Source organism: Nocardioides thalensis (genome assembly GCF_013410655.1).
GTDB classification, from domain to species: domain Bacteria; phylum Actinomycetota; class Actinomycetes; order Propionibacteriales; family Nocardioidaceae; genus Nocardioides; species Nocardioides thalensis.
This window is the reverse complement of record NZ_JACCFP010000001.1, coordinates 3,162,829-3,277,407: the sequence shown is the minus strand read 5'-3', so window position 1 is coordinate 3,277,407 and position 114,579 is coordinate 3,162,829. Positions and strand designations below refer to the sequence as shown.

101 protein-coding genes (2 of these 101 cut by a window edge) are annotated in these 114,579 nt (G+C 70.4%); 55 read left to right on the top strand and 46 right to left on the bottom strand.

What is annotated here, in order from left to right; genetic code table 11:
* Nucleotides 1–650, bottom strand: partial view of a DinB family protein gene (locus HNR19_RS15950; RefSeq protein WP_179668833.1) — the 5' portion only. It extends 37 nt beyond the left edge of the window; the window shows 650 of its 687 coding nt (coding positions 1–650); its start codon is at nucleotides 648–650; its stop codon lies beyond the left edge, outside the window.
* A gap of 40 nt (nucleotides 651–690) precedes the next feature.
* The gene (locus HNR19_RS15945) at nucleotides 691–936 is read right to left on the bottom strand and encodes a DUF378 domain-containing protein (protein ID WP_179668832.1); all 246 of its coding nucleotides are present in this window, start codon (nucleotides 934–936) and stop codon (nucleotides 691–693) included.
* Between the two features lie 115 nt (nucleotides 937–1,051).
* Between HNR19_RS15945 and HNR19_RS15940 the strand changes: the two genes are divergently transcribed.
* The 3 genes from HNR19_RS15940 to HNR19_RS15930 all read left to right on the top strand — a co-directional run bounded on the left by HNR19_RS15940 (nucleotide 1,052) and on the right by HNR19_RS15930 (nucleotide 3,733).
* On the top strand, nucleotides 1,052–1,921 hold the full coding sequence (locus HNR19_RS15940) for a MerR family transcriptional regulator (RefSeq protein ID WP_179668831.1): 870 nt from the start codon (nucleotides 1,052–1,054) through the stop codon (nucleotides 1,919–1,921).
* Nucleotides 1,922–1,986: 65 nt separating this feature from the next.
* Nucleotides 1,987–2,556, top strand: a complete 570-nt coding sequence (locus HNR19_RS15935) for a nitroreductase family protein (RefSeq protein ID WP_179668830.1) — start codon at nucleotides 1,987–1,989, stop codon at nucleotides 2,554–2,556.
* A 106-nt stretch (nucleotides 2,557–2,662) separates the two neighbouring features.
* Complete coding sequence (locus HNR19_RS15930) at nucleotides 2,663–3,733, top strand: PQQ-dependent sugar dehydrogenase (RefSeq protein ID WP_179668829.1); 1,071 nt, start codon at nucleotides 2,663–2,665, stop codon at nucleotides 3,731–3,733.
* Between the two features lie 69 nt (nucleotides 3,734–3,802).
* On the opposite strand, the gene HNR19_RS15925 is transcribed toward HNR19_RS15930, so the two are convergent.
* The gene (locus HNR19_RS15925) at nucleotides 3,803–4,795 is read right to left on the bottom strand and encodes an AraC family transcriptional regulator (protein WP_179668828.1); all 993 of its coding nucleotides are present in this window, start codon (nucleotides 4,793–4,795) and stop codon (nucleotides 3,803–3,805) included.
* A gap of 93 nt (nucleotides 4,796–4,888) precedes the next feature.
* On the opposite strand from HNR19_RS15925, the gene HNR19_RS15920 reads away from it, so the two are divergent.
* From HNR19_RS15920 to HNR19_RS15890, 7 genes are read left to right on the top strand one after another with little or no spacing between them, the layout of a single operon-like run.
* Complete coding sequence (locus HNR19_RS15920) at nucleotides 4,889–6,367, top strand: DUF1254 domain-containing protein (RefSeq protein WP_179668827.1); 1,479 nt, start codon at nucleotides 4,889–4,891, stop codon at nucleotides 6,365–6,367.
* Between the two features lie 18 nt (nucleotides 6,368–6,385).
* The gene (locus tag HNR19_RS15915) at nucleotides 6,386–7,879 is read left to right on the top strand and encodes a long-chain-fatty-acid--CoA ligase (RefSeq protein ID WP_179668826.1); all 1,494 of its coding nucleotides are present in this window, start codon (nucleotides 6,386–6,388) and stop codon (nucleotides 7,877–7,879) included.
* 24 nt (nucleotides 7,880–7,903) lie between these two features.
* Nucleotides 7,904–8,494, top strand: a complete 591-nt coding sequence (locus HNR19_RS15910) for a hypothetical protein (RefSeq protein ID WP_179668825.1) — start codon at nucleotides 7,904–7,906, stop codon at nucleotides 8,492–8,494.
* 39 nt (nucleotides 8,495–8,533) lie between these two features.
* A complete protein-coding gene (locus tag HNR19_RS15905) occupies nucleotides 8,534–9,058 on the top strand; it encodes a hypothetical protein (RefSeq protein ID WP_179668824.1) in 525 nt (174 codons plus the stop codon).
* Nucleotides 9,055–9,516, top strand: a complete 462-nt coding sequence (locus HNR19_RS15900) for a globin domain-containing protein (RefSeq protein WP_179668823.1) — start codon at nucleotides 9,055–9,057, stop codon at nucleotides 9,514–9,516. Before HNR19_RS15905 ends, HNR19_RS15900 begins: the two co-directional genes overlap by 4 nt.
* Before the next feature lie 23 nt (nucleotides 9,517–9,539).
* Complete coding sequence (locus HNR19_RS22900; RefSeq protein WP_179668822.1) at nucleotides 9,540–11,324, top strand: leukotriene A4 hydrolase C-terminal domain-containing protein; 1,785 nt, start codon at nucleotides 9,540–9,542, stop codon at nucleotides 11,322–11,324.
* Nucleotides 11,325–11,362: 38 nt separating this feature from the next.
* A complete protein-coding gene (locus HNR19_RS15890) occupies nucleotides 11,363–11,665 on the top strand; it encodes a putative quinol monooxygenase (protein ID WP_179668821.1) in 303 nt (100 codons plus the stop codon).
* Here the strand turns inward: HNR19_RS15890 and HNR19_RS15885 are convergent.
* Nucleotides 11,662–12,321, bottom strand: coding sequence for a helix-turn-helix domain-containing protein (locus HNR19_RS15885; protein WP_218910283.1), 660 nt, complete (start codon nucleotides 12,319–12,321; stop codon nucleotides 11,662–11,664). The two genes, HNR19_RS15890 and HNR19_RS15885, sit on opposite strands and share 4 nt — an antisense overlap.
* 95 nt (nucleotides 12,322–12,416) lie before the next feature.
* On the opposite strand from HNR19_RS15885, the gene HNR19_RS15880 reads away from it, so the two are divergent.
* Nucleotides 12,417–13,346, top strand: coding sequence for an oxidoreductase (locus tag HNR19_RS15880; protein WP_179668820.1), 930 nt, complete (start codon nucleotides 12,417–12,419; stop codon nucleotides 13,344–13,346).
* 5 nt (nucleotides 13,347–13,351) lie between these two features.
* Here HNR19_RS15880 and HNR19_RS15875 read toward each other — a convergent pair whose 3' ends face one another.
* Nucleotides 13,352–14,878, bottom strand: a complete 1,527-nt coding sequence (locus HNR19_RS15875) for an MFS transporter (protein WP_343047228.1) — start codon at nucleotides 14,876–14,878, stop codon at nucleotides 13,352–13,354.
* Nucleotides 14,879–14,981: 103 nt separating this feature from the next.
* Here HNR19_RS15875 and HNR19_RS15870 point away from each other — a divergent pair, with 103 nt between their 5' ends.
* The 4 genes from HNR19_RS15870 (at nucleotide 14,982) to HNR19_RS15855 (ending at nucleotide 18,316) form a co-directional block, all read left to right on the top strand.
* Nucleotides 14,982–15,869, top strand: a complete 888-nt coding sequence (locus HNR19_RS15870) for an MmyB family transcriptional regulator (protein ID WP_179668819.1) — start codon at nucleotides 14,982–14,984, stop codon at nucleotides 15,867–15,869.
* A 154-nt stretch (nucleotides 15,870–16,023) separates the two neighbouring features.
* On the top strand, nucleotides 16,024–16,467 hold the full coding sequence (locus tag HNR19_RS15865) for an SRPBCC family protein (RefSeq protein ID WP_179668818.1): 444 nt from the start codon (nucleotides 16,024–16,026) through the stop codon (nucleotides 16,465–16,467).
* 243 nt (nucleotides 16,468–16,710) lie between these two features.
* Nucleotides 16,711–18,075 carry a dicarboxylate/amino acid:cation symporter gene (locus HNR19_RS15860; protein ID WP_179668817.1) on the top strand — a complete coding sequence of 455 codons (1,365 nt, stop codon included), beginning with the start codon at nucleotides 16,711–16,713 and terminating at the stop codon, nucleotides 18,073–18,075.
* Nucleotides 18,076–18,151: 76 nt separating this feature from the next.
* Complete coding sequence (locus HNR19_RS15855) at nucleotides 18,152–18,316, top strand: hypothetical protein (RefSeq protein ID WP_179668816.1); 165 nt, start codon at nucleotides 18,152–18,154, stop codon at nucleotides 18,314–18,316.
* Nucleotides 18,317–18,320: 4 nt separating this feature from the next.
* On the opposite strand, the gene HNR19_RS15850 is transcribed toward HNR19_RS15855, so the two are convergent.
* Nucleotides 18,321–19,355 (bottom strand): RNA polymerase subunit sigma-70, encoded by a 1,035-nt coding sequence (locus HNR19_RS15850; protein WP_343047227.1) that lies wholly within the window; start codon nucleotides 19,353–19,355, stop codon nucleotides 18,321–18,323.
* Between the two features lie 148 nt (nucleotides 19,356–19,503).
* On the opposite strand from HNR19_RS15850, the gene HNR19_RS15845 reads away from it, so the two are divergent.
* Nucleotides 19,504–21,075: an MFS transporter gene (locus HNR19_RS15845; protein WP_179668815.1), complete on the top strand. Its 1,572-nt coding sequence runs from the start codon at nucleotides 19,504–19,506 to the stop codon at nucleotides 21,073–21,075.
* A gap of 22 nt (nucleotides 21,076–21,097) precedes the next feature.
* Here the strand turns inward: HNR19_RS15845 and HNR19_RS23605 are convergent, their stop codons facing one another.
* Entirely contained in the window at nucleotides 21,098–21,778 is a 681-nt protein-coding gene (locus HNR19_RS23605; protein ID WP_218910282.1) for an EthD domain-containing protein, read from the bottom strand.
* Between the two features lie 50 nt (nucleotides 21,779–21,828).
* On the opposite strand from HNR19_RS23605, the gene HNR19_RS15835 reads away from it, so the two are divergent.
* Together HNR19_RS15835 and HNR19_RS15830 are read left to right on the top strand one after the other, a co-directional pair.
* On the top strand, nucleotides 21,829–22,233 hold the full coding sequence (locus tag HNR19_RS15835; RefSeq protein ID WP_179668814.1) for a homing endonuclease associated repeat-containing protein: 405 nt from the start codon (nucleotides 21,829–21,831) through the stop codon (nucleotides 22,231–22,233).
* Between the two features lie 101 nt (nucleotides 22,234–22,334).
* On the top strand, nucleotides 22,335–23,270 hold the full coding sequence (locus HNR19_RS15830; RefSeq protein WP_179668813.1) for a hypothetical protein: 936 nt from the start codon (nucleotides 22,335–22,337) through the stop codon (nucleotides 23,268–23,270).
* A gap of 150 nt (nucleotides 23,271–23,420) precedes the next feature.
* Here HNR19_RS15830 and HNR19_RS15825 read toward each other — a convergent pair whose 3' ends face one another.
* Both HNR19_RS15825 and HNR19_RS15820 read right to left on the bottom strand, forming a co-directional pair.
* A complete protein-coding gene (locus tag HNR19_RS15825) occupies nucleotides 23,421–23,714 on the bottom strand; it encodes a hypothetical protein (RefSeq protein ID WP_179668812.1) in 294 nt (97 codons plus the stop codon).
* Between the two features lie 20 nt (nucleotides 23,715–23,734).
* Complete coding sequence (locus HNR19_RS15820; protein WP_179668811.1) at nucleotides 23,735–24,481, bottom strand: NUDIX hydrolase; 747 nt, start codon at nucleotides 24,479–24,481, stop codon at nucleotides 23,735–23,737.
* A gap of 77 nt (nucleotides 24,482–24,558) precedes the next feature.
* Between HNR19_RS15820 and HNR19_RS15815 the strand changes: the two genes are divergently transcribed.
* The 15 genes from HNR19_RS15815 (at nucleotide 24,559) to HNR19_RS15745 (ending at nucleotide 49,725) form a co-directional block, all read left to right on the top strand.
* Nucleotides 24,559–25,422 carry an ARPP-1 family domain-containing protein gene (locus HNR19_RS15815; protein WP_179668810.1) on the top strand — a complete coding sequence of 288 codons (864 nt, stop codon included), beginning with the start codon at nucleotides 24,559–24,561 and terminating at the stop codon, nucleotides 25,420–25,422.
* A 74-nt stretch (nucleotides 25,423–25,496) separates the two neighbouring features.
* Nucleotides 25,497–26,405 carry a TY-Chap domain-containing protein gene (locus HNR19_RS15810; RefSeq protein ID WP_179668809.1) on the top strand — a complete coding sequence of 303 codons (909 nt, stop codon included), beginning with the start codon at nucleotides 25,497–25,499 and terminating at the stop codon, nucleotides 26,403–26,405.
* Nucleotides 26,402–26,731, top strand: coding sequence for a hypothetical protein (locus tag HNR19_RS15805; RefSeq protein ID WP_179668808.1), 330 nt, complete (start codon nucleotides 26,402–26,404; stop codon nucleotides 26,729–26,731). Before HNR19_RS15810 ends, HNR19_RS15805 begins: the two co-directional genes overlap by 4 nt.
* Before the next feature lie 15 nt (nucleotides 26,732–26,746).
* Nucleotides 26,747–27,880 (top strand): ADP-ribosylglycohydrolase family protein, encoded by a 1,134-nt coding sequence (locus tag HNR19_RS15800; RefSeq protein ID WP_343047226.1) that lies wholly within the window; start codon nucleotides 26,747–26,749, stop codon nucleotides 27,878–27,880.
* Complete coding sequence (locus HNR19_RS15795) at nucleotides 27,790–28,251, top strand: protein-tyrosine phosphatase family protein (protein WP_179668807.1); 462 nt, start codon at nucleotides 27,790–27,792, stop codon at nucleotides 28,249–28,251. Before HNR19_RS15800 ends, HNR19_RS15795 begins: the two co-directional genes overlap by 91 nt.
* A gap of 18 nt (nucleotides 28,252–28,269) precedes the next feature.
* The gene (locus HNR19_RS15790; RefSeq protein WP_179668806.1) at nucleotides 28,270–30,651 is read left to right on the top strand and encodes an SIR2 family protein; all 2,382 of its coding nucleotides are present in this window, start codon (nucleotides 28,270–28,272) and stop codon (nucleotides 30,649–30,651) included.
* A gap of 58 nt (nucleotides 30,652–30,709) precedes the next feature.
* A complete protein-coding gene (locus HNR19_RS15785) occupies nucleotides 30,710–31,807 on the top strand; it encodes a PDDEXK family nuclease (protein WP_179668805.1) in 1,098 nt (365 codons plus the stop codon).
* Between the two features lie 253 nt (nucleotides 31,808–32,060).
* Entirely contained in the window at nucleotides 32,061–37,199 is a 5,139-nt protein-coding gene (locus HNR19_RS15780; RefSeq protein ID WP_179668804.1) for a DEAD/DEAH box helicase, read from the top strand.
* Between the two features lies 1 nt (nucleotide 37,200).
* Nucleotides 37,201–40,005, top strand: coding sequence for a helicase-related protein (locus tag HNR19_RS15775; RefSeq protein ID WP_179668803.1), 2,805 nt, complete (start codon nucleotides 37,201–37,203; stop codon nucleotides 40,003–40,005).
* Nucleotides 40,005–43,859, top strand: coding sequence for an Eco57I restriction-modification methylase domain-containing protein (locus HNR19_RS15770; protein WP_179668802.1), 3,855 nt, complete (start codon nucleotides 40,005–40,007; stop codon nucleotides 43,857–43,859). The genes HNR19_RS15775 and HNR19_RS15770 overlap by 1 nt, the downstream gene beginning before the upstream one ends.
* Nucleotides 43,859–44,590, top strand: a complete 732-nt coding sequence (locus HNR19_RS15765; protein WP_179668801.1) for a hypothetical protein — start codon at nucleotides 43,859–43,861, stop codon at nucleotides 44,588–44,590. The genes HNR19_RS15770 and HNR19_RS15765 overlap by 1 nt, the downstream gene beginning before the upstream one ends.
* The gene (locus HNR19_RS15760) at nucleotides 44,587–45,414 is read left to right on the top strand and encodes a hypothetical protein (protein ID WP_179668800.1); all 828 of its coding nucleotides are present in this window, start codon (nucleotides 44,587–44,589) and stop codon (nucleotides 45,412–45,414) included. Before HNR19_RS15765 ends, HNR19_RS15760 begins: the two co-directional genes overlap by 4 nt.
* A 4-nt stretch (nucleotides 45,415–45,418) precedes the next feature.
* Nucleotides 45,419–45,976 (top strand): hypothetical protein, encoded by a 558-nt coding sequence (locus HNR19_RS15755; protein ID WP_179668799.1) that lies wholly within the window; start codon nucleotides 45,419–45,421, stop codon nucleotides 45,974–45,976.
* Nucleotides 45,977–46,025: 49 nt separating this feature from the next.
* Nucleotides 46,026–48,578, top strand: coding sequence for an AAA family ATPase (locus HNR19_RS15750; RefSeq protein ID WP_218910281.1), 2,553 nt, complete (start codon nucleotides 46,026–46,028; stop codon nucleotides 48,576–48,578).
* Nucleotides 48,556–49,725: an McrC family protein gene (locus HNR19_RS15745; RefSeq protein WP_179668798.1), complete on the top strand. Its 1,170-nt coding sequence runs from the start codon at nucleotides 48,556–48,558 to the stop codon at nucleotides 49,723–49,725. Before HNR19_RS15750 ends, HNR19_RS15745 begins: the two co-directional genes overlap by 23 nt.
* A gap of 4 nt (nucleotides 49,726–49,729) precedes the next feature.
* Here the strand turns inward: HNR19_RS15745 and HNR19_RS15740 are convergent, their stop codons facing one another.
* The 5 genes from HNR19_RS15740 to valS form a co-directional block, all read right to left on the bottom strand.
* Nucleotides 49,730–51,550, bottom strand: coding sequence for a nuclease-related domain-containing DEAD/DEAH box helicase (locus HNR19_RS15740; protein WP_179668797.1), 1,821 nt, complete (start codon nucleotides 51,548–51,550; stop codon nucleotides 49,730–49,732).
* 91 nt (nucleotides 51,551–51,641) lie between these two features.
* Nucleotides 51,642–53,651, bottom strand: coding sequence for an AAA family ATPase (locus tag HNR19_RS15735; RefSeq protein WP_179668796.1), 2,010 nt, complete (start codon nucleotides 53,649–53,651; stop codon nucleotides 51,642–51,644).
* Nucleotides 53,648–56,995, bottom strand: a complete 3,348-nt coding sequence (locus HNR19_RS15730) for a DEAD/DEAH box helicase (RefSeq protein ID WP_179668795.1) — start codon at nucleotides 56,993–56,995, stop codon at nucleotides 53,648–53,650. The genes HNR19_RS15735 and HNR19_RS15730 overlap by 4 nt, the downstream gene beginning before the upstream one ends.
* 221 nt (nucleotides 56,996–57,216) lie before the next feature.
* Nucleotides 57,217–58,026 (bottom strand): hypothetical protein, encoded by an 810-nt coding sequence (locus HNR19_RS15725; RefSeq protein ID WP_179668794.1) that lies wholly within the window; start codon nucleotides 58,024–58,026, stop codon nucleotides 57,217–57,219.
* A 179-nt stretch (nucleotides 58,027–58,205) separates the two neighbouring features.
* A complete protein-coding gene (gene valS / locus HNR19_RS15720; RefSeq protein ID WP_179668793.1) occupies nucleotides 58,206–60,842 on the bottom strand; it encodes a valine--tRNA ligase in 2,637 nt (878 codons plus the stop codon).
* Nucleotides 60,843–60,902: 60 nt separating this feature from the next.
* Between valS and HNR19_RS15715 the strand changes: the two genes are divergently transcribed.
* The gene (locus HNR19_RS15715) at nucleotides 60,903–62,048 is read left to right on the top strand and encodes a SpoIID/LytB domain-containing protein (RefSeq protein ID WP_246303524.1); all 1,146 of its coding nucleotides are present in this window, start codon (nucleotides 60,903–60,905) and stop codon (nucleotides 62,046–62,048) included.
* Between the two features lie 68 nt (nucleotides 62,049–62,116).
* Nucleotides 62,117–63,298: a calcium-binding protein gene (locus tag HNR19_RS15710; protein ID WP_179668792.1), complete on the top strand. Its 1,182-nt coding sequence runs from the start codon at nucleotides 62,117–62,119 to the stop codon at nucleotides 63,296–63,298.
* Nucleotides 63,299–63,570: 272 nt separating this feature from the next.
* On the opposite strand, the gene HNR19_RS15705 is transcribed toward HNR19_RS15710, so the two are convergent.
* The 3 genes from HNR19_RS15705 to HNR19_RS15695 all read right to left on the bottom strand — a co-directional run bounded on the left by HNR19_RS15705 (nucleotide 63,571) and on the right by HNR19_RS15695 (nucleotide 68,832).
* Nucleotides 63,571–64,113: a hypothetical protein gene (locus HNR19_RS15705; protein WP_179668791.1), complete on the bottom strand. Its 543-nt coding sequence runs from the start codon at nucleotides 64,111–64,113 to the stop codon at nucleotides 63,571–63,573.
* Nucleotides 64,114–64,194: 81 nt separating this feature from the next.
* Entirely contained in the window at nucleotides 64,195–65,388 is a 1,194-nt protein-coding gene (locus HNR19_RS15700) for a benzoate/H(+) symporter BenE family transporter (RefSeq protein WP_343047225.1), read from the bottom strand.
* Between the two features lie 60 nt (nucleotides 65,389–65,448).
* A complete protein-coding gene (locus HNR19_RS15695) occupies nucleotides 65,449–68,832 on the bottom strand; it encodes a pyruvate carboxylase (RefSeq protein WP_179668790.1) in 3,384 nt (1,127 codons plus the stop codon).
* A 175-nt stretch (nucleotides 68,833–69,007) separates the two neighbouring features.
* Here HNR19_RS15695 and HNR19_RS15690 point away from each other — a divergent pair, with 175 nt between their 5' ends.
* Nucleotides 69,008–69,535, top strand: a complete 528-nt coding sequence (locus tag HNR19_RS15690) for a hypothetical protein (RefSeq protein WP_179668789.1) — start codon at nucleotides 69,008–69,010, stop codon at nucleotides 69,533–69,535.
* Here the strand turns inward: HNR19_RS15690 and HNR19_RS15685 are convergent.
* Genes HNR19_RS15685 through HNR19_RS15670 form a run of 4 tightly spaced genes read right to left on the bottom strand, consistent with a single transcriptional unit; the run spans nucleotide 69,522 to nucleotide 72,324 of the window.
* Entirely contained in the window at nucleotides 69,522–70,187 is a 666-nt protein-coding gene (locus HNR19_RS15685; RefSeq protein WP_179668788.1) for a response regulator transcription factor, read from the bottom strand. The two genes, HNR19_RS15690 and HNR19_RS15685, sit on opposite strands and share 14 nt — an antisense overlap.
* Nucleotide 70,188: 1 nt before the next feature.
* Complete coding sequence (locus HNR19_RS15680) at nucleotides 70,189–71,337, bottom strand: sensor histidine kinase (protein WP_179668787.1); 1,149 nt, start codon at nucleotides 71,335–71,337, stop codon at nucleotides 70,189–70,191.
* A gap of 25 nt (nucleotides 71,338–71,362) precedes the next feature.
* Complete coding sequence (locus HNR19_RS15675; RefSeq protein WP_179668786.1) at nucleotides 71,363–71,644, bottom strand: DUF4873 domain-containing protein; 282 nt, start codon at nucleotides 71,642–71,644, stop codon at nucleotides 71,363–71,365.
* Complete coding sequence (locus tag HNR19_RS15670) at nucleotides 71,641–72,324, bottom strand: TetR/AcrR family transcriptional regulator (protein WP_179668785.1); 684 nt, start codon at nucleotides 72,322–72,324, stop codon at nucleotides 71,641–71,643. The genes HNR19_RS15675 and HNR19_RS15670 overlap by 4 nt, the downstream gene beginning before the upstream one ends.
* Before the next feature lie 58 nt (nucleotides 72,325–72,382).
* Between HNR19_RS15670 and HNR19_RS15665 the strand changes: the two genes are divergently transcribed.
* Nucleotides 72,383–73,264 (top strand): diiron oxygenase, encoded by an 882-nt coding sequence (locus tag HNR19_RS15665; RefSeq protein WP_179668784.1) that lies wholly within the window; start codon nucleotides 72,383–72,385, stop codon nucleotides 73,262–73,264.
* 46 nt (nucleotides 73,265–73,310) lie between these two features.
* Here the strand turns inward: HNR19_RS15665 and HNR19_RS15660 are convergent, their stop codons facing one another.
* Nucleotides 73,311–73,805, bottom strand: a complete 495-nt coding sequence (locus tag HNR19_RS15660) for a hypothetical protein (RefSeq protein WP_179668783.1) — start codon at nucleotides 73,803–73,805, stop codon at nucleotides 73,311–73,313.
* A gap of 278 nt (nucleotides 73,806–74,083) precedes the next feature.
* Here HNR19_RS15660 and HNR19_RS15655 point away from each other — a divergent pair, with 278 nt between their 5' ends.
* On the top strand, nucleotides 74,084–75,367 hold the full coding sequence (locus tag HNR19_RS15655) for an HNH endonuclease signature motif containing protein (protein ID WP_179668782.1): 1,284 nt from the start codon (nucleotides 74,084–74,086) through the stop codon (nucleotides 75,365–75,367).
* Here the strand turns inward: HNR19_RS15655 and HNR19_RS22390 are convergent.
* Nucleotides 75,362–75,811, bottom strand: coding sequence for a GDSL-type esterase/lipase family protein (locus HNR19_RS22390; RefSeq protein WP_218910280.1), 450 nt, complete (start codon nucleotides 75,809–75,811; stop codon nucleotides 75,362–75,364). The genes HNR19_RS15655 and HNR19_RS22390 overlap by 6 nt on opposite strands.
* 4 nt (nucleotides 75,812–75,815) lie before the next feature.
* Between HNR19_RS22390 and HNR19_RS22385 the strand changes: the two genes are divergently transcribed.
* A complete protein-coding gene (locus tag HNR19_RS22385) occupies nucleotides 75,816–75,968 on the top strand; it encodes a TetR/AcrR family transcriptional regulator C-terminal ligand-binding domain-containing protein (RefSeq protein WP_218910279.1) in 153 nt (50 codons plus the stop codon).
* 31 nt (nucleotides 75,969–75,999) lie between these two features.
* On the opposite strand, the gene HNR19_RS15640 is transcribed toward HNR19_RS22385, so the two are convergent.
* The gene (locus tag HNR19_RS15640) at nucleotides 76,000–76,656 is read right to left on the bottom strand and encodes a LysE family translocator (RefSeq protein ID WP_179668779.1); all 657 of its coding nucleotides are present in this window, start codon (nucleotides 76,654–76,656) and stop codon (nucleotides 76,000–76,002) included.
* 79 nt (nucleotides 76,657–76,735) lie between these two features.
* Between HNR19_RS15640 and HNR19_RS15635 the strand changes: the two genes are divergently transcribed.
* On the top strand, nucleotides 76,736–78,190 hold the full coding sequence (locus tag HNR19_RS15635; RefSeq protein ID WP_343047224.1) for an aminotransferase-like domain-containing protein: 1,455 nt from the start codon (nucleotides 76,736–76,738) through the stop codon (nucleotides 78,188–78,190).
* Between the two features lie 3 nt (nucleotides 78,191–78,193).
* Here HNR19_RS15635 and HNR19_RS15630 read toward each other — a convergent pair whose 3' ends face one another.
* Both HNR19_RS15630 and HNR19_RS15625 read right to left on the bottom strand, forming a co-directional pair.
* On the bottom strand, nucleotides 78,194–78,580 hold the full coding sequence (locus HNR19_RS15630; RefSeq protein WP_179668777.1) for a type II toxin-antitoxin system PemK/MazF family toxin: 387 nt from the start codon (nucleotides 78,578–78,580) through the stop codon (nucleotides 78,194–78,196).
* A gap of 94 nt (nucleotides 78,581–78,674) precedes the next feature.
* Nucleotides 78,675–80,078 carry an MFS transporter gene (locus HNR19_RS15625; protein ID WP_179668776.1) on the bottom strand — a complete coding sequence of 468 codons (1,404 nt, stop codon included), beginning with the start codon at nucleotides 80,076–80,078 and terminating at the stop codon, nucleotides 78,675–78,677.
* Between the two features lie 72 nt (nucleotides 80,079–80,150).
* On the opposite strand from HNR19_RS15625, the gene HNR19_RS15620 reads away from it, so the two are divergent.
* A complete protein-coding gene (locus HNR19_RS15620; protein ID WP_179668775.1) occupies nucleotides 80,151–80,777 on the top strand; it encodes a TetR/AcrR family transcriptional regulator in 627 nt (208 codons plus the stop codon).
* Between the two features lie 14 nt (nucleotides 80,778–80,791).
* Here the strand turns inward: HNR19_RS15620 and HNR19_RS15615 are convergent, their stop codons facing one another.
* Nucleotides 80,792–81,718, bottom strand: a complete 927-nt coding sequence (locus HNR19_RS15615; RefSeq protein WP_179668774.1) for an NAD-dependent epimerase/dehydratase family protein — start codon at nucleotides 81,716–81,718, stop codon at nucleotides 80,792–80,794.
* A 123-nt stretch (nucleotides 81,719–81,841) separates the two neighbouring features.
* On the opposite strand from HNR19_RS15615, the gene HNR19_RS15610 reads away from it, so the two are divergent.
* Nucleotides 81,842–82,540 (top strand): TetR/AcrR family transcriptional regulator, encoded by a 699-nt coding sequence (locus HNR19_RS15610; RefSeq protein ID WP_179668773.1) that lies wholly within the window; start codon nucleotides 81,842–81,844, stop codon nucleotides 82,538–82,540.
* On the opposite strand, the gene HNR19_RS15605 is transcribed toward HNR19_RS15610, so the two are convergent.
* The 4 genes from HNR19_RS15605 to HNR19_RS15590 form a co-directional block, all read right to left on the bottom strand.
* Complete coding sequence (locus HNR19_RS15605; RefSeq protein ID WP_179668772.1) at nucleotides 82,530–83,981, bottom strand: PH domain-containing protein; 1,452 nt, start codon at nucleotides 83,979–83,981, stop codon at nucleotides 82,530–82,532. The two genes, HNR19_RS15610 and HNR19_RS15605, sit on opposite strands and share 11 nt — an antisense overlap.
* The gene (locus tag HNR19_RS15600) at nucleotides 83,978–84,460 is read right to left on the bottom strand and encodes a PH domain-containing protein (RefSeq protein WP_343047223.1); all 483 of its coding nucleotides are present in this window, start codon (nucleotides 84,458–84,460) and stop codon (nucleotides 83,978–83,980) included. The genes HNR19_RS15605 and HNR19_RS15600 overlap by 4 nt, the downstream gene beginning before the upstream one ends.
* 15 nt (nucleotides 84,461–84,475) lie before the next feature.
* Nucleotides 84,476–86,593 (bottom strand): EAL domain-containing protein, encoded by a 2,118-nt coding sequence (locus tag HNR19_RS15595; protein WP_179668771.1) that lies wholly within the window; start codon nucleotides 86,591–86,593, stop codon nucleotides 84,476–84,478.
* Between the two features lie 159 nt (nucleotides 86,594–86,752).
* Nucleotides 86,753–88,543: an ATP-binding protein gene (locus HNR19_RS15590; protein ID WP_179668770.1), complete on the bottom strand. Its 1,791-nt coding sequence runs from the start codon at nucleotides 88,541–88,543 to the stop codon at nucleotides 86,753–86,755.
* 93 nt (nucleotides 88,544–88,636) lie between these two features.
* Between HNR19_RS15590 and HNR19_RS15585 the strand changes: the two genes are divergently transcribed.
* On the top strand, nucleotides 88,637–89,830 hold the full coding sequence (locus tag HNR19_RS15585) for an acyl-CoA dehydrogenase family protein (protein ID WP_179668769.1): 1,194 nt from the start codon (nucleotides 88,637–88,639) through the stop codon (nucleotides 89,828–89,830).
* 19 nt (nucleotides 89,831–89,849) lie between these two features.
* The gene (locus HNR19_RS15580; RefSeq protein WP_179668768.1) at nucleotides 89,850–90,578 is read left to right on the top strand and encodes a glutamine amidotransferase; all 729 of its coding nucleotides are present in this window, start codon (nucleotides 89,850–89,852) and stop codon (nucleotides 90,576–90,578) included.
* Here the strand turns inward: HNR19_RS15580 and HNR19_RS15575 are convergent.
* A complete protein-coding gene (locus HNR19_RS15575; RefSeq protein WP_343047221.1) occupies nucleotides 90,569–91,186 on the bottom strand; it encodes a Maf family protein in 618 nt (205 codons plus the stop codon). The genes HNR19_RS15580 and HNR19_RS15575 overlap by 10 nt on opposite strands.
* Before the next feature lie 77 nt (nucleotides 91,187–91,263).
* The gene (locus tag HNR19_RS15570) at nucleotides 91,264–91,608 is read right to left on the bottom strand and encodes a hypothetical protein (protein ID WP_179668766.1); all 345 of its coding nucleotides are present in this window, start codon (nucleotides 91,606–91,608) and stop codon (nucleotides 91,264–91,266) included.
* Nucleotides 91,609–91,640: 32 nt separating this feature from the next.
* Here HNR19_RS15570 and HNR19_RS15565 point away from each other — a divergent pair, with 32 nt between their 5' ends.
* Nucleotides 91,641–92,480, top strand: a complete 840-nt coding sequence (locus HNR19_RS15565) for an MOSC domain-containing protein (protein ID WP_343047220.1) — start codon at nucleotides 91,641–91,643, stop codon at nucleotides 92,478–92,480.
* Between the two features lie 113 nt (nucleotides 92,481–92,593).
* Here HNR19_RS15565 and HNR19_RS15560 read toward each other — a convergent pair whose 3' ends face one another.
* Genes HNR19_RS15560 through HNR19_RS15545 form a run of 4 tightly spaced genes read right to left on the bottom strand, consistent with a single transcriptional unit; the run spans nucleotide 92,594 to nucleotide 97,983 of the window.
* Entirely contained in the window at nucleotides 92,594–93,682 is a 1,089-nt protein-coding gene (locus tag HNR19_RS15560; protein WP_343047218.1) for a DNA glycosylase AlkZ-like family protein, read from the bottom strand.
* Nucleotides 93,683–93,725: 43 nt separating this feature from the next.
* Nucleotides 93,726–95,390: a DUF885 domain-containing protein gene (locus tag HNR19_RS15555; RefSeq protein WP_179668764.1), complete on the bottom strand. Its 1,665-nt coding sequence runs from the start codon at nucleotides 95,388–95,390 to the stop codon at nucleotides 93,726–93,728.
* 52 nt (nucleotides 95,391–95,442) lie between these two features.
* Complete coding sequence (locus HNR19_RS23600; protein WP_179668763.1) at nucleotides 95,443–96,984, bottom strand: Ig-like domain repeat protein; 1,542 nt, start codon at nucleotides 96,982–96,984, stop codon at nucleotides 95,443–95,445.
* A 30-nt stretch (nucleotides 96,985–97,014) separates the two neighbouring features.
* On the bottom strand, nucleotides 97,015–97,983 hold the full coding sequence (locus HNR19_RS15545; RefSeq protein WP_179668762.1) for a helix-turn-helix transcriptional regulator: 969 nt from the start codon (nucleotides 97,981–97,983) through the stop codon (nucleotides 97,015–97,017).
* 111 nt (nucleotides 97,984–98,094) lie between these two features.
* Between HNR19_RS15545 and HNR19_RS15540 the strand changes: the two genes are divergently transcribed.
* Entirely contained in the window at nucleotides 98,095–99,234 is a 1,140-nt protein-coding gene (locus tag HNR19_RS15540) for an epoxide hydrolase family protein (protein ID WP_179668761.1), read from the top strand.
* A 1-nt stretch (nucleotide 99,235) separates the two neighbouring features.
* On the opposite strand, the gene HNR19_RS15535 is transcribed toward HNR19_RS15540, so the two are convergent.
* The gene (locus HNR19_RS15535) at nucleotides 99,236–99,448 is read right to left on the bottom strand and encodes an acyl-CoA carboxylase epsilon subunit (RefSeq protein ID WP_179668760.1); all 213 of its coding nucleotides are present in this window, start codon (nucleotides 99,446–99,448) and stop codon (nucleotides 99,236–99,238) included.
* Entirely contained in the window at nucleotides 99,445–101,064 is a 1,620-nt protein-coding gene (locus HNR19_RS15530; protein ID WP_179668759.1) for a carboxyl transferase domain-containing protein, read from the bottom strand. The genes HNR19_RS15535 and HNR19_RS15530 overlap by 4 nt, the downstream gene beginning before the upstream one ends.
* A 41-nt stretch (nucleotides 101,065–101,105) precedes the next feature.
* Between HNR19_RS15530 and HNR19_RS15525 the strand changes: the two genes are divergently transcribed.
* From HNR19_RS15525 to HNR19_RS15495, 7 genes are all read left to right on the top strand, one after another.
* Nucleotides 101,106–101,930 (top strand): biotin--[acetyl-CoA-carboxylase] ligase, encoded by an 825-nt coding sequence (locus tag HNR19_RS15525; RefSeq protein WP_343047217.1) that lies wholly within the window; start codon nucleotides 101,106–101,108, stop codon nucleotides 101,928–101,930.
* A 19-nt stretch (nucleotides 101,931–101,949) separates the two neighbouring features.
* Complete coding sequence (locus HNR19_RS15520) at nucleotides 101,950–102,477, top strand: PH domain-containing protein (protein WP_179668757.1); 528 nt, start codon at nucleotides 101,950–101,952, stop codon at nucleotides 102,475–102,477.
* The gene (locus tag HNR19_RS15515) at nucleotides 102,470–103,405 is read left to right on the top strand and encodes an adenylate/guanylate cyclase domain-containing protein (protein WP_343047216.1); all 936 of its coding nucleotides are present in this window, start codon (nucleotides 102,470–102,472) and stop codon (nucleotides 103,403–103,405) included. Before HNR19_RS15520 ends, HNR19_RS15515 begins: the two co-directional genes overlap by 8 nt.
* 83 nt (nucleotides 103,406–103,488) lie before the next feature.
* Nucleotides 103,489–103,812, top strand: coding sequence for a winged helix-turn-helix domain-containing protein (locus HNR19_RS22880; protein WP_179668756.1), 324 nt, complete (start codon nucleotides 103,489–103,491; stop codon nucleotides 103,810–103,812).
* A gap of 16 nt (nucleotides 103,813–103,828) precedes the next feature.
* Nucleotides 103,829–104,989, top strand: coding sequence for a 5-(carboxyamino)imidazole ribonucleotide synthase (locus HNR19_RS15505; protein WP_179668755.1), 1,161 nt, complete (start codon nucleotides 103,829–103,831; stop codon nucleotides 104,987–104,989).
* Nucleotides 104,990–105,011: 22 nt separating this feature from the next.
* Nucleotides 105,012–105,506 (top strand): 5-(carboxyamino)imidazole ribonucleotide mutase, encoded by a 495-nt coding sequence (gene purE / locus HNR19_RS15500; RefSeq protein WP_179668754.1) that lies wholly within the window; start codon nucleotides 105,012–105,014, stop codon nucleotides 105,504–105,506.
* Between the two features lie 3 nt (nucleotides 105,507–105,509).
* Nucleotides 105,510–106,694, top strand: coding sequence for a heparan-alpha-glucosaminide N-acetyltransferase domain-containing protein (locus HNR19_RS15495; protein WP_179668753.1), 1,185 nt, complete (start codon nucleotides 105,510–105,512; stop codon nucleotides 106,692–106,694).
* Nucleotides 106,695–106,704: 10 nt separating this feature from the next.
* Here the strand turns inward: HNR19_RS15495 and HNR19_RS15490 are convergent, their stop codons facing one another.
* The 6 genes from HNR19_RS15490 to HNR19_RS15465 form a co-directional block, all read right to left on the bottom strand.
* Nucleotides 106,705–107,142 (bottom strand): CoA-binding protein, encoded by a 438-nt coding sequence (locus HNR19_RS15490; protein ID WP_179668752.1) that lies wholly within the window; start codon nucleotides 107,140–107,142, stop codon nucleotides 106,705–106,707.
* Nucleotides 107,143–107,192: 50 nt separating this feature from the next.
* Nucleotides 107,193–107,897 (bottom strand): response regulator, encoded by a 705-nt coding sequence (locus HNR19_RS15485; protein WP_343047215.1) that lies wholly within the window; start codon nucleotides 107,895–107,897, stop codon nucleotides 107,193–107,195.
* Complete coding sequence (locus tag HNR19_RS22875; protein ID WP_179668751.1) at nucleotides 107,873–109,093, bottom strand: histidine kinase; 1,221 nt, start codon at nucleotides 109,091–109,093, stop codon at nucleotides 107,873–107,875. The genes HNR19_RS15485 and HNR19_RS22875 overlap by 25 nt, the downstream gene beginning before the upstream one ends.
* 41 nt (nucleotides 109,094–109,134) lie before the next feature.
* A complete protein-coding gene (locus HNR19_RS15475; RefSeq protein ID WP_179668750.1) occupies nucleotides 109,135–110,085 on the bottom strand; it encodes a D-alanine--D-alanine ligase family protein in 951 nt (316 codons plus the stop codon).
* Complete coding sequence (gene alr / locus HNR19_RS15470) at nucleotides 110,082–111,212, bottom strand: alanine racemase (protein WP_179668749.1); 1,131 nt, start codon at nucleotides 111,210–111,212, stop codon at nucleotides 110,082–110,084. The genes HNR19_RS15475 and alr overlap by 4 nt, the downstream gene beginning before the upstream one ends.
* A gap of 88 nt (nucleotides 111,213–111,300) precedes the next feature.
* Complete coding sequence (locus HNR19_RS15465; RefSeq protein ID WP_179668748.1) at nucleotides 111,301–111,951, bottom strand: TetR/AcrR family transcriptional regulator; 651 nt, start codon at nucleotides 111,949–111,951, stop codon at nucleotides 111,301–111,303.
* Nucleotides 111,952–112,040: 89 nt separating this feature from the next.
* Between HNR19_RS15465 and HNR19_RS15460 the strand changes: the two genes are divergently transcribed.
* Together HNR19_RS15460 and HNR19_RS15455 are read left to right on the top strand one after the other, a co-directional pair.
* Nucleotides 112,041–112,889 (top strand): 3-hydroxybutyryl-CoA dehydrogenase, encoded by an 849-nt coding sequence (locus tag HNR19_RS15460; RefSeq protein WP_179668747.1) that lies wholly within the window; start codon nucleotides 112,041–112,043, stop codon nucleotides 112,887–112,889.
* Between the two features lie 23 nt (nucleotides 112,890–112,912).
* The gene (locus HNR19_RS15455) at nucleotides 112,913–114,094 is read left to right on the top strand and encodes an acyl-CoA dehydrogenase family protein (RefSeq protein WP_179668746.1); all 1,182 of its coding nucleotides are present in this window, start codon (nucleotides 112,913–112,915) and stop codon (nucleotides 114,092–114,094) included.
* 58 nt (nucleotides 114,095–114,152) lie between these two features.
* Here HNR19_RS15455 and HNR19_RS15450 read toward each other — a convergent pair whose 3' ends face one another.
* A protein-coding gene (locus tag HNR19_RS15450; protein WP_179668745.1) for an organic hydroperoxide resistance protein crosses the window boundary here: on the bottom strand, nucleotides 114,153–114,579 show its 3' portion. It continues 2 nt past the right edge of the window; 427 of the gene's 429 nt are visible here — the last part of the coding sequence; the start codon is cut by the window's right edge — 1 of its three bases falls inside, at nucleotide 114,579; its stop codon occupies nucleotides 114,153–114,155.

Genomic DNA, 114,579 nt, shown 5'->3' with positions numbered 1-114,579 from the left:
AGGTGCTCCCACTCCTCGTTGAGGATGACGTGGAGGCAGGCGAGCACCGGCTCCTGGTGCTCCGACGCCCACGGGTTGGGCCGGGTCTCGGCGAGGGTGTCGGCGTCGACGGTCGCGAGGTAGTCGCGCACGATCGCTTGGTGCTCGGCGCGCACCTGGAGCACCTGCTCGTAGGAGTCGGGCTCGCGGAAGATCGTCATGTCGCCGCCCTCGGTGGCGTACTCGGCGAACGGGATGCCGATCCAGTGGAACGGCTGCTCCTGCTGGAGGATCGCGCCGTGCAGCCAGGCGTTGGTGGCCAGCACCAGGTGGCGCAGCGTCTGCTCGAAGGTCCATTCGCCCTCGACCGAGATCTGCTCCTTGCCGACCGCGGTCGGCACCACGTCGGCCCAGGCCTCCTCGACCGCGGCCCAGGCCTCGCGCAGGCCCTCAGGGGTCTGCGCGTGCTTGAGCTCGCGGCCGGGGAGCTGGGCGTTGAGCTGCTGCTCGACGTACGGCGTGACGTCGACGCCGTTGACCCAGATCGGGCCGTCGGTCAGGTCGTGGGTGTCGACCTGGAGGCCGACCACCCAGGAGCCGCGCACGACGGCGTCGCTGAGGTCGCAGCGCACGAAGCGGGCACCCGAGAGGTCCTGGTCGGTGAAGTCCATGCGGCGATGGTGGCACCGACCGGGGACACCCTCTCGCCGGTCACGCGTGGGCGTGGGTGGGGGACGACGTGCTGCTGCTCGAGAGGAGGGAGGCCGACCGGGCCGCGAGCCACAGCGCGGAGAGCCCGACCAGCCCGTAGACCACACGGGAGGCGGCGTTGGTCTCGCCGAACTCCATGCCGCCGAAGATGGTGGCGACCAGGTCGAACTCGGCGACCGCGACCAGGCCCCAGTTCAGTGCGCCCACGACCGCGAGGGTGCCGGCGAGGATGTCGATCTTCTTCATGGGAGTGCTCCTTGTGTCGAGGTTTTGTCGAGGTTCTGGCCCTGAGTCAACGCGAGGGGATGCGCGTTGTCAAGTGTTTGTACAAAGAACGTCCAAGGTATGTAGAGTGCGGCTCGTGGACGGGCTGATGCGGATCGGGGAGCTGTCGCGCCGGACGGGCGTGTCCCCGGAGCTGCTGCGCGCCTGGGAGCAGCGCTACGGGCTGCTCCAGCCGACGCGCTCGCCCGGCGGCTTCCGGCTCTACTCGGCCGACGACGAGGCGCGGGTACGGCGTACCAACGCCCACCTCGAGGACGGCCTCTCGGCCGCCGAGGCCGCGCGGCTGGCGATGGCCGAGGCGTCGGAGGAGCCCGTCGTCCCCGCCGGCGACGGGCAGCAGTCCGTCGTCGCCTACCTCGCGGTCCAGCTCCGCGACGCGCTCGACAGGTACGACGCCGCCGGCGGCCATGCGGCGCTCGACCGGCTCTTCGGCACCGTGTCCGTGGAGTTCGCGCTCACCGAGGTGCTGATCCCCTACCTGCACGAGCTGGGGGAGAGGTGGGCGTCCGGCGAGATCACCGTGGCGCAGGAGCACTTCGCCGCGAACCTGGTCCGCGGCCGGCTGCTGGGGCTGACCCGCGACTGGGGCTCCGGCGGCTCGTCGTCGGCGCTGCTCGCGTGCCTGCCCGGCGAGAACCACGACCTCGGCCTGATCCTGCTGGGCGTGCTGATCGCGCGGCGGGGCTGGCGGGTGACGTTCCTCGGCGCGAACACGCCGTTCGACGGTCTCGAGGCGAGCATCCTCGACCTGCGACCCTCGCTCGTCGTGCTCGCGACCATCGACGCCGGGCTGTTCCACGAGCACGCAGCTTCGGTGTCGTCGCTGGCTGCGATGAGCCCGCTGGCGGTCACCGCGCCCGTCGACGACGGCGTCATCAGCGCCACCGGGGCGCGGCCGCTGGTCCACGACATCGCCGCCGCGGCGAGCTCGCTGAGCAGTCGCTGACCGGACGGCGACGCTCGCGCGCTGCGTGCGGGAATCCGAGAGGCTCCCGCCGCGCTGTGCCTGCCATGACCGACGACCGGAGCGCTCTCGACGGGCTGCACCCGCTGCTCCGGGCGCGCTACAGCCCGGTCGCTTTCGATCCGGCCCACCGGCTCGCCGAGGCGGACGTCGCCCTGCTGCTGGAGGCCGCCCGGTGGGCGCCGTCGGCCGGCAACTCCCAGCCCTGGGCGTTCGTCGCGGCGCGGCGCGAGGACCCGACCCACGCCCGGTTGTCGGAGCACCTGGCACCCAGCTCGCGCGGCTGGGCGACGTCCGCGTCGGCCCTGGTCGTCAACATCGTCCACCGGCACGTCGACGACTCCGACCTGCTCTACTCGGCGTTCGCCGACTACGACCTCGGCCAGGCGGTCGCCCACATGACGCTCCAGGCGCAGGCGATGGGCCTGGCGTGCCGGCAGTTCCGTGCGTTCGACCTGGGCTCCCTGAGCGACGAGTTGTGCCTCGCGCCCGGGTGGGAGGTCATGTCGATGACGGCGATCGGGCGGTCGACGGCCTCCGAGCCGCCGGGGCGGGTACGGCGTGACCCCGCGGACCTGCGGACCCGAGCGCTGAGGGGTTCGGCGCAGCCGAGGTGACCCGCGACCGACGCGGGTCGTACGCCGCGGCGACGCCCGGCCGAACAGTCGGCGATCCCGTCGTGATGCGGCATCGGCGGCGCGCCGGCGCTCCTACGATCCGGGCGTGCGTTGGCGCTGGATCGCTGCAGGTGTCGTCGGGGTGCTGCTGGTCGGAGCCGGCATCGGCACCTACCTGTACGGCGACGAGTACGGCTGGTGGGCGGACCCCAGCGTCAGTGACGCCCCCGAGGCCGAGCCGGCGTCGGTGGAGACCGTCGTCAGCGGGCTGCACGTGCCGTTCGACCTGGCGTTCCTGCCCGACGGGTCGGCGCTGGTGACCGAGCGGGTGACCGGCGAGCTGCGGCGGGCGCATCCCGACGGCACGCTGACCGACGTGCGCACGATCGACGAGATCGCCGTACAGGGTGCGGAGCAGGCGGGGCTCCAGGGCATCGCGGTGTCGCCGTCGTACGAGAGGGACGGCTGGATCTACCTCTACTTCACGACCGAGGACGACAGCCGGGTCGTGCGGACCAGGCTCGCGGACGACGCGCCGCTCGAGCCGATCGTCACCGGCATCCCGCGCGGCGACATCCACAACGGCGGGCGGATCAGGTTCGGGCCGGACGGGATGCTCTACATCACCACCGGCGAGGCCGGCTTCGTGCCGGAGCGGGCGCAGGACCCCGACGACCTCGGCGGCAAGATCCTGCGCGTCACGCCCGACGGCGACGCGGCGCCGGGCAACCCGGTCGAGGGGTCGCCGGTCTACGCGTCCGGCTGGCGCGACCCGCAGGGCCTCGCGTGGGACGACGAGGGCCGGCTCTACGCCTCGGAGTTCGGCCACAACAGCCTCGACGAGCTCAACCTGGTGATGCCGGGCGGCAACTACGGCTGGCCCGAGACCGAGGGCCCGTCCGACGACCTCGGCATGGTCAACCCGCTCGCGACCTGGAAGCCCGCCGACGCCTCGCCGAGCGGGATGACGTTCCACGACGGCCAGCTGTGGATCGCGTGCCTGCGCGGCGAGCGGCTCTACCGCATCAACACCGACGGCACCGGCGCCGAGCAGCTGCTGGCCGGGGAGTACGGGCGGCTCCGGCTGGTCACCGAGGCGCCGGACGGATCGCTGTGGGTGCTGACCAACAACCGCGAGGGGCCCGAGCACGACCTGATCCTGCGGGTGACGCCGTAGCGCCGGTGGTCGAGGAGGCCGGCGGCTCCCGGTGGTCGAGGAGGCCGTTTACGGCCGTCACGAGACCCCTCAGCCGCGGCGCCGCACCTCGCTCGGGGAGGCGCCGAACCACCGTCGGCACGCGCGCGAGAGCGCGCTCTGCTCGCTGAACCCGAGCACGCCGGACAGCTGGGCGAGCGGCATCGTGGTCTCCCGGAGGTAGCGCTCGGCCTCCTCGCGGCGGACGTCGTCGACGAGCGTGGCGAACGTGGTGCCCTGGGCGGCGAGCTGGCGCTGGAGGGTCCGCGGGTGCAGCGCGAGCTGCTCGGCGACGAGGCCGAGGTCCGGCCCGCCGGCGGGCAGCATCCGCCGTATCAGCCGGACCACCGGATCGATGGTGACCGCAGGCGTCGGCAGCGCGATCGACGCGAGGTAGTCGCGCACCACCGCGTGCACCGCGTGGTCGGCGGACAGCGGCCGCGCGAGCACCGAGCGCCGGAAGCGGAAGCCGTACGACGCCGCGCCGAACCGCACCGGGCAGCCGAAGTAGTCGGCGTGGCCGGCGTCGCGCGCGGGCGCGCCGTGGCGCAGCTCGACCGAGAGCGGGCGGAAGTCGTCGCCCGCGAGCAGCTGGAAGACCCGCACCGAGACGCCGAGCCCGAGCTCGGCGGCCTGGCGGTGGGGCGGCGGTCGCGGGTCGACGAGCCGCCACTCGAATCCGGCAGTGCGGCCGGCGGACACGGTGACCGACACCGCGATGGCGGGGCCGTAGACGTTGAGGTACTGCTCGATCGCCGCGAGCGCGTCGCCCACGGTCGCCGCCGTGCGGGCCGCGACGCCCAGCGGCCCCAGGATGTCGAGGCCCTGGCGCTGCGCGAGCCGGCGCCCGAAGTCGTCGGCGCCGGTGGCCCGCGCGGCGGACTCGAGCACGGCGACGACGCCGCGGTAGCCGATGAAGCTGTCGTGGTCGCCGATCGCCGCGCGGGGGAGGTGCGCCGCGCGGAGCAGCGGGTCGGGATCGACGCCGAGCTCCTCGGTGAGCTCGACGAAGCCCTGGAGCGACGTGCCCCGGATCAGCGACATGTCGTCCAGGGTCAAGAAGTTGTCGCCTGAGGTCAAGACCGCGCGGGCCGCGATTGGCGACCGTTGCGGGACAGCCCGACGAAAGGATCCCCGATGCGCCGCACCACCCCGCGCCGACGCTGGCTCGCGGCAGCGCTGCTCGCCCTGCTGGCCGGCCTGCCTGCCGCGGCCGCCGGCACCGCGACCGCTGCCGACACCGACGCCGCCACCGACCAGCGCGACACCGCGGCGTACGACCGCGGCTACGAGCTCGGGCTGGAGGCCTACCGCTACGGGCTCCCGCTCATCACCACGCAGAAGACGTTCCGCCACCAGACGAGCATCGACGTCTCCAACGACCGCGGCTTCGGGCCGGTCAACCGCTTCAACCCGATCCGACGGTTCGTCACCCCCGAGGATCGCTCGGTCGTCGCGCCGAACCTCGACACGCTCTACTCGATCGCGTGGCTCGACCTGAGCCGCCAGCCGCAGGTGGTCCACGTGCCGCGGGTCGAGGACCGCTACTTCGTGATCCCGCTGATGAGCCCCTACACCGAGAACTTCGCCAACCTCGGATCCGTCCGGCGCACGGCGCCCGGGGACTACGCGATCGTCGGACCCGACGACCACGACGTCCGGCTGCCCGCCGGTGTGCGCAAGGTGCGGTCGCCGTACGACCGGGTCTGGATCATCGAGCGGATCTACGCCGACAACGACAGCCTCGCCGACCAGCGGCGCGTGAACCGGATCCAGGACCGCACCACCGTCACCCCGCTCAAGAGGTACGGCGACCGCGACTGGACGCCGCCGGTGCCGCAGGACCCGGACACCACGATCCACGAGGCGCCGCTGCCGACCGGCATGACGTTCTACGACCGGCTGGGCAGGCTGCTCGAGCAGTTCCCCGCGCCGGTCGCCGACCGGCCGCTGCTGCGCCAGCTCGCCGAGATCGGCGTCGGCCCCGGCAAGCGCCCGTCCGCCGACGACTCCCTCGACCCGGACCTGGTTGCGGGCATGAAGGACGCGGCCGCGGCAGGCGCGGCGACGGTGCTCGGCGACGCGCAGGCGATCTACGGCCAGGTGTTCAACCAGTTCAACGGCTACCTGGTGACGCCGACGGGGACCTACGGCACCGACTACCGCCTGCGCGCCGTCGTCACCCAGGTCGGCCTCGGCGCGCTGCGCTCGAACGAGTCGATCTACCCGCTCGCGCTGCTCGACCGGACCGGCGCGCCGCTGACCGGCGCCAAGAGGTACGTCGTGCACGTCCCCGCCGGCGGGCTGCCGCCGGTCACCGACGACGGGTTCTGGTCGCTGACGCTCTACGACAACGCGGGCTTCATCGTGCCCAACGCCATCGACCGGTTCGCGATCAACGACCGCACCGACCTGCACTACAACGAGGACGGGTCGCTCGACCTCTACCTCCAGGCGACCCGGCCCACCGACCCGCAGCAGGCGCAGAACTGGCTGCCGACGCCCGAGGGCGGGTTCCGGCTCCTGTGGCGCCTCTACGCCACCCGTACCAGTGCCATCCCCGGCGTCCTCGACGGCACCGGCTGGCGCGCCCCGGCCATCGTGCCGGCGAGCTGACCGCGCGAGGAGACAGCGATGACCAACCTCGCGAACAACCTGGTCCGGAGCGCCCTCCGCGCACCGGAGGCGCCCGCGATCCGGCTCGGCGACGTGACGCTGACGTACGGCGACCTGCTGCGCCGCGCCGCGGGCGTCGCCGGGTGGCTGCGTGCCAACGACGTCCGACCCGGCGAGCGGGTGGCGGTGATGATGCCGAACCTGCCCGCGTTCCCGGTCCACTTCTACGGCGCGCTGCTGGCGGGCGCGGTCGTCGTACCGATGAACCCGCTGCTCAAGGAGCGGGAGGTCGAGTACTACCTGCGCGACTCCGGCGCGCGGGTGCTCTTCGCGGCGGAAGGGAGCGGGCCCGACGCCCTGGCCGCGTGCGCCGCGGCCGGGGTGCGGCTCGTCGAGGTCGGGCCGCTCGGGCTCGAGACAGCGCCAGTCGCGGACGCCGCGATGGAGCCGCGCGCGGCCGACGACACCGCGGTGATCCTCTACACGAGCGGCACCACGGGCCAGCCCAAGGGCGCCGAGCTCACCCACGCCAACCTGGCGAGCAACGCGGCGACCACCGCGACCACCCTGACCCAGGTCGGCCCGGACGACGTGGCGATGGGGTGCCTGCCCCTGTTCCACGTGTTCGGGCTGACCTGCGGGCTCAACGCCGGCATCGCGGCCGGGGCCTGCCTGACCCTGCTCCCGCGGTTCGACCCCGCCGCCGCGCTGCGGACGATCGAGGAGCACGGCGTCACCGTGTTCCTCGGCGTGCCGACGATGTACGCCGCGCTGTTGGAAGCGCCGGGCGCGGCCGACGCCGACGTCTCCAGCCTGCGCACCTGCGTGTCCGGCGGAGCGGCGCTCCCGGTGGAGGTGCTGAGGTCGTTCGAGGCGGCGTTCGGCTGCGTGATCCTCGAGGGCTACGGGCTCTCGGAGACCTCGCCGGTCGCGAGCTTCAACCACCCGGACAAGGTGCGGAAGCCCGGCTCGATCGGCACCCCTGTCGCCGGCGTCGAGATGTGCCTGGTCGGCGTCGAGGACGGCGCCGTGCCGGTCGGCGAGGTCGGCGAGATCGCGATCCGCGGCGAGGGCCTGATGAAGGGCTACTGGGGCCGGCCCGACGCCACCCGGGAGGCGGTGCCCGACGGCTGGTTGCGCACCGGCGACCTCGCCCGCCTGGACGAGGACGGCTACTTCTACATCCTCGACCGCAAGAAGGACCTGATCATCCGCGGCGGCTACAACGTCTACCCGCGGGAGGTCGAGGAGGTGCTCTACGAGCACCCCGACGTCACGGAGGCTGCCGTCGTCGGCGTACCTCACCCGGAGCTGGGCGAGGACGTCGCCGCCGCGGTCGCGCTCCGCGCCGGAGCCGAGGCGACGCCTGACGACCTGATCGCCTTCGTCAAGGCGCGGATCGCGCCGTACAAGTACCCGCGCCACGTCTGGGTCGTCGACGCCCTGCCCAAGGGCGCCACCGGGAAGATCCTGCGCCGCGAGGTCGCCGTGCCGACCGGCCTCTTGTCCTGACCCACCCACCGAAGGAGCACACCGATGAGCCGATTCGACATCACCCAGACCAACGTCGCCGTCCGCCGCCTGATCGAGACGACCGACAACCCCCGCCACAAGTGGATGCTGCAGGCCTACGACCGGCACCGGAGCCTCGAGATGGCCGGCCGCTGGAAGGAGATCTTCGCCCCGGAGATGACCGTCGAGCACCCGGTCTACAACTTCAACGTCTTCGGCATCAACACGGTGCTCGCCGGCGCCGAGGCGGTGCAGGCGGTCTACGAGGAGTGGTCGCGCACGGCGCAGTGCGTCTTCTACACCGACGACGAGAAGCTCGCCGTCGGCGACAACATGATCGTCTCGACCGCCACCATCTACCAGCAGACGCCCGGCGCCGTGCTCGCCGAGGCAGGCGCGCCGGTCGACCCCGCCGCGCACTACCTGGTCGCGAACGTCGAGCACATGATCTGGCCGTACGACGACGAGGGCCGCCTGGTCGGCGAGGACGTGTGGGAGATCGACGAGAGCAAGCGCCAGGTCATCCCGCTCGAGCCGCACGAGGTGCTCACCGTCGAGCAGACCAGCAGGCTGCTCGACCCCTACATCGTGCCGCTGCCCACGCGACCGTTCTGACGCCTTGTGTGATCGGCTCGCGCGAGCGATGCTGATTACATGATTACACAGCAAGAGCGTGAGCAGCTGCGCGGCTGGTTCGCCGGCCGGCTGCCCGACGGCGTCTACGACGAGCTCGTCGACGTCGTCGTCGACCGTGACGAGATCACCGTCGTCGGGCGGATCCCCGAGCCCAAGCTGGCGAAGGACGCGGCCGACGCCGAGCGCGATGCCGCGCTCCGCGGTCGGATCCAGGAGTTCCGCGAGCGCACCCGCAAGGACCGGATGGCGGTCGCACGGGAGGCCGAGCACCGCTTCGACCGGAAGGTCGCGTGGGGCGTCGAGTGCGGCGCCGTACGCGAGGTCTTCACCAACCTCGCGGCGCCGGTGATGACCCGGCTGCGGCAGCCCGAGCGCGAGGTGCTCGACACCCTGGTCGCCGGGGGCGTCGCGCGCAGCCGCAGCGACGCGCTGGCCTGGTGCGTGCGGCTCGTCGGCAGCAACACCGACGAGTGGCTCGGCAAGCTGCGCGAGTCTCTGCAGCAGGTGCACGAGGTGCGCGCCGAGGGCCCGCAGGCGTCGTGACCACACCGAGCATCCACGAGTGGCTCGGAGGCACCGACGCCCTCCTGCGCCTGACCGAGGTCTTCTACGCCAAGGTGCGGCAGGACCCGGTGCTCGCGCCGGTCTTCGCCGACATGGGCGACGACCACCCCGCGCACGTCGCGACGTGGCTCGCCGAGGTGTTCGGCGGCCCGGCCGAGTACACCGCGCACCACGGCGGCCACGCCGGCATGGCCCGCCACCACCTCGGCCGCGGGATCACCGAGGAGCAGCGCCGCCGCTGGGTCGGGCTGCTCCAGGACGCCGCCGACGAGGCCGGCCTGCCCACGGATCCCGAGTCGCGCGCAGTCTTCGCCTACTACGTCGAGTGGGGCAGCCGGATGGCGATCATCTACTCGGGCGCCGCCCCGCCGCCGATCGACGAGTCCGTCGAGGTGCCGCGCTGGGGCTGGGGCCAGACGCCGCCCTGGGAGGGGTAGCCGCGGCCCGTTAAGTTGATCCGGTGACCCGCGCCTACCCCGCCGACCCGCACTCCTTCGCCCGCCCCAACGAGGTCGTCGTCCGGCATGTCGGGCTCGACCTCGACGTGGACTTCGATGCCTTCCGCATCAGCGGTACGGCGACGTTCGACCTGGAGCGCCGTACGCCGGACGCGACCCAGCTGGTGCTCGACACCTGGCAGCTCGACGTGCGGGCGGTGACCACCGCCGAGGGCGAGGCGCTGGACTTCGAGGTGGGGGAGGAGGACCCCGTCCTCGGCCGCCCGCTGACGATCACGCTCGGTGCCGGCGACCGGGTGGTCGTCACCTACGCCACCAGCCCGGAGGCGAAGGCCCTCCAGTGGCTGGAGCCGGAGCAGACCGCGTCGGGCAAGCCGTTCCTGTTCACCCAGGGCCAGCCGATCCTCACCCGCACCTGGATGCCGTGCCAGGACAGCCCGGCGGTGCGGGCGACGTACGACGCGACCATCCGGGTGCCCGCCGACCTGATGGCCGTGATGAGCGCGGAGAACCCGACCGAGCGCTCGGTCGACGGCGAGTACCGCTTCACGATGCCGCAGCCGGTGCCGGCGTACCTCATCGCCCTGGCCGTCGGCGACCTCGAGTTCCGCGAGGTCGGCGCGCGCAGCGGCGTCTACGCCGAGCCATCGGTCGTCGAGGGCGCGGCGTGGGAGTTCGCCGACACGGAGAAGATGATCGAGGCGGCCGAACGGCTCTACGGGCCCTACCGGTGGGGCCGCTACGACATGCTCGTGCTCCCGCCGAGCTTCCCCTACGGCGGCATGGAGAACCCGCGGCTGACGTTCGTGACGCCGACCATCCTCGCCGGAGACCGCTCGCTAGTGACGCTGATCGCGCACGAGCTCGCGCACTCGTGGTCGGGCAACCTGGTCACCAACGCGACCTGGAACGACATCTGGCTCAACGAGGGCTTCACGACCTACTTCGAGGTCCGCATCGACGAGGAGCTGTACGGCGCCGCGTACGCCGCGATGCTGCTGCGCCTCGGGCGGCAGGAGCTGGCGCGCGGGGTCGAGCAGGAGCAGCCGCGCGACACCTGGCTCGAGCTCGACCTCGTCGGCCGTGACCCCGACGAGGGACCGTCCAAGATCCCCTACGAGAAGGGCTCGCTGTTCCTGCGGCTCATCGAGTCCGCCGTCGGGCGGGAGCGGTGGGACGCGTTCCTGCGGTCCTACTTCGACCGGTTCGCGTTCGAGTCGATGGACACCCCGACGTTCCTGTCGTTGCTGAAGTCCGAGCTGCTCGACCCGGCCGGCGTCTCCGCCGAGGACCTCCAGCTCGAGGCCTGGGTGCACGGCCCGGGCGTGCCCGACAACGAGCCGCTCACCGAGTCCGACGCCTTCGACAAGGTCGACGCCGAGGTCGCTCGGCTGCTCGCGGGCACCGCGTCCGCCGACCTCGACACCGACGGCTGGGTGAGCCACCAATGGGTGCACTTCGTCCGCGCGCTGCCGCTGGACCTGGGCGTCGACCGGATGGCCGAGGTCGACGCCGCGTTCGGCTTCACCGCCAGCGGCAACATCGAGGTCGCCACCGCGTGGCTCGAGCTCGCTGTCGAGTCCGGCTTCGCCTTCGAGACCCCTGCGGTCGACCAAGCGCTCGCGGAGTTCCTCGTCCGCCACGGCCGGGCGCTCTACGTCAGCAAGGTCTACCGCAAGCTCGCCGCCACCGACCGTGGCCTCGCGCGGGCCCGCGAGATCTACGTGACTGCCCGGCCGACGTACCACCCGGTCACGCAGGCGGGCATCGACCGGCTCCTCGCCTGACACTGGCCCTGTCGGCGCCACCTCCTAGCCTCCCCGCCATGACCTACGCCAACGTCGGCACCCTCGGCGCCGTGCCCGGGAAGCGCGACGAGCTCGTCGCCCACCTCATCCGCTCGTCTCCCGAGCTGGCCGACGCCGGCTGCCTGCTCTACGAGGTCGGCGTCAACGACGACCAGCCCGACACGGTGTTCGTGGCCGAGCTGTGGACGTCCGCCGAGGCCCACCGCGCGTCGCTCGAGCTGCCGGAGGTGAAGGCGTCGATCGCGGAAGCCCGGCCGCTCCTGTCGGGCGAGTTTGGCGGGTTCGCCTTCGACGTCCTCGGCTCGCCGCTCCGCGACTAGACCAGGCCCAGCTCCCTGGCCCGCACGCCGGCCTGGAACCGCGACTCGGCCCCGAGCGCGGCCATCAGCTCGGCCACCCGACGGCGGTAGGTCCGCACCCCGAGCCCGAGCGTCCGCGCCGCCGCCTCGTCCTTGACCCCGCGGCTCAGCAGGTCGAGCACCTGGGGGGCGATCTCGCGGATCTCGGCGATCTGGGCGTCGAACTCCGACAGCTCGGTCGCCTTGCGCCAGACCGCGTCGAAGAGCGACGCGACGCCCTCGACGACCTCCGGCTGGGTGATGACGCTGTAGGTACGCCGGTCGGCGCGCGGGTGGCCGCCGAGGATCGCGATCCGGCGGTCGAGGATCATCGTGTCGTTGATCTCGTCGGTCGTGATCCGGATGCTGGCGCCGTGCGCCTCGCAGAACTGCACGAGCCCGCGCGCCGCGACCGGGTCGAACACCGCATTGGGCAGGTAGATCTTGCGGAGGCGTACGTCGCCCGGCGGGCTCACGACGCCGGCCGCCTCACCGGCGCGGCGAGCGGCGCGCCAGGTGTGCAGCTTGTTAGCGGCGAACGCGACGTCGGTCGCCGCGGCCATCAGGTGGCCGGTGCGCGCCACCAGCTCGGCCTCGCCGTGGACGACGGCGACGCTCTCACCGGCGCGCATGCTCATGGTCCGATTCTCCTCCGACCCGCAAGGAAAGGGGAGGGCTGGCAACAAGCTGCCAGCCGCGTGATCGCACGGCGATCGCCGACCACGCTGGCCGCATGACGACACAGACGATCACCCCCACCGCCGACGCCGCAGGCACGTGGCAGCTCGGCGACCGCACCGTCAACCGGATCGGCTTCGGCGCCATGCGGCTCATCGGCAGCCCGTTCGCGACGGCCCCGGGCGACCGCGACGCCGCGGTCGCCGTACTCCGCCGCGCCGTCGAGCTCGGCGTCAACCACATCGACACCGCGGCGTTCTACTTCACGCCGTTCCAGTCCTCCAACGAGCTGATCGCCACCGCGCTCCAGCCCTACCCCGACGACCTCGTGATCGTCACCAAGGTCGGCCCGAGCCGGTCGCGGGCGGGCGAGTTCGAGCCGTACGCCCGACCCGACCAGCTCCGCGCCCAGGTCGAGGAGAACCTCCGCCACCTGGGTCGCGACCATCTTGACGTGGTCAACCTGCGCTGGGGCGCGGGTCAGGGCACCGAGGACGGCTCGGTCGCCGAGCACGTCGGGGCGCTCGCCGAGCTGCGCGACGCCGGCCTGCTCCGTCACGTCGGCGTCTCGAACGTGACGGCCGCGCAGCTCGCGGAGGCGCTCACGGTCGCGCCGATCGTGTGCGTGCAGAACCGGTTCGGCCTGACCGAGCGGAATTGCGACGACGTCCTCCGGATGTGCGGCGAGCACGGCATCGCGTTCGTGCCGTTCTTCGCGGTCGGCGCCGGCGTCGAGGGCGCCAACCCCTGGGGTCCCGCCGACACGACCGGCGAGGACGTCATCGCCGCGATCGCCGCCGCGCACGACGCGACCCCCGCCCAGGTGCGCCTCGCCTGGACCCTGCACCAGGGTGGGCACGTGCTCGCCATCCCCGGCACCGGCAACCCCGCCCACCTGGCCGAGAACGTGGCCGCCGGCGCCCTCCGCCTGACCGGCGACGAACTGGCCGCCCTCGCCGCCCTGGTGGTCGAGGAGGCCCGCTAGGGCCGTCACGAGACCCCACCGCCGGCGCCGCTGCTCGACTCGGCCGCCTCGAGACCAGCCGGGGTTACCGGGTCCCGCGGCAACCAGCGCAGCGCGACCAGCCCGAGCACGACGTGCAGCAGGCTCGCGGTCACCGCCACGACGTGCAGCCCGCTGAGGAAGGCGCCCTTCGCGTCCGCCGCCAGTGCCGACCCGAGACCGGGCAACTGGAGCGTCTCGTCCAGTGTCGGTGCCAGATCCGGCCCCTGCAGGCGGAACAGCAGCGCAGCGAGCGACCCGAGCAGGGCGATCCCGAGCGCGTTGCCGATCTCGTTGCTCGTCTCGGCGATCGCACCGGCTGACCCCGCCCGCTCGGGAGGTACGGCGCCGACGGCGGTGTCCGCGACGACGGCGAAGCAGATGCCGTAGCCCACTCCCGCGACGACGGTGGAGGCGACGTACCAACCGATGCCACCCGTGACGGTCGTGGGCAGCAGCAGGAGCAGCCCGGCCGCGATCGAGAAGTGGCAGACGAGCAGGGCGGTGCGCTTGCCGACGCGGTCGACGACCATCGGGGTGACGACGCAGGTCGCGGTGAGCACGGCGGCGCCCGGCAGCGCGAGCAGCGCCGCCTCGATGACGGGGACGCCGAGCACGGACTGCAGGTAGATGCCGGCCAGGTACGCCGCTGCCGACCAGGCCGCGAGCGGCAGCAGGCCAGTGACGATCGCGATCGAGAAGATCCGGTCGCGGAAGAGCGAGAACTCCATCAGCGGGTGCTCGAGCCGCAGCTGCCGCCGTACGAACCCACCCAGCACGACGAAGCCGAGCCCGAGGAAGCCGAGCGCGGAGAACGACAGGCGCTCCGCGGCAGCGTGCTTCACGCCGTAGATCGCGAGCAGCAGCCCGACGGCGGAGGTCACCACGCTGATCGCGTCGACCCTTCCTGGCCGCGTGGCGCGCACCTCACGGAGCAGCACGGGGGCGAAGCAGAGGAAGGCGGCGATGACTGGCAGGTTGACCAGGAACACCGATCCCCACCAGAAGCGCTCGAGGAGCAGGCCGCCGATGATCGGGCCGATCGCGAAGCCCGCTGCGAACGCCGCGGCGAAGATGCCGATCGCCTGGGCCCGCCGCCGGGAATCGGCGTAGAGCTCGCTGAGCACCGCGAGCGCGGACGGCAGCAGCGTCGCGCCGGCGATGCCCATCACGGCTCGGGCGGCAATGAGCAGCTCCGTCGTGGGGGCGAACGCGGCCGCTGCCGAGCCGACCCCGAAGAAGGTCGCGCCGATCATCAGCAGCCGGAGGCGGCCGTAGCGGTCGCCGATGTTGCCGAACGCGACGAGCAGCGAGCCGACGGCGAAGCCGTAGATGTCCAGGATCCACAGCGCCTGGTCGGCGGTGGGGTTGAGCTCTTGGCTGATCCGCGGCATCGCGAGGAACAGGATGGAGCCGTCCATCGACACCAGGAGCACCGGTCCGAGCACGACGAGGAGCCCGAGCCAGGCGCGCAGGTTGCCGGACTCGGAGGGGGCAGCAGGATGTGAAGTCACGGCGCCAACATCCGCGCTCGGGCGCGGGCGAGCCAGCCACCTGTCGTGGGTACACCCGCCAGGTGCACCCACACCCTCGCCGCACCGGCCTACGCTCGAAGGCGTGGAGAGCCTCGGAGCGTTCCTGAAGAGCCGTCGCGACCAGATCACGCCGGACGCCATCGGGCTGCGGACCTACGGCACCAGCCGGCGCGTCCCGGGACTGCGCCGCGAGGAGGTGGCGCACCTCGCCGGCGTCAGCGCCGGCTACTACACGCGGCTCGAGCAGGACCAGGCCGGCACCGCCTCGGTGCAGGTCCTCGACGCGCTGGCGCGGGTGCTCCAGCTGGACGACGTCGAGACGGTCCACCTGCACAACCTCGCCCGCCAGCCGAAGCGTGCCGGCCTCGCCGAGCCGCCCGCCGAGGATCCCCATCCCCGCGTACTCGCCCTACTCGACTCGCTCGGCGAGGCCACGCCCGCCCTCGTCCTCGGCCGTCGCGGCGACGTACTCGCGTGGAACCGCAGCGGCCACGCGCTGTTCGCCGAGCACCTGGACTTCGACGCGCCGCGGTCGCCCGGGCCGCGCCCGTCGATCCCGCGGATGTTCTTCCTGGACCCGCTGACGCGCGACCTGCACCGCAACTGGGAGGAGCTCGCGCACATCCACGTCGCGTACCTGCGGCTCACCGCCGGCCGGTTCCCGACCGACGCGCTCCTGGCGAACCTGATCGGCGAGCTCAGCATGCGCAGCGACGAGTTCGCCCGGCTGTGGGCGACCGGCGAGGTCGCCGACTGCACCACCGGCGACATGCACCTCCGCCACCCCACCGTAGGCACCGTGGAGGTCGCCTACCAGGTGTGGCTCCAGCCCGACAGCCCCGACCACCGCCTCGAGATCTACACCCCGAACGACGCGTCCTCCGCCGACGCCCTCCAGCTCCTCACCCGCCGCACCACGCAAACGTCGTTGGTCGAGGAGGCGAACGCGGTGGTCGAGGAGGCCCGATAGGAGACCCGTTGGTCGAGGAGGCCCGCTAGGGCCGTCACGAGACCCCATCGCCGGTGGTTGAGGTGCGAGGAGCGCTAGCGACGAGCGGGGCCGGTGGTTGAGGTGCGAGGAGCGCTAGCGACGAGCCTCGAAACCTCCGGCCTACCCTGACCCCATGGCCAGTCGCGTCGACGTCCAGGTCGAGACCGTGATCGACCGCCCGGTCGACGTCGTGTCCGCCTACGCGGGCGATCCGACCAACGCACCCGAGTGGTACGCCAACATCTCCTCCGTCGAGTGGCGTACGGCGCCGCCGGTGGCGGTCGGCTCGGAGATGGACTTCGTCGCCCGTTTCCTCGGCCGCCGCATCGCCTACACCTATCGCGTCACCGAGCTCGAGCCCGGCGAACGGCTCGTCATGGCGACAGCGCAGGGCCCGTTCCCGATGCAGACGACGTACACCTGGGAGCCCGCTGGCGCCGGCACCCGAATGACGCTGCGCAACACGGGCGAGCCCTCCGGGTTCGCCAAGGTCGCCAAGCCCGCAATGGAGGCGGCGATGCGGCGAGCGACCACGAAGGACCTCGCCCGGCTCAAGGAGATCCTCGAGTCGCGCTGACGGTGAGCGGCTTGAGGCGGCCGTCACAGCGGCCGATCGGAATAGCCGCCCGCTGACGCAGTTGCAACCTGTGTGCTTCCACCCGCGGCCCCTGGCGAGACGCTGACGCGTCGTCGCGTCGTGGACCTGCAGCGGACCAAGAGCGCGCGCTGTCCGCGCTGACGCAGTCGCTCCTCAGTCCACTCCCGCATCTCACCGCACCGGCGCTCGGTCGCGCCCGTGCGACGAAAGGTTCACCTCTCCATGTCTTCTGCACGCTCGGAGCAGCAGCGCACGCGCCGGCTCCGCCTTCCCTCCTTCGGCATCCAGGTCCTGATCGGACTCGTCCTCGGTGTCGTCCTCGGCCTCGTCGCCCGCTCGATCGGCCCGGACGGGGTCGAGGACCCCAACTGGCTGACCGAGACGCTCAGCACCGTGGGCGACGTCTTCGTGACCCTGCTCCGCACGATCGTCCCGCCCCTGGTCTTTCTCGCGATCGTGGCCTCGATCGCCAACCTGCGCGACGTCACCGGAGCCGCGCGGCTCGCCTGGAAGACCCTCGCCTGGTTCGCCATCACCGCGCTGATCGCGGTCTCCATCGGCATCGTGCTGGGACTCGTGCTGCAGCCCGGTGACCACGCCAGCGTCTCCGCAGACTCCGCTGCCGCCCCCGAGACCACCGGGTCGTGGCTCGACTTCCTGACCGGCCTCGTGCCGGCCAACATCCTCGGCCTGGAGGCCAGCGCGGGCGACGACGGCTCGGTCGGCCTGTCGTTCAACGTGCTGCAGATCCTGGTCGTCGCCATCGCGGTCGGCATCGCCACGCTCAAGGTTGGCGAGGCGGCCGAGCCGTTCCTTACCGTCGTCCGCTCGGCCCTCGCCGTCGTCCAGAAGGTGCTGTGGTGGGTCATCCTGCTCGCGCCGATCGCCACGGTCGGGCTGCTGGGCAACGCCGTCGCGACCTACGGCTGGGACGCCCTCGGCTCCCTGGGCACGTTCGCCGTCGCGGTGTACGCCGGACTGGCGCTCGTCGTCTTCGCGGTCTACCCGACCCTGCTGCGCCTCAACGGCCTGTCGATCAAGCAGTTCTTCACCGGCGCCTGGCCGGCCCTGTCCCTGGCGTTCGTGTCGCGGTCATCGGTCGGCACCATGCCGGTCACCGCGTCCGTGACCGAGCGCAACCTCGGCGTGCCCCGCGCCTACGCCTCGTTCGCCGTACCCCTCGGCGCGACGACGAAGATGGACGGCTGCGCGTCGATCTACCCGGCGATCTCGGCGATCTTCGTGGCGCAGTTCTTCGGGCTCGACCTGTCGATCACCGACTACGTCCTCATCGCCTTCGTCTCGGTCATCGGCTCGGCCGCGACGGCGGGAGTCACGGGCGCGACCGTCATGCTGACGCTCACCCTGTCGACCCTGGGCCTGCCCCTCGAGGGCGTCGGCCTCCTGCTCGCGATCGACCCGATCCTCGACATGGGCCGCACGGCGGTCAACGTCGCCGGACAGGCGTTGGTGCCGACGATCGTGGCGAAGCGCGAGGGCATCCTCGACGTCGAGGCCTACCACGCTCCGCGCACGGGCGCGGCCTGGCGCGAGGACTCCACGCCCCAGCCCGTCCCCACGGCCTGAGCCGGACACGAGGTGGGTACCGGACGAGTTGTGCGCTCGCCCGGTGCACGCCTCTGCCCGACACCGAGGAGATGACATGAGCGAGAACCCCGGCGACAACGGCTCGCAGCCCGAGCTCGACGACGCTGACGAGCGCGAGCAGATCGCGAAGACCCAGGAGAAGCTCGACGCCGAGGCAGACGGAGACGGGCTCGCGGCCGAGGCCGGCGAGGGCGAGGAGAACGGGCTCGCGGAAGGCTGAGCGGTCAGCTGGGGTCGAGCTGCTTGGGCAGCTCGAGCCACTCGAAGACGTCGCTGTCGAAGGTGTAGATCTCGGCGACCAGGCCGTCCTCGACGCGGAGCACGTCCACCGCGAAGCCCTCGTACGTCGCCGCCCCGGGGCGGCGCAGATACATGGCGACCGCCGGCTGCCCGTTGACGGTCGTCGTCCGGCACTTCCAGTCGGCGTACTCGCCCCGGCCGAAGCCGCCGTCGATCCAGCCCTGAACGGTCGCGTCGCGGCCGACCCAGACGCCGGGCTGCGGAGGCATGGCGAACCGCATGTCCTCCCGCAGCAGTGCGGCCAGCCCGTCGATGTCGAGCGTCTCGTGGGCCCGGACGTACGCCGACACCAGCCTCCGCTCGTCGTCGCTGAGCTCGGACCTGCCCTGCGCGCTCCAGTCGAGCCTCCCGTCCGGGAGGTGCTCGCGCATGGTGGCGCGGGCCCGCTGGAGGGCACTGTTCGCCGACGCGAGGGTCAGCTCGAGGGTGTCGGCCGTCTGCTGGGCCGGCCAGCCGAGCACGTCACGGAGGATCAGGACGGCGCGCTGCCGCGCGGGTAGGTGCTGGACGGCGACGATGAACGCGAGCTCGATGGTCTCCCTCGCTGCGGCCTGCTCGTGCGGGTCGTCTGGTTGGCTCCCCGGCCACGGCTGGAGGTAGAGCACCTCGGTGCCCTCACTGGCGTCGCCGTGCAGATCGGCCGGGACCGGCGTACGCTCCCGGCGCTTCTCGAGGTAGTCGAGGCAGGCGTTGGTCGCGATGCGGTAGAGCCAGGTGCGCAGCGACGCGCGGCCGTGGAACGTCTCCCGCTTCGCCCACGCGCGGAGGAACGTCTCCTGGGTGAGGTCCTGGGCGTCCTCGTAGGAGGCGAGCATGCGATAGCAGTGCACGAGCAGCTCGCGGCGGTAGCGCTCGGTGAACAGGGCGAACTCGCCGGCATCGCCGCTGCGGGCCACGCGCATGAACCCGGCTTCGTCAGCGCCGATCGGGCTGGTCGGCTGGGGCTCGGTCGTCTCCACGGTGCCTCCTACGGTCTCAGGGCTGTCTAGAGATGTCGACGACCGGGCACGCCAGAACTGATCGGTCGTCTCTCCCGGGGTCGACCGATCATTTGCGCGGAGCTCCGTCGTCGTTCCTTGAGACCGCTGTCGAGAGGATGGATCGGGAATGACGGAGACGAGTACGACGACCCCGCGCGCCGGGCGGCGCGAGTGGCTGGGTCTCGCGGTGATCGCGCTGGCGTGCGTGCTGTACGTGATGGACCTGACCGTGCTGCACCTGGCCGTGCCGGCCATCAGCGCCGACCTCCAGCCGACCAGCACCGAGATGTTGTGGATCATCGACGTCTACGGCTTCATGGTCGCCGGGTCGCTGATCACGATGGGCAGCCTCGGCGACCGGATCGGGCGCCGCCGCCTGTTGCTGATCGGGGCTGCGGCCTTCGGGATCACCTCTGTGCTGGCGGCCTTCTCCACCTCGCCGGAGATGTTGATCGCCACCCGGGCGCTGCTCGGCCTGTCCGGCGCGACGCTCGCGCCCTCGACGCTCTCCCTGATCCGGAGCATGTTCCACGACCCGCGGCAGCGGTCCACCGCGATCGGGATCTGGATCACCAGCTTCTCGGTCGGCGCCGCGGTCGGGCCGGTTATCGGCGGCGTGGTGCTGGAGTACTTCTGGTGGGGCGCGGTGTTCCTTATCAACGTGCCCGTCATGGTCGCGCTCCTGGTGCTCGGCCCGCGGCTGCTGCCGGAGTATCGCGACCCCGACGCCGGCCGCGCCGACCTGCCCAGCGCCGTGCTCTCGCTGGTCGCAATGCTCGCGCTCGTCTACGGGCTCAAGCGGGTCGCCGAGGACGGGGTGACCGCGACCGCTCTGGTGGCAGCCCTGGCCGGCCTGGGCCTGGGAGCGGTGTTCGTACGCCGGCAGCGCCGGCTGGCCGACCCGCTCATCGACCTGTCGCTGTTCCGCATCCCCGCGTTCAGCGCGGCGCTCGCGAGGTACGGCATCGGGGTCTTCGTGGTGTTCGGCGGGTTCCTGTTCATCCCGCAGTACCTGCAGCTGGTGCTCGGCATGAGCCCGCTCGAGGCGGGGCTGTGGACCCTGCCGTGGGCGCTGTCGTTCGTCGTGGGCTCCAACGTCACGCCGATCCTGGCCCGTCGGATCGACCCGGCCTGGCTGATGGGCGGTGGGCTGGTGGTCGCCGCCCTCGGGTTCGGCGTGCTCCTCGGCGTCGACGCCGGCTCCGGGCTCGCCCTGATCGTCCTGTCGTCGATCGGCTTCTCCCTCGGGATGTCCCCGGCCTTCACTCTGACCAACGACCTGATCATGGGGTCCGCCCCGCCGGAGCGGGCGGGCGCCGCGGCGGGCGTCTCCGAAACCGCGGCCGAGCTCGGTGGCGCCCTCGGCATCGCGGTGCTCGGCAGCATCGGCGTGGCGGCCTACCGCCGCGGCGTCGACGAGGCCCTCCCCGCCGCGCTGTCGCCCGACGACGCCCACGCGGCCGAAGGCACGCTCGGCGGAGCGCTCGACGTCGCAGCCGGCCTGCCCGCGGCCACCGGCGACGCCCTTGTGGTCGCCGCAGAAGCGGCCTTCACCACCGGCCTCCACCTCGGCGCCGCCACCGCCGCGGTCACGTCGCTGGCGCTGGCGGGCTTCGTCCTCGTGCGAGGACCGGTGGGTGTCATCGAGGAAGACCCGGAGTCGGAGCCGGTCGATCAACCCGTCACGAGCGCCGACTGACTGGCCGTCCAGGGTCGCTCCGTCACAGCGCCCAGAAGTAGCGGCTCGTGGGTACGACGTCGAGCCCGTCGCCGGCGCCGAACCTGCCCACGCTGTCCATCAGCTCGGTCATCCGGCGGTTGAGCTCGGCGTCGTCGCCGCGGCTGCCGTAGAACTCGTGCGGGTCGGTGAGGGCGGCCATCGGGAAGTGCTCTTCGACGATCGCCGCGACCTCGGGTGTCGAGGGCGTGAGCGCCTCCTCGACGATGTTCTGGATGTAGCCGCACGTGTTCTGGGTGCGGATGGCGATCGGCGTGTGGTGCACCTGCCAATAGGTCAGGTAATCCTCGCGTGACATCGAATCGGGCCGCCGCAACAGAGCGACTTGTGCGTAGACGTCTGCACGCTCGCCGTCTGGCGCCGGCAGGGGATCGAGCCGCACCTTCTCCGTCACGCGCCAGGCGTGGAGGTCGGGCTCGTCGGCCGCGTCAACGACGGCGGCGATCGCGGTCAACGGGTCGCGGTCGGTCCAGACCGAGACCACCGCTGTGACTGGTTCACCCGGCCCGAACCGGAGCGCTGGAGCCACGGCCTCGTCGTCGATGTTGACCTGGACCGCGGTCGCCCCCGCCTCCGCGAGCCGGTGGCGGAACGCAGGGGAGACCAGCATGTCGGCGAGGTCGGCGAGGTCGGCGCCGTGCAGCGCCAGGATGAGCTTCGGCACGGCTCGGGATCCTTCCAGACCTCCGCTGCCGGTCGTGGAGAATCAGCCTCGTGGCCCAGCAGAAGTACACCGACCAGCAGATGCTCGACGCGCTCCGCACTGCGGCCGACGGCCTCGAAACGCCGCTGAGCGCCAAGGCGTACGACGCTCTACGGCCGGCCGGTGCTCCGAGCGGCCTCACGATCAACAAGCGCTTCGGCGGCTGGAACGCCTCCCTCCAAGCCGCCGGCCTGCCCACGAACCAGGCGAGCGGTCACAAGGCACACCGCAGTGACGCCGACCTCGCTAGCTGGGTCGCGCGGTACCTCGCCGACCCCGAGACAACCGGCTCGTACGGCGGCTACGCCACCTGGTCAAAGAACCACCCGGATGCGCCGAGCGCCCACACGATCCGCTACCGGTTCCGTACCTGGTCCGCCGCAGTCGAGGTGGCAACACGTACTGAAGTTCGGTGACCTCCCGCGGGACACCGATGGTCTGGAACGGTTGAGCGGTCTTCCTAGAGCCGGGATGGTGTGTCACGGGTTGTGAAGGGTGCTGCTGGTAAACCTGACTCATGACGATGGCGAAGTTGATGTTCGGCAGGCTCAGCGAGGCCTGGAAGGGTGAAGCGTCCGACTTCACCCCGCTGCTGGCCGACCAGTTGGACAATCTTGGTGACGCGCTCGGCATCGATCTCGCTGCGGTTGGCAAATCAGAAGTGCTCACGACTGGCGGACGGCGGATCGACATCGTCGCGCAAGGCGAAGATGGTTCCGAGTTTGTGATCGAGAACCAGTACGGAAGGGCTGATCACGACCACCTGACGCGCGGCTTGGCCTATGCAGTGGCTCGACATGCTCGGGGTCTTGTCGTGGTGGCAGAGGAGCATCGAGACGAGTTCAAAGCAGTCGCCCAGTACCTCAATGACCTGGCCGAACTGGATCGGGAGCGGGGCATCTCGGTGTGGCTTGTCGAAGCGAAGGCCGTCCGGATCGGTGACAGTCCGTGGGCGCCGCTGTTCACGGCCGTTATCGAACCCAACTCCTTCACTGCCACGGTGGAGCAGGCGAAGCTTGCCGAGAAGCCTGGCTCCTTGGAGGAGTTCTACGGACAGTTCTCAAATCCCGATGCCCGCGCCGCGGCAGAGAAGGTGTTGACCACATGGCTCACATCCGGTTATCGGCGGCGAATCGAGTCGAACCATGTGGTGCTTGAGGCTGCAGGGCCGGCGACGAGTGGTGTGCGAACGGTGATCGCGATCTTCAACGACGGTCGAATCCTCGTACCGTTTAGCTCGTACGCCGGGGTCAACAGCGGCATCGAGATTCCGTCACTCACAACCCCCGAGTTTCGGGCAAGCGCCGACGCGCTGTTCGCGTTCAACGGCACGGAGAAGCAGGCGCGGACTCAGTCGGGGTGGCTGTCGACTGATCGGGTCGAGCCGCTCTTGGGTTTCTGTTTCGGCGTGGCGAGCGCCTACAAGGATGCGCTCGCGACTTCTACGCCGTAGCCGATCTCTGACACGCGCAGCAGGGAAATGCACTGCGTTTGAAGCACGCCGATGTCGCCGAGGGACCCACGGCATCGGCTGGATACTCAGGCCGCGAACCCTTGCTACGAGCGTCTCAGCGTGCTCAGGTCCGGCTACGGAACCGGATGCTCAGGTGCCCGCGGGTGGGGTTGCCTGGTCGTGGTACCACCACAACTGGTCGACCGAGAATCCCTCGGCGAGCGAGGCGAGGTGCGCCACGACCGTAGCGACGGTTTCCATAACGTCATCCGCCGTGTCGCCGTACCCCTCGTACGCACCCGTGCCGATCTTCGTGAACCCGTGCTTCACGAGTAGCTTCCCGAGCCTGGCCTTCTGACTGTTGGGTGTGGACCCGTTGATCGAGGTGCGAACAATCGCGCGTGCCATACGTTTGAGGTAGTCGTTGCCGTCGATCTCAAGCACCTGGCGCAACGGCGCTGCGCCTAAGTCGCCAGCCGCGGCAGCCTGAGCCGCCGCCGCGTCTGGGGCGAGTCTTCCGGGTCCCCATGGGTGAACAAGGGCGTGGGACGACCCCCGTCGCTCCGCGTGACCGCACTTCCGTCCCGCTTCAGGACGGGCCGCAGTGAATTGACCATCCGCCGCTTGAACGAGTCCCGCTGGAGTCGCTCACCAAGCACGGCCTCGTGGACCAGCCGCAGGTCGGTCATGGTGAAGGGCCCGGTGAGCAGGCCGTCCGGGTCGGGAAGGATCTCGTAGCGGCGCCGCATGTCGGCCACGGCTTCCTCGACGATCCGGTCGTGGTCGAACAGCAGTCGGATGCTCCGAGGCACTTTCCCGTTGCCGTCGACGCGCGCCAAGCGGCCGTTCCCACTCGCGGCGACGTCGTGGGGGAGTCCCACCGAGTGTCCGATCGAGAGCGTCCAGCCGCGCTTGTCGCGCTTCGGGTCGTCGAACACCCGCAGCAGCCGTGGCTTCTTGCCGATGTCACGCAGGCCCGCCTTGCGATCGAGGCTCTGCTCCACGCAGCTTTCGACGGATTGGTCCTTCCGCAGGAACCGGCCCGGGAGGACCCAGCCGGGCTCGGTCACGCCTTCGATCACCAGAACCAGAAGGTCGCCGGGCTCGTCGTCTGCCGGCCGGTTCGGCAATGCCGTCAGGACCGCGACGTCGATCGCGACATTGGGTCGGGGGTGTCTGGTCAGATCTCCGCCGTCGGTTGAAGCAGCCATGCCGGCAGTCTATAAGCACTTCCGCGTTTAGTGTGGTACCTTAATGAACGGAAGCGCGCAAAGATCGGAGATGACGGATGCAGTTGCACGTAGGAGCCGGCACCCAGCGAGGTGCCCTGACGATCTTCCCCGTATGGAGCGACTACGTCGGTCCGCGCGGCTACACCACGAAGCTCGACGCCGTGCGCGTCGACGAGTGCACGACCGGCGCCTCGGTGCCGGTGCTCCAGGTTCGCAACGAGGGCGACCTGCCGGTCGCGCTGTTCGAGGGCCAGATCCTCGAGGGCGGGTGGCAGAACCGCATGCTCGCCCGCTCGCTGGTGGTACCGGCCGGGAGCGAGGTGAAGGCCGAGGTCGTCTGCGTCGAGGCCGGCCGCTGGCACGGCGGCGACGCGCACGCCACGCGCAGCCGACGCGCCAGCAACCGCGTACGCACCGGGCTCCGGGAGGCCGCCGCGGACGCACGCCAGCAGGAGGTGTGGCGCCGGATCGGGGAGTACGACGCCCGCTTCGGGCCGACCGCGACCAGCTCGTACGTCGAGCACGCGGACCGGGCGGCCGCAGAGGTCAAGGCGATGACCCGCGGACTCCGGCCGCTCGCCGGACAGGTCGGGATCGTCGTCGGCATCGCCGGCCAGCCGATTGCCCTCGAGGTATTCGACAACCCGTGGACGTTCAAGGCCCAGTTCGTGTCGATCCTGACCGCGGCGGCGATGGACGCCCTCGGGCAGCCCGCGCTCGTCACGCCCTCGCGACGGGCCCGGCGGTTCGCCGACCGCGTGACGGGGCTGCCGCGCCGCCGTACGGCTCGCGCGGGCGCTGGAGCCACCGCGACCGGACGGAACGAGTACGTCGACGCGGCCGCCCTGGAGTTCCGCGACCACGTCGTGCACCTGGTCGCGACGAGCCCGAAGCACGAGCTCGCGAAGGCCGCTGCGTAGGCCCGCGAAGGGCCCGATTTGTGTCGGATCCTCCCCGTAATTTCGGCATCACAAGGGGACACGAAGTGGGGTTGATGACTGTGGGAACGAAGGTAGATCTGGACCGGGCGACGCGGCGCGCCTGGCGGGCGATGGAGCGCGACCTGGCGGTGCGGATCGCGGAGCTCGACACCGGCGAGCCCCTGCTGCTGGAGCTCGAGGGGCCGGACCCTGACGACGGCTGCACGCCGTACGTCCAGGTGCTCTGCAGCGGTGACGCCGCGACGGCGGAGGTGTCGAGCAACCACTACCTCGCCTCGCGCTACCGGCTCGACAAGGAGGCGCGCCGCGCGCTCCGCGCGAGCGGGTGGGAGAAGCCCAACGAGCACACCGACAACTACTGGTGGCCGATGGAGGCCGGCTGCGAGATCGACGCGGCCGACGCGGCGGCCATGATCGTGGCTGTCCTGCGCGACGTGTTCGGCGTCCCGCACCCGTCGTTCCTCATCGACTCCGACGACGTCGTCGAGACCGACGACGAGGACTTCGACGCCACACCGACCTGCCGCGGAATGTCGGTCGACGCTGGCCTCCGTGCCGAGATCGAGGCGGCGCTCGCCGCGAACATCGGCCACACACCGAGCGCGGACGACGACGGCGACTACGGGTTCATCCTCGACGGTCACTCGGTCGTCTTCGTTCGACCCGTCGAGGGTCAGATGCCGGTGGCGCGGATCTTCGCCGAGCTCGTCGTCGGCGTGACCGACCCCGGGCGCGCTGCCTTCGAAGTCGCCGTCCTCAACCGAGACTGCCGCTGGGCGAAGTTCGTGCTCGTCGGCGACCGCATCATGCTCCGCACCGAGATCCTCGCCGAGCCGTTCTCGCCGGAGCACCTGTCATTCCTGATGGGCGAGATCTGCGAGTTCGTGACCAAGACTGCGCCGGACACCGCCCACCGCGTCGGCGGAAGGTGCTTCCTGAGCGTCGCTGAGGATCAGTCGTGAGGAACCGGGCAGACGCCCGCTGGGACCGTCCGGTCAGCCGCCGGCACGGCAAGGCCCGCCGCGAGCGCGGCTGCGGGAAGCTCCGCTTTCGAGACAAGCGTGAGGCGGTGGATTTCCTGCACCACGCCGACAACACGCGTCACGCTGTCGAGCTCGACGAGGAGTACGGCGCCGCGACGACCCTGCGCGTGTGCCGCGCCTACTTCTGCGGCACCTGCCGCGGCTACCACGTGACGTCGCAGGTGAAACCCTCGCCGGGCCTGCCCTCGCGGCGCGACAGCGCGGCCGGCGCCGCAACCCTCCGACCTTCAAGCGCGAGTGCGTAACGAAAGAGGTATCTGGTGGACCAGATCGTGAAGCTGGCGACAGCCCAGATTGACCGCGCATGCGGCGTACTGCTGGGAGCCGCATGCGGTGACGCACTCGGCGCCGGATACGAGTTCGGCGTCGCGACGCCTGGGCCGGAAGGACCGCGGATGATCGGCGGAGGCCTCGGCGACTTCGCACCGGGGGAGTGGACCGACGACACGTCGATGCTCTTCCCGATCGCGGAGGTCGCTGCAACGAAGGCTGACCTCCGGACGACAGACGCGCTCGACGCCATCGCCCGCCGGTTCCGGGAGTGGTACGACGGCGGCCCGGCCGACGTCGGCATCCAGACGAGCTCGGTGCTCGATCGAGCCGGCACGAAGCCAACGGCCGAAACGATGACGCGGGTCGCGGCTGAGCTGCACCAGCGGACGGGAAAGAGTGGTGGCAACGGGTCACTGATGCGGACCGCCCCCGTCGCCCTCGCCCACCTGGGCGACCCGGCAGGATTGGTCGATGCGGCGATGAAGGTCAGTGCGTTGACCCACTACGACCCGCGCGCTGGCGAGGCCTGCGCGCTGTGGTGCCTCGGCATCCGGCACGCGGTCGTGACGGGCGAGCTCCCCGACCTCCGCGAACTCATAGGTCGCCTCGCAGACGACGCGCAAGAGTTCTGGACCGACAGGATCGATGAGGCCGAGCAGCGCGACCCCGCCACGTTCACCCCGAACGGGTACGTCGTGACGGCCCTCCAGGCCGCGTGGGCAGTTGTGAAGACCGTGGCCGATGTCGAGGTGTGCGAGCTGGACAACCACCCGGTCGTCGCGGGACTCAATGCCGCCATCGCGATCGGCAACGACACCGACACCGTCGCCGCCATCGCTGGCGCGATGCTCGGCGCCCGTTGGGGCGCCAGCGCGATCCCGGCGGAGTGGCGCCGCGTCGTCCACGGCTGGCCCGGCAAGCGCGCCGAGGACCTCGTGCACCTGGCGCACCTGGCTGCCACGAAGGGTCCGGGCATCTACGGCTGGCCCTCGCAGAGCGGATCAACTACGCCGAGTGGAACTCTGGCCCCGTGGTCGTCCCGCACCCACACGACGAGAAGGTCCTCCTCGCGAACGCCGCCGCGCTCAGCCAGATCGAAGACCTTGGCGTCACCGCGGTAATCAGCCTCTGCCTGCTCGGCACGCAGGATGTCCCCAGCAGCGTCGAACACGTCAGCTTCCGCCTGATCGACCAGACAGACGAGTCGTCCAACGCGCACCTCGACTACGTCATCGACGATGCCGCGCGGACCGTGAAGGCGCTCCGCGACGAGGGGCACACAGTGCTCTTGCACTGCGTCGCGGCTCAGAGCCGCACTCCCACGGTCGGCGCGCGCTACGCCCAGTTGCTCGGAGTGCCTGCCGACGAAGCCCTGGCGGCGGTTTGCGACGCGCTGCCGTCCGCCTACCCGAACCGAGCGTTCCGCGCGGCCCTCCAGCGGGAGGGCGGATGGGGCCACAGCGAGGCAGAAACCGCTGACCGCCAGCCATGAGGTTGGCACGATATCGACATGCCCGGCCACGTCTATGTCATCCGCGCTGACCTGACGCGGCTCGCCTGCGACGCGGTGATGCCCAGCTGCGATAGCGATCTCAACATCACCCGCGCTTGGGCCGGGCTGTTTCCCGAGAGGCTGCCTCAGGGCGATGCAGGGTGGCTTCGTCTGCCGGCGGAACATCGTGACGGGAACATCGTTCGCTTGCCGCGGCCCCGTAACGGCCCGTGGGTTGTACCAGTCATCGCGATCAGCGCCGGAGGCGCAGACACTCCGGCGTCGGTCGCTGCGGCGATGGCAGAAGGCGTACGCCGCCTAACACCCGACCTGGAGCCCGGCGGAGGCCGGGTGCTTCCGCTTGTCGGCGTGACCCTCGCAGGCGCCAGTGCGGGCGGCCTCGGCGGAAGGCGCGGGGAGCTGATCGAGGAACTCTTGTCCGCGCTCACAGCAGTCAGCCGCGAGGCGCACGTTGACATCGCGTTGACCCTCCGTGACCCGCGCGACATGGCTGCCGCCCAGGCCAGGCGCACCGACGACCAGTGGGCTGAACTGCCGCCACACCTCGTGCGGCTCGCCGACGACCTCGGAACCCGGGCCGCCGCCGGTGAGCTCTCCCTCTTCCTCGGCGCCGGCGTATCCGTGCCGGTCGGACTGCCGAACTGGCAGGGCCTCGTCGACGCGCTCGCGCTCGAAGCCGGCGTCGACTTCTCCCAAAGCACCGATAACCTGATCGACCGGGCGTCCGCATTGAAGATCGTGCTGGGAGAGCGCCGGTATGGGCAGATTCTGGCTCGACTCCTCACTACTGATCGACATGCCCTCGCTCACGCGATCCTCGCGGGCCTGGGCGTGAAACAGACGGTCACGACCAACTTCGATCGTTGCTTCGAGAACGCGCTCGGCGCGATCTATCCCGATAGCTACCGCGTGCTTACGCGGGCCCTCGCCGTTGGCGGTCAACCGTGGGTGCTCAAGCTCCACGGGGATATCGCCCACCCGTCGAGCCTTGTCTTCACCCGGGAGGACTACGACCGCCATCCGCAGGAGTATCAAGCGATCCGAGGAGTCGTGCAGGGCTTGATGCTCACGAGTCACCTGCTCTTCGTAGGCTTCGGGCTGGCCGATGACAACTTTCTCGACCTGGCGCGCGCGGTGTCCAAGGTGCGGCGCGAGGCAGAGACCCGGGACGGTGAGCGAGCAGGTACGGCGCTGGCGCTGACGTCCGTTGACGTGCGCCACGAGCTTCGTCACGATCTTGAGTTCCATGCGATGCAGGAGGGTGGCGACACCGCCACCGCCGCGCGCATTCTCGAGATCTTCCTTGACCGCCTCGCGTGGCGAGCTGCAACAAGCCACCACCTGCGGGCGTCGTACGTGCTCGATCAGCGGTATGAGTCAGCCCTTGCCGCTGCCGACCGGCAGTTGCGGTCCGCGGTAGATGACTTCGCCGCGACCCTGCGTCGGGGTAAGGCAACCGAAAGCGAGGCGTGGCCTCGAGTCCGCCGAATGCTGGTCGAACTGGGCCGCGACGACGACCTCGTGGCGGAGGGGCCGACGGAGGAGGTGGCGCCCCGCGATGCCGAGTCACCGATCAGGAGAGGCCAGGCCTTCGAGTTCCATGAGCTTCTCCACATCCTCAGCAAGTGGCTGGACGACACGGATGAGGCGACCATCTCTGGTGGCTCGAGCGCGGATCGCGGCTTCGTCAGCGTGACGATCGACGGGATCCCGTGTGCTCTGGCGGCGGACACGACGCGCAACGGCGTACGCCGATTCCTCGAGCTGATGGCGCGAGGAGTGCCGTTGGTCGTCATCAACGACTCCGCCGGCCGACCCGTGAAGGTCGCGGCGGGCGACCCGCCAGAACGGATCCCGGGCTTCTATCTGTACACCGATGAGCCGTACTGGGAGCCGCGGATACTGCATGCCCGGCTTGGGGTGCAGCACACGATCCTCCGGGCCGTGTCGCACCTCCACCACCTTGGATACCAACAGGTGCGGGTCCGACCGGGGATGAGTGGATCGGGGATGTATTGGAGGGTAAAGATCGCGGCTGCAGCCGACTTGAAGGCGCCGCTCGGCCAAGCGGCGGTCGCTGCGAAGGGCGGCGCGATCTCGTACACCACGGGCGCTGCGGATCGGTTGCTGGACACCAGAATCATTGCGACAACGCCGGCAAGCGAGGTCGCGGACACGATCTTGCGAGGCTTGTCGCATATCAGGGGGCGGGAGCCGGACTGGGAGTACGCCGGCTGGTACGCCGGCCTGCTCGGCCTCGCCGAGCAGCACGGCGCGCTCCCGATCGCCTATGCCGACTACTTCGACGACGACGAGGGCTGGGAGGTCGGTTGGGGAAGTGGCATTCGGTATCCGCACCCACCGGCATGGCGGCGGTGAGTATTGACTCTGGCGGCCCCGGGCACTTGCATCACGAGCGACGAGACTGGAGGAGCCGATGGCGCTTTATGACATGACGAGCCTCGGAAGTGGCATGCCGGTCACCTCCGAGGCGTTGGTGAAGCTGCACCGCACCTCGTTCGCGGCTCAGGGGATCCAAGAGCGCGCCCACTTGCAAGCGGCCCTGCGCGACCACATCGACCTGATCGACGATGACCTGTTCGTGGTGTCCGAGGAGTTCGGTGACTTCGAGGGCGCGAGTCGTCGAGTCGACCTGCTGTGCCTGGATCGGGACTGCCGGCTCGTCGTCGTGGAGCTCAAGCGAACCGTCGACGGCGGTCACATGGAGCTCCAGGCTTTGCGGTACGCAGCGATGGTGTCCACCATGACCTTCAACCAGGTGGTCCGGTCGCTCGCGACGTATCGCAAGCAGCGCGACTTCGACGATGCCAGCGAGGAAACGGCTCGCTCCGACCTGATCGCTTGGCTCGACGCAGATGAAGAGCCCGTCGTCTCGCGAGAGGTCGGGATCGTCCTTGCCTCGGAGGACTTCAGCCAGGAGATCACGACCACCGTGCTGTGGCTCAACGAGTTCCATGGCTTCGACATCCGCTGCGTCAGGTTGAGCCCATATCTGCTCGGCGATCGTCTCCTCCTCGACGTGCAGCACGTGATTCCTCTTCCGGAAGCGTCGGCATACACAGTCCGTGTGCGAGAGAAGGAGAAGGCGGTCCGCCAGGCCGAGGGAACGTCAAAGGCCGACCGCACCAAGTTCGTCGTGCAGACGCCCACGAAGACGTGGGAACCGTTGCCCAAGAGGTGGGCGATGCTGCGCCTCGTCGAGGGTCTGGTCGCAGCGGGTGTTTCCGTCGAGAAGATTGCCGACGTCCTGCCGGAGAGCAAGATGCTTCGAGTGGACGGTCCACACGACGACGCGGACGAGTTGTGGACCGCGATCCAGATCCAGCACGGCAATTCGGACCAGAACCGGCCGCGTTGGCATCTGGAAGATCCGATGACGTTCGGCGATCACACTTGGGTTCTCAACAACAACTGGGGCACTCACACGCGCGGGTTTATCAAGCAGTTGCTCGAGTTGGCGCCGCCAGGATTCGCCGTGTGGGAGGAAGGGGACGAGCCGACGACGGCGACCTGATGCGATCGGTCACGCAGCAGACCGAACGCGAGTCACGTCTGCACCGCTCCTCAGCCCACCGACCTTCAAGACCTGCTGCCCGCGACAGGGCTCAGGCACGCTCGCCTTCTGACGATCCTGTTGTGTCGCATCCGGGCTTGAACATCTAGATCAGACCATTTCGCGCGATCCGGGTCCCTCGCTGCGAGCGCTCTGATAGATAGGTGGTTAGACAGTGAGGGGACCTCGGGTGGCAGACAACCATGCACGCGGCATGGACGTGTTCGACGTTCGCGACCAGCTCATCGAGGACTACCGGTCGTTCACGACTGCGTTCGTTGAGATTGACGACGCCCGGATCAAGGAGTACGTCGCTGACGAGCTTGAGCGCGGCGGGCAGTGGCCAAACCCCTGGTTGTCATTGAACCCGGCGTTCGAGTCGGGGGGCACCGTCGCCGACCTGGCTCAGCAGGGCCTCCTCGACGCGGAATGCCAGCGGATCTTCCGCGTGAAGAGTGATCTAAGTGACGTCGGAACCCGCGAGCTTACGTTCCACCGCCACCAGCGCGACGCGATCGAGGTAGCCCGCTCTGGAGAGAGCTACGTACTGACCACCGGCACAGGCTCGGGCAAGTCGCTTGCCTACATCGTTCCGATCGTCGATCGGGTGCTTCGCTCCGAGCGCCGCCCGGGCGTGAAGGCCATCGTCGTCTATCCGATGAACGCGCTGGCGAACTCACAGCAGCTCGAGCTCGAGAAGTTCCTCCGGTTCGGTTACGGCGCCGGCAATGAGCCGGTGACCTTCGCCCGTTACACCGGCCAGGAGCAGGGCGAGGAGCGCGAGCGCATCCTGAAGGACCCGCCCGACATCCTCCTCACAAACTACGTGATGCTCGAGCTCATCCTGACCCGACCCGAGGAGCGCAAGCGCTTGGTTGCGGCAGCGAAGGGTCTTGAGTTCCTTGTGCTCGACGAGCTCCACACCTACCGCGGCCGGCAGGGTGCTGACGTCGCGATGCTCGTGCGTCGGGTCCGGGAAGCCTGCAAGGCTCCGAACCTCCAGTGCGTCGGTACCTCCGCGACGATGGCCACTGGCGGGTCGATTGCCGACCAGCGCGCCAAGGTCGCAGAGGTCGCCTCCCGGATCTTCGGAACCGAGGTCACAGCTGACGGCGTAATCGGCGAGTCTCTCACCCGAGCCACCCATGCCGCCGCAGCTGATCCTGCCGCTCTCGCCGACTGCCTCCGCTCATCGGTGCCGACGGGGTATGCCGAGCTTCGCGCCTGGCCGCTGGCCAGCTGGGTGGAAGACACCTTCGGCCTCAAGGAAGACAACACGACCGGTCAGCTGGTCCGACAGCAGCCGCGCAAGGTGCGTGAGGACGCCGCCCCCATGCTGTCCGAGCTCACCGGCGTCCCCACCGATGTTTGCGAGGAGCAGATACGCGCGACCCTCCTGGCGGGGTCGCGTGCGACCAACCCGGAGACCAAGCGACCGCTGTTCGCATTCCGGCTCCACCAGTTCCTCTCCAAGGGTGACTCCGTCTACGTGACCCTCGAGGACGAGGCGACTCGAGTAGTTACCTCCAACTACCAGGTCGCTGCCCCGGGTCAGCCCGACAAGCTGCTCTACCCCCTGGCCTTCTGCCGGGAATGCGGTCAGGAATATCTCACGGTCGCGAAGACCGAGCGGCACGGCGACACCACCTTCCGCCCTAGGCGTAATCGCGACGCGTCGGGTGGTGAGCAGTACGACGGCTACTTGTTCATTTCCACCGACAACCCGTGGCCGATCCAGCCGATCACCGAGGACCGCCTGCCGGACGCCTGGGTCGACGGAACTGAGGTCGTCACCAATCGCCGCAAGTACCTCCCCGAGCGGGTCTGGGTCGACACCACCGGCCGCCAGCAGTCGGACGGCACAGGAACTCTCGCCGCATTCGTCCCGTCGCCATTCCTCTTCTGCCTGAAATGCCGGGTCAGCTACGAGTCCACACGCGGCAACGACTACACCCGTCTGGCGACGCTCGACCGTGAGGGCCGGAGCTCGGCGGTCAGCATCATCAGCCAGAGCGTGGTCCGCTCCCTGCGCAAGGTCCGCGACCTGAACGACGACGCACGCAAGCTCCTCACCTTCGTCGACAACCGCCAGGACGCGAGTCTCCAGGCCGGCCACTTCAACGACTTCATCCAGATCGTCCAGATGCGTGGCGCCCTCTACCGCGCTGCCAGGGACAACGACGGGATCGACCACCTCAACCTCGCCGAGGCCGTCGTGGCTGCCCTCGGCACCGACTTCGAGGAGTACGCCGCTAGCCCCGGCGCCAAGTTCGCAGCCCGCAGAGAGGCCGAGGCCGCCTTCCGCGACCTGATCGAGTTCCGGCTCTATTCCGACATCCAGCCCGGCCGACGGATCACCCTCCCCAACTTGGAGCAGACCGGCCTGCTCAAGCTGGAATACAAGGACCTCGCCGAGATCTGTGCGGACGAGTCCGTCTGGGGCTCCGCCTACCAGCCCTTGAAAGAGGCGCGCCCTGGCCTGCGCCAGGAGCTGTGCCAGATCGTGCTGGACGAGCTTCGACGTGCTCTGGCCATCGATGTCCACTGCCTGTCCGAGGAGGGCTTCGAGCGCCTCAAGCGCCAGTCTCGCCAGCACCTTCGAGGGCTGTGGACCATCTCGTCTCGCGAGCTCTTGCCGATGGTCGGCACGGCCTTCGGGCGCTCGGGCAGCGGCCGTGAACGCAGCATCGACAAGCTCTTCCTCTCCGGGCGATCAGCGCTCGGGACCTACCTCCGCAAGCCGAATCGCTTCCCCGGCCACCCGGAGAAGCTCACCACCGACGACGCCCAACGGATCATCTCCGACATCCTGCGGCTGCTCGCCGACGTCGGAGTGCTCGATGTCGTGATCCCACTGGAACAGGGCGGCCCTGGCTATCGGCTGAAGGCGAGCGCGCTCCGCTGGACCGCTGGCGACGGCCATCATGCGGCTGCGGACCCCCTCCGTGTGACGGTCGACGCCGACCAGGGCGGGCGCGTCAACGTGTTCTTCCGCGACCTCTACAGCCAGGTCTCCGACGACCTCGCGGGTCTCCGCGCAACCGAACACACGGCCCAGGTCACTGCCCAGGACCGCGAATCCCGAGAGCGCGAGTTCCGAGAGGGCAGCCTCCCGCTCCTCTTCTGCTCACCGACGATGGAGCTCGGCGTTGACATCGCGAGCCTCAACGCCGTCGGGCTGCGCAACGTCCCGCCCACGCCGGCCAACTATGCCCAACGCAGCGGTCGGGCGGGACGGTCGGGCCAGCCCGCCCTCGTGGTCACCTATTGCGCGACCGGCAACTCCCACGACCAGTACTACTTCCGTCGCTCCGATGCGATGGTCTCCGGCTCCGTGGTCGCGCCACGGCTCGACCTGACGAACCAGGCGCTCCTGCGCTCCCACCTGCATGCGATCTGGCTCGCCGAGACCCACGTCGACCTGGGCTCTCGGATGCCGCAGTTGATCGACGCCGAGGGTGAGCAGCCGACGCTCGTGATCAAGCAGGAGAAGACCACACTGCTCAACGACGCCGAGGCCGTACAACGCGCCACGGCCATCGCCGAGGACGTGATCGACCAGCTGCGCGACGAGCTGGAGTCGGCGCCGTGGTGGAGCCCTGACTGGGCGGCGCAGGTGATGAAGGAAGCCTTCACCGAGTTCAATGCTGCCTGCGAGCGGTGGCGCAGTCTCTATCGCGCTGCGCTGGCGGACCAGGCCGAGCAGAACCGGCTCGTCCTTATGGCCAACCTGACGCCGTTCGAACGCAAGGCGGCGGAATCCCGCCGGCGTGAGGCGGAGAACCAGCTCCGGCTACTCAAGAACGAGGACGACGGCCAGTCCCACTCCGACTTCTACACCTACCGCTACCTAGCTTCCGAAGGCTTCCTCCCGGGCTACTCGTTCCCGCGGTTGCCGCTCGCGGCATACATCCCGGCGGTGCGCCAGAGCACCCTCAACCGCGATGGCGGCGACTACCTCCAGCGCCCGCGATTCCTGGCGATCAGCGAGTTCGGTCCCCGCGCACTGATCTATCACGAAGGCGCTCGCTACGAGGTGACCCGCGTCCAGATCCCGATGGTGCAAGGGCAGGGCGTGGGCAGCGTCGATGTGGAGGAGGCCCGACGTTGTGAGTCCTGCGGCTATCACCATCGCCGCCAGCCCGGCCTCGACGTGTGCGAGAACTGCGGCGCAGAGCTGGTCGGTGTTGCCCAAGGACTCATGCAGATGCGAACAGTCTTCACGCGCCGCCGTGAGCGGATCTCGAGCGACGAGGAGGAGAGGCGCCGTGCGGGCTACGAGCTCGAGACCTCCTACCGGTTCGCGCAGCACGGTCAGCAGGTCGCGCGCGTCGATGCCGAGATCCGCGCAGAGGGCGACATCCTGGGCGACCTGAGCTACGGCGACACCGCCACCATCCGGGTCACGAACCTCGGTCTCCGACGACGAAGGGACCCCACTGACCGCGGCTACTGGCTCGACACGGTCAGCGGCCAGTGGCTCAGCGAGCGCGCGATGGCGGTTGCAGGCGACGAGGATCTGCCCGACGCCGCCCAGGTCAAGAGCAAGCAGAAGGTCATCCCGTACGTCGAGGACACCCGCAACATCATGGTCCTCCGGCTCTCGCGCCGCGTGCCGGTGGAGGTCGCGGTCACTCTGCGCGTCGCCCTCGAGCGCGGCATCGAGGCCGCCTTCCAGCTGGAGGACTCGGAGCTCTCTGGCGAGTTGCTGCCCGACGACCTGGAGCGTGGACGAATGCTCTTCACCGAGTCTGCCGAGGGCGGCGCCGGCGTGCTGCGACGTCTCCTCGCCGAGCCCGATGCCCTCGCCCGTGCAGCACGCCAGGCACTCGAGGTTGCACACTTCGACCCGATGACCGGCGAGGACCTCCAGCACGCGCCCGGAGCCGCGGAGGAGTGCACGAAGGCGTGCTATGACTGCCTGCTCTCCTACGGCAACCAGCTTGAACACGAGTTGATCGATCGCCACGCGGTCCGCGACCTGCTCCTGCAGCTTGCCGCGGTCGAGGTGGTCCCCGAGGCCGGCTCACAAACGTCAAGCACGGTCGACGACGCGGTGCCCTCTGATACCGGCGCGCTCGACGCCTTTCTCCGCGAGCGGGGCTATGCCATCCCCGAGCGCAACACAGAGCTCATCGGAGCCGCCCGCCCTGACTTCGTCTTCCGCGGGCCGAGCCCGACCGCGGTGTTCGTCGACGACGGGACTCCGGTCGGCACCGCAGACGAACGCGGTGCTGACGCCGAGGACGCTCTCCTCGACCGCGGCTGGAACGTGATCCGGTTGGAAAATCGTGAAGAGTGGTCGGAAGCGGTTGCAGCCCGTCCCGACGTGTTCGGTGTGGGAAGGATCTGAGGTGGCATTTCGGCCCGGCAGCCTGGTCTCGGCGCGCGGTCGTGAATGGGTGGTGCTACCCGACAGCGCCGACGACCTGCTCGTTCTACGACCGTTGGGCGGCACCGACGACGACGTCGCGGCGGTGTTGCCTGCGATCGAGGACGTGACAGCGGCGTCGTTCCCGCCGCCGAGTCCGAGCGACTTGGGTGACCAGACCAGCGCCGCTCTGCTCCGCAGCGCCCTGCAGATCGGATTCCGTTCCAGCACGGGTCCCTTCCGGAGCCTTGCCGGTCTTGCGGTCGAGCCGCGCTCCTACCAGTTGGTTCCCCTGCTCATGGCGATGCGTCAGGAGACCGTTCGGCTCCTCATCGCCGACGACGTCGGCATTGGCAAGACGGTGGAAGCGGGACTGATCGCCGCGGAGCTGCTCGCCAACGGTGACGCCCGTGCGCTGTCTGTGCTGTGCAGCCCCGCTCTCGCCGAGCAGTGGCAGCGCGAGCTGCGGGAGAAGTTCGGTCTCGACGCCGAGCTGGTTCTGCCCAGCACCGTCAAGCGACTCCAGCGCGGGCTGATCGGCAGCGAGACGATCTTCGAGCGCTACCCGGTGACGGTGGTCTCGACTGACTTCATCAAGGCCGACCGCCGCCGCCACGAGTTCCTTCGCACGGCGCCCGATCTGGTCATCGTTGACGAGGTCCACACCGCCGTGGCCGACGGCGGGCCAGGTGGCAAGGCCCGCACCCAGCGTTACGAGCTCGTCCGCGCGCTGGCGGACAATGCTGAGCGCCACCTCGTGCTGGTCTCTGCCACACCACACAGCGGCAAGGAGGAGGCGTTCCGCAACCTGATCGGCCTCCTGCACCCCGACCTCGCGACCATCGAGCTCGACAAGCCGTCGGGCCGCGAGCTGCTCGCCCGGCACTTCGTGCAACGCCGCCGTGCCGACATTCGCCGCTATCTCGACGAAACCACCCCGTTCCCGAGGGACAGGGAGACCAAGGAGATCTCCTACTCGCTGGGTGCCGACTACAAGGCGCTCTTCGACGACGTGCTCGCCTACGCCCGGGGTTCGATCCGCACCGACGGCACCGCCGTGCAGCAGCGCGTCTCCTACTGGTCGGCACTCGCCCTTCTCCGTGCTCTCGCCTCCAGCCCGCGAGCCGCAGTGCAGACCCTCAACACCCGCGCTGCGCGCGTCGCGTCCGTGGAGGAGGCCGACGCCATCGGACGGGCGGTCGTCCTCGACCAAGCCGACGACGAAGCCACCGAAGCGGCCGACGCCACGCCCGGGGCAGACGACTCAGAGACCAGCAGCCGCGAGCAGCGGCTGCTCCGTGATTTCCGCGCCCGCGCAGAGAAGCTGGAGGGCAAGGCCGACACCAAGTTGGCCGTGCTCACGAAGGCCGTCAAGCACCTCCTGGCAGACGGATTCCAGCCGATCGTCTTCTGCCGCTTCATCGACACCGCCGAATACGTCGGCGAGCACCTCGCACGCGAGCTCAAGCGCAACACCACCGTCGCCACCGTCACCGGCACCCTCCCTCCCGAGGAGCGCAGTGCCCGGATAGCCGCGCTCGCCGAGGTCGAGGGCAACCGGGTGCTGGTGGCGACCGACTGCTTGTCGGAGGGCGTCAACCTCCAGGACCAGTTCCAAGCCGTGCTCCACTACGACCTGGCGTGGAACCCCACCCGTCACGAGCAGCGCGAGGGCCGCGTCGACCGATTCGGTCAGAAGGCCGACGTGGTGCGCGCCGTCACGCTCTTCGGCGCCGACAACCAGATCGACGGTCTCGTCCTCGACGTCCTGATCCGCAAGCACGCTGCGATCCGAAAGGCGACGGGAGTCAGCGTGCCAGTGCCGGACAACAACCAGGCCGTTGTCGAGGCCCTCATGGAGGGCTTGTTGCTCCGGGGCCAGGACTCCTACCAGGAGTCGCTCGACCTGGGGCTTGACCGGCAGATCCGCGACCTCGAGCGCGAGTGGGAGAGCGCGGCGGAGCGGGAGAAGCAGTCGATGACGAAGTATGCCCAGCACGCGATCCATCCCCAGGAAGTCGCCGCTGAAGTGGCCGAGATCCGCGCCGGCATCGGCGACAACGCCAGCATCCACGCCTTCGTGAGGTCGGCGCTCGCGGCGTTCAACTCTACGGTTCGCAGCATCGACGGCGGTTTGACCGCGACGACCGGCACGCTGCCCACCGGCTTGCTGGACGCGCTGCCGCCGGGAAGGCCTGACCCGATCACCTTCCGTGACGACTTCCCCGTCGGCATGGGAGAGGCGGTCCTTCACCGCACGGACCCCACGGTCTCGGCGGTCGCGAGCTTCGTGCTCGAAGCGGCCCTCGACCCGACCCTGCCCGACCAGCTGCGCCCGGCGCGCCGTTGCGCAGCTGTACGCAGTGCCCACGTCGCCACCCGCACCACGCTGTTGCTCGTGCGCTACCGCTTCCACCTCACCCTGCCGAGCCGCGCCGGTGAGCGCACCGTGGTTGCCGAGGATGCCCGGCTGCTCGCGTTCGAGGGCTCTCCGACCAGTGCTCGATGGCTGGAGGACGAACAGGTCGAGCTCCTCAGCGCAGCAAAGGCCACCGGCAACATCCCACAGATGCAGGCCCAGGACTTCGTACGACGCGTCATCGACCAGCTCGCCGAGGTGAACGCACATCTTGACGAGGTCGGCGACGACATCGCGGCCCGGATCACCGCGTCCCACAGGCGGGTCCGCGAAGCCAGCGGCGAGATCAAGCGTGGCCTGAGCGTTAAGGTCGAGCGGCCCGCCGACGTACTCGGGATCTACGTGTTCCTCCCCGAGGCAGGTGCCTGATGGGCGACAACACCTACGTCGGTGTGCGGATCGAGGGTGGGCTGCTGCCGTCGTCGTTGCTGGGGCGCTTGGCGGATCCGAGGGCGACGGGCCTGGAGGGGGTGTCGGGTGCGGACTATGGGTTGGCGCACGGGGAGTCCGTGCGGGAGGCGGCCAACCGGGTGTGGGCGTACCTGCGCACGGTGTGGGCGGGGTATCGCACGGCGTTGGCGGAGCTGCCTGAGTCGGACCGTGCCACGTCGTTGACGCGTGAGCGGTGGCTGCTGATCCTGCTCGATCAGTTCGGCTATGGCCGGGTCCCGACCCGTACCGGCGTTGAGGTTGAGGGCAAGCAGTTCCCGGTCTCCCACGCCTGGGGGCCGGTGCCGGTGCACCTGCTCGGTGAGCGGATCGACCTCGACCGTCGTACGGCCGGTGTCGCGGGAGCGGCGGGCCAGGCGCCCCAGTCGATGGTGCAGGAGCTGCTCAACCGGTCCGACGACCACCTGTGGGCGATCCTGTCGAACGGCTCGACCCTGCGGCTGTTGCGGGACTCGACCAGCCTGGTGGGCAGTGCCTATGTTGAGTTCGACCTGGAGGCGATCTTCGAAGGAGAGTTGTTCAGCGACTTCCTGGTGATGTTCACCCTCGCGCACGCGACTCGGTTGGCGGTGCGTGATGAGCAGATCGGACCTGATTCGTGTTGGCTGGAGCGGTGGCGGGAGGCCGCGGTCGAGGCCGGGTCCCGAGCGTTGGACCAGCTGCGGGTCGGGGTGGTGGAAGCGATCGAGACCCTCGGCACCGGCTTCCTCAGCCATCGGGCGAACGTCGAGCTGCGGGCGAAGGTCGAGGCCGACGAGATCAGCCTCGCCGACTTCAACCACGCGCTGTTGCGGGTGATCTACCGGCTGCTGTTCACGTTCGTTGCCGAGGACCGCGGCGTGCTCCTGGACCCGGCTGCGGACCCGGCGGTGAGGCAGCGGTACACCGACTACTTCTCCACCGACCGGCTTCGCCGTATCGCCCGCAACCGTCGCGGCGGTCGACACGGCGACCGTTGGCAGGCGCTGAATCTGGTGTGGAAGGGCTTGGGTGACCCGGCGGGGCGACCCGAGCTCGGGTTGGTCGGCATAGGGGGCCTCTTCGAGAACGGTCCTCTCGACTTCCTCGCTGACGCTCAGCTCACCAACGAGGCCCTCCTGGGCGCGGTTCGCGCACTCAGCCTGGTGACCGAGAAGGGCAGCGGCCTGACCCGGGTCGTGGACTACCGTAGCCTGGACTCCGAGGAACTTGGCTCGATCTACGAGGCGCTGCTCGAGTACGTCCCGCAGTGGGACGCCGCCAACCGCCGCTTCCACCTCGGCGCCGCGGCCGGCAACAGCCGCAAGACCACCGGTTCCTATTACACCCCCACCCCGCTGATCGAGACCCTCCTCGATTCCGCTCTCGACCCAGTCATCGACGACGCGGTCAAGAACGCAGCAACCGCGGAGGAGGCGGAGGCGCGTCTCCTCGCTCTCACCGTCTGTGACCCGGCCTGCGGATCAGGCCACTTCCTGGTGGGGGCCGCCCGTCGCATCGCCAAGGCCGTCGCAGCCGCCCGCAGCGGTGACCCGGAGCCGCCGCCGGAGCAGGTCCGCACCGCGCTGCGTGAGGTCATCGGCACCTGCATCTACGGCGTCGATATCAACCCGCTGGCGGCCGAGCTCGCCAAGGTTTCGCTGTGGCTCGAGGCGATGGAGCCCGGCCGCCCCCTGGCCTTCCTGGACGCCCACGTCAAGGTCGGTAACGCCCTCGTCGGCGCGACTCCTGCGTTGCTCGAAGCTGGCCTGCCGCAGGAGGCGTTCAAGCCCATTGAAGGTGACGACAAGAAGGTCGTCTCGACGTTGGCCAAGCGCAACAAGGACGAGGCCAGCGGGCAGGGCACGCTCTTCGGTGCCGACGAGGTCCGGGTCAGTAACGCCGAGCTCGTGGCCGCAGCAGCAATGTTGGGCGGCGCCGGCCTGTCTCTGGCCGATGTACACGTGCAGCAGCAGCGCCTCAAGCAGTACGTCGATTCAGAGGCGTACCGCTCCGCGAAGCTCCACGCCGACGCCTGGTGCGCCGCGTTCGTGTGGCCGAAGACCGACGGCGCGGTCACGTGTCCCACTAACGCGACCCTGGACGCGATCCGCAAGGGCAGCATCGAGGAAGACGTGCAGCGCGAGCTCGAGCAGTTGGCGGCGGAGTACCGGTTCTTCCACTGGCACCTGGAGTTTCCGCACCTCTTCCCGACCGAGCGTCCCGACGACGGCGGAACCATCAACCCGACCACTGGGTGGTACGGCGGCTTCAGCGCCGTAGTCGGCAACCCGCCGTGGGAGCACATTGAACTGAAAGAGCAGGAATTTTTTGATGCTCGCGAGCCGGAGATCGCCAGCGCAGCGGGCGCTAAGCGGAAGCGGCTGATCGCCAATCTTCCGGAAACCAATCCTGCGCTCGGTCGCGCCTATGCGTCAGCCAAGCGAAACCTCGACGGACTGCGCCATTTCGCGGCCAACTCCGGTCGCTTCCCACTGTGCGGCCGCGGCAGGATCAAGACCGACCCTGTCTTCGCCGAGATGGCACGGCATCTCATCGCCGGGCACGGACGCTTCGGGCTAATCCTGCCAACCGGCATCGCGACCGACGCCACCACCCAGTACTTCTTCCGCGACCTCGTGGAGACGGGCACGCTGGCCAGCCTGTACGACTTCGAGAACGCCAAGCCGCTCTTCGAGGGCGTGCACCGGTCGTTCAAGTTCTGCCTGCTCACGCTCGCCGGGCGCGACGACCGGGTGCCTGCCGCCGACTTCGCGTTCTTCGCCCACGATCCGGTCGACTTGAAGAAGGCCGATGTTCGTTTCGCGTTGACGCCGGAAGAGATCAAGCTCATAAACCCGAACACCGGTACCTGCCCGGTGTTCCGCTCCCGTCGCGATGCCGAGATCACCCTCGGCATCTATCGACGGGTCCCGGTGCTCATCAACGAGAACGACCCCGTCAACGGCAACCCTTGGGGCATCAAGTTCATGCAGGGGCTGTTCAACATGACCAGCGACTCGCACCTCTTCCACACCCGCGAGGAGCTCGAGGCCGACGGCTGGACGCTCAACGGCAACGTCTTCGAGCGCGAAATTTCGAGCGGCGGGGGGGTGCCGTTTGAGCGCATGCTGCCGCTCTACGAGGCCAAGATGATCCACCACTATGACACCAAATGGGCCACCTACGAACCCGACGGATCGATCCGCGACGTCACCCCCGAGGAGAAGCGCGATCCCGACTTCCACGTCATGCCGCGTTACTGGGTCCACGAGAGGGAGATGAAGAAGGCATTGCCGGCCGACTTTGCCGGCACCGGGTTCTTCGGTTATCGCAACATTGCGCGCGGGACGGATGCTCGGACGATTATCGGGACATTGGTTCCTGTTGTGCCGGTGGGTCACAGCATGCCGCTGATCTTCACCAGCGGCGGCCGCCCGCTCCAAGCCGTTCTGACTTCCCACGCGACGGACTATGTGATGCGACAGAAGCTCGGTGGCACCAATCTGACCTACAACTACGTGCAGCAATTGCCGATGCCGTCCGCGGAGCAGGTCGGTCGAGTTCGCGCTCGGATTGAGGACCTCGTTGACCGCCTCAACTCCCAGCGCCTGGACCCGGAGACCAACTCCAAGCTGCGCGCCGAAATCGACGCCTTGATGTTCCACATCTACGACATCTCCCGTGACGACGTCGACTACATCCTGGAGACGTTCCCAATCGTGAAGAGGAAGGACCTCGCTGCCCACGGCAGTTACCGCACCAAGGACCTCATCCTCGACGCCTACGACCGGCTCGCGTCGGAGGTGCAGTGATGGCTGCTCCGGCTCTGGACGTGTTCGAGGACAACATGGCCGACGCCTACCTGCTGGTCGACCTCGCTGAGGGACTCACCAACGCACGCACGCGACGAGTGCGCAGCGAGGTGCGGGCCAGGATCGGTGCCGCCTTGCGGATCCCCGTCAAGCAGCGAGAGGCGCTCGACTGCGTGGAGTCCGGAGATCTGTGGGTCGTCCTGAAGCCGAATGCCCGGCTGCGCCGCGAGCAGTTCACTGACCACAAGCCGCTGCTGCGGCAGGCCTTGGTGGTGGCGTGCGCCGCGACGGAGACATATCTCGCCGACCGAGTCATGGAGCGGGTCAGCGATTTCATGGTGGCGGAGCAGGCGTCGAGGACGCTGCGGGAGGTGCCGCTGACGCTCGGCGACTGGCTCGACGTCGATGCGGTCTACACGAAGAAGACGTCCGGCCTGAAGTACAAGGTGTTCGAACCCTGGGTGCGGCGCGAAGTTTCCACGCACCCGGACAAGGTGGGGAAGGCCCTTCGTCTGCTTGGCGTTACAGGGGGCGCGACTGCCATAGACAAGAGACGGCCCGGCGAGACCAACACCAGGGCCGACCTCGAGCGGATCACCGATCGTCGCAACAAGATCGCCCACACCGGTGACCGGCGAGGCCAGGGCAAGGCACCGATCACTGCCGTCGAGGTTCGCGAGGACCTGGCGATCCTCAGTACCGTCGTCCACGCGTTCGAGGAGCTCACATGACCAAGACCTTCGAGCGGATGCTGCCGCTTTACGAAGCGAAGATGCTGGATGCGTACGACCACCGTGACGCCGACGTCTTCAAGAGCGCAACCGCGGGGAAGCGACAGAACCAGCCGAGATACTTGACCGATGAGGAGAAGCGCGATCGTTCGCGCGAGGCCATGCCGATCGCATGGGTGCGAGAATCGGTCCTCCCAGAGGATCTCCCAGATTGGCTGACCGGCTTCTCCGACGTAACTAGCGCTACGAACGAGCGAACCGTTCTGGCAGCGGCGTTCCCGCGGGCAGGCGTCGGACATACCTACCCCCTGTGGTTCGGGCAACGACGTGAGTTGCTCCTCGCCGTGCTCAACTCTCATGTCCTTGACTACCTGGCCAGGCAGAAGGTTGCCGGGCTACACCTGACTTACGGTTACGTTCGCCAGTTTCCCGTCCCGACGCCTGACACTTTTGAAGCGTGGTGTCCATGGAGCCTAGGCACGCTCGCAGACTGGCTGACTGAACGGGTGGTTCGCCTGTCAGTCACGAGCCACTCGATGGTCCGCATGGCGTCCGAGCTCGTGGGAGCCCAACACCCATACGCCTGGAAAGCCTCCGAACGCGACCTTCTCCGCGCGGAGATTGACGCCGCCATGTTTCACCTGTACGCGGTCTCTCGGGAGGACGTCGATTACATCATGGACACGTTTCCGATTGTGAAGCGAAAGGACGAGGTGGCCCACGGGGAGTATCGGACGAAGCGGCTGATCCTCGAGACGTACGACCAGATGGCAGAGGCGATCGCCTCGGGAACGCCGTACTCGTCACCCTTCGACGAGGACTGAGCCGATGGTCGGGACGACGTGGAAGCAGGCCGTCGCGGGCGAGCTGGCGCGGCTCTATCGTCCCGGCCAGGAGTTCACGCTGGCCGACTTCTACGCAAAGGCGGAGAAGCGGTTACAAGCGATGTATCCGGACAACACGACGGTGCAGGCGACGATCCGTCAGATCCTGCAGCGGCATAGAGACTCGGGGCTGCTGACCTTCCACGGCAACGGCCGGTACACCTACAACGGCACGCATCGCCGACCCGAGCGCGCGGAAGCGCGGCGCAGTGCATTGGCCGAGGCGGCGTATCAGCTCGCCGCTCGGATCACAGCCGAGACCAAGGTCGCCGCCACCGACTACCTCGCCGTAGCGCGCGCCTCCGATCCCGAGAACGCGCTGCGCGAGTTGGTGCTCGGCGGGCATGCAGGGGCGACATTCCTTGCCTTGAACCGTGCGGGCCGCCTCGATCTGAGCATTGAGCGACTCACCATCGAGCTTGCGGGCCAATACGCACTCGGCGCGGATCTGCTCTCGGCAGCAGCCGATCGTCTCGCGTACTTCGAGTCGGAGTCCGAGTGACGCGCCGGACGAGATTGCAGCACGCCACGGAACGCGAAGGAGAAACGTGATGAGCGACGTTGTTGCTGGGGTGGATCCGGCGCCGAAGGAGTTGCGCGCGGTCGGCCAGGAGTATCTGCGGGCGATGCGCGAGGGTGGCTCGGTCTTCACACCTGGCCGCCCGATTTGGACTTCTGGCAATGCCGAGGAACTAGTGACGGCATTCGTTGACCGGCCCGACATCGGCGGTCGGTCGTTCGCGGACAAGCTGGCGGACCAGCTCGCCGGAGCGTCCGACGGCGCACTGCAGCTCTTCGCCGAGCTCTGGTATGCGAATCTCGCGCCACTCGCTGACTATGCGCCGAGCACCAAACGAACACTGATCTCGACCATCCTCCACAAGATGAGGGAACCGGTCGAGCTGCCCGAAGTCGTGACCGCTGCGTTGACCGCGAAAGCATTCAACGGGGGAGTAGCGTTCAAGACCCGGCGGCCCTTCCAGCTTGCTTTGCTGGTGCGGATCGCGGTTGCCGTGACCGCCTTGGACCTGCCAGAGCGCGAGATCGCGCTGTCGGAGCCGCGCCGATGGAAAGCGCTGCTCGACTCGATCCTTGACCCGAAGGAGCCGGCGCAGCGCAAAGCGCTCTCGTGGCTTCTCTTCCCCGACTACTTTCTCTCGGTCGTCAGCAAACCGCATCGGGCCGCGATCCGTGCGGCCTTCGCGGACCTCCTCGATGGCTCGGAGATCGACGAGGACGACGAGCTCTTCCGCATTCGAGAGGAACTCGGTCGGCGGAATGCGGGGACGAGCTTCTACGCCGAGCCGATTGTCGATCAGTGGGACCCTGAGCGGCGGATCTCGGGCGTGACCATCTCCCCTGGATTGCTGGCTGCCCGCAAGGAGTACAAGACTCGCGGCTATGCCATAGCCAGCGCCGCCATCGAACTCGTGCCTGAGGGTTCGTGGTCGACGTATACCGACATCGCCGACCTCGCAGGACTGGTCCCTGGACAGGTCGGGCAGTACATCGGCGACGTCGAGCATCTCGCCGGTCACCGGGTCATCAAGATTGACGGCACCACTTACACGGAGGAGAACCAGGCGGCGCTCGAAGCAGAGGGGATCCAGTTCGATGAACGTGGTGCTGCGGATCCAGCCAAGAAGCTCAGCAAGGAGGACCTGCGGGAGCAACTCGACGCCCGCGGCCTGCTACCCCAGGTGACGCGAAGGGGTTGGCTGATTCGCGGCAGCAGCGTGAACGGCAAGGACCTGGTGCCCACGTGGCGGACGGAGGGGTGGATCTCGCTAGCCGCATCCAACCTCCGCGAAGTCTCCCCTGGCATGACCCGTGACGAACTCAAGCCCATCGTCGACGAGGATTACGCACATGCCTCGTACCACGTGAAGGGCGAGAAGCTCGACGAGTTCCACGCATTCCTCACCCGCATGGAGCCGGGGCATCTCATCGCCACGGTCGACCAGGGGCGGCTCTACGTCGGCAACCTTGTCGGCGATGCTCGCTACCAGCCCACACCCGAGGGCGACTCGAACCTCGTGCGGGAGGTCGACTGGGTGAGCGACGAAGGGATCGACTACGCGGACCTGCCGGCGGAGTTGGCAACCAAACTGAAGGTCCAGCGTGACGTCGTCGATCTCACCCAGCAACTGGACACGCTCGAAACTCTCCTCGAGACCGAGACCGAGCAGGCGCCGCCGCCGGTCTACGTCAAGGTCGAACTCAGGCCGGCCGCGCCGGAGCTTGCCAAGGAGCTGCATGTATCGCAGTCATGGCTGCAGGAGTGCATTGACCTGCTCAATGATCGGCCCCAACTCATCTTCTACGGTCCGCCCGGAACTGGGAAGACATTCCTTGCTCAGGCGATCGCGCGCCACGTCGCGGATGAGAATGTGCGCTTGGTGCAGTTCCACCCGGCGTACTCCTATGAGGACTTCTTCGAGGGCTACCGGCCCACGCCGTCCGGAAGCTTCGAACTCAAGCCGGGTCCGATGCGCAAAATCGTCGACCAGGCGCTCGCGAACCCACGCGATCCTTTTGTGCTCATCATCGACGAGATCAACCGCGGCAACCTCGCCAAAGTGTTCGGTGAGCTCTACTTCCTGCTGGAGTACCGCAAGGAGAACGTGGAGCTCCTCTACGCCGACGAGGAGTTCAGCCTCCCGGAGAACGTCTTCATCATCGGCACTATGAACACCGCCGACCGGTCGATCGCGCTCGTCGACGCGGCGATGCGTAGGCGGTTCGCGTTCTTGCCCTTGCATCCGTCGGAGGAGCCGACCAGAGGCATCCTGCGCTCATGGCTCGGCGAGGAGGGCCTCACGACGCGGGTCGCGGACCTGCTCGATGAGCTCAACCGGCGGATTGAGGACCCCGACTTCAAGATCGGACCGTCGTACTTCATGCGTCCGGCCGTTCATGCTCCGGGTGGTCTCGAGCGCACATGGCGCACGTCGATCCTCCCGCTCCTGGAAGAGCATCATTTTGGTGAGCTGACGGGCACACAGGTCGCGGCGCGTTACGGCCTGGAGGTGGTCGCTGCGGCAGTCGACGCGCCAGTGGTCACGCTCGCGGAGGCATCCGATGGATCCCCTGACGCTGACTGAGGGCGAGCCAGCGAAGGCCGTCCGGTTGTCCAACGCCGAGGCCGAGGCGCTCGGCTCGGCGGAGCTAGCGGTGGTGACCCGTGCGCCGGGGTCGGACGACTGGTTCGTCGCGGCTGGCACGAAGGTCGGTGTCGTCCGCGTGGGGCAGCTCCAGGTCAGCATCCAGCCCAAGATCAGCATCGACCGCTTGGTGTTCCTGATGGGTTATGCGACGAAGCCGAAGTTCTGGCGTAACCACAGCGTGCTGCTCGACGTCGAGTCCGACCTTCCCGAAGCTCTCGCCCACGCCTTCACCCGCCTGGCAGGGAAGGCCGTCGAGCAGGGTCTCCTCCAGGGCTACAAGACAGTCGATGACAGCCTGCCTGTCCTGCGGGGACGCATCCGCGTGCGGGACCAGATCTCGCACCGGTATGGCATCGGGCTGCCGCTCGAGGTGACCTACGACGACTTCACCGTCGACATTCCAGAGAACCAGATCCTGCTGGCGACCACCATCCGTCTCCTTCGCATGGCCAACCTGTCCGCGCCCGTCCGCCAGCGGCTCCAACGTCTTCGCCTCCAACTCGCCGTGGTGACGGAACTCGGTCGCGGCGACATGATGCCCGATTGGCAGGCCACGCGGCTGAACACTCGCTATCAGCCCGCCCTCCACCTGGCAGCTCTGATTCTGGCGGGTGATTCGTTCGAGCAACGGGTCGGCGACCTCGAGGTAAGTGGCTTCGTCTTCGACATGTGGAAGATCTACGAGGACTTCGTCAGCGTCGCGTTGCGCGAGGCAATGACTCCCTTTGGAGGGTCGGCTTCCCTGCAGCACCGGATGTACCTCGACGAGGCCGACCAGGTCGAGATGCGACCCGACTTCCTCTGGACCACCCTCGACGGACGTCGGATCGTGGTCGACGCGAAGTACAAGGCGGAGAAGCCCGCCGGCTTCCCCCAGGCCGACCTCTACCAGCTCTTGGCTTACTGCACTGTCCTGGGGCTGTCAGAGGGCCACCTCGTCTATGCCGCTGGGAACGAGCTGGCGGTGGAGCATGCGGTGCGTGGCGCGGAGGTCGCCATCACCTGCCACACCCTCGACCTCGACCAGCCGCCGGAGCGATTGCTGGAACAGGTTGGTGATCTAGCGAGCCGGCTCATTGCCTGACGGGTCAATCCTCCTGTGGCTGGTAGGCACGGATGAGTTCTTCCAAGAACAGCAGATGGGGGCTCGACGCATCGTCCAGCGCGATCACGGTCGTGCCGAGTTGGCCGCGCGACAGCGCGATGTGGCACATGATCCGGCTGTTTCGAGTGTGGGCCTCGACCGAGCTGACGCCGCGGTCATAATCGAGGATGACCACCCGTGATGCCTCGATGCCTCGGGAGGAGTGGATGGTCGTAAGCCTCACATGATCCTCAGGGACGACGGCGTCGCGGGCAGCGCCTTCGATCTGATCATGCACAGGAACGCCGAGCATGGCCAGCGCCTCCCGGGCAAGCTGGGGTTCGCCCGACGTTCGATCACCTCGAGCGCAGAGCACAGCCAGATCTCGTCTCTTGCCCTCTGCAGCGAGCTGCTCGAGTACAGCATTGAATACGGCGACGTAGGCATGCAACTTGGCTTCACGCCAGTCACCCGTTGGTGGAGCCTTGACGCGGATGATCTGCGGCAGCTCACCCCCGGCAGTCATCTGAGTGCCCTCCAGATCGAGCATCTCGCTAGCGTCCTCGGCCGGGCGGTGGAGTGGATGCGTGGACACCCATTTCGCCACAGCGGAGATATCGGGAGACTTCTCGAAGACACCTTGTGCAACCAGATAGCCGGCCGAGGAGTTGCGGAAGTTGCGTCGAAGAATCTCGGTTGTTCCGTCGGCACGCGCCGCCTGCAGAAAGGCGGACGCTTCTCCGGTCTTGTTGGCCGAGCCATACAGCTCTTGGCCCGGGCCGTCGGCCATGAACCACTCTGCGTCGGGTGAGGCTAGGGCCTGAAGGAACTCGAACGCGTCCTGGGCGAGATCCTGGCCCTCGTCAACGCAGATCGTGCCGAAGGTCGATCTGAATGTGTCCAGGTCGTCAGTTAGTTGCTTGCGAAGCTCGTCTACGTGAGTGACCACGATCCGCCTCGAGACCTCTTCGCCAAGGTCCTGGCTCGCCATGATTCCGCGCAGCGTCGATGCGAGCACACGGTTGAAGCATGTGAAGAGAACCGCTCGGCCGGCACGTGCATGACCGACAGCTATCTCCTGCAGGCGCACCGTCTTTCCGGTGCCGGGTGCCCCACGAAAGATGGTCGGAGGACGGTTGGCAGGCTCAATGTACTTCTGGCTTAGGTTCGAGGGTTTAGTGATCTGTCGTCGGAGCACGCCACCGCGTTGCTGGTCGGCCTGGCTCACAGCGGGAAGGGGACCGGGCTTCACTAGGTCCGTGAAATGAGAGATCTGCTCGCTGGTAGGGACCGGATTGCGGGCACCACGCCCTCTGGCTGGTACTTCTCGGATGTGCCGGAGCCGGCGCCACAGCGCCATGGAACTGTCTAGATCCTCTTCGAATATCAGGCTCTCGGCGTGCTGGACCACTTGAGCATCACGGAATCGTTCCGCGAATGCCGTCCGCCTGATTCGAGGAAACGCTGCGGTCATGATGAAGAACGGACTCCTCGGACCGGGGAATCGACCAAGGTAGTGCCGGAGGTCGAGCGTCGCGAGGCTCACCTGATCCACCGGATGGGGGCCGGAGCGATCCTTGATTCGGCACGTCTTCAGGCCGTAGTCGAGGATTGCATCGAGGCCAACACCCTTGACCTCGATCGTGAATATCCCGATGTCGCGATGAAGCAAGATCGTATCGAGATCGCCGACCCCCTGAAGGTAGTCGACGTTGCCCCAGACCTCCGTTTGAGCGTCGCCCAGCTCGACGAGGCGCTCAATGAAGGCGCGCTCGGCCCGGTGGCCTTTGAGGTCGGGCAACTCGGTGTGAAGGCGAGCGGTCATCGCAACTCGGACTGGTCGGATGGTCGGACTCGTTCAGGTTAGATCGCGAGTAGACCACGCACATCAGTTTCAGCAAACCTGGACCTCCTGCCTAGCTCCGAGCCGCTCGACGTAGCGCATCAGGCATGTTGCGATACCACACGACCGCGAGCTCGCGATTGGCGCGGGTCAGGCTGGTGTAGAGCTGTCCTGTGCGGCCGAGGTTCTCGGGGAAGTCCCCCGGCTCGACAACGACAACGGCGTCGAACTCCAGGCCGCGAGCATCCTCGGGCGGGAAGAGACGAACGGACAGGTTGTCCTTCTGCCACACATGGAAACCGGAACCTTTGCGACGCCACCCGCTGCGGCCCAGCTCGCCGATCATCTCCCCGGGGTTGACGGTGATGATTGCCGTTGAGCCGTCGGCGTGCTTGGTCGCAAGGTCCCGCGCCGTCTGCAACGCCGTGGTCCATACGAGGTTGGGGCGCGGGGCGCGTCGGACTGCCACGGACTCGCCCGTTGCTTGGACCGTTTGGTTGCCGCGGTGCTTCGCCGGAAGCAGTCGGTCGGCGAATCTCAGCACAGCGCCGGTCGAGCGGTAGCCGCGCGTCATCTTCTGTGGTTGGAATTCTCCGTCAGCAGTCAGCGCGAGGTGGTCGGCGATTTCACTCCACGAGCCGTAGGTCACGTCCGACCGCCGCTGGTTCATGTCGCCTACGAGGGTCCAGCGCCCCTCGCGACGGAGGTAGTGGTCGAGGACGTTCCACTCGATGGGGGAGACGTCCTGGGCCTCGTCAACGATGATGTGGTCGAAGCGCAGGGCGTCAGGGATCGGGCTGTACGCCAGACGGCACTGGGCCATCAGTGGCAGGTATCGGCGCTTGAAGGCCTGGTCAAAGGGCGGCAGCTTGCGCATCCAAGAGATCTGCTCGACGTCCTCGACCAAGGGTCGGCCAGGCGTCCCGTTGCTCCGGATCAGCTCGTAGACCTGCCTGATGTTCTCCCGGCGAGCGCCATTGCCTTCGCGCCATCGATTGTTGCTTTCAAAGATCCGAGCGGCGCGCTCCGCAAAGTTGCGTGCCTGAGCATCGACGTCGTCATGTTCACCCCCGATCGCGCCCGGCCAAGGGCCCTTCAGACCCGTCGTCTCGGCCATAAGGTCGGCTAGATGTGTGACACGGACCTGTTCGGACGCGGCCAGCGGCTTGATGAGTCCCTCGACATGCGCGACGTAGCCAGGAGTCGGACCGACCACCAGGACCCGGAGCGGCTTGGTCGCGCGTCCTGCCAAGGCGCCACCCTGCTCGTAGAGAGCGGGATTGACGAGGTATGACGCGCGGTAGGCAGCGACAACCGTTTTCCCTGTGCCCGGGTGCCCTTGCACGACCACGCTCTCATCAACCGGCCACGAGACCAGTGCGTGTTGGTCCGGCTGCAGTAGAGCGAGGACGGACTGGAGCTTGTCTTCCCGAGGAGCGGCGAGGCGTTTCAGCACAGCGTCTTGGGCGCGCATGCCTTCGCGGATGTCGGCGGCGCTGCCGGTGCGCGCCTTCGTAGTTGCGGGCAGGGCTGCGGCACCGCGCTCGGCCGAGCCAATCGGTGACGACGGCTCCGCATCCGTTGGCGTTGACGAGCCAGCGGGCGCCGGGGTAACGCGGCGACGGGTGGAGCGGCCCGGTGCCGGGACGGGAACGCTCAGCGCCCGAGCGGTGAACGGCGAGTCCGCGCCTTCCCGAGCCCAATCGTCGTCCAGGTCGCTGACATCGGTCAGCCTATGCGTGAAGGTGCGCCGCACGACAACGTCCTCGGAGCCTTCCGATTCTGGCTGAAAGAATAAGCGCGCGATCGGGGCGGCCCAGCTGTAGACCTGCACGTCACCGTCCTGGATGAAGCGCGATCCAATGTAGAAGTCACGTAACTCCTCGTCGTCGCTGTCGCAGCCCACCCGGCCGAGCAGAGGATGGTGGAAGCCATTGGCCTTGATCTGGTGGTCGACTGCGTCGATCCACAGCACGTTGCGCTCCACGTCGGCGAGGGGGTTGCGTTGCAGCTTCTTCTCTAGCTTGGCCAGGTACTCCTTGTTCTTGGCCTGCTCGTAGGGCAGGTCGGGATGGGTCGTCATCCGATGACCTCTACGACGCAGGTGGCGAGGTCGTCGGTGGTCAGCGAGGGCGCGGCGGCGGACTCGAGGCTGGCGACTTGGGCGTCGTACCGTGCCTGCTCCTTGCGAAGCTTGCCTTCGGCAAGCGGCATCATCTTCGTTTGTCCGCGCTCGATGTGGGTCTGTAGCCGACTGTTGATCACCCGCATGCGGCGCTCGTGGACTTCGGTGAAAGAGGCACGACGCGTTGCGATGAACGCGTCGTTCTCCTGAATCAGCTCGGTACGTCGTGTTGCCACGCGTGCCTCCAGGTTCATCGTCGCCAAGTCGACCGCCTCGATGAGGTGAGGGTGATCCCGGAGTGGCCCTGCCTTGTACGACGCTGTGGCCAGCTCCTTCATGATGGCCGAGCCCAGTGGATCACCCGCGTCCGACAGATTGGATAGGTCGATGCTGGAGGACCAGACTTCGTGGATGGGCCGGACGCCGTTCCAGTGCACGACTGCAAGGAGCGCAAGGTAGATCCCTTCAGCAACGCCGGCGGACTCGGGCGTCATGCGTAAGAGGGTGAACCTGCCGTGGCGATGGCCTGGAGTGCCAACCGCAGCACGCGTCAAAGGATGCGTTGCCGTGAGCAGCGGCACGTCGGATGTGCGGGAAAATTCCTGGTCGAGGGACACGACGATGTCCTGTTCGGAACGCAGTTGCGCGCACAGATCCTGAACCTCGGCTGCGCGACGCTCGCCAGTCCTGATCAGCGCTTGCACATGGTCAGCGAGTTCCTCGTTTCCTCGCAGCCGGAGCACCGATCCGTCGCGATGAGTAGTTCCGCCGTACGTCTCCGCCCAGTCCTCGACCAGGAGGGCCAGCTCTTCCTGGCCGACGTAACGCCCGCTAGCGAGCAGATCGCGCTCCAGGCCGTCGATCTCCGCTCCGTCGCTGCTGACCAGCATGGGGGCCGCGGACTCGATGAACTCGCGGTCCTTGGCCTGCATTTCGATCGCCTGTATGGCCTGGTCGGTGCGCAGACGTCGCTGATCTGGGGTGAGCGTGAAGTCGAAGAGGAGCTTCTCGACACTGCGCCACTCTGATTCGAGGATCGGCTCCAGTTCGCCGATGGAGTGTTCGAACACCTCGATCCGCTCCATGACCCGCTCGATGATGTCGGTCTCGATCGTGCCCGGAGTGTGGAAGTTGAGGACGCCGATCTTCTTCTCGATCTGGCCGATGCGATCGATGCGGCCGATGCGCTGCTCGACTTCCATCGGATTCCACGGCAGGTCGTAGTTGACGACCGCCGAGCAGAACTCGAAGTCGAGACCCTCGCTTGCCACCTTGCTAGCCAAGAGCAGGTCAAACTCCCCGCGCCGGAAGTTGCTCATGATGCGCTCGCGGCGATTCTTGGGGACGCCACCGTGGAGTACCCCGATGCGGAAGTCACGGCCGAGCCGCTGCTCGAGGTAGCGCAGGGTTCGACGCGAGAACGTGAACAGAATGACCTGCTTGTCCTGGGCGACGAGGTCGGCGACGGCAGTCACGAGCTGGTCGTACTTGGTATCGCCCGACAGACCACGTGCGGCCTTGAGCAGGGCTGGACCAGGGGCGAGGTCGGCCTTCTTTGCGGGTGGTACCTCAGCGGACTCCTCGGACTCGACGTCGTCGCCGTGGCCCCACTCGAGGACGTATCGTGCCGCTTCCGGCAGGCAACTGCCGGCCAACCGGAGCGGCATCTGCATTGAGAAGTTGAGCGGTGTGCCGCTCAGCGCAGCGCGTTCGACACACCACTGGAAGTAGGCGTCGTAGAACCGTGCCTCCGCACCGTCGAAGTTCACGTCGATGCGGCGAGGCTCGCGCAGCGGCTTGTCCTCCTGGACGTCGATCTTCCGGGTCCGGGTGACCTGCGCAGAGAGGCCGTGAAGCTCGGCGCAGAGACGTTTGACGGCCACGGCGCCTGCGGCGTCGAGGAAGTCTGTCGCGAGTGTCTCGCGGAGCACTTGATAGTCGGGCCGCAGCGTGAGGATGAACCCGAAAACGTCCTGCTCCAGCTCCGTCAGCCATGCTCGCCGGTCGGCATTGGTGATTCGAGGGTCAGCGAGGGACTTCGTCAGCTTGTTGAGGACGGCGTTCGGTGCGATTCGCCGTTCGAGAGACTCGACGTCCTCGAACTCGCCCGGAACCAAGAGAGAGAGCAGGTTGAAGAGGTCACGATTGCGGAGATTGACTGGAGTCGCGGACAGCATCACCAGGGCGTCGGACCAGTCCTGGATCTGCTCACCAAGCTCGTAGCTCCTGGTGTCGGAGTTTCGGAACGCGTGCGCTTCGTCGACGATCGAGAGGTCAAACTGCAGACCCAGTTCGGTGGCGCGCTCGATTCCGTCCCACACCCGCAGCCTCTCGATGCTGCTGATGTAAGCAGCCCGGCGGGGGAGACGGTCGGTCTCCAGGCGCTCGAGCAGATCGGCGAGGCCTGGGTTGTCCAACTCGACGAGAAGGAACCCGAAGCGATCCTCCATCTCCCGTTTCCACTTCTGCACCAGCGAGCTCGGGCAGACCACGAGGACTCGGTCCGCTTGGCGACGTGCCTCCATTTCGGTCCACACGAGACCTGCCTCGATCGTCTTGCCGAGACCGACCTCGTCAGCGATCAACAGTCGCAGGGTGCCGGTGTCGAGAAGCTTCTGCACGGGCTTGAACTGGTACGGACGAAACAGCGTCCTCGTCGCCCGAAACGAAAACATCGTGTCCGTGAAGTGCCCTTCGAGCTTCGCCCTGGTGAGGGTCGCCGCGAACCGCTTTGGCGGATCCGGCCGCCTGCTCACCCACGCGGAGGCGTCGTCGATCGTAGGGCGCAGCGATAGGGAGTCCTCGTTTCGTCGAACGGTCTGCCCCCCAGCGAACACGTTGTAGAGCCAACTGCCACTGACGTAGCGCCGACCTGGACGAACCACACCGTCCTGTCCGGTGCCGTCAACGAGGACGTCTTCGCCGACGGCGAATCGGGGCTTCGCCACGACCGGGGCGCCATCCCACGACGCGTCAATCCAGCCGAGCGCGTTGTCAAGCGCTGAGCCGTCCTCGACCTCCTCGGGAGGAATGGCAGCGCTGGCGCCGGGAGACGCACCGCTGGTGACCGAGAGGACAACGGACGGATCGACACCAGAGAACCAGTAGATGCCCTGTGGAAGCTGCACGGGCGGAGCCGAGACCATCCGCGTCTCGTCGACGAGGTCCACTACATCACTTACGCCGGGACCGAAGATCAGGAGTTGTCGGAAGCTACCGGCACGGATCACGGCGTCGAGGTCGGTGGTGACCGGGTGATAGCCGTAGGTTGACCGCACCACGGCGGCGTCGGGAGCGGCCATCGGGTTATGCAGCCGTAACTCGGGTCAGCCTGCTCGTTGCAGACGACGCCCGGAGTGGGCAAGGCGGTGCGATCACGTCGTTGACCATAATGCGGCTGACCGCCTTCTTTGCCGTTTCACGAGAGTTCGAGGAGGGCCCCGATCGCCGACTTCAAAACGCCCGAATAGTTCCTGGCGCGCGAGCGACTGAGTCGCAGGGACTTGATCCTGCCTCGACTCGGTCAGTCCTCGATAACAGTGCCCTCCACCATGGTGCTGTTGTCCAGCGAGGCCGCGAACTGAGGATTGAGGTCGAGCTCTTCCTCGAACTCTCCGTTGAGGTTTCTGGCGAGCGTGTCCGCGAGCCGGTGCCCCATCGGCCGGAAGGTCACATATGTCAGACCGCCGGAGACGATGCCTCCGACGACGGGCACGGCCTTGGTGATCGTCTTCTCGACCGTCTTCTTGGTGACCTGCCTTCCGACCAGCGCGCCAACCTTCTTCACCAGCGGGTACCACGTCGTCTTCGTCAGGGCCTGCGCTGCCACCTTCTTGCCGAGGTTCTGGCCGGCGACCTTCGACGTCTGCGACACCAGAGCGGCCGCGCCAGCAGCGCCGAACATCGCACCCAAGTAGGCGATGATCCGGACCTGTGCCGCCTCCGAGAGCTCACCTGTCTCGAACAGTTCGTCCTCGCCGAACAGGTAGGCGATCTGCTGGGCCAGGTTGATCGCGAAGCCGAAGTACTGCGCCACGTCGGCGCCACCCGCGGCCACCATGACAGCGGGATTGGCGGGAAGGCCGGAAGCGAAAGAGACCGCTGAAGTCTTGGTGGCGCTGCTCTTGATGATCGAGTCGGCCTTCTTGCGCAGCGACTCGACGGAGTAGACCTCCTGAGGCCCCTTCGCGAGAATCACGTCCAGGTGCGGAGAGTCGCCGAATTGCTTCCGTAGGAACGCCTCGCGATCCACTCGCACGATCGGCAGCTTCGACACGGCTCCGACTGTCTGGAGAGTGGTCGCGTAGAGCTTGTCCTGAGATGCGTCAGCCATGACAGCGAGGCTATGCGGTGCGCCCGACGCAATGCAGGCGGATCCGACGATGAGCGCGGGCTGCGCCGGAAGTTTCGAGGTTCGTCGCTAGCGCTCCTCGCACGCGGGTCTCGATACGCCGGCGCGCCGGGGCGCGCCGGCTACTCGACCAACCTGCGTCGGCGGCTGCGACGTACTGACTACTCCGCGGGCTGCTCGGCGATCTCCGCGTCGACAACCAGCTCGGTGAGCGAGTCGTCGACGGTGAAGACCAGGTCGCCGAGGACGTTGCCGGTCCGGCGCAGGTCGTCGGCGGCGGACTCGGCGTCCCGGACCAGCTTCTCGGGTCCCTTGACCTCGACGCGCGCGAGCGGGGCGCGCATCTTGACCTTGGCCTTCGACTTGGCGCCGCGGATGCCGGAGAGGGCGGCGGCGACGGAGTCGATGATCCGGGCGGCCTGCGCGGCTGCGGAGCCGAGCTCGGTGACGGTCGGCCACGAGGCGTGGTGGACCGAGCCCTCCTGCCACCACGACCAGACCTCCTCGGTGACGTAGGGGAGGAACGGCGCGAGCAGCCGGAGCTGGGCCTCGAGGGCGATCGCGAGCGTTGCCTTCGCCGACTCGGCGGCCTGGTTGGCGATCGGGTCGAGCTCCGGCTCGAAGCTGTAGGCCCGCTCCTTCACCAGCTCCAGGTAGTCGTCGCAGAACTCCCAGAAGAACTTCTCGGTGACCTCGAGCGCGGTCGTGTAGTCGTAGGCCTCGAACGCGTCAGTGGCCCTCTCGATCGTCACGGCGAGCCGGCCGATGAGGGCGGTGTCGACCTTCTCGACGACCGCGACCCGGTTGAGCTCGGTCGCGCCGACGGAGCCGAGGACGAACTTCGACGCGTTGAGGACCTTCATCGCCAGCCGGCGGCCGACCTTCATCTGGGTCTCGTCGAAAGGCGAGTCCAGGCCGGGGCGGGCGATCGCGGCGCGCCAGCGGACGGCGTCGGCGCCGTACTTGTCGAGGATCTCGTTGGGGACGACGACGTTGCCCTTGGACTTCGACATCTTCTTGCGGTCGGGGTCGACGATGAAGCCGGAGATCATCGCGTGTGACCACGGCGCGGTGTGGTTCTCGAAGTGGGCGCGGACGACGCGGCCGAACAGCCAGGTGCGGATGATGTCGTGCGCGTGGGTGCACAGGTCCATCGGGAAGACCCGGCCGAACAGGTCGTCGTCGGTCTCCCAGCCGCCCGCGATGTGCGGGGTGAGCGACGAGGTCGCCCAGGTGTCCATCACGTCGGGGTCGCCGATGAAGCCACCCGGCTTGCCGCGCTGGTCCTCGGTGTACCCCTCGGGGACGTCGGTCGACGGGTCGACCGGCAGCTGCGCCTCGGTCGGGAGCAGCAGGTTGCCGTAGTCGGGCTCGCCCTCGGCGTCGAGGGGATACCAGACCGGGAACGGGATGCCGAAGAACCGCTGCCGCGAGATCAGCCAGTCGCCGTTGAGGCCGCCGACCCAGTTGTCGAAGCGGTGCTTCATGTGCGCGGGCAGCCACTCGATCTCCGCGCCGCGCGCGAGCATCGCGTCGCGGGTGGCGGCGTCGCGGCCGCCGTTGCGGATGTACCACTGGCGCGTCGAGACGATCTCGAGCGGCTTGTCGCCCTTCTCGTAGAAGTTCGCCATCCGCTGCGTGGGCTTGGGGTCGCCGTCGAGGTCGCCGGTCTCCTTGAGCTTGGCGACCATCGTCTCGCGGGCGGAGAAGACGGTCTTGCCCTTCAGGTCCTCGTACGCCGCCGCGGCCTGCTCGCCGCTGAGCCATTCCGGCGTCTCGCGGGTGAACCGGCCGTCGCGGCCGATGACCGTGCGGACCGGGAGGTTCAGCTCGCGCCACCACGTGACGTCGGTGAGATCACCGAACGTGCAGCACATCGCGATGCCGGCGCCCTTGTCCTGCTCCGCCGCCGCGTGGGGGAGGACCGGGATTTCGACGCCGAACACGGGCGAGCTGACCGTCGTACCGAACAGGTCCTGGTAGCGCTCGTCGTCGGGGTGCGCGATCAGCGCGACGACCGAGGCGATCAGCTCGGGACGCGTGGTCTCGATGTAGACCGGCGAGCCGTCGGCCTTGTGGAACGCGACCCGGTGGTAGTGGCCGGCGTAGTCGCGCGCCTCCAGCTCGGCCTGCGCGACCGCGGTCTGGAACGTGACGTCCCACAGGGTCGGCGCCTCCTGGAGGTAGGCCTCGCCGCGGGCCAGGTTGCGCAGGAACGCGCGCTGGCTGGCGAGCTGGGCCTTGTCGCCGATGGTCGTGTACGTCGTCGACCAGTCGACGGAGAGGCCGAGCTGGCGCCACAGCGACTCGAAGACCTTCTCGTCCTGCTCGACCAGCTGCTCGCACAACTCGACGAAGTTGGGCCGGCTGATCGGGATCTGCCGCTTCGGATCCGGCTTCTCCGGGGGAGTGAACTCCGGGTCGTAGGGCAGCGACGGGTCGCAGCGGACGCCGAAGTAGTTCTGGACGCGGCGCTCGGTCGGGAGGCCGTTGTCGTCCCAGCCCATCGGGTAGAAGACGGACTTGCCGGTCATCCGCTGGAAGCGGGCGATCAGGTCAGTGTGGGTGTAGGAGAAGACGTGCCCGACGTGCAGGCTGCCGCTGACGGTCGGCGGCGGGGTGTCGATGGCGTAGACGTTCTCCCGCGGCTGGCTGCGGTCGAACTTGTAGGTCTCGTCGGACTTCCACCGCTCGGCCCACTTCTCCTCGAGGCCCTCGAGGGCAGGCTTGTCCGGTACGGCGACCGCACCGGCCGGTGTGGTCTGCTCCGGGGACTGCTCTGCGCGGGGCTCACTCATAACAGACAAGCCTAGGGCGCATGCAGTGATTGGTTGAAACTGAGCATTACCCTCGGACGGATGCGCCTGCTGCTCACTGTGATCCTGGTCGCATCCAGCCTGCTCGCCGTCGGCCCGGCCACCGCCGACGACGAGCGCGAGCGAGCCGCGCGAGGACCGGGGTCGGTGAAGCTCGAGGGACGCGGCTACGGCCACGGCCGCGGGATGTCGCAGTACGGCGCGCAGGGCGCGGCGTCGCAGCACGGCAAGAAGTGGCGCGGGATCGTCGGCTTCTACTACCCAGGCACGGAGATCGGCGACGTCGGCGGGAAGATCAAGATCCTCATCACCGCCGACACCACCGACGACGTCGTCGTGCGCGACCGGTCCCGCCTGCGGCTGAAGGCGCGGGGCATGGACCCGGTGCCGCTCGACCGCCGCGGCGCGAGGCAGTGGCGGCTCAGCCCGACCTCCTCCGGGGCCACGCTGGCGGTGCTCACCGACCGCTGGCGGACCGTCCGGCAGGTCGGCCACAACGCCCAGTTCTCCGCCGGCGGCCGCCCCGTCGCGCTGGTGACGCCGTCCGGCGACGCCCGCTATCGCGGTGCGCTGCGCTCCGCGGGCCGCGACACGATCAACGTGGTGGCGCTCGAGCACTACCTGCGCGGCGTCGTACCTCGTGAGGTGCCGGCGCTCTGGCACCCGCAGGCCGTGCGCGCCCAGTCCGTCGCCGCCCGCACCTACGCCGCGTTCGAGCGGCGCGCGCACACCGGGCGCTACGACCTCTGCGACACCACCGACTGCCAGGTCTACGGCGGCGTCGCCGACGAGCACCCCGCCTCCGACGACGCCATCGAGGCGACCAGCGGCAAGGTCGTCACCAAGGGCGGGGCGCCGATCTTCTCCCAGTTCTCCTCCAGCAACGGCGGCTGGACGGTCAAGGGCGACTTCCCCTACCTCCACGCGCAGCGCGACCCCTGGGACCGCTGGTCGGGCAACCCCAACCGCAGCTGGACCCACCGGCTCACCGACAACCAGATCGAGAACGCGTTCCCGGGCATCGGTGACTTCCAGCGGCTTCGGGTACGGCGCCGCGACGGCAACGGGGCCTGGAACGGGCGCGTGCTGAGCATCAGGGCGGTTGGCTCGGCGGGCTCCGTGGTGCGGAGCGGCGACGACTTCCGGGTGATCTTCGGGCTCAAGTCGACCTGGTTCCGAATCGTCTGACGTGTCTCACGGAATGATCCGCTCGTCTCAGGGCGGCACCCTTCGGCGGTCGCCTCGTTGTCGGGTGCATGCGGAAACTGCTCTCGGTCACCCTGGTCGTGCCGGCGCTGCTCGTGCCGGCGTTGTCAGCCGCGCCCGCTGAGGCCGCGCCCATGTGCGGCGGTCAGGCGGCGACGATCATCGGCACCAACGGCGCCGACGACCTCTCCGGCACGGGCGGCCTGCTCGTGACCGACGTCGTGTGGCTGGGCGGCGGCAACGACAAGTACCGCGGCGACGCCTCCAACGACCTCATCTGCGGCGGCGGCGGTGCCGACTACATCACCGGCGGTGGCGGCGACGACATGATCGACGGCGGCCGCGGCAACGACGCGCTCGCCGGCCTCGCCGGCAACGACGAGGTCTGGGGCCGGGTCGGCGCCGACGAGATCTCCGAGGGCGACGGCGACGACCAGCTCGCCGGCGGACGCGGGGTCGACGCGCTCAGCTACAACGCCGTGCGCAGCGGCGGCGTGACCGTCGACGCCACGACCGCGACGGTGACCGGCGCCGGCACCGACGACTACGGGCAGATCGAGCTGGTCCGCGGCACCCCGCAGGCCGACGACATGATCGGCGGCGAGGGTCGCGATGCGTTCGCTGGCGGCGGCGGCGCCGACACGCTCGAGGGACGCGGCGGCGACGACCTGCTCCGCGGCGCGGGCGGTGTGGCCAACGGTGGCGCCGGCAACGACGCGGTCGAGATGAGGGACGGCGTCGCCAAGGGCGAGGCCGGCCGCGACCGGCTGGTGCTGGCCGGCAGGGCTAACGGCTCCGGCGGCGCCGAGGGCGACCAGCTGATCCTCAAGCACGGGCCGGTCCGGGGCTCCGCCAACGGTGGGGACGACGTGATCATCGTGGCCTCGGCGAGGTCCTCGGCCGACGTCAACGGCGCCTCCGGCATCGACACGATCTCCTTCGCGCCGTTCAAGCGCGGGGTGCGGGTCGACCTCGGCGCTGGGCGGGCCGAGCTGGGCCGCAGCACGATGCGGTTCGCCAGCGTCAACGTCGCGCGCGGCAGCCGGCACGATGACACGATCGTCGGGTCGAACTCCGCCGACTACATCGACGGCCGCGCCGGCAACGACGTACTCCGCGGGATGGGTGGCAGCGACCTGCTCCGCGGCGGCAAGGGCTTCGACAAGGGCGACGGCGGGTCGGGCGCGGACATCTGCCCGACCGAGGTGCACACGCACTGCGAGGTCGTCTGAGGGGCCGAAGGGTCTCGATACGCCCGGGCGCCAGGGCGCCCGGGCTACTCGACCAACCTGGACCCGCACTGCAACCACCGATGCGCCGGTGGTTGAGGTGCGAGGAGCGCTAGCGACGAGCCTCGAAACCTCCGGCGCCACGGCCGACCTTGAGGAACCCCCGCAGGACCAGGCCGACGACGAGGGCCCAGAAGGCGGCGCCGACGCCGCCGATGGTGACGCCGGAAGTGTGGCATCCATGGACGAAGAAGGTCTCAGCGCGCGCGTGCGCCTCAGTCGGTGAAGCCGTCGTCCTCGGACCAGGACACGGAGGAGTCGTCCCACTCGACCGTGCCGTCCTCGACGTGGGGCTCGCCCCAGAACTCGCCGAAGTCCTCCAGTCGCCAGTCCTCGAGGTTGGTCGTCACGGCGGCGTGGCCTGCCGTCGGGGCCTGCTGGAGGAAGGCGTCGTGGTGATAGCAGCCGAGCGTCGCCGCGACGACCTCGCCGTCGGTGTCGGCATGGACGAACAGGCATCCGTCACCCGACCCTTCGAAGAGCCGCTCGGGCTCGGTCCAGGAGTCGGCGTCGTCGGGGTCGGAGTGCTGGACGAGCACCAGGCGGTAGTCGCCGGGATCGATCCAGATGATCACCTTCGCGCCGCTGTCCAGCTCAAGATCAGCGCGACCGTGGTCGCGGGTGGGGTCCTCGTCGCTGGAGCGCTCGTACGCCGACCGCGGGGGCGCCTCCAGCTCGGCGCCGTACGTGAACTCCGGATCGCCGCTGCAGGCCGCGAGCACGGGGAGCAGGGCGAGGCGTCCGAGGGCACGGCGCATCCGGGGATCGTACGGCGGACCACGACGTACAAGTCGGCGGACCATCAGGCACAAGTGGGCGGGCCACGGGGTACAACTCGGCTAGGGCGCGGTCGCGCGGCCGACCTTGAGGAACCAGCGCAGGACCAGGCCGACGACGAGGGCCCAGAACGCGGCGCCGACGCCGCCGATGGTGACGCCGGAGGCGGCGACGACCAGGGTGGCCGCGGCGGCCTCGCGCTCGCTGACGTCGGCGAGTGAGTCGGCGAGGGCGCTGCCGAGGGTGCCGAGCAGGGCCAGGCCGGCGGCGGCCTGCATGACGCCGCCGGGGGCGGCCGCGACGAGGGTGGCGAGGGCGGCGCTCGTCACTGCGAGCACGAGGTAGGTGATCGCGCCGCTCACGGCCGCGATCCAGCGGCGCGACTTGTCAGGCCCGGCGTCGGGGCCCGCGTTGAGAGCGGCGGTGATCGCGGCGAGGTTGATCGCGTGGCCGCCGGCCGGTGCGCCGACGACGGTGCCGATGCCGGTGACGGCGAGGGTCTCCCGCCACGGCACCTTGTAGCCGAAGCCCGCCATCACCGCGACGCCCGGCACGTTCTGCGAGGCCATCGTGACGACGTAGAGCGGGAGCGCGATGCCGACCACCGCCGAGAGCGTCCAGTGCGGGGTGGTCCAGGTCAGCGACGGCGCGAGGGCGGAGGCGTCGACGTCGGCGGTGACGAGCACGGTGATCAGCGCGGCCGCGAGGGCGCCGGGCACCGCCCAGCGGCGCGCGAGGCGCAGCAGCACCAGCCAGGTCAGCACCGTCGGGGCGACCACCTCGGGGTCGTCGACGAGCTCGACCACCGGCGCCAGGCAGAGGGGGAGCAGGACCCCGGCGAGCATCGCCTTGGCCAGGGCGGGCGGGATGCTCGCCACCAGGTCGCCGAGCTTGGGCACCGCCGCGGTGACGATGATCAGCGCGCCCGCGACCACGAACGACCCGACCGCCGCGGGCCAGCCGCCGGTCACACCCGAGGTCGTGGCCAGCAGCGCTGCGCCGGGCGTCGACCAGGCGAGTGAGATCGGCGTCCGGTGGCGGATTGCCATCCAGAGCATTCCCGTGCCTGCCGTCACACACAGCACGAGGAGGCCCGACGCCGCCTGCTCCGGGGTGGCGCCGACGGCGGTCAGGCCGGCCAGCACCACCACGAACGCGCTGCTGAAGCCGACGATGGCCGCGACGATGCCGGCGGCGATCGGGTTGTGGCCGGAGGTTTCGAGGCTCGGCCGCGGGCGGCCTCGCACCTCAACCACCGGCGGTCTCGATACGCCCGCGCGCTAGCGCGCACGGGCTACTCGACCACCCTGGGGCGCTCATTCGACGACGAGGATCAGGTCGCCGCCCTCGACGGGGCGGGTGCCGGTGATCGCGAGCCGCTTGACCGTGCCCGAGGCCGGGGCGGTGATGGCCGCCTCCATCTTCATGGCCTCGATCGTGGCTACGGTGGCGCCGGCCTCGACCTGGTCGCCCTCCGCGACGGCGACGGTGACTGCGCCCTGGAACGGCGCGGCGACGTGGCCGGGGTTGGCCGGGTCGGCCTTCTCGGCGGCGTCGTCGTCGGCCGCGATCGACCGGTCCCGTACGGCGACCGGGCGCAGCTGTCCGTTGAGGGTGAGCATCGCCGTGCGGTAGCCGCGCTCGTCGGGCTCGCCGATCGCCTCCAGGCCGATGTGCAGCCGCTTTCCCTCGGCGATGTCGACCTCGTGCTCCTCGCCGGGTCGCAGCCCGTAGAGGTAGTCGAGCGTCGGCAGGATCGAGATGTCGCCGTACGTCGCCCGCGCCGCCTCGAAGTCCTTCGTCGGGCCGGGGAAGAGCAGCCGGTTGAGCGTGCCGCGCCGGTCTTCAGCGAGCCCGCGCCGCTGCTCCTCGGTCAGCTCCGCGGCCGGCGGCTCCCACGAGCGACCGTCGAGCGCCTTGCTGCGGAACGGCTCCGGCCAGCCGCCCGGCGGGTCGCCGAGCTCGCCGTGCAGGAAGCCGATGACGGAGGCGGGGATGTCGTACTTCTCCGGGTTCGCCGCGAACTCCGCCGGGTCGGCGCCCCGACCGACGAGGGCGAGGGCGAGGTCACCGATCACCTTCGACGACGGCGTCACCTTCGGGACGTTGCCGAGGATGTCGTTGGCGGCGGCGTACATGTCCTCGACCGCCTCGAACTTCTCGCCGAGCCCGAGCGCGATCGCCTGCTGGCGCAGGTTGGACAGCTGGCCGCCGGGGATCTCGTGCCGGTAGACGCGACCGGTGGGGGAGGCGAGGCCCGACTCGAACGGCGCGTAGACGCGGCGCACCGCCTCCCAGTAGGGCTCCATCGAGCTGACCGCGCCGATGTCGAGGCCGGTCTCGCGGTCGGAGTGGTCGGTCGCCGCGACCAGCGCGGTCAGCGACGGCTGCGACGTGGTGCCCGACATCGTGGCCGTCGCGGCATCGACCGCGTCGACGCCCGCGTCGATCGCCGCGAGGATCGTCGCGAGCTGACCGCCCGGGGTGTCGTGCGTGTGCAGGTGCACGGGCAGGTCGAACCGCTCGCGCAGCGCGGTCACCAGCGTGCGCGCGGCCGGCGCGCGCAGCAGGCCGGCCATGTCCTTGATCGCGAGCACGTGGGCGCCGGCCTCGACCATCTCGTCAGCGAGGCGCAGGTAGTAGTCGAGCGTGTAGAGCTTCTCGCCCGGGTCGGACAGGTCGCCGGTGTAGCAGAGCGCGACCTCCGCGACGGCGGTGCCGGTGCTTCGCACGGCCTCGATCGCGGGCCGCATCTGCGAGACGTCGTTGAGCGCGTCGAAGATGCGGAACACGTCGAGCCCGGTCGCCACCGCCTCCTCGACGAAGGCGTCGGTGACCTCGGTGGGGTACGGCGTGTAGCCGACCGTGTTGCGCCCGCGCAGCAGCATCTGCAGGCACACGTTGGGCAGCGCCTGGCGCAGCTTGGCGAGCCGCTCCCACGGGTCCTCGGACAGGAAGCGGAGCGCGACGTCGTACGTCGCCCCGCCCCAGCACTCCACCGACCACAGCTGCGGCGTCAATCGCGCGACGTGGCCGGCCGCGCCGAGCAGGTCGGCGGTGCGCACCCGGGTGGCGAGCAGGCTCTGGTGGGCGTCGCGGAACGTGGTGTCGGTGACCGCGACCGTGTTCTGCTCGCGCAGCCGGCGGGCGAACTCCTCGGGCCCGACCTGGAGCAGCAGCTGGCGGGTGCCGTCGGGCGCGGGCACGTCGAGCGAGAGCGGCGGCAGCTTCTCGCGCGGGTCGACGGAGACCGGCGGTTCGCCGTACGGCTTGTTGACGGTCACGTCGGCGAGGTGGCGCAGCAGCCCGCCGCCGACGTCGACCGACTTGCGCGCGATCAGCAGCTGCGGGTGGGTCTCGATGAACGAGGTGGTGACCCGCCCGGCCGCGAAGTCCGGGTCCTCGAGCACGGCCTTGAGGAAGCCGACGTTGGTCTTCACGCCGCGGATGCGGAACTCGGCGACCGCGCGGTGCGCCTTCTCGACGGCCTTCTCGAACGTGCGGCCGCGACAGGTGAGCTTGGCCAGCATCGAGTCGAAGTGCGGGCTGACCTCAGCGCCGGTGTACGTCGTACCGCCGTCGAGGCGGACGCCCGGCCCGCCCGGGGAGCGGTACGTCGTGATCTTGCCGGTGTCGGGGCGGAAGTCGTTGGAGGGGTCCTCCGTCGTGATCCGGCACTGGAGCGCGGCGCCGCGGAGCCGGACCGTGTCCTGCGACAGGCCGAGGTCCTCCAGCGTCTCGCCGGCGGCGATCCGCAGCTGGGACTGCACGAGGTCGACGTCGGTGACCTCCTCGGTGACCGTGTGCTCGACCTGGATGCGCGGGTTCATCTCGATGAAGACGTAGTTGCCGTCGGGGTCGAGGAGGAACTCCACGGTGCCGGCGTTGCGGTAGCCGATGTGGCGCGCGAACTTCACGGCGTCGGCGCAGATGCGCTCGCGCAGCTCGGGGTCGAGGTGCGGCGCCGGCGCGATCTCGATGACCTTCTGGTGGCGGCGCTGGAGCGAGCAGTCGCGCTCGAAGAGGTGGATCACGCCGTCGGGCCCGGTGCCGTCGGAGAGGATCTGCACCTCGATGTGCCGCGGCTCGACGACGGCCTGCTCGACGAAGACGGTGGGGTCGCCGAACGCGGCCTCGCCCTCGCGCATGCAGGTCTCGACGGCCTCGCGCAGCTTGGCCGGGTCGTCGACGCGGCGCATGCCGCGACCGCCGCCGCCCGCGACGGCCTTGACGAAGAGCGGGAACGGGATCGCCTGCGCGGCCTCGACGAGGGCATCCACGTCGGTCGACGGCTCGACGCTCTGGAGCGTCGGCACGCCGGCCTCCTTGGCCGCCGCGATCGCGCGCGCCTTGTTGCCGGTCAGCTCCAGGATGTCGCTCGTCGGCCCGACGAACGTGATGCCGGCGTTGGCGCAGGCCTCGGCCAGCGCCGGGTTCTCCGACAGGAACCCGTAGCCCGGGTAGACCGCGTCGGCGCCGCACTGCAGCGCCACCCGCACGATCTCGTCGGGGTCGAGATAGCTGCGCACGGGGTGACCGCGCTCGCCGATCTCGTAGGCCTCGTCTGCGCGCAGCCGGTGCTCGGAGCCCCGGTCCTCGTAGGGGAACACCGCAACGGTGCGCGCACCCATCTCGTAGGCCGCACGGAACGCTCGGATCGCGATCTCGCCCCGGTTGGCCACCAACACCTTGGAGAACATGGCGTAACCCTATGAGCGGGATCACAACGCGCCAGCCCCGCTGCGGAGTACTGGACAGTAGCCATTCCGCGGATTCGTTGGTGCCGCCGCCGCGTCGCCTCCCGGAACGATGAGACGGTCCCCGCCCAGGACCTGGGCGGGACGTGCTCTCGTTTCCAGCGACAAGAAGGATCACATGTTCTCGAACGCACGACCGCTGGTGCGCCTGCTTCTCGGTGCCCTCGCTCTCGGCCTCGCCGCCGTCCTCCTCGTGCCGGCTTCCGCGCAGGCGGACACCGGCTCGCTCAAGGACAAGAAGGGCGACGCCGCGAAGTCGATCGACATCACCGCGGTGAGGTTCAACAACGGCACCAAGACCATCTCGGGCAAGTTCTCGGTCAACGACCTCGGCAAGAGCGGCATCTTCACCGCTGTCTGGCTCCCGCCGGACCTCGACGGCAACTACTACGGCGTCGCGCTCATGAAGAAGAGCGGCAAGTTCAAGGCCGTCCTGTCCAAGATCACCTCCACCGGCGGCAAGGTCGTCAAGTGCAAGGGCGTCAAGGGCAACTGGAGCACCAAGGCCAGCGCGGTCACCTTCTCGGTGCCGCAGAAGTGCCTCGGCACGGTCCCGAAGTCGTGGATCTTCGGCGGCGGCTCGACCTCGGTCACCGGCAAGCAGGCCGACAACGTCGACGGCACCGTCGAGATCAGCCGCGGCTGACCTCGGGCCACACATCGAGCAGGTCGCCCGGGCCCAGCCCGAGCGCCTGCTCGATGTCACCGGGGGAGGTGACCTGGAGGTAGCGCGACACGGTCTGGGTGAGCTCGAGCCAGTAGCCCCGAAGCGTGGACTCCGACAGGAAGAGCGTCCGGCTCATCTCGGCGTAGGTCAGGCCACGCGCGCGACCGGCGAGCACGTCGCGCTGGCGCGGCGACACGACCGTGAGGCTGCCGCGCCGCACGAGCACCTCGAGGATCCCGGCCACGGACGGCGGCACGACCAGCTCCCCGTCGGCCACCGCGAGGAAGCCCGCCTCCGCCTCCTCCAGCGTCGCCGCCTTGGAGATCACCCCGGTCGCGCCGGCCGCGAGGCACGCGGCGAGGACGAAGCGCCGCTCCTCCTGGGTGTAGCAGCACACGCGGTAGCCGGCCTCCGTGATGCGCCGGATCGCCGTCGGGCCTTGGCTCGCCTGCGGCTGCCCGACGTTGGCCAGGTGCAGGTCGAGGATCACGACGTCGGCCTCGGGCCGTTCGGCCAACAGGCACTCGACGTTGGCGTGCGACGCCACGAACGTCAGGCCCGGCAGCAGCAGCCCGAGCGACGCCCGCAGCGCGGTGGCGTCGTCGACGAGCGCGAAGCGCGGCCCTCCCACGTCAGGACTCCTGCCCCACGAGCGTGACGGTGGTGCCGACGCCCGGCACGCTGTCGATCGTGGTCGTCACGCCGGAGCGGGCGAGCTGCTCGACCACGACCTCGCGCAGGCCCACGCCGTACGGCGTCCGCGTCGTCTCGAAGCCGCTTCCGTCGTCGTGGAGGCTGACCTCCCAGCCCGGCGGGTCCTCCTGCTCCTCCGCGTGGAGGACGACGCGGCCGGCGCCGGAGTGCTGGCGCACGTTGAGGAGCAGGCTCCGCAGCGCTGCGGCGAGGTCGTCGGCGAGCTCGCGGGGGAGGACGGTGTCCTGCGCCAGGTCGGCCACGACGGTGATCGGGAGGTCGTCGAACTCCGCGCCGGCCGCCGTGACCAGGGCGGCGAGCGTGGTGGGGTCGGTCGTCGGCGCGGGCGCGCCGGTGAGGTAGGCGCGCATCCGGTTGAGCTCGGCCTCGGCCTGCGTGCGCAGCCCGTGGCGGTCGCCGACGCCGCTCTCGACCATCAGCCGCATCACCGCGGTGCCGTTGTGGATCGCCAGCCGCGCCCGGCGCTCCTCCTCGGCCTGGGCGGCGGCCGCGGCCAGTCGTCGCGCCTCATCGGCGTCGGAGGCGATCCGGGTGATGAGGCGCGCGCCGAACCACGACAGCGGGCCGAGCACCGCGATGGTGAGGACGTTGCCGGCGACGGCCGCGAGGTCCGCCCAGCCCTCGACGGTGGGCGCGAGGTAGGCGGCCTCGGCGACCGCCAGCGCGGCCAGCAGGAGCAGCCACACCCAGCGCGCCTGCACTCCGATCAGGCCGAACGAGACGCAGAGCGCGTAGCCCAGCTGGAACCCGACCCAGGTGCCCATCCGGTCGGCCTCGGGCACGGTCCACGAGCCCGCGACCAGCAGCGCGAGCGCGACGCCGACGTCGAGCAGCGCGACGCGGGTGCCGGTCGGGCGGCGCCGCACCAGGGCGGCCGCCGCGACGGTGAGCAGCATCGTCGCCGCGACCACCCAGGTGACGGCGGTGAGGGCGGGCCGCTCGGTCTCGGCGAACGCGGCGCCCAGCGACGGCGCCATCTGCACCAGGGTCCCGACCCGTACGGCGGCCACGAAGTAGGACAGGAGACGCAGTGCCGCGGCGTGGGTCGAGTGGTCCGAGAGCGGCACGCCCGCATTATTCAGGGGCTGCGGGTCAGAACGGCGGGCGGCCGGTGCCGGAGATCCGGAAGCGGCGCCACGGGTCGACGTCCGACACCCTCCCGGTCGCCTCGCCGTACGGCGTCTGCAGGGTGACCGTCGCGCCGCTGCGGACCGTCGCGAGTGCCGGCGTCTCCGCGATCCGGCCGTACCAGTGGAAATGGCCGTCGAGCGGCTGGAAGAACCCGCGCAGCTGGACCTCGACCGGGTGGCTCTCGTCGTCGGTCACCAGGTCGGCCGGTCCGTCGTACGCCTCACCGGGCTCGTGGGCGCTCATGCCTGGCGGCCCGGGTCGAGCGGGCGGACGTTGTCGGGCGGGTCGAGCGCCGACAGCGGTACGCCGTACTCGTCCGCCGCTCCGGACAGCGCGTGCCAGATGAAGCCGCTGAGGTAGTCGGCGACCGCGGCGCGCGACATCGTGCGGCGGTCGAGCCACCACTGGCCGACCGACACGGCCATGCCGACCATCCCGAACGCCCACGGCTCGGCGCCGGCCGAGTCGACGCCGAGCTGCCGGAGGCCGGACCCGATGATGCGCGCCAGCTTGGTGGCCGCGCGCTGCTTGCCGTCGGCCAGCGGGTCGGCGCTGCCGGCGTGCTGGGTGCTGAGGAGCAGGAACGTCTGCGGGTGCTCGGCGATCGTGTCGAGGTAGGCCGCGACGCCGGCGTCGATCCGGGCGCGGGCGGTGGCGGGCGCGAGCACCGCGGAGACCACCCGGTCGAGCACGAGCTCGGCGCCCCAGCGCCCGACCTCGGCGTGCAGCTCGGCCTTGTCGGCGAAGTAGCGGTAGAGGACCGGCTTGCTGACGCCGGCCTCTCGCGCGATGTCGGCGATGGACGCGTCGGGGCCGACCGCCTCGACAGCGCGGACCGCCGCCTCGACGAACTCGGCACGGCGCGCGGTGCGGTGGGCCTGCCAGCGCTGGGAGCGGCCGTCGCCCTTGACCGGAGTGCTCATGCGGTCCACTCTAGGCCATAGATGTTACCGTCGGTAACAGCAATCAACGGAGGTGCTTGTGACCGTCGCCGACCCCCTCGCCGACCGGCTGCTGCGCTCGACCGCGCGCCAGTCCTACGACCCCGAGGTCGACATCGACTGGGACGCGCCGCTGGTGCCCGGGCTGTGGGGGATGCAGCCGGAGCGGATGTCGCTCTACGGCACCCCGCTGTGGGACTCGCTCGACGACGACCAGCGGCGCACGCTGTCGTGCCACGAGGCCGGCAGCATGGCGAGCGTCGGCATCTGGTTCGAGGTCGTGCTGATGCAGCTCCTGCTCCGCGACGTGTACGGCGCCGACCCGCGCGACCCGCGCACACAGTTCGCACTGACCGAGGTGGGCGACGAGACGCGGCACGCGGTCATGTTCGCCCGCGCGCTCTCGACGATGGGCGTGCCGGCGTACGGCCCGCGGCAGAAGGTGCGCTCCCTCGGCCGGTTCGGGCAGCTCGCTCTGCGCGGCGCGGGGGCGTTCGCGGCGGTGCTGATCGGTGAGGAGCCGGTCGACCGCTGGCAGCGCGACCTGATCCGCGACGAGCGGGTGCAGCCGTTGGTGCGGATGACCTCGCGCATCCACGTCACCGAGGAGGCGCGCCACGTCAGCTTCGCGCGCGACGAGCTCGCCAAGGCTGCCCGGAGGATGGGCCGCACCGAGCGCGCCGCGCAGCAGCTCGTCACGGCCCAGGTGGCGTACGTCGCGATGCGCTCGCTGGTGCACCCGGACGTGTACGCCGCCGTCGGGCTCGACCCGCACGAGGCCCGGGGTGCGGCACTGGGCAACGAGCACTACCGCGCGACGATCGCGTGGATGGGGGAGAAGGTCATGCCGTTCCTCGACGAGCACGGGATGGTCGGGCGCTCGCAGCTGAAGACGTGGCGGGCTTCGTTCCTGCTGCCGTGAGGCCGATCAGGCGAGGCCGAGAGTCCATCGGGGTGATGCTTGGCCGTCAGTCGCCAGCCTGAGGGAACTGGTGGTACTGCGGATCCGAAAAATACGCCGGGTTGAGCTTGGGCTGACCGACCCGACCGGATAGCCAATCGGTGGCCACTTGCTCTACCTCGCTGGAACGGCAATCTACGCCCGGCACGCGAAACCCGAGCGTCACCCAGTCGCCATTCAAGCTCACTCGTACTCTCTTGAGTTCCTCGGCGTACGCAGTGTCGATTGGCATCGCCAGATTGATCGTGCTGGTGAGTTGGATGAACAGGAGCCGCGCGTACCGCTCCACCTCGCCGTTTGAGTTCGCCGCCGACATCAGGTCGACCGTCGCCCGGCGCAATTCCTCGTGCGCGGCTCGCTCTCGGTCCTGGCGCCGAATGGAGGCTTCCCATGCGATCGCGGAGATGACTGCGATGCCAGTCATGAATCCACCGATCAGGCCGGCAACCAATCCGTCGAGGCCGTGCTCCAGCCACCAACTCATGGAGTTCGAGCGGTACACCGTCGGACGGTAACGCTGGCCTGGCGCGCAGGCAGGAATCTTGTGGCGTCAGTGGAAATCGTGCGGTTCGCTTGTGTGTTCGATCGAACACGTGTACGATGGACCGTAGGTCCAGACACCGATACCCCTCGCGGGTTGGAAGCAGCAGGACCAGTTCCACCACATGGCAGGCCCCCGGACCGCGAGTTCCGGATTCAGGGTCGTTGGCCCCGGCAAGGGCCCCCGCGTGGAGCGGCACTCGAGGTAATCGACTGCACGCTCACGAAGGGAGGCCTCCGATGACGACCAGCACCACCGGCACTGCACCGGCGGTTCCGGTCGTGGGCGACCCGGTGCCGGACCATCCGGTGCTGGCTGCCTTGGCGGCGGTGGATGCGGCGTTGGCGTCGGTGCGGGAGACCCAGCCGGTGTTCATGACCACGAGGCAGAAGAAGCAGGCCCTTCTTGCCGCGCACAGGATCCGCGCCCAGTTCGCCGAGCTCCAGGCCCGCCTCCTCGCTAGTTCGTCGGACGTGGCGGAGGCCGACGGCGCGAGCGACGTCGCGTCGTGGTTGTCCCACCACACTCAGTGCGACCTGCGCGGCAGCAAGCGGGACCTCAAGCTCGCCCAAGGCCTCGACGCCCGCTACCCGAAGGTCGCCAAAGCCATGGCCGACGGTGTCCTATCGGTCGAGCATGCCCGCGTGATCGTCGCGGTCTTGGATGCGTTGCCGGCGGTGGTCTCCCTCGAGATCCGCGACAAGGCCGAGGCCGAGCTCATCAACCGATCGACGGAGTTCACCCCCGACGAGATCCGGCGACTCGGGCGACGGATCTTGGAGGTCGTGGCCCCGGAGATCTTCGAGGACGCCGAGGCCAAGAAGCTGCTCGAGGAAGAACAGTCCGCGCGCAAGCGGATGCGGCTGTTCTTCAAGAACACCGGCGACGGCACCACCAGGCTCACCGGCCTGCTGCCCACCAGTGAGGCAGAACGCCTCAAGACCTACCTCCACGCCTACACCAGCCCCCGCCACGCCAACGGTGAGTACGGCGAGGCCGACACCATCCCCTACTCCCGCAAGCTCGCCGGCGCGTTCTGCGCCCTGCTCGAGCACCTCGACCCCCACCGCCTCCCCCTCCACGGTGGGGACGCGACCACGCTGATGGTCACCATCACCCTCGAGGACCTCAAGACCGACCTCGCGGTCGCGGGGCTGCTGGGCGACAAGGACCCCATCTCGGCTTCCGAAGCCCGCAGGTTGGCGTGCACCGCCGGGATCATCCCCGTCGTGCTCGGCAACCATTCGGAGGTCCTCGACCTCGGCCGCACCGATCGGCTCTACCGGCCCGCGCAACGCAAGGCCATCCGACTCAGAGACCAGCAATGCCGGACCGAGGGCTGTCGACATCCCGCCGAGTGGTGCGAGGTCCACCACCTCAAACCCTGGTCCCAAGGCGGACGCACCGACCTCGACGACGGGGTCCTGATGTGCCCGCACGACCACCACCGCATCCACGACCCCACCTACGACTGGCAGATCCTGGCCAACGGCCAGATCCGCTTCACCAAGAAGCAGTCATGAGCGGCGCTGCTCCGGCGCCGTAGGGCCGGCCAGCGTGTGCAGCAGCGCCATCACGATGGCGCACTGACCCGCGAGGCTCGGGTGGACACCGTCCGGGCCCTGGAGCGACTCGTGCGCCGGGACGCCGAAGGCGGACACCAGGTCGACGACCGGGTCGTCGAAGGTCTCGGCCATCGCGTCCGCGAGCGCCACGATGTCGGCGTTGTCCCACGACGTCTGGCCGAAGCGGAAGCCGGGGAACTCGCGCACTCGCTCCGGGTGTACCGGCCCCGGCGTCATCCAGACCCAGGACGCGGAGGTCAGGGCGCCGGCGACCCGGCGCAGCTCGCGCAGGTTGGCGATCGACTCGGCGAGTGACACCTGGGTCTTGGGAACACCCGGCCCGACCCGTGCCACGTCGTTGCCCCCGAGCGCGCAGATGACCCACTCGGGGGAGAAGGTCACCAGGGTGGCCGGCCAGCTCCGCGCCGACGTCGACCCGGCCGACGCGGTCGAGCTCGTCTACGCGCCGATCTACTACCGGCTCCTCCTTCGGACGCGACCGGTGCGTCCCGAGGACGCGAGGCGACAGCTGCAGCTGGCGTTCGAGGGCCTCGCCTAGCTGCCGCGCCTGCGGCCTCGCGCCGGCACGGTCAGGCGCTCGAGCCCGTTGTCGCCGCGGCCGCCGCGATGGCGAGGTAGATCCCGGCGACGGGGAGGCGCCGCTTCCAGTCGCCGCCGCGCGAGACCCGGTCGCGGAGGGCGCGGCCGACGAGCCCGCCGGCGACGGCGTACCCGAGATCGATGACCAGCGCGACGACGACGGTGACCACGCCGAGCGCGAGCACCTCGGCCTGGGCCGCGGAGCCGGTGGCGCCCGGGGTCAGGAACTGGGGCAGGAACGCGAGGAAGAACAGCGCCACCTTCGGGTTGAGCAGGTTCATCAGCAGCCCGTCGACGTACACCCTCCTGGGCCGCACCGGCTGCTCATCGCCGGGGCTGTCCGCGCCGTGCCGGCGCCGGGTCAGCTCGCGGATCGCGAGGTAGACCAGGTAGCCGACGCCGAGGTAGCGGATCACGTTGAACGCCAGTGGGCTGGCGGCGATCAGGGCCGACAGCCCGAGCGCCGTCGCGATGGCGTAGACGGCCGTGCCGGTCTCGACGCCGAGCACGGAGACGACGCCGGTGCGGACGCCGTGCGCCATGCTGCGCGTGATGATGTAGACGATGTTCGGCCCCGGCATGCCGACGAGCACCGCCGACGCGGCGGCGAAGGCCAGCAGCTGGTGGGGTTCGAGGATGGTGCTCATCGGTTCTCTCCGTCGGTTGAGGGCTTTCCCCTAGCCTGTGTGCCGCCGGCCCGGCGGACCCGGGCCAATGGAGGCGCAAGTGGACCGTTTTCGCGACCCCGACGTGCTGGCCCGCGTGCTGGGCGACTGGATGTCGGCGGCGTCGGGCGCGCTCTACCGCCAGCTCGCGACGGCGCTCGCGCGGGCGGTGAGCGACGGGGAGCTGGTCTCCGGCGACCGGCTGCCGTCCGAGCGGGACCTGGCCCGGTCGCTGCACCTGAGCCGCGCGACGGTCGTGGCGGCGTACGACGAGCTGCGCGGTCGCGGGCTCGTCGAGAGCCGACAGGGGAGCGGCACCCGGGTGGCCGCGCCTATCGACCGCGAGCCGGCGGCCGTGACGAAGCGGCTTCAGCGCGGCCTCTCCTCGGAGGCCGTGCGCCGCTTCGACAGCGCGCCGGACAGCCTGATCTCGATGCGGTACGCGCTGGAGCCCGGCGACCCGCGCATCGCCACCGCGGCCGCGGCGGTCGTCGAGGAGGACCTGCCGAGCCTGCTCGACGAGCTGGGCTACAGCCCGCGCGGCCTGCCGGCGCTGCGCGAGGCGCTGGCCAGGACGTACGCCGACAGCGGCCTGCCGACCGCGCCTGACCAGGTGATCGTCACGACCGGCACGCAGCAGGCGATGACGCTGATCTCCCAGCTCGTCGTCGAGCGCGGCGCCACCGTCGCGGTGGAGTCGCCGAGCTGGCCCGGGTGCTTCGACACGTTCAGTGCTCTCGGTGCGCGGATCGTCGGGGTGCCGATGGACGACCACGGCATCCGGCCCGACGCGCTGCGCGCCACCCTCGCGGCCGAGGAGGTCGCGGCGCTGTTCGTGATGCCGACGTTCCACAACCCGACCGGGACGCTGATGACGGCCGCCCGGCGGCGCGAGGTGGCGGAGGTCGCGGCCGACCTCGGCGTGCCGGTCGTGGAGGACAACGCCTACTCCACGCCGGTCACCCACTCCGGTGAGCTGCCGCCACCACTGGCCGCGTTCGCGCCCGCCGGCGGCCGGGTCCTCGCGACCGGCTCGCTCTCCAAGGCGCTGTGGGCGGGCCTGCGGATCGGCTGGATCCGCGCGAGCGCCGGCGACATCGAGCGGCTCGGCTACCTCAAGGCCAGCGCCGACATGGGCACGCCGCTCCTCGACCAGGCCATCGCCCGACGGCTGCTCGACGACCTGGCCGACCTGTCCGCCGACCGCACCGCGGTCGCGCGGGAGCGGCTCGAGCACGTCACCGGCCTGCTGCGCTCGGAGCTGCCCGGCTGGGAGTGGCAGGAGCCCGCCGGCGGCACCGCGCTCTGGATCCGCCTGCCGGGCGTCGACGCGTCGGTCTTCGCGCGGGTCGCGCTCCGCCACGGGGTCGAGGTGACGCCGGGCCGCGAGACCGACCCGACCGGGGCGTGGGACGACCACCTGCGGCTGCCGTTCACGTTCGACGCCGCCACGATGACCGAGGCCGTACGCCGGCTCGCGGCGGCGTACGCGGAGACCTCCGGGGCCTCGGCCTGAGGCTCAGAGGTACGCCGCGCGCGCCTCGAGCACCGCGTTGAAGATGGCCTCGTCCAGCGCGGCGCCCTCGCGGCGTACCTCGTCGGCCCGGAGCCGCACCAAGCGGTCGAGCCGGACCTCGCTCGGCCGGCCCGAGGAGTCCCAGCCGCCGCTGCCGACGTCCATCCAGTGCCGGCCCGCTCGGGCCTCCTGCTCGGCGTCGCGGTCGTGGTCCTGGCTGGTCAGCACCAGGCAGTCGAGCACCACCGCGCCGTCGGCGTCGCGGGCCTCGGCGATCACCAGCACCGGCCGGTCCTTGCCCTGCGCGGGGTCGTCCTCGTAGGGGACCCAGGCCCAGCACACCTCGCCGGGGTCGGGCTGTCCGTCGGCCTCGGGGCGGTAATCGCTCACGCGGGGAGCATAGGCGGCACGGAAGTGCCGAGTCGGCGCGTGATCACGCGCCGACTCGGCACCGGCGACGCAGGGGAGGGGTCCCGTGAGCGCCCTACGCCGCGGAGGGGGAGGCCGGTGGGGTGGCCGTGCGGATGCCGAGCGCGGCCAGGGCCGCGAGGAGCGGTACGACGGCGGCGGCGAGGTAGATCCACGAGTAGGCGTCGGGGCCGGGGGCCGCGCTGGCGAGCACCACCGCCAGCCCGGCGACGCCGAGGGCGCCGCCGACCTGCCGGGCCGCCATGACCAGCCCGGTCGCGGCGGCGAAGTGGACCGGCTGCACCGACAGGGCGGCCGCGCTGGAGATGCCGACGGTCGCGAGCCCGATCCCGACGCCGAGGACCACTCCGGTCGGCACCCAGAGCGTCCAGAACGCCGGGGTCGACGAGAGGGCCAGCGCGATGATGCCGGTGCTCAGGCTGATCAGGACCAGCCCGGAGACGATCAGGGTGCGCGCCGCGGGCTTGCGCGGGAGCCGGCCGAGGCCGATCCCGACGACGGCGACCACGATGGCGCACGGCGTCATCCCCGCGCCGGCCTCGAGCGCCGAGTAGCCCCACAGGCCGGTGAGCAGGAGGACGCCGAGGAGCATCGTCCCGTACAGCACCGCGCCGTACGCGACGGAGACGCCGGTCGCGGTCGCGAACGTCCGCCCGCGGAGGAGGTCGAGCCGCAGCGCGGGCCGCTCGTGCCGGCGGGACCGGGCCACGACCGCGAGCAGCGCCACCACGGCGACGCCGACCCAGGCCCAGACGTAGCCGTCCCAGTCGCGCTCGGGGCCCTCGGTGACGGCATAGACCGCTGCCGCGACGGCGGCCGCGAGCAGCAGGCTGCCGAGCAGCTCGGGTGCCCGGCCACCGCGGGTCTCGCCGGCGACCATGCTGCGACCCACCCACAGGAGTGCGAGCCCGACGGGCACGTTGACGACGAACAGCACCCGCCAGTCGAACCACTCGACGCCGACGCCGCCCAGCACCGGGCCGATGCCGGCGGCGAGGGCGCCGACCGCGCTCCACGCCCCGATCGCCGCCTGCCGTCGCTCGGCCGGGATCTCGGCCAGCAGGAGGCCGAGCGAGGCCGGCACCAGCAGCGCCGCGCCGACGCCCTGCGCCGCTCGCGCCCCGACCAGCACCTCGAAGCTCGGCGCGACGGTCGCGACGAGCGAGGCGATCGTGAAGAGGGTGAGGCCGCCGAGGTAGAGCCGCACCCGGCCGACCGCGTCCGCGATCGCGCCGGCGGGCGCGAGCAGCGCCGCGAACGGGATGGCGTACGCCGTCACCACCCACGCGAGGCTGGTGATGCTCAGGTCGAACTCCGCTCCGATCGGCGGCACGGCGAGGTTGGTGACGGTGGCGTCGAGGAAGCTGAGGAAGGTGCCGCCCGAGGCGAGCAGGAGCGCGGTCCGGGCCCGGCTCCCGGTGGCGGCCGGGGGCGGCGCGGTGAGGGACGAGGAGGTCATGTCGCCATTTAAGAATACGATCGTTCGGTCGTCAATAGATTTGGCGACCGAACGTTCGCTAAGATCTCGGACATGGCTGGCCGTCGCTCCGACTCCGATGCTCGTGAGACCCGACGCCTGGTCCTGCGCCGGGCCGCCGACATCGCCTCGGTCGAGGGCCTGGGCGGCGTCACGATCGGCCGGCTCGCGACCGACCTCGGGATGAGCAAGGCCGGGGTCATCGGCCAGTTCGGCTCGAAGGAGGCGCTCCAGCTGGCGACGATCGACCTGGCGGCCGGGATGTTCCGCGAGGCGGTCTGGGCGCCGGTCGAGGAGGAGGCGCCGGGCCTCCCGCGCCTGCTCGCGATCTGCCGGAGCTGGGTCGCCTACCTGGGCGACCCGCCGTTCCCCGGCGGCTGCTTCCTCGCGCTGACGAGCATGGAGTACGGCGCGCAGGCGGGGCCGGTGCACGACGCGCTCGTCACCGTCCTGGGCCGCTGGCGCCGTACCCTCCTGCGCGACATCCGGCAGGCGATCGACGACGGTGACCTGCCCGCCGGCACCGACGCGGAGCAGGTCGCGTTCGTGCTCGAGGCGCTCGCCGACGGCACCAAGCGGGCCCGGCAGCTGCACGGCGACATCGACGTGGCGCGGCGCTGCCTCTCCGCGATGCACGCCACGCTGGGCGCGGCGCCGGTGGAGTCAGCGACCACCGGCTGACCGCGCCCGAGCGGTCACTGCGTCTGCCACCACGCGACCGTCTCCTTCGCGGCGACGTCGATCGGCGTCGGGGCGAGCCCGAGCAGCCGCTCGCTGCGCGAGGAGTCCATGACGAACGGCGCCGTGAACTGGAAGCTCATCTCGAGCAGCTCGCGGGTGCCGCGGTGCACCAGGCCGACGGCCCGCATCAGGCCCATCGGCAGCCTGCCGACGGCGGGCGTCGCCACTCCGGCCGCGGCCGCGAACGCGGCGACGAGCTCCCGCTGGGTCGGTGCGGCGGGGGTCGGGGCGTGGAGCACGGTGTCCCACAGCTCCGGAGTGGCGGCGGCCTTGATCATCGCGGCGGCCAGGTCGGGCACGTAGGTGAACGCGTGGGGGAGGTCGGGGCTGCCGATCACCCGGATGGCCTTGCCCTTCAGCACGTTGGGCACGACCCGCTCGCCAGCGTGCGAGGTGCGGACCCGCGGGCCGTAGAAGTCCGACGCCACGACGCTCACCGTCGGCGTCGGCGACGCCGCCCGGGCGCGGAGCAGGTCGGTGCGGACGCCCGGCTTGCCGCCGACGGCGTCGCGCGGTGTGTCCTCGGTGATCGGCCCGTCGACGACGCCGAAGGCGTAGAGGCTCTCGGGGAACACGACCACCGCGCCCGCGCGGCCCGCGGCCTCGAGGACGACCCGCTCGGCGGCGGGCAGCTCGCGCCGCCAGGCCGCGGCGTCGTACGCCGAGGCGTGGATGCAGTGGTAGACGGCGGCGGCGCCGGCGAACGCCGCGTCGAGCTCGTCGGGCCGCGAGACGTCGACGCGGCGTCGCTCGACGAGCGGGTGGTCGGGGCCGCTGCCGCTGCGGGTGAGGAGCCGGACCTGGTGGCCCCGGTCGGCGAGCTGGAGGGCGACGGTGCTGCCGACGGGGCCGGCGCCGGTGACGACGTGGAGCTGGTTCATGAGGAGTCCTTGCGTGAGAAGGGAGAAAGCGAGAGCGGTGCTCTCGAAATCGAGGATGACACCGCAGGAACCGAAAAGCAAGAGCAGTGCTCACTTTTGCGACGGATGATCTAGGATCGCGGCATGAGTGACACCCCCCGAGCCCGCGCCCGGGCGCAGACCATGCGCGACATCGCCCGGATCGGACGCGAGCACCTCGCCCAGCACGGCGCCGCCGCGCTGTCCCTGCGCGCGGTCGCCCGCGACCTCGGGGTCGTGTCGTCGGCGGTCTACCGCTACGTCGCGAGCCGCGACGAGCTGCTCACGATGCTGCTCGTCGAGGGCTACAGCGAGCTGGGCGACGCCGTCGACGACGCCGTCGCGAAGGTCCCCGAGGGCGCGCACCGCGAGCGGTTCCTCACGGTGGGGAGGGCCGTACGCCGCTGGGCGCTCGCGGAGCCGGCGATGTACGCGCTGCTCTACGGCGCCCCCGTGCCCGGCTACGCGGCGCCCGAGGAGCAGACGACGGTGCCGGGCACCCGGGTGGCGCGCACGCTGCTCGACATCGCCGCGGCGGCGCACGCCGACGGCGCCCTCACCGTGCCCGACGCCCCGAAGCCCGGCGCGGCGCTCGCGAGGGGGCTCGAGGGTGTGCGCGAGCAGTTCGCCAACGACCTGCCGGACGCCGCGATCGCGCGCGGCGTGCTCGCGTGGGCGGCGATGTTCGGCTGCGTCAGCTTCGAGGTGTTCGGCCAGTACGGGCCCGACGGTCTCGGCGACCCGGAGGCGCTGTTCGAGCGCCACCTCGACGCGCTGGCCGACGACGCCGGCTTCAGCGCATGAACTGAGCGACGAGGTCGGGCGTCGCGGCGTCGGCGAGCTCGACGGCCGTGGCCGACGGCACGTCGAGGACGATTACGGCGCCGCCGCCTCCGGCCGTCGTGGCCGCGAGCGTCACCAGGCCCGCGCGCCGCTGGAACCAGGTGTCGCGCAGCGTCCACCCGATGACGTGGTCGGTCGCGAGGACCGTGCGGTCGCGCAGCAGCGACCCCGACCGAGCCACCAGGTGGCGGCCGACGAGGGCGTGCCCGAGGGAGCGCGCCCGGTCGGCGGCCAGCGCGGCGGCGACGGCGAGCACGAGGGCGGCCGGGACCAGCAGCCACGGGGACGCACCGGACGCGACCGCCGCGACCGGCACCGCCGCCACCAGGGCCGCAGGACCGAGGGCGCGCACCCACCGCCGCCGCGTGGCGAGCGGGCCGTGCCCGACCAGGTCGGCCGCCAGGGGATCGTCCGTGCCGAGCACGGTCGCGGCGGCGCGGCGTACGACGTCGGCCGGGGCGGGCGGAACCAGCGTCTCGGAGCCGCTCTGCCTGCGGTCGAGGCCGGTGACGATCGCCGACAGCCGGGCGCCGCGGGCGAGCCGCAGGCCGGGCGGCTCGGCGACGGCGACACCGGCCAGGCGCTCGACGTCGATCGACGTCTCCCGGGTGGTGAGCAGGCCGCGGCTCAGGTGCCAGGTGTCGGCGTCGCGCCGGAGCGTGAACCGCCAGTAGGTGACGAGGTAGGCGGCCAGCGTCATCGCCAGCACGAGGGCGGCCAGCCCGACGATCGCGCCGATGACCAGGACCGGCTCCGGGACGCCGAGGTCGCGGACGTCGATGCGCAGCTCGAGCTCGCTGGTCACCTGGGCCACGGCGCCCACCACGCCGCCGAACGCGACCAGGCCCAGGCTGGTGAAGGGCGCGTAGCGGACCCAGCGGGTCTCGAACTCGGCGGCGGGCGGCGGCGGCGCGAGCTCGTGGTCGTCGGGTGCCCGGTCGGCGAGGAGGCGCGACCGGAGCTGGCGCCCCTGCTCGTGGGCCAGGGCGTCGAGGGAGAGCCGGTCCTCGTCGACGCTGCCGGTGCCGATGGTGACCGTGGTCAGCCCGAGCAGCCGGTGCACCACGGAGGCGGTGAGGTCCACGGTGCGCACCCGGTCGAGCGGAGTCGAGAGTCGCGTCCGGTTGAGGAGGCCGCGCCGGAGCTCGATCCTGCCGTCGGCGATGCGGTAGGCGGTGGTGAGGTAGCGCGCGACGCCCGTCAGGACGGGCAGCCCGACGAGCGCGACGCCGAGGAGCGGGAAGCCCTGGCTGACGCCGAACACGACCGCGCCCAGCAGGGGGAAGAACATGGTGCGCAGCTCGGTGACGGGATGGACCAGCAGCATCCGCGGGTCGAGCCGCTGCCAGTCGGTCCCGCCGGCGCCGTCGGTGCCGCCCCCGACGTCGCCGATATCGGTCACGTGGCGTCGCCCCCGGCCGCCTCGGCCTGCACGGTCAACTGGTCGACCAGTCCGACCGCGGTGGTGTGGTCGAGGCCGTCGATCTTCAGGGCACCGGCGGCGGAGGCCGTCGTGACCGTCAGCGTCGCGAGCCCGAACAGCCGCGCGAGCGGACCCTGTGCGAGGTCGACGGTCTGCACGCGCGACATCGGCGCGATCCGCCGTTCGCGCGCCCACCAGCCGCGCTGGGTGTAGACGGCCGTCTCGGTGATCTCCCAGCGGTGCACGAGGTAGCGCCAGTGCGGGACGACCAGGACGTACGCCGCCGCGACGATCGCGGCCGCGCCGACGACCAGCCAGCGGGCGCCGTACTCGCGCCAGGTGAGGGCGGCGACGAGCAGCGCGACGAGCGGGACCACGGCGCCGAGCGCGCACTCGACGCGCCACATCGTGCGAGCCCGGGGGGCGACGCGGTGGGCCGGGTCACGCAGGTCGGTCACGCCCCGACCCTACGGTCAGGCCGGATGCGCGACCGGGTGGCCGAGGAGGTAGCCCTGGCCGAGCTCGACGCCGTGGTGGGCCAGCCAGTCCCGCTCCTCGGGCGTCTCGATGCCCTCCGCCACGACCCGCGAGTCGGTCTGGCGTGCGAACACCAGGCTGGCGGTGATCACGGCCTGCCGCATCGCGTCGCGGTCGATCCCGCGGATCAGCGACATGTCCAGCTTGATCAGGTCGGGCTGGATCGTCAGGATCCGGTGCACGTTGGAGAACCCGACGCCGAAGTCGTCGATCGCCACCAGCGCGCCCCGGGTGCGGAGGTCCTCGAGGGTGAGCATCAGCGCGTGCGAGTAGTCGACGAGGTCCGCCTCCGTGAGCTCGAGGATGACGCCGTGGAGCTCCTCCGGCAGGGCGGCCCGGACCTCGTCGCTGGCGAGCGCCGACAGGCTGACGTTGAGCGCGAGGTGGTGCTCCTTGTCCCAGGCGTCGAGGGCGGTCCGGATGGCGAGCGCCTCCACGGCCCCCGCGGTGCCCTCGCGGGCCGCGCGCTCGAAAATCTCCCGCGGGTCGACGCCGTCGAAGCGGCTGAGGGCCTCGTAGGCGACGACGTCGCCCGACGGGAGGTCGACGATCGGCTGGAACACCGTGCGGATCGTGTCGAGCGCCGGGTCGTGGTGGGTCGCGCCGGTCGCGACGGTGACGTCGACGCCGTCGTGCACGGCGACCCGGTCCCGGCCGCGGGTCTTCGCCTCGTAGAGCGCCTCGTCGGCGCGGGCCACCAGCCCGGCCGGGTCCTCCGAGGGGTGCCAGGTCGCCATGCCGATCGAGCAGGTCTGGCCGTGGGTCACGATCCGGCGCAGCCGCTGCAGGACCCGTTCGGCCTCCTCCGGCTCCATCCCCGGGAGCAGCACCGCGAACTCCTCGCCGCCGAACCGCGCGAGCAGGCCTTCGGCGGGCAGGGCCGCGTCCCAGGCGGCCGAGGTCGCCTTCAGCACCCGGTCGCCGGCGAGGTGGCCGTGGTGGTCGTTGTAGGCCTTGAAGTGGTCGAAGTCGAGGATGGCCGCGTGCAGCGGGACGTCCCGGTCGCGGGCGAGAGCGCAGGCGCGCGAGAGCTCGTGGTCCCAGGTACGCCGGTTCGGCACGCCCGTCAGTCCGTCCCGGCGCGCCAGGGCCGCGAGCTGGACGGCCTTGACCTTGAGCTCGTGCACGAGGTCGACAAGGCGCGCCACGACGAGCGCGGCGACGACGAACCCACCGAACAGGGCGACCCACTCGCCGTGCTCGTAACCGCGCAGGTGCGCGACCTGACCGGTCACGGGCGCGAGGACCAGGGCGACGCCCAGCCAGATGATGCGCCCGGCTCCGGCGCGGTTCGCCCGGTCGGGGGCGGGCTCCGAGAGCGTGTGGGCCGACGGGTGGACGGCGGCGAAGCCGAGGAGCACGTAGGACGCGAGGAAGGCGGAGTCCACCCAGCCCTCGTAGGCGACCCCGGTGACCACGTCCTGGAGGTAGAACATGTCGGCGACCAGGAGCAGCGCGATCGCGGCGAGGAGCGCCCACAGGGACGGGTTGCGGACGAGGCCGCCGGTGAGCAGGCGCACGGCCAGCGCCAGGACGAGCAGGTCGAACGCCGGGTAGGACCCGGCGACGACCTGGCCCCAGAGCCCGGCGCCGCTCCCCGCGGCGGGCGCGACGAGGAAGACCGCGCCGACCACGGTGACGCCGCTGGTGACGATCGAGGCGTCGAGGAACGCGGCGCGGTCGCGACCGTGCCGGCGGCCCCGGATGAGCCACAGCATCCCCAGCGCCAGGAGCGGGTAGCAGGCGAGGTAGCCGATGTCGGCCGCGGACGGGTCCGGTACGCCGCCGAGGAACGAGTCGTAGGACAGCCAGATCACGTCACCGCAGAGGAAGGACGCCTGTCCGAACGCGAACGCCCACCAGATCCGCCGGCGCGCTGGCGGCATCCAGGACGCGCCGATGAACGACAGCGCCGTGCCGAAGGTGGCCACGGTCAGGTAGACCAGCGAGGAGAGGCCAGTCTGCAGCGTGGCGAGGTAGCCGAGGGCGGACGCCATGCCGACGGCGAGCGCGACGTGAGCGCCGCGCGCGCCGAAGCCGTTCCGAATGCTCATGTCCCCTCCCGCCGATCGTGTGATCGGCGAGGGGGAGCGGGACCTGAGGAGGTCTCGATACGCCCGAGCGCCAGGGCGCTCGGGCTACTCGACCACCCTGGCGCTCAGGGTGGTCGAGTAGACCGAGCCGCTAGGCGAGGTCGTATCGAGACCCTTCGGCTACTTGATCTCGCAGATCACTTCGCCGTTGCCGACGGTGGCGCCGACCTCGGCCTTGAGGCCGGTGACGGTGCCGGCCTTGTGGGCCTTGAGGGGCTGCTCCATCTTCATGGCCTCGATGACGACCACGGCGTCGCCCTCGGCGACCTCCTGGCCCTCCTCGACGACGACCTTGACGATGGTGCCCTGCATCGGGCTGGTGACCGAGTCGCCCGACGCGGCGGCGCCGGCCTTCTTGCCGCCGGAGCGCTTGGGCTTCTTCGCCCCGCCTGCGGCCGGGCCGGCCGACAGACCACCGAGGCCCGCCGGGATGACGACCTCGAGGCGCTTGCCGCCGACCTCGACGACGACCTTCTGCCGCTCGCCAGCGTCCTCGTCGGGCTGGCCGGGCGCGCCGCCGTACGGGGTGATCGTGTTGTTGAAGTCGGTCTCGATCCAGGTGGTGTAGACGTCGAAGGAGCCCTCGCCGGTCGGGTTGGACGCGGCGACCCAGGCGGGGTCGTTGACGATGACCTCGTGGAAGGTGATCGCGGTCGGCATGCCGTCGACCTCGAACTCCGAGAGGGCGCGGCGCGAACGCTCGATCGCCTGGGTGCGGTCCTTGCCGGTGACGATCAGCTTGGCGATGAGGGAGTCGAACGAGCCCGGGATGGTCTGCCCGTTCTCGTAGCCGCCGTCGACGCGGACGCCCGGGCCCTGCGGCGGGTTCCACGCGGTGAGGGTGCCGGGGGCGGGCATGAAGTTGTTGCCGCCGTCCTCGGCGTTGATGCGGTACTCGATCGAGTGCCCCTTGATCTCGGGGTCGTCGTAGCCGAGCTCCTCGCCCGCGGCGATGCGGAACATCTCGCGCACGAGGTCGATGCCGGTGACCTCCTCGGAGACGCAGTGCTCGACCTGGAGGCGCGTGTTGACCTCGAGGAAGGAGATGGTGCCGTCGGCGGCGACGAGGAACTCGCACGTCCCGGCGCCGACGTAGCCGGCCTCGCGCAGGATCGCCTTGGAAGACTCGTAGAGGCGCTTGTTCTGCTCGTCGGTGAGGAACGGCGCGGGCGCCTCCTCGACCAGCTTCTGGTGGCGGCGCTGGAGCGAGCAGTCGCGGGTGGAGACCACCACGACGTTGCCGTGCTGGTCGGCCAGGCACTGGGTCTCGACGTGGCGCGGCTTGTCGAGGAACTTCTCGACCAGGCACTCGCCGCGGCCGAACGCGCCGACGGCCTCGCGGACAGCCGCCTCGTAGGCGTCGGGGATCTCCTCGAGCGTGCGGGCGACCTTGAGGCCGCGGCCGCCGCCGCCGTACACCGCCTTGATGGCGACCGGCAGGCCGTGCTCGTTGGCGAACGCGACGACCTCGTCGGCGTCCTTGACCGGGTCCTTGGTGCCCGGCGCGAGCGGCGCGTTGGCGCGCTCGGCGATGTGCTTGGCCTTGGCCTTGTCGCCGAGGGCGTCGATCGCCTCGGGCGACGGACCGATCCAGGTCAGGCCCGCGTCGATGACGGCCTGGGCGAAGTTGGCGTTCTCGGCGAGGAAGCCGTAACCCGGGTGGACCGAGTCGGCGCCGGACTGCTTCGCGACGTCGATGATCTTCTCGATCACCAGGTAGGAGTCACCCGGCGTGGAGCCGTTGAGGGAGTAGGCCTCGTCGGCCATCCGCACGAACAGCGCGTCGCGGTCGGGCTCGGCGTAGACCGCCACGCTGCCGATGCCGGCGTCCTTGCAGGCGCGGATCACGCGGACCGCGATTTCGCCACGATTGGCGATCAGGACCTTCTGCAACGGCTTGATGTCGGGCACGGGGTCTCCTCGTCGGGCTGCGGTACGACGTTCGGAGTGTAGGGGGAGTGCGAGGTTAACAATCGCTAACCTCACGGACTAGGATGCGTGACCATGACCACGTCGTTCGAGCTGTCCCGCGACCACGAGGACTTCCGCCGCACCGTCCGCGAGTTCGCGGAGGCCGAGATCGCGCCCCACGTCGCGCAGTGGGACAAGGACCACCACTTCCCGACCGACGTCGTGCAGAAGATGGGCGACCTCGGGCTCTTCGGGCTGATCGCGCCGGAGGAGTACGGCGGCGCGGGCCTCTCGCCGGAGGACGGCCCGTTCACGTCGCTCTGCCTGGCGATCGAGGAGCTCGGCCGCGTCGACCAGTCGATGGGCATCACCCTCGAGGCCGGCGTCGGCCTCGGCATCAACCCGATCCTCACCTACGGCACCGACGCTCAGAAGGAGCAGTGGCTGCCCGACCTCGTCAGCGGGCAGCGGCTCGCCGGCTTCGGGCTGACCGAGCCGGGCGCCGGGTCCGACGCGGGCGCGACGCGCACCAAGGCCGAGCTCGACGCCTCGACCGGCGAGTGGGTGATCAACGGCGGCAAGCAGTTCATCACCAACTCCGGCTCGTCGATCACCTCGCTCGTGACGGTCACCGCCAGGACGGGCGTCTCGGAGTCGGGCAAGCCGGAGATCAGCACGATCATCGTTCCGTCCGGCACGCCTGGATTCACCGCGGAGCCGGCGTACGACAAGCTCGGCTGGCACATCTCGGACACCCACCCGCTGACGTTCCAGGACTGCCGGGTGCCGGAGGGCAACCTGCTCGGCGAGCGCGGCCGCGGCTACGCGCAGTTCCTCGCCACGCTCGACGACGGCCGCGTCGCGATCTCGGCGCTCGCGGTCGGCCTGATCCAGGCGTGCCTGGAGCTGTGCGTCGAGTACGCCGGAGACCGGCAGACGATGGGCGGGCCGATCGGGCGCAAGCAGGGGGTGGCGTTCCAGATCGCCGACCTCGAGGTGATGCTGCACGCGTCGCGGCTGCTCACCTACCGCGCCGCTGCGATGAAGGACTCCGGTGCCCCGATGAAGGCCTTCAAGCAGGCCGCGTCGGTCGCCAAGCTCTACACGTCGGAGTCCGCGGTCACCGCGACCCGGATCGCGACCCAGGTCTTCGGCGGCTACGGCTTCATGGAGGAGTACGCCGTCGCGCGCTTCTACCGTGACGCGAAGATCCTCGAGATCGGCGAGGGCACGTCCGAGGTGCAGCGGATGCTCATCGCGCGCGGATTGGGCCTGCCCGTCGAGTAGACGTGACAGGCTCGGGGCCGTGAGGCCCTTCCTGTTCCTCGGCACCCGCGCCGAGGACGAGGCTGCCGACGGCGAGTACGGCGCGGTGCTGGCCTGCTCCGGCCTGGGCGAGTCGCAGGTACGCCGGATCAGGCTCGAGCAGGACCCGCTGCCTCCGATTGACCTGGCCGACTACGCCGGGGTCATCGTCGGCGGCGGGCCGTTCAACATGAGCGACCCGCCGGCGTTGAAGTCCGCCGTCCAGCTGCGGGCGGAGGCCGAGCTCTCCGCGCTCGCCGATGAGGTGGTCGCGCGGGACCTGCCGTTCCTGGGCTGCTGCTACGGCGTCGGGATCCTCGGCATCCGCGACGGCGGCGTCGTCGACCGCACCTACGGCGAGCCGATCGGCGCGGTGCGGGTGACGCTCACGGACGAGGGGCGCGCGGACCCGGTGTTCGGCGCGCTGCCGCCGTCGTTCGACGTGTTCCTCGGCCACAAGGAGGCGGTGACGGTGCTGCCGCGGTCGGCCGTGCTCCTGGCGTCGTCGACAGGTTGCCCGGTCCAGGCGTTCCGCCTGGGTCGCAACGTCTACGCCACCCAGTTCCACCCCGAGCTGGACGTCGACGGGATCTGCATGCGCATCGACGTCTACCGCGACTACGGCTACTTCGTCCCGAGCGAGGCGGACGCGATCAAGGCTGCCGCGCGGCAGGCGAGCGTCACCGAGCCGGAGCGGATCCTCAAGGCATTCGTCGAGCGCTACGCCTGAGCGTCGTCCCGGGCCGCCCAGAGCGAGGTCCACGAGTGGCCGAGCTCGATCACCAGGTCGCGGAGCAGCGGCAGGCTGACGCCGACCACGTTGTGGTGGTCGCCCTCGATGCCCGCGACGAACGCCCCGCCCAGGCTGTCGACGGTGAACGCCCCGGCCACCCACAACGGCTCGCCGGTGGCGACGTACGCCTCGATCTCCTCGTCGGTGACGTCGGCGAAGTGGACCGTGGTCGACGCCGTGGCGGCGGCCACCCGGCCGGTGGCCATGTCTCGGAGGCAGTGGCCGGTGAGCAGCACGCCCGAGCGCCCGCGCATCGCCTGCCAGCGCCGTACCGCCTCCGCCGGGTCGCCCGGCTTGCCCAGCGCCTCGCCGTCGAGCTCGAGCACCGAGTCGCACCCGAGCACCAGCGCGTCTCCGGGCACCTCGTCGCGGGCGGCGACGGCCGCGCACTTGAGCTCGGCGAGCTGGAGCGCCAGCTCGAACGGCGGCAACCCGTCGGCCTGCGACTCGTCGACGCCGGACACGATCACCGTCGGGTCCAGCCCGGCCGACCGGAGGGTCTTGAGACGGGCCGGGGACGCGGACGCGAGCACGAAGGTCGTCACGCCGCGAGACGATAACGAAGTGGGGGCAACCTTCCGTCGCCGTCGTGGGTCGTACGGGTGACAGCGACGCGAGCGCGTCATCCCTGGAAGCCGCCCGACCACGCCCAGTAGAGCCAGGCGACCGCCGCTGTCACGGCCAGGCTGAACAGCAGGGCGAAGGTATGGAGGCGACCTCGGATGCCGAGGAAGATCCCGGCGAGTGCGGTCGCACTGGCCGCGCCTACCCAGATCGCCTGCGCTGTGTACTCCCAGTGGTCCGGGTCGCTGCCGCCGCAGCTCTCGTCGCACTTGAGTACGAAGAAGTAGGCGGAGAGCATCCACCACGCGGCCATAGCGCAGACCACCGCAAGGGTGAAGATCGTCCAGCCGGCGATGCGCTGAGCGCGCCGCCTCGGCGCATCGGTCGCCGTAAATGACTGCATGGCAGATCGTCGCACCGACTAGCGTGCCGCGAGTGCAGCTTGCCTCGATCCGTCGCTATCCGGTGAAGTCCATGCGCGGCGAGGAGCTCGCGGAGGCGGCGGTCGAGCCGTGGGGGCTGGCGGGCGATCGCCGGTGGATGGTCGTCGACGGCGACGGGCGCAGCGTCACTGCACGGGAGCTGCCGAGGATGCTGCTGCTCACGCCGCGGCTGACCGACCGCGGGCTGGAGCTCGCCGGCCCCGGGATGGCGCCGCTCTCGATCCTCGCGCCCGGCGACGCGGACACCAAGGTGCAGGTCCACAGCAACGCGCCGTATGCCGGCTCGCTGGCGGTCGACGACGCGCACGCGTGGCTGACCGACTACCTCGGGCTCGCCGTCCGGCTCGTCTATGCGGACGACCCGTCCCGGCGACAGCTCGACCCGCGGTTCAGCCGCCCCGACGACTCGGCATCGTTCGCCGACGCCTACCCGCTGCTGCTGACCACCGAGGAGTCGCTGGCGCAACTGAACGACTGGATCGCCGAGGGTCCGCTCTCCGCCGAGGGTCCGCTGGGGATGGCGCGCTTCCGGCCCAATGTCGTGGTCAGCGGAGGCCGCGCGTTCGAGGAGGACGGCTGGCGCCGGGTGCGGATCGGCGACGCGGTCTTCCGCGCGGTGAAGGGCTGCGACCGGTGCGTCATGACGACGACCGATCCTTCGACCGCGGAGCGCGGCATGGAGCCGATCGCGACGCTGGCGCGGCACCGGCGGTGGGACGGGAAGACGTGGTTCGGGATGAACCTGATCCCGGACACGCCCGGTGTCGTCGTGCAGACGGGGGACGAGGTCGAGGTGCTCGACGCCGAGGAGTCGGACGGGCCGCCGCGGTAACGCCGGAGGTTTCGAGGCTCGGCCGCGAGCGGCCTCGCACCTCAATCACCGGAGACGGGTCGTGGGCCTGAGAACCCGCGTGGACGCGGTCTCGGGCACTCGACCCTGCCGGGTCAGCCCCGCGCGACCTCCATCCCGAGCCACGCGGCGAGCGCCTCGACCTCCGCCTCGACGGCGTCGCCGATGGCAGGCTCCCAAGGGAAGTCCTCGTGGATCGCGTTGACCCGGAGCACGCCGGCCTTCCGGTCGGCCTTCGCGTCGAGCTTCCCGACGAGCCGGTCGCCGTGGAGGATCGGCAGGGCGAAGTAGCCCCAGCGGCGCTTGGCGGCGGGCTTGTACATCTCCAGCACGTACTCGAAGTCGAAGAGGTCGAGCGCCCGGTCGCGGTCGTAGACGAGCCGGTCGAACGGGGAGAGGAATGCGGTCCGGCCCTCGAAGGGCTCGTCCAGCGCGGCGGCGGCATCGGGGTCGACCCGCCAGGTGCCGGGCGATCCCTCGACCCGCGCCTCGACACCCACGTCGCCGATCTCGACGATCTCCGCGAACTGCGCGGCCGGCTTGGCCCGCGCGATGCCGAGCGACGAGAGCCGCCGGCCCACCAGCTCGGCCCGCGCGTCGTCGTACGACGGGACCTCGAGGTCGGCGGGGTAGACCCGCTCGGCGAGGTCCCACCGGCGCAGCTTGCCCTTCCGCCCGGCGATCGCGACGTCGCCGAGCATCATCAGGAACTCGAGCATGAGCACGACGTTCTTGTCGTTGGTCCAGCCCGTCGACTCCCAGGGCTCGGCCGCGGTGTCGGGGATCTCGGAGGCGGTCAGCGGACCCTCGCCGCGCAGCCGGGCGAGCACGTCGGCCCGGAACGCCGCGTTGGCCTCGATCCAGCGCATCGCACGGTCGTAGCGGCCCCAGTCCTTCACCGTCGCCAGCGCGAGGACGACGTCGTCCATCGGCCGCACGTAGGAGCCGTGCTCGACGAGCGAGCGCTCCTCCTCGAGGGCGAACCGCAGGTCCGACGGCTCGTAGCCGTCTCCGAGGCGCGACCACGACACCAGGTCGACGTTGGGGGCGATCGCGGCGGTCGGGTCGATCTGCAGCACGGTCAGGTGGTCGACCATCGCCACCAGCGACGGCGGCCGGTAGGCGTCGAGCAGCTGCGCCCGCACCGCGATCCGGCGCGCGTCCTCCCGGCTCAGCTCCAGCACGAGCAGGAACCTACGACGGCGCGCCGACAACGCCGACTCGACATCACAGTCGTGCCAGCGCCGCCTTCAGCGGGTCGAGGCCGAGGGCGCCGAGGTCGAGCGCGGCGGTGTGGAACGCCTTCAGGTCGAACGAGGTGCCGGCGCGCGCGGTCGCCTCGGCGCGGGCCTCCAGCCAGATCCGCTCGCCGACCTTGTAGGACGGCGCCTGGCCGGGCCACCCGAGGTAGCGGTTGACCTCGAACCGCAGCGACCCGTCGTCCATCCGTGAGTGGGCGCGCATGAACTCGTAGACGAGCTCGGCGTTCCAGACCTCGCCCGGTCGCCAGCCGAACGGGTTGTCCTTCGGGATCGTCAGCCCGAGGTGGACGCCGATGTCGACGATCACCCGCGCCGCGCGGAAGCCCTGCATGTCGAGGAAACCGAGCCGGTCGCCCGGGTCGTCGAAGTAGCCGAGCTCGTCCATCAGCCGCTCGGAGTAGAGCGCCCAGCCCTCGCCGTGGCCGCTCACCCAGCACAGCAGGCGCTGCCAGCGGTTGAGCAGATCGGCGCGGTAGACGGCCTGCGCGCACTGGAGGTGGTGGCCGGGCACGCCCTCGTGGAAGACCGTGGTCGTCTCGCGCCAGGCCGAGTAGATCTCGTGGTCGTCGGTGAACGAGAACCACATCGTGCCGGGCCGCGAGAGGTCCTCGGACGGCGGCGTGTACCAGGCGCCGCCGTCGTTGACCGGCGCGACCTTGCAGGCGAGGTTGCGGATCGGCTCGGCGATGTCGAAGTGGACGCCGTTGAAGTCGGCGAGGATCCGGTCGGACTTCTCCTGCATCCACTCCTGGAACGCCTCGCGGCTGCCGCAGTCGCGGGCGGGGTCGGCGTCGAGCACCTTGACGGCGTCCTCGACCGAGCCGCCCGGCGTGATCCGCTGCGCGGTCGCGGCCATGTCGTCCTCGATGCGCTTGAGCTCCTCCCAGCCCCACGCATAGGTCTCCTCGAGGTCGACGGCCGCCCCGAGGAAGAACCGCGACGCGAGCGCGTAGTGCTCGCGGCCGACGCCGTCGGTGTCCTTGCCGCGCGGCGCGAGGTCGCTCTCGAGGAAGCTCGCGAACTCGGCGTACGCCGCGGACGCGCCCTCCGCGCGGGCGAGCACCTGGTCGCGCACGCCCTCGGGCGCCTTCGCGGCGAGGTCGGTGAAGTAGTTGCCGGCACCGGCGCGGGTCCAGCCCTGGATCTGCTTGGCGTGCTCGACGTACTGCCGGCGCGCGACGACCCGCCCGGCGGCCGCCTCCTCGAGGAGCGTGGCGCGGTAGGCGTCGAGCGCGGCCGGGATGCCCGCGAGGCGGGCGTCGATCGCCTCCCACTCCTCGGCGGTGTCGGTGCCCATCAGGTCGAACGCCTCACGCAGCTCCTGCGAGGCACCCGCGATCACGGACACCTCGTGCCGCGCCAGGCCGGCGTCGATCTTCTCCAGCTCGAGCCGGTTGCGCTCGAGGAACGCGTCGCGCGCGACGGTCTCGCGCTCGTCGCTGGGCTCGAGCGCCTCGACGTCGCGCACGGCGGACCGCACCAGCTCCTCGCGCGCGGCGAAGCCGTCGGGGGAGAAGTCGGGCAGCAGGTGGTCATAGCCGGGGATGCCGATCGCCGTCGCGGCCAGCGGGTCGCTGGTGGCCACGTCGTCGACGAACTGGTCGGTCCTGGAGTCCACGGGGCGGGTCATGGCGAGGACCCTATGTGAGCCGACCCACAGTTCGCCTCCGGGATTCGAGTCGTCAGCGGCGGACGACGCGGATCGTCCGCACGGCCCGCGAGCGCGCGAGGTCGGCGGAGCCGGCGTACGTCGCCGTGACCGTCGCTCGGCCGACGCGGGTGAGACGGGGGAGCCGGATCCGGGCGGTGCCGAGGTCCACGGTCGCCGTGCCGACGGTCCGGCCGCCGACGGCCAGCCGTACGGTCCCGCCGACCTCGTCGCCGGTGTCGCTCTCGCTGACGCGGACCAGCACCCACGGCCGGCTTCCGCGCATGGCGCGCGTGGGCAGCGACAGCCGGGTCCGCGTGGCGAGCGGGTCGGTCTCCGCCACCGGGTCCGGCTCCACCGGCGTCTCCGTCGGCGTCCCGGTCGGTGTGTCGTTCGGCGGCGGTTCGATGCCGCCGGCGCAGCCCGCGACGGTGATCCGGTAGGCGCCGACGCTGGCGTAGTCGTCGTACCCGGTCAGCCAGGTGCCCTCGCCCGCGCCGTCGACGCGCACGAACCACGGGTCGGCGGTGAGGTCGGCGGTCACGGCCGCGCCCGGCCCGGCAGGCTCGTCGGTCGCCACCACGGAGCCGCCCGCGTCGAGCAGGTCGAGACGGAGGTCCAGGTTGGCCCCGGTCTCCGCCGGCTCGGCGGTGATCGTGGTCGGTCCGGTGCAGGCGGGCAGCCGGTAGGTGTCCGCGTCGGTGGCGGTCGTGACGAAGCCGGTGCCGTCCCCGAGAGGTACGGCGGCGGCGACCTCGCCGCCCGACTCGTCGGCCCGGTAGCCGAGCACCGAGCCGATGATCGAGAGGTCGTCCTCGGTGTTGCTCGCGCCGGCGTAGGACCCGCGGCTCCACTGCGTGACGTCCTTGCCGAACGCCGCGCCCATGATCGGCGCCCAGTCGCCGTGCCCCGCGTAGTACGCGAGCTCCGCGGTGCCGTCGTGACGCAGCCCGAGGTTGTGGCCGACCTCGTGGCTGACCGCCTCGGCGACGTACGACGGGTCGTCGAAGAGCCGCTGCGCGAACACCCAGGCCGGGTCGTAGTAGGTCCGGCCGAAGACGTTGATGTAGGCGATGCCCGAGCAGCTGCCGCAGAGCACGCTCATCGCGCCCTGGCTCGGCGTGACCAGCGCGCGCACGCCCCGGTTGCCGAGGTCGCCCGGGTCCTCGGTGGTCACGTCGACGTCGTACGGCGCGAAGTCCTCCGCGACCCGGCGCCACACGTCCTGCACCAGCGTGCGCTCCTCGGCGTTGAACGCCGGGCCGTCGGAGCCGGGGTCCCACGCGGGATGGGTGCCGTCGAGGAGCAGCTTGACGACGTTCCAGGCGGTGGCCGCGACCCGGGCACCGTCGAAGTCGATGAAGATCGTCCTGGTCGCGCCGGGCCGGCTGTGCAGCGCGAACGTCTCGTCGAGTGGCGCCACCGGTTCGCCCGGAGCGGCGACGCGCGCGGGCCGCGACGGTGAGGGCTCGGCGTAGGCGACCGGCGGCGCCGGTTCCGCAGGGTCCGGTGCCGTGGGCGCCGGCGCGGCCAGGGCGGCCGCGAGCAGCGCGATGCCGGCAGCGACGATCCGCACCTGGCCCTCCTCGAGACGGGGAACTCCGCCTCAGGAATCGGCCGCGACCTCCGCGACCTGAGCGGCGCGCGTGTAGCGACGCGCCAGCACGGCGAGGTGGTCGACCAGGGCGGCCGGCGACTCGACGGTGAAGTCGATGCCGAGCATCCCGATCCACACGGAGACGATCTCCAGGCTGTCGCCGCCGGTCACCAGCACCGACCGGCCGTCGGGCAGCGGCTCCACGGTGCCGACGGCGGGGTTGATCCGCGCCACGACCTCCTCGGCCGGCGCCTCGATCACCAACCGGGCGTGGACGGCCCACCCGGTGCGGGCCACCTCGCGCACCACGAACTCGGTCATGTCGCCGGGGAACTCCGTCGGCGTGAACCGGCGGTCGCCCGGCGTGCGGAGCTCCAGCCAGTCCACGCGGTACGGCGCCCAGCGGCCGCTGTCGGGGTCGCGAGCGACGAGGTACCACCGCCGCTGCCACGACACCAGGTGGTAGGGCTCGAGCCGCAGCGGCTCGTCCTGGTAGCGGCAGCGCAGCCCGTCGTGGTCGCGGATCGCGGCTGCCAGCGTCGTCAGCAGCTCGGGCGCGACCGGCCGGTCGGGCAGCGACCCGTCGGTGTTGGGGCCGGCGCTCGATCCGGAGCGCAGCGCCGCGACCTGGCGCCCGAGCCGGGTCGGCAGCACCTGGTCGAGCTTGGCCAGCGCCCGGGCGCCGGCCTCCTCGAAGCCGGCCATGCCGGTGGAGGCGCGGAGGCCGACCGCGACGGCCACGGCCTCGTCGTCGTCGAGCAGGAGCGGCGGCAGCTTGGCCCCCGCGCCGAGCCGGTAGCGGCCGCCCGGGCCCCGGACCGCGTGGACGGGGTAGCCGAGCTCGCGCAGGCGTGCGACGTCGTTGCGGACGGTCCGGTCGGTGACGTCGAGTCGCTCCGCGAGCTCGGCGCCGGACCAGTCGCTGCGGCTCTGGAGGAGCCCCAGCAGGGCGAGCAGCCGGGCGGAGGTGGCGGCCATCGACGTACCTCTCGAAGAAAGTCGGAACCCGTCCAGAATAACGGAAAGAAGCGTTCCGGAACCCTTCTTAACGTGGTCTTCACCAGGTCGGAAACCCACCAAGGAGAAGCCATGAACACCCAGCCCAGCACCGAGATCAGCACCGAGATCCGCCCCTTCACCGTCGAGGTCCCGCAGGCCCAGCTCGACGACCTCCAGGCCCGCCTCGCCAACACCCGCTTCGCCCCGGCCGCGCCCGGCGACTCGTGGGACTACGGCACCCCGGAGTCCTACCTGCGCGACATGGTCGGCCGCTGGCAGCAGTTCGACTGGCGCGCGGAGGAGGCGCGGATCAACGCGCACCCCAACTTCGTGACCGACATCGACGGCCAGACCGTCCACTTCGTGCACGTGCGCTCCGAGGTCGGGGACGCGACGCCGCTCCTGCTCGCGCACACCTACCCGGGCTCGTTCACGGAGTTCCTCGAGATGATCGCCCCGCTCACCGACCCGGTGGCGCACGGCGGCACGGAGGCCGACGCCTTCCACGTCGTGATCCCGTCGATGCCGGGCTTCGGGTTCTCGACGCCTGTCGCCGAGGGGCCGTGGACCATGGCGCGGATCGCACGCACCTACGACGCGCTGATGCGCCGGCTCGGCTACGACTCCTACGGCATCCACGGCAGCGACGGCGGCGCGCTGGTGAGCCGGGAGCTCGCCGTCCTCGACCCCCAGGGCTTCCGCGGCGCGCACGTGCTCCAGCTCTTCTCGTTCCCGACCGGCGCGGAGGGCGAGATGGACGACTTCGGCCCGAGGGAGTACGCCGCGCTCGCGCACCTGCAGTGGTTCCAGGGCGTCGGCGGCTACAACGCCATGAACGGCAGCCGTCCGCAGACCATCGGCGCCGCGTTGGCCGACTCGCCGGTCGGGACGCTTGCCTACAGCGAGCTGTTCGAGAGCTTCGGCAACGGCACCAGCCTGGTCACGCCCGAGCAGGTGATCGCCCAGGCGAGCCTCTACTGGCTCACCAACACCTACGCCTCGGCCGCCCGCTACCACTACGAGGAGCAGCGGACCGGCGTCGAGCCGGTCGTCAGCCAGGGCCGGATCGGCGTGGTCGTGTTCAAGGACGACTTCCAGACGATCCGCGCGTTCGCCGAGCGCGACAACGCCAACATCCAGCACTGGACGGAGTACGACCGCGGCGGGCACTACGCCGCGCTGGAGGTCCCGGAGCTCGTCGTCGAGGACCTGCGGAAGTTCTTCGCCTGAGTCAGCCGCGCAGGCCGCTCGCCCGCCAGGCCCCCGGGCCGTGGGCGAGCGGCTTCCGCATGCGCGCGGCCGGTGCGGCCCATTGCGACTTCGGCGGCTCGGGCGCGGGCTCGCCGCCGCCCAGCGCCGAGAACACCGCGACGATCGCGGCGACCTCCTCGGGGGTGGCGTCGGGGGAGACCACCTTCAGCAGCGGCTTCTGGTCCTCGGTCACAGCGGGATGTTCCCGTGCTTCTTGGGCGGGAGGACTTCCCGCTTGGTGCGCAGCAGCCGCAGGCCGCGGACGATCTCGGCGCGCGTCTCGTGCGGGCGGATGACGGCGTCGATGTAGCCGCGCTCGGCCGCGATGTAGGGGTTGGCGAGCGTGGTCTCGTACTCGTCGATCAGCTCGGCGCGCCGGGTGTCGACCTGCTCCTGCGAGGTTCCGCTGTCGGCGAGCTCCTTGAGCTCGCGGCGGTAGACGATGTTGGCCGCGCCCTGAGCGCCCATCACCGCGATCTGGCCGGTGGGCCACGACAGGTTGAGGTCGGCGCCGAGGTGCTTGGAGCCCATGACGTCGTAGGCGCCGCCGTAGGCCTTGCGGGTGATGATCGTGACCAGCGGGACGGTGGCCTCGGCGTAGGCGTAGATCAGCTTCGCGCCGCGGCGGATGATGCCGGCGTGCTCCTGGCCGACGCCGGGGAGGAAGCCGGGCACGTCGACGAAGGTGACGACCGGGATGTTGAACGCGTCGCAGGTGCGCACGAACCGGGCGGCCTTCTCGGAGGCGTCGATGTCGAGGGTGCCGGCGAACTGCATCGGCTGGTTGGCCACGATGCCGACCGAGTGGCCCTCGACCCGGCCGTAGCCGACGATGATGTTGGGCGCGAAGAGCGGCTGCACCTCGAGGAACTCGCCGTCGTCGAGCACGGTCGTGATGACGTCGTGCATGTCGTAGGGCTGGTTCGGGCTGTCGGGGATCAGCGTGTCGAGCGCGAGGTCCTCGTCGGTGGGGGCAAGGTCGGCCTCCTCCGGGAAGGACGGCGGCTCGTCCATGTTGTTCTGCGGGAGGTAGGACAGCAGCGCCTTGACGTACTCGAGCGCGTCCTCCTCGTCGGCGGCCATGTAGTGGGCGTTGCCGGACTTGGTGTTGTGGGCCCGGGCGCCGCCGAGCTCCTCCATCGTGACGTCCTCGCCGGTGACGGTCTTGATCACGTCGGGTCCGGTGATGAACATCGCCGAGGTCTGGTCGACCATCACGGTGAAGTCGGTGACCGCGGGGGAGTAGACGTGGCCGCCGGCGCAGTTGCCCATGATCAGCGAGATCTGCGGGATGACGCCGGAGGCGTGGACGTTGCGGCGGAAGATCTCGCCGTACAGACCGAGCGAGACGACGCCCTCCTGGATGCGGGCGCCGGCGCCCTCGTTGATGCCGATGATCGGCGAGCCGGTCTTGATGGCGAGGTCCATCACCTTGGTGATCTTCTCGCCGTAGACCTCGCCGAGCGAGCCGCCGAAGATCGTGAAGTCCTGGGAGAACACGCACACCTGGCGGCCGTCGATCGTGCCGTAGCCGGTGATGACGCCGTCGCCGTACGGGCGGTTCTTCTCGAGCCCGAAGTTGGTGGACCGGTGCCGTGCCAGCTCGTCCATCTCGACGAAAGAGCCCTCGTCGAAGAGCTGCTCGATCCGCTCGCGGGCGGTCTGACGGCCCTTGGCGTGCTGCTTCTCCACCGCCTTCTCGCTGGCGGCGTGGACCGCCTCGTCGAGCCGGCGTTCGAGGTCGGCGAGCTTGCCGGCGGTGGTGTGGATGTCGGGCTGGTCCTGAGTGGCGGCGGGTTCGGCAGTCACGGTGGTTGGCCTCCTTGCGTCAATGGGGAAGGGTAGTGGGCGTGACCGGAGCCCCCACCTCGCGCCCACCCCTCGACTCGTCCGCGCTCGCCGAGGCGTTCGACAAGCTGCCCGACCTGAGCCTCGAGCTGCTGCCCGAGGCCGCCTCGACCAACCAGGTCGCGGCCGAACGGGCGCGCGCCGGCGCACCCGAGGGCCTGGTCGTCGTCGCCGACCACCAGACGGCCGGCCGCGGCCGCCTCGACCGCACCTGGGAGACCCCGCCGGGCACGGCGGTCACGTTCTCCCTCATGCTCCGCCCGTCCGTCGCACCCGCGGCGTGGCCGTGGCTGCCGCTGCTGACCGGCCACACGGTCGCCAAGGCCCTGCGGGCGCTGGGGTACGACGCCCGCGTGAAGTGGCCCAACGACGTGCTGGTTGACGACCGCAAGGTGGCCGGCATCCTGGTCGAGCGGGTGGAGACGCCCGACGGCCCGGCCGCGATCGTGGGCGCCGGGATCAACGTCGACCTCGGCGAGGACGAGCTGCCCGTCGCGACCGCCACGTCGCTCGGCATCGCCGCGCACGACGGCACTGCCGTGCCCGACCGCGAGACGGTGCTGCTCGACGTCGTGGCTGCCGTCCGTGAGGGCTACGACGCCTGGCAGGCAGGCGGCGAGGCCGCCGCGAGCCGCCTCGCGGCGTCGTACTCCGCCAACTGCGCGACCATCGGCCAGGAGGTGCGGGTCGACCTGCCGGGCGGCGAGTCGATGACGGGCACCGCGACGGCGGTCGACCCCGACGGCCGCCTCGTCGTCGACACGGTCGGCGGCACCGAGCGGGTGGGCGCGGGCGACGTGGTGCACGTACGACCCGCCGGCAAGTAATTGGTGGGATGATCCGGGCGTGGCCATCTCACAGAAGCTGCTCAACCCCGGCGAGAACCTGCTGGTCAGCACGCGCCAGCACCCGAAGGCGCTGTTCGGCCCGATGCTCGCGCTCGTCGTGCTGCTCGCGATCGGCGTCGCCGTGCAGGTCCTGATCGACGACGAGGACCTCGGCTGGCTCGAGCTCGCCGTCTGGGTCGTGGTGCTGATCGGCATCCTCTGGTTCTGCGTCCGGCCGTTCCTCGACTGGCTGACGACGGTCCACGGCATCACCGAGCGACGGCTCATCACGCGGCAGGGCATCATCACCCGCCGCGGCCACGACATCCCGCTCGCGCGCGTCAGCGACGTGCAGATCGAGATCAACCTGATCGACCGGCCGTTCGGCTGCGGCACGCTGGTGATCACCGACGCCTCCACGTTCGGCGAGGTCCGGCTCAACGACATCCCGCACGTGGAGCGCACCCAGCTGCAGCTCAACGAGCAGCTGCACCGCCTGCACGGCGGCGGCGGTCCCGACGCGCGCCGAGCGGACGAAGGTGTCTGACGAGGCACCGTCCCTCACCGCCGCGGAGGTCGCCGAGCGCGCCGGGATGCCCGTCGACCAGGCGCGGCGGCTCTGGCGGATCCTCGGCTTCCCCGAGAGCGGTGACGCGCCCGCGTTCTCCAAGGACGACGTCGTCGCGCTCGAGACCGTCATGGCGGTGCTCCGCGACGGGATCGTCGACCTCGACGTCATCTACAACGTCGCGCGCGGCGTCGGGCTGACGATGGCGCGGCTCGCCGACTGGGAGGTGAGCACCCTCGTCCAGCACGTCGAGGAGGCGTACGCCGCCGCGGGCGGCTCGCCCGACGGCGACCCCGCGACGTGGGCGATCGACAAGTACGGCAAGGCGTTCGAGGACCTCATCATCCACGCCTGGCGGCGGCACCTGAGCGCTTCGCTGGCGCGGATGGAGTCGGTGCGCGCGGTCGACGAGGAGGCGGGCACCGTCCAGGTGACGGTGGGCTTCGCCGACATCGTCGGGTTCACCGCGCTGTCCAACGAGCTCACCCGGGAGCGGATCGGCGACCTGGTCGAGCTCTTCGAGGCGCGCTGCGGCGACGTGATCGCCGCCCAGCACGGCCGCCTGATCAAGAGCATGGGCGACGCCGTGCTCTTCGTGAACGACGATCCGCTCGCCGCGTTCGCGACCGCCGAGGGGATCATCAACGTGATCGGCCGCGACAGCCGGATGCCCGACGTCCGGGTCGGGCTGGCCACCGGGGCCGTGGTGATGCGCCTCGGCGACGTGTTCGGGCCGCCCGTCAACCTCGCGTCCCGGCTGACCAACGTCGCCCGGCGCAACCGGATCATCATCGACGCGGCCACCGCCGACCTGCTGCCCGGCGACCAGATCGAGTCCCGGCCGCTGCCGCCGCGGCCGGTCCGGGGCTTCGGCATCGTCGAGCCGCTGACCGCTCGTCGCGTCTGACCGACCGTTCGTCGCAGATTGCCTTTCGCAAAATTTGGTGCAATACGACCTCGCGGACGGCCGTAGGTCCCTACGTTGTGCCTGTGATCGAGGTGCAGGACGTGCGGCTCGACCCGGACGCTCGGCGCGTGTGGCGGGGCGAGCGTGAGGTGTTGTTCTCCCGCAAGGAGTTCGACCTGGTCCACGCCCTCATCGCGAAGGCCGGCGTCATCGTCAGTCGCGAGGAGCTGATGCGCGACGTGTGGCACGCCGACTTCTGGACCTCGTCGAAGACCATCGACGTCCACCTCGGCTGGGTGCGCCGCAAGCTCGGCGACGACACCCGGCACCCGGTCCTCATCACGACGGTCCGCGGCCAGGGGCTGCGTTTCGAGACCGAGCCCGCCGCGCCGGCGCCGACTGCCTAGCGGATAACCTCTGCGGGTGCCGGAACCCGCTCCCCGCCTCGCCGTCATCGGTGGTGGCCAGCTGGCCCGGATGATGGCCCAGCCCGCCATCGCCCTCGGACTCCCGCTCCGCCTCCTCGCCGAGGCCGAGGGTGTGTCCGCCGCCCAGGTCATCCCCGACCAGATGGTCGGCGACTACACCGACCTGCCCACGCTGCGCGAGGTCACCGCCGGCTGCGCCGTCGTGACGTTCGACCACGAGCACGTGCCGACCCAGCACCTGCACGCGCTCGCGGAGGCCGGCGTCGCCGTACGGCCGGGGCCGGAGGCGCTGGTCCACGCGCAGGACAAGGTCGTGATGCGCGAGGCGATGGCGCTGCTCGACGCCCCGCAGCCGCGGTGGGCAGTGGTCGCCTCGGTCGCCGACGTCGAGGCGTTCGGCTTCCCGTGCGTGCTCAAGGTCAGCCGCGGCGGCTACGACGGCCGCGGCGTCTGGGTGGTGCGCGAGCCGGCCGACGTCGCCGAGCCGCTCGCGACCGCGCAGGACCGCGGCGTCCGGCTGCTCGCCGAGGAGCTCGTGGACTTCCGGCGCGAGCTCTCGGCGCTCGTCGCCCGCGCCCCCAGCGGCCAGGCTGCGTCGTACCCCGTCGTCGCCACGACCCAGGTCGACGGCATCTGCCACGAGGTCGTCGCGCCGGCCCCCGACCTCGACCCGGCGCTCGCCGGCGACGCCCAGGAGCTGGCGCTCGCGGTGGCCGGGAAGCTCGGGGTCACCGGCATCCTCGCGGTCGAGCTGTTCGAGACCCGGGACGGCCGGATCCTCGTCAACGAGCTCGCGATGCGCCCGCACAACACCGGCCACTGGAGCCAGGACGGCGCGGTCACCTCGCAGTTCGAGAACCACCTGCGCGCCGTGATGGACCTGCCGCTCGGCTCGCCCGCCCCGCGCGCGCCGTGGACGGTGATGGTCAACATCCTCGGGTCCGACAACCCCGACGTGGGGCGGCTGTACGACGGCTACCCGCACGCGATGGCGCGCGACCCGCGGCTGCGGGTGCACCTCTACGGCAAGGAGCTGCGGCCGGGGCGCAAGGTCGGGCACGTCAACGCCTACGGCGACGACCTCGAGGACTGCCTCGAGCGCGCACGGCACGCGGCGGCGTGGTTCCGGGGGGACCTGGGGAACGAGTCGGAGTGACCACCGGCGCTAGCCTTCGCCCATGACTGCGCGCGTGGGCATCGTGATGGGCTCGGATTCCGACTGGCCGGTGATGGCCGCGGCCGCCGAGGCGCTGAAGGAGTTCGGCATCGACTACGAGGCCGACGTCGTCTCGGCGCACCGGATGCCGGAGGAGATGCTCGCCTACGGGAAGGACGCCCACGGTCGCGGGCTCGAGGTGATCATCGCCGGCGCCGGGGGAGCGGCCCACCTGCCCGGGATGCTCGCGTCGGTCACGCCGCTGCCGGTGATCGGCGTGCCGGTGCCGCTGAAGTACCTCGACGGCCTGGACTCCCTGCTCTCCATCGTGCAGATGCCCGCGGGCGTGCCCGTCGCGACCGTCGCGGTGGGCGGCGCCCGCAACGCCGGCCTGCTCGCCGTCCGCATCCTCGCCGCCGGCGACCCCGACCTGCAGAAGCAGATGCTCGAGTTCCAGGCCGACCTCAAGGCCGCCGCCCAGGCCAAGGGCGCGGTCGTGCGCGGCGACGCCGGGTAGCCGGTGGTTTCGAGGCTCGCTGCGCTCGCACCTCAACCACCGGTGCGCCGCCTCGTCGGCCTCGACGTGGCGCGCTGCCTCGCGCTGGTCGGGATGATCGCGACCCACGTCCTCGAGAGCCGTACGGCGAATGGCGAGCTCACGTTCGCGCACGAGCTCGCGGGCGGGCGCGCCTCCGCGCTGTTCGCGGTGCTGGCGGGGGTGACGCTTGCGCTGCTCAGCGGGGGACGCGAGCCGCTGCAGGGCGGCGACCGGCGGCGGGCGGCGACGGGCCTCGCGATCAGGGCCGCGCTGGTGGCGCTGGTCGGTCTCGGGCTCGGTGAGCTGGAGACCGGGCTGGCGATCATCCTGACCTACTACGGCGTGCTGTTCCTGCTGGGCCTGCCGTTCCTCGCCCTGCGCGCGCGGTCGCTCGCGATGCTCGCCGCGGCGTGGGTCGTCGCGGCGCCGGTGGTGTCCCACCTGGTGCGGCCCGCTCTCCCCGAGCGGCGGTGGGAGAGCCCGCACTTCGAGCAGCTCGGAGACCCCGGACCGCTCCTGAGCGAGCTCCTGCTGACCGGCTACTACCCGGCGGTCCCGTGGCTGGCCTACCTGCTCGCCGGGATGGCGCTGGGGCGCTGCGACCTGCGCGGCCGGGCGTTGCCCGCCGCGCTCGCCGCCGGCGGCGCCGGCCTGGCGATCCTCGCCACGACGATCTCGCGGATCGCCACGGCGTATCCGCAGGTGCGCGAGGCGATCTTCCCGCGCTCGCCCGACCTCGGCCGCGACGAGTTCCTGGTCCTCGTCAGCGGCAGCCAGCACGGCACCACGCCTGCCGACGGCGCGTGGCAGTGGCTGCTGATCGTCTCGCCCCACTCGGCGACGCCGTTCGACCTCGCCCAGACGATCGGCAGCTCGCTGCTCGTGATCGGGCTGTGCCTCCTGCTCGTCGACCTGCTGCCAGAGGCCGGCCGCCGGACGGTCGCGGTGCTCTTCGGCGCGGGCACGATGACGCTGTCGCTCTACTCGCTGCACGCGGTGCTGCGCACCCCCGACGTGTGGCCGGCGGAGGAGCCCGACACGTTCATCTGGCACGTGCTGGTGGTGCTCGCCGTGGGTGCCTTCTTCATCGCGATCGGGCGCCGCGGGCCGCTCGAGGCGGTCGTCGGCGCGCCGGGCAGGGCGCTGCGCCGTACGACCGAGCGCTAGCTGATCGGGCTCAGGCGCGCGCCCGGCGCCGGTAGTGCCAGACCTGCGACGGGCAGATGTCCATCACCATCGGCATGCCGGCGGCCTGCGCGCGCTCGAACGCGGCCTGGTCGATGACGCCCATCTGGAACCACACGCCCTTGGCGCCCACCGCGATCGCCTCGTCGACGTGCTGGCCGGCGTCCTCGGAGCGGCGGAACACGTCGACCACGTCGATCGGGAACGGCACGTCGGCGAGGGACTTGTAGACCAGCTCGCCGAGCACCTTCTTCTCGCCGTCGGCCGACGGGTGGATCGGCACCACCCGCTTGCCGTTGGCCTGGAGCTCCTCGGCGATCGAGTACGCCGTACGCCACGGGTCGCCGCTGAGGCCGACCACGGCCCACACCTCCCGCTCGTCGAGCATGGTGTCGATGACGGCCGGGTCCTTCCAGGCAGGAGCGCTCATACCTACCCAACCTACGAGCGCGCCGGTTGCTTCCCGCGGCCCACCAGGCCTCAGCCGAGCAGGCCGTGCTCGTGGGCGAAGACCACGATCTGCACCCGGTCGCGCAGCCCGAGCTTGCGGAGGACCGCGCCGACGTGGGTCTTCACCGTCGACTCGCTGAGGTGGACGGTCGCGGCGACCTCGCTGTTCGACAGCCCGCGCGCGACGGCGTCGAAGATGTCGCGCTCCTTCTCCGTCAGCGCGAGGTACGACGCCGGCGGGGCGACCGCGGCGCCGAACGTGCTGTCCAGGAGGCGGGCGAGGTCCTGCGGCGCGAGCACCGCGTTGCCCGCCGCGACCGTGCGGATCGCCTCGGCGAGCTGCATCGGGGTGGTGTCCTTGAGCAGGAACCCGCTGGCGCCGTGCCGGATGGCCGTCGCGGCCCGGTCGTCGAGGTCGAACGTCGTGAGCACCACGACGCGGAGTGCCCGCTCGCGGCGCGCGACCCGCTCCGGCGCGAGCAGCTGGCGGGTCGCCTCGACCCCGTCCATCTCGGGCATCCGCAGGTCCATCAGCACCACGTCGGGCTCGGTCTCCTCGGCGACCGCGATCGCCTCGAGCCCGTCGGCGGCCGTGCCGACGACGTGCATCCCGGGCTGGGCGTCGACGATCACCCGCACGCCCTCGCGGAACAGGTCCTGGTCGTCGACGAGGACGACCCGGATGTCGCCGTCCTCGGCCACCGGGGCGGTCACCTCGCTCCCGTCGGCAGCCACGCGGTCACCGTGAACGTCGGGTGGCCGGCACCGGTGCGCGGCCGTACGTCGAGCCGGCCGTTGACCGACTCGAGCCGGCGCCGCATGCCCTCCAGCCCGTTGCCCGGCACCGGCGAGTAGTCGTTCGCCGCCACGATGGCGACGGTGTCGACCGTCGCCATGTCGATGACGTTGCGCACCTCGATCCTGAGCTCCTCCTGCCAGTGCCGCTCCACGTGCACCGGCTCGTCGCGCCGGCCGTGCCGGATCGCGTTGGTCAGCATCTCCTGGAGCACCCGGTAGGCGACGACCTCGAGCTCCGGCGGCAGCGGCCGAGGGTCGCCGATCTCGGTCGAGATGACCTCGTGGCCGCTCGCCTTCACGCCGTCGATGAGGGTGTCGAGCCCGCCGCGCGGGGTCCGGTCGCTGGTCGCGCCGAGCACCTGTCGCACGTCCTGGAGCGACGTGCGGGCCGACGTCGCGATCGTCGCGAGCGTCTCCTTGAGCCGGGCCGGCTCGTCGTCGGGGAGGTACTGCGCCGACTCGGCCTGCGCCAGGATCACCGCCAGCGAGTGACCGACCACGTCGTGCACGTCGCGTGCGAGCCGGGCCTGGCCCTCCCGCAGCTCGGCGAGCTCGGCGGCCTGATCACGCTCGTGCGCGGTCTCGATCTGCTCGGCGCGGGTCTGCGCCTCGCGCCCGAGCACGCGCAGCAGCAGGCCGACCAGCCACGGCACGATCAGCACTGCGCTGCCGAGGACCACCGCGCCGACGACGGAGTACGACGCCGGACCCGACGCGAGGATCCGGAAGTAGAGGTCGTTGGCCTGGGCGAGGTCGACGCCGATGCCCCACGCGACCAGCACCAGTGCGCCGACCGCCGGGATCGACGCGGCACTGGCCACGACCGTCGGCACCGAGCCGTAGCGCGCGCAGCCGAAGGCCACCACGCCCGCGGCCGCCTCGACGAGCAGGAGCGGGATGTCGGCGGCGAGGTGGAGCATCGCCACGACCCACAGCAGCCCGAGCGCGAGGCTGGGCCGCAGTCGGTAGGCGCCGACCGCGACGGCGAACACGAGGACGAACACGAGCTCCAGCCCGGCGACCGGTCCCTGGCGGAGCAGCAGCTCGTTGAGCTCCCACAACCCGAGCACGAGCACGGTGAGCCCGAGCGCGACGGCGGGCAGCCACCGGGCCAGCTCCTCGCGTCGGGTCACGGGGAGATCGTGCCAGCCGTGCTCCGGTGCACGGCCGGGGCTCACCGAAGCGCCTCGCGGACCATCCGGTCGAGCAGCATCGGGTAGGTGATCCCGGCCGCCGCGAACATCCGCGGCGCCTGCGAGTGCTCGGTGAGCCCGGGCATCGTGTTGACCTCGAGCAGCACCGGCCCGTCCTCGGTGAGGAAGAAGTCGATGCGGGCCAGGCCACGGCAGCCGAGCGCGTCGTACATCTTCACGGCGGTGTCGGTCAGCACGTCGCGCTCGGCCTCCGTCACCTCGGCCGGTACCCGCAGGTCGGCGCCGCCGCCGTACTTCGTCGCGTAGTCGAAGATGCCCGGACCGACGATCTCCAGCGGGGGCGGCACGACCCGCGCGCCGTCGGCGCAGCCGAGCACGGAAACGTCGATCTCGCGTCCGGTGACGACCTCTTCGACCAGCACCCGGTCGTCGTGCACGAACGCCTCCTTGAGCGCCGCCTCGAGGTCGTCGGCGCGGTCGACCCGGGCGACGCCCTGGCTGGAGCCGGCCGTCAGCGGCTTCACCACGACCGGCCCGTCCCACCCGACGTGGTGGGCGTCGCCGGGCGTCACGACCCGGCCGGCAGCGACGCGGATGCCGACCGAGGCGGCGACGAGCTTGGTGAGCTGCTTGTCCATCGCGGTAGCGCCGGCCCCGGTCGGCGAACCGACGCACGGCACCTCGACGAGCGCGCAGAGCGCGGCGAGGGTGCCGTCCTCGCCGCCGGCGCCGTGCACGGCGGGGAACACGACGTCGCAGGTGGACAGGAGGGCGACCGCGCCGGCCGCGCCCAGCGGGCGCCCGTCACCGTCCCGCCACCCGCCGCCGCGCTCGATGGTGAGCGCGACGACGTCGTACGACGCCGCGGGCAGCCCGTCCCGCACGGCGGCCGCCGAGGCCAGCGAGACCTCGTGCTCGCTGTTGGCGCCGCCTCCGATGACGGCCACCCGGGTCCGCTTGTCGCCGCTCATCGGTGCACCCGCGCGCCGATGCCGGTGACGATCTCGTGCGGGATGGTGCCCGACCACGCGGCCCAGTCGGCGATCGTCGGCTCGCCGTGCCCGCCGGGGCCGAACACGGTCGCGACGTCGCCCACCGCGACCGGCAGGGCGCCGACGTCGACGACGACCTGGTCCATCGAGATCCGTCCGACGACCGGGCACCGGCGGCCGTGCACGGCCACCTCGGCGACGCCGGACGCACACCGCGGGACGCCGTCGGCGTACCCCAGGGGGAGCAGGGCGAGGCGGGTCGCGCGGGCGGCGGTCCACTGGTGGCCGTAGCCGACGGGCGTGCCCGCCCCGGCCTCACGGATCGAGACGACCGGCGCGGTGAGGGTCATCGCGCCGCGCAGCGCGGTGGTGCCGGTCGGGTCGATGCCGACCAGCCCGGCGCCGACCCGGCACAGCGTGTGCCGGCTCAGCGGGTCGGTGAGGGTGGCCGACGTGGCGGCGAGGTGGCGCAGCGGCGGCCGGAGCCCGTGCCGCCGGGCGACGGCGACGCCCCACGCGAAGCGCTCGCGCCCCGCCGCGTTGGCCGGGTGGCCGGGCTCGTCCGCGCACGCGAGGTGGCCCATCACGCCGAGCACCCGCACCGTGCCGTCGCGCTCCGCGCGCCGCGCCGCGTGGCAGAGCCGGGCCCAGGCGAGGGGAGCCGCGCCGTCGCGCGCCAGGCCGACGTCGAGGTGGAGGTGCACCCGCGCCGGTTTGCCGGCGCGGCGCGCGGCCGCTGCGACGACGGCGAGGTGCTCCGGCCCGGGCACCGCCACGTCGATGTCGTGGACGAGCGCCTGGCGGAACGGCACGTCGACAGGGTTGAGCCAGCTGAGGACGGGCGCGGTGATCCCGTCGAGCCGCAGCGCGACGGCCTCCTCGAGGCTGGTCACGCCGAGCCACGAGGCCCCGTTGCGGAGCGCGGTCCGCGCCACCCGGGCGGCGCCGTGGCCGAAGCCGTCGGCCTTCACGACGGCCATCAGCGCGCCGCCCGCGCGGTCCGCGAGCAGCCGGGTGTTCTCCGCGATCGCGGTGAGGTCGACCTGGAGCGCGGCGCCGCGCGTGCGGTGGTCGACGACGGGTTCGAGCAGGGCGGTGGAGGTCATGCCCGGAACGCTAGGAACGACGAGGGGGCCGCCGCGTCGGTCGCAGGTGCCGACCTGCGGCACCTCGGGCTCGACCTGCCGGGACCCGCTACTCGCCGTCGAGGCCCGACCGCAGCGTCTCGAGCACCGAGGAGAGGTCGCGGCTGGTGCGCAGCACGACGATCTGGGTGTCGCCCTCGCTGTCGGCGCGACGGTGGGGGAGCCGATCGAGGGCGGCGGCCAGCTCGGTCCGGGGGACGTCGGTCAGCCGGCGGAGCCAGCGTCGGAGCACGTGGTTGTGCGCGGTCACGACCCCCGCCGCGAGCAGCTCGGCGTCGAGGTCGTCGTACCCCCAGTCGCGCGCGTGGTCGCGGAAGAGGCGCTGGTAGTCGCGCTGGTTGGCGATCTCGGCGGCCCGGAGCTCGGGGATCGAGCGCGTCAGCTCGTAGCGGGAGCGGGCGATGTCGCCCTCGCCGACGTAGTGGTCGAGGACCAGAGCGGCGGCCTCGAACACCGCGACGGTGGCCGTCGCGGACGACGCGCTGGCCAGGCGCCCCTCGACCGCGCGCAGGATGGGCTCGTGGTCGGGGAAGACCACGTCCTCCTTGGAGGGGAAGTTCCGGAAGAACGTCGTCCGGCCGACGCCGGCCTCGGCCGCGATCTGGTCGACGGTCGTGCTGGCGAACCCGTTGCGCGAGAACAGCGCGAACGCGGCGGCGACGAGCCGCTCGCGGGCGGTGGGCGCAGGGGGCGCGGTCATGGACGAGATCCTCTCGGACGATTGGACCACTCGCGATGGTACGGAGTACCGTCGCAACAGTACTGGATTCCGGGCGGAGGGAGCGGCGCATGGAGCGGATCGGTGTCATCGGCGGCGGACTGATGGGCGGAGGCATCGCCGAGGTGTGCGCCCGTGCCGGCGCCGACGTGGTCGTCGTCGAGGTGAGCCCCGACGCCGCGAGCGCGGCCGAGGAGCGGGTGCGCTCGTCGATCGACCGCGCCGAGAGCCGCGGCAAGATCAGTGCCGCCGAGGCGACCGAGGCCCTCGGGCGCATCACCTTCACCGCCGACCTCGCCTCGCTTGCCGACCGCCAGCTGGTGGTCGAGGCGGCCAGCGAGCAGGAGAGCGTCAAGCTCGACCTGTTCCGCCAGGTCGGCGCGATCCTCGAGGACGACGAGGCGATCCTGGCCTCCAACACCAGCTCGATCCCGATCGTGAAGCTCGGGGCCGTGTCCGGCCGCCCGGACCGGGTGATGGGCGTCCACTTCTTCAACCCCGCGCCCGTGATGCAGCTCGTGGAGCTCGTCCCGTCGCTCACCACCTCGCCCGAGACGATCGCGCGCGTCCAGACGTTCGTGAGCGAGACGCTGCGGAAGCAGCCGATCGAGGCGACCGACCGTGCCGGCTTCGTGGTCAACAGCCTGCTGGTGCCCTACCTGCTCTCCGCGATCCGCATGTACGAGGCCGGCTACGCCTCCGCCGCCGACATCGACAAGGGGATGGTCCTCGGCTGCGGCCACCCCATGGGCCCGCTCGCGTTGTCCGACCTGATCGGCCTCGACACGCTGCGGGCGATCGGCGTCTCGCTCTACGACGAGTTCAAGGAGCCGCTCTACTCCCCGCCCCCGCTGCTGGAGCGGATGGTCGACGCCGGCCTGCTCGGCAAGAAGTCCGGTCACGGGTTCTACCCGTACTGATCACCCAACCGAAGGAACACACGATGTCTGACTCCCTGTCCGACTTCCCGTACTACGGGCTGTCCGAGGAGCACCGGGCCGTCCGCGAGGCCGTCCGCGCGATCTGCGACGACAAGATCGCGCCGTACGCCGCGGAGGTCGACGAGGAGGCGCGCTACCCGCAGGAGGCGCACGACGCCCTCCTCGCCTCCGACTTCCACGCCGTCCACGTGCCCGAGCAGTACGGCGGCGCCGGGGCGGACGCGCTGGCGACGTGCATCGTGATCGAGGAGATCGCCCGCGCCTGCGTCTCCTCCTCACTGATCCCGGCGGTCAACAAGCTGGGCTCGCTGCCCGTGCAGATCGGCGGCTCCGAGGAGCTGAAGGCGAAGTACCTCGGCAAGCTCGCCGCCGGTGAGGGCGGGTTCTCCTACTGCCTGTCCGAGCCCGACGCCGGCTCCGACGCCGCCAACCAGAAGACGCGCGCGGTGCGCGACGGCGACCACTGGGTGCTCAACGGCGTCAAGCGATGGATCTCCAACGCCGGCGTCTCCGAGTACTACACCGTGCTCGCGATGACCGACCCCGAGAAGGGCTCCAAGGGCATCACCGCGTTCGTCGTGGAGAAGTCCGACGAGGGCGTCTCGTTCGGCGCCCCGGAGAAGAAGCTCGGCATCAAGGGCTCCCCGACCCGCGAGGTCTACCTCGACAACGTCCGCATCCCGGCCGACCGGATGATCGGCGCCGAGGGCGAGGGCTTCGAGATCGCGATGAAGACCCTCGACCACACCCGGGTCACGATCGCCGCGCAGGCCGTCGGCGTCGCCCAGGGCGCCGTCGACTACGCGCTCGGGTATGCCAAGGAGCGGCAGCAGTTCGGCAAGCCGATCGCCGACTTCCAGGGTGTCCAGTTCCTGCTCGCGGAGATGGGCATGAAGGTCGAGGCCGCCCGCCAGATGACCTACGCCGCCGCGGCCAAGTCCGAGCGCGGCGACGCGGACCTGACGTTCTTCGGCGCCGCGGCCAAGTGCTTCGCCTCCGACGTGGCGATGGAGGTCACCACCAACGCCGTGCAGGTCCTCGGCGGCTACGGCTACACCCGCGACTACCCGGTCGAGCGGATGATGCGCGACGCCAAGATCACTCAGATCTACGAGGGCACCAACCAGGTGCAGCGGATCGTGATGGCGCGGCAGCTGCTCAACGGAGTGCAGAGCACGATCTAGGCGCTCGCGCTCCGCTCGGCACGAGCGCCCTGGCGTGGTCCGAGCCGCGGAGCCTCCGTCACGCGACGGTGGCGTCGACGGTGACCGCGATGTTGCCGCGGGTGGCGTTGGAGTAGGGGCACACCTCGTGGGCGGCAGCGGTGAGCGAGTCGGCGGTCTCCTGGTCGACACCCCCGAGCTCGACGTGCAGGGCCGCCGAGAGGTTGAAGCCGCCCTGCCCGGTCGAGTGGATGCCCACCTCCGCGACGACGGCTGAGTCGGCCAGCGTGATCTTTCGGCCCGCCGCGATCGCCTTCAGCGCGGAGTGGAAGCAGGAGGCCCAGCCGGCGGCGAACAGCTGCTCGGGGTTCGTGGCGCCGCCGGGCCCGCCCATCTCGCGAGGGATAGCGAGAGTGAGGTCGAGCAGGCCGTCGTCGGTCCGGGCGCGGCCTCCGGCGCGGCCGTCCCCGGTCGAGGTGGCGACGGCGGTGTAGTGGGAGGTGGGC

What these genes read in the sequence shown, in the direction of transcription:
- HNR19_RS15945 (WP_179668832.1), bottom strand. Translation starts at nt 936, where the DNA reads ATGAAGAAGATCGACATCCTCGCCGGCACCCTCGCGGTCGTGGGCGCA.
- HNR19_RS15935 (WP_179668830.1), top strand. Translation starts at nt 1,987, where the DNA reads ATGACCGACGACCGGAGCGCTCTCGACGGGCTGCACCCGCTGCTCCGG.
- HNR19_RS15925 (WP_179668828.1), bottom strand. Translation starts at nt 4,795, where the DNA reads ATGTCGCTGATCCGGGGCACGTCGCTCCAGGGCTTCGTCGAGCTCACC.
- HNR19_RS15920 (WP_179668827.1), top strand. Translation starts at nt 4,889, where the DNA reads ATGCGCCGCACCACCCCGCGCCGACGCTGGCTCGCGGCAGCGCTGCTC.
- HNR19_RS15915 (WP_179668826.1), top strand. Translation starts at nt 6,386, where the DNA reads ATGACCAACCTCGCGAACAACCTGGTCCGGAGCGCCCTCCGCGCACCG.
- HNR19_RS15910 (WP_179668825.1), top strand. Translation starts at nt 7,904, where the DNA reads ATGAGCCGATTCGACATCACCCAGACCAACGTCGCCGTCCGCCGCCTG.
- HNR19_RS15905 (WP_179668824.1), top strand. Translation starts at nt 8,534, where the DNA reads ATGATTACACAGCAAGAGCGTGAGCAGCTGCGCGGCTGGTTCGCCGGC.
- HNR19_RS15890 (WP_179668821.1), top strand. Translation starts at nt 11,363, where the DNA reads ATGACCTACGCCAACGTCGGCACCCTCGGCGCCGTGCCCGGGAAGCGC.
- HNR19_RS15885 (WP_218910283.1), bottom strand. Translation starts at nt 12,321, where the DNA reads ATGAGCATGCGCGCCGGTGAGAGCGTCGCCGTCGTCCACGGCGAGGCC.
- HNR19_RS15880 (WP_179668820.1), top strand. Translation starts at nt 12,417, where the DNA reads ATGACGACACAGACGATCACCCCCACCGCCGACGCCGCAGGCACGTGG.
- HNR19_RS15865 (WP_179668818.1), top strand. Translation starts at nt 16,024, where the DNA reads ATGGCCAGTCGCGTCGACGTCCAGGTCGAGACCGTGATCGACCGCCCG.
- HNR19_RS15860 (WP_179668817.1), top strand. Translation starts at nt 16,711, where the DNA reads ATGTCTTCTGCACGCTCGGAGCAGCAGCGCACGCGCCGGCTCCGCCTT.
- HNR19_RS15855 (WP_179668816.1), top strand. Translation starts at nt 18,152, where the DNA reads ATGAGCGAGAACCCCGGCGACAACGGCTCGCAGCCCGAGCTCGACGAC.
- HNR19_RS15845 (WP_179668815.1), top strand. Translation starts at nt 19,504, where the DNA reads ATGACGGAGACGAGTACGACGACCCCGCGCGCCGGGCGGCGCGAGTGG.
- HNR19_RS15830 (WP_179668813.1), top strand. Translation starts at nt 22,335, where the DNA reads ATGACGATGGCGAAGTTGATGTTCGGCAGGCTCAGCGAGGCCTGGAAG.
- HNR19_RS15820 (WP_179668811.1), bottom strand. Translation starts at nt 24,481, where the DNA reads ATGGCTGCTTCAACCGACGGCGGAGATCTGACCAGACACCCCCGACCC.
- HNR19_RS15815 (WP_179668810.1), top strand. Translation starts at nt 24,559, where the DNA reads ATGCAGTTGCACGTAGGAGCCGGCACCCAGCGAGGTGCCCTGACGATC.
- HNR19_RS15810 (WP_179668809.1), top strand. Translation starts at nt 25,497, where the DNA reads ATGACTGTGGGAACGAAGGTAGATCTGGACCGGGCGACGCGGCGCGCC.
- HNR19_RS15790 (WP_179668806.1), top strand. Translation starts at nt 28,270, where the DNA reads ATGCCCGGCCACGTCTATGTCATCCGCGCTGACCTGACGCGGCTCGCC.
- HNR19_RS15785 (WP_179668805.1), top strand. Translation starts at nt 30,710, where the DNA reads ATGGCGCTTTATGACATGACGAGCCTCGGAAGTGGCATGCCGGTCACC.
- HNR19_RS15780 (WP_179668804.1), top strand. Translation starts at nt 32,061, where the DNA reads ATGGACGTGTTCGACGTTCGCGACCAGCTCATCGAGGACTACCGGTCG.
- HNR19_RS15770 (WP_179668802.1), top strand. Translation starts at nt 40,005, where the DNA reads ATGGGCGACAACACCTACGTCGGTGTGCGGATCGAGGGTGGGCTGCTG.
- HNR19_RS15765 (WP_179668801.1), top strand. Translation starts at nt 43,859, where the DNA reads ATGGCTGCTCCGGCTCTGGACGTGTTCGAGGACAACATGGCCGACGCC.
- HNR19_RS15760 (WP_179668800.1), top strand. Translation starts at nt 44,587, where the DNA reads ATGACCAAGACCTTCGAGCGGATGCTGCCGCTTTACGAAGCGAAGATG.
- HNR19_RS15755 (WP_179668799.1), top strand. Translation starts at nt 45,419, where the DNA reads ATGGTCGGGACGACGTGGAAGCAGGCCGTCGCGGGCGAGCTGGCGCGG.
- HNR19_RS15750 (WP_218910281.1), top strand. Translation starts at nt 46,026, where the DNA reads ATGAGCGACGTTGTTGCTGGGGTGGATCCGGCGCCGAAGGAGTTGCGC.
- HNR19_RS15745 (WP_179668798.1), top strand. Translation starts at nt 48,556, where the DNA reads ATGGATCCCCTGACGCTGACTGAGGGCGAGCCAGCGAAGGCCGTCCGG.
- HNR19_RS15740 (WP_179668797.1), bottom strand. Translation starts at nt 51,550, where the DNA reads ATGACCGCTCGCCTTCACACCGAGTTGCCCGACCTCAAAGGCCACCGG.
- HNR19_RS15735 (WP_179668796.1), bottom strand. Translation starts at nt 53,651, where the DNA reads ATGACGACCCATCCCGACCTGCCCTACGAGCAGGCCAAGAACAAGGAG.
- HNR19_RS15730 (WP_179668795.1), bottom strand. Translation starts at nt 56,995, where the DNA reads ATGGCCGCTCCCGACGCCGCCGTGGTGCGGTCAACCTACGGCTATCAC.
- HNR19_RS15725 (WP_179668794.1), bottom strand. Translation starts at nt 58,026, where the DNA reads ATGGCTGACGCATCTCAGGACAAGCTCTACGCGACCACTCTCCAGACA.
- valS (WP_179668793.1), bottom strand. Translation starts at nt 60,842, where the DNA reads ATGAGTGAGCCCCGCGCAGAGCAGTCCCCGGAGCAGACCACACCGGCC.
- HNR19_RS15715 (WP_246303524.1), top strand. Translation starts at nt 60,903, where the DNA reads ATGCGCCTGCTGCTCACTGTGATCCTGGTCGCATCCAGCCTGCTCGCC.
- HNR19_RS15710 (WP_179668792.1), top strand. Translation starts at nt 62,117, where the DNA reads ATGCGGAAACTGCTCTCGGTCACCCTGGTCGTGCCGGCGCTGCTCGTG.
- HNR19_RS15705 (WP_179668791.1), bottom strand. Translation starts at nt 64,113, where the DNA reads ATGCGCCGTGCCCTCGGACGCCTCGCCCTGCTCCCCGTGCTCGCGGCC.
- HNR19_RS15695 (WP_179668790.1), bottom strand. Translation starts at nt 68,832, where the DNA reads ATGTTCTCCAAGGTGTTGGTGGCCAACCGGGGCGAGATCGCGATCCGA.
- HNR19_RS15690 (WP_179668789.1), top strand. Translation starts at nt 69,008, where the DNA reads ATGTTCTCGAACGCACGACCGCTGGTGCGCCTGCTTCTCGGTGCCCTC.
- HNR19_RS15675 (WP_179668786.1), bottom strand. Translation starts at nt 71,644, where the DNA reads ATGAGCGCCCACGAGCCCGGTGAGGCGTACGACGGACCGGCCGACCTG.
- HNR19_RS15670 (WP_179668785.1), bottom strand. Translation starts at nt 72,324, where the DNA reads ATGAGCACTCCGGTCAAGGGCGACGGCCGCTCCCAGCGCTGGCAGGCC.
- HNR19_RS15655 (WP_179668782.1), top strand. Translation starts at nt 74,084, where the DNA reads ATGACGACCAGCACCACCGGCACTGCACCGGCGGTTCCGGTCGTGGGC.
- HNR19_RS15640 (WP_179668779.1), bottom strand. Translation starts at nt 76,656, where the DNA reads ATGAGCACCATCCTCGAACCCCACCAGCTGCTGGCCTTCGCCGCCGCG.
- HNR19_RS15625 (WP_179668776.1), bottom strand. Translation starts at nt 80,078, where the DNA reads ATGACCTCCTCGTCCCTCACCGCGCCGCCCCCGGCCGCCACCGGGAGC.
- HNR19_RS15620 (WP_179668775.1), top strand. Translation starts at nt 80,151, where the DNA reads ATGGCTGGCCGTCGCTCCGACTCCGATGCTCGTGAGACCCGACGCCTG.
- HNR19_RS15615 (WP_179668774.1), bottom strand. Translation starts at nt 81,718, where the DNA reads ATGAACCAGCTCCACGTCGTCACCGGCGCCGGCCCCGTCGGCAGCACC.
- HNR19_RS15610 (WP_179668773.1), top strand. Translation starts at nt 81,842, where the DNA reads ATGAGTGACACCCCCCGAGCCCGCGCCCGGGCGCAGACCATGCGCGAC.
- HNR19_RS15595 (WP_179668771.1), bottom strand. Translation starts at nt 86,593, where the DNA reads ATGAGCATTCGGAACGGCTTCGGCGCGCGCGGCGCTCACGTCGCGCTC.
- HNR19_RS15585 (WP_179668769.1), top strand. Translation starts at nt 88,637, where the DNA reads ATGACCACGTCGTTCGAGCTGTCCCGCGACCACGAGGACTTCCGCCGC.
- HNR19_RS15570 (WP_179668766.1), bottom strand. Translation starts at nt 91,608, where the DNA reads ATGCAGTCATTTACGGCGACCGATGCGCCGAGGCGGCGCGCTCAGCGC.
- HNR19_RS15555 (WP_179668764.1), bottom strand. Translation starts at nt 95,390, where the DNA reads ATGACCCGCCCCGTGGACTCCAGGACCGACCAGTTCGTCGACGACGTG.
- HNR19_RS15545 (WP_179668762.1), bottom strand. Translation starts at nt 97,983, where the DNA reads ATGGCCGCCACCTCCGCCCGGCTGCTCGCCCTGCTGGGGCTCCTCCAG.
- HNR19_RS15540 (WP_179668761.1), top strand. Translation starts at nt 98,095, where the DNA reads ATGAACACCCAGCCCAGCACCGAGATCAGCACCGAGATCCGCCCCTTC.
- purE (WP_179668754.1), top strand. Translation starts at nt 105,012, where the DNA reads ATGACTGCGCGCGTGGGCATCGTGATGGGCTCGGATTCCGACTGGCCG.
- HNR19_RS15490 (WP_179668752.1), bottom strand. Translation starts at nt 107,142, where the DNA reads ATGAGCGCTCCTGCCTGGAAGGACCCGGCCGTCATCGACACCATGCTC.
- HNR19_RS15475 (WP_179668750.1), bottom strand. Translation starts at nt 110,085, where the DNA reads ATGAGCGGCGACAAGCGGACCCGGGTGGCCGTCATCGGAGGCGGCGCC.
- alr (WP_179668749.1), bottom strand. Translation starts at nt 111,212, where the DNA reads ATGACCTCCACCGCCCTGCTCGAACCCGTCGTCGACCACCGCACGCGC.
- HNR19_RS15465 (WP_179668748.1), bottom strand. Translation starts at nt 111,951, where the DNA reads ATGACCGCGCCCCCTGCGCCCACCGCCCGCGAGCGGCTCGTCGCCGCC.
- HNR19_RS15460 (WP_179668747.1), top strand. Translation starts at nt 112,041, where the DNA reads ATGGAGCGGATCGGTGTCATCGGCGGCGGACTGATGGGCGGAGGCATC.
- HNR19_RS15455 (WP_179668746.1), top strand. Translation starts at nt 112,913, where the DNA reads ATGTCTGACTCCCTGTCCGACTTCCCGTACTACGGGCTGTCCGAGGAG.